The following is a 114390-nucleotide window of genomic DNA, read 5'->3' as shown; positions in this document are numbered from 1 at the left end:
GCAGGTAACGGTCAGGCCATTTCGGCCGTGGTTTCGAAGTCGAACGTCAGCTCGCCGTCCTTGATGTCGATGTGAACTACACCGCCATGCTCGGCCAGTTCGCCGAAGAGGATTTCCTCGGCCAGCGGACGCTTGATCTTGTCCTGGATCAGGCGAGCCATCGGCCGCGCCCCCATCGTCACGTCGTAACCACCTTCCGCCAGCCAGCTGCGAGCCGCATCGGTGACTTCCAGCAATACGCGCTTGTCTTCGAGCTGCGCCTGAAGTTCGGTAAGGAACTTGTCCACCACGCTCTTGATGACTTCATGACTGAGCCGACCGAACTGGATAATGGTGTCCAGGCGGTTGCGGAATTCAGGCGTGAAGCTCTTCTTGATCACTTCCATCGCATCGGACGAGTGGTCCTGATGGGTGAAACCGATCGAAGCGCGCGCCGCGGTCTCGGCACCGGCGTTCGTGGTCATGATGATGATCACGTTGCGGAAATCCGCCTTGCGCCCGTTGTTATCGGTCAGCGTACCGTGATCCATGACTTGCAGGAGCAAGTTGAAGACTTCCGGATGCGCCTTTTCGATCTCATCGAGCAACAGCACGCAGTGCGGTTGCTTGGTAATCGCCTCGGTCAGCAAGCCGCCCTGGTCGAAACCGACATAACCTGGAGGCGCACCGATCAGACGCGAGACGGTGTGACGCTCCATGTACTCGGACATGTCGAAGCGCACCAGCTCGATGCCCATCGCCTTGGCCAATTGCCGCGCCGCCTCGGTCTTGCCGACACCAGTAGGACCGGCGAACAGGAACGAACCCACCGGTTTGTCCGGCGACTTGAGACCGGCGCGGGACAGCTTGATGGCGGTCGACAGCGAGTCGATGGCCGCATCCTGGCCGAACACCGTCAACTTCAGGTCGCGCTCCAGGTTACGCAGCAATTCCTTGTCGGAACTGGTGACATGTTTTGGCGGAATCCGCGCGATTTTCGCAACGATGTCCTCGACTTGCGGCACTTCAATGCGCTTGACCCGGTTTTCCACCGGTTGCAGGCGCTGGTAAGCGCCCGCCTCGTCAATCACATCGATCGCCTTGTCCGGCATATGCCGGTCATTGATGTAGCGCGAGGCCAGTTCGGCAGCGGCGCGCAGGGCTTCGTCACTGTACTCGATGCCGTGGTGCAGCTCGAAGCGGCCCTTGAGCCCGCGCAGGATACCGATGGTGTCTTCCACCGACGGCTCCGACACATCGACCTTCTGGAAGCGCCGCGCCAAGGCACGGTCCTTCTCGAAGATCCCGCGAAACTCCTGGAACGTGGTCGAGCCGATGCAGCGGATATCACCCGACGACAGCAACGGCTTGAGCAGGTTGGACGCATCCATCACGCCACCCGACGCCGCCCCGGCACCGATAATGGTGTGGATCTCGTCAATGAACAGGATCGCCTGAGGACGCTTCTTCAGCTCGCCGAGCAACGCCTTGAAGCGCTTCTCGAAGTCACCGCGGTACTTGGTACCGGCCAGCAAGGCGCCGAGGTCGAGGGAATACACCACGCTATTGGCGAGCAGGTCCGGCACCTGGTTGTCGACGATGCGCTTGGCCAGGCCTTCGGCGATTGCGGTCTTGCCGACGCCCGCCTCGCCCACCAGCAGCGGGTTGTTCTTGCGACGCCGAGCCAGGATCTGCGCCACGCGCTCGACTTCCGCCTCGCGCCCGACCAGCGGGTCGATACGCCCCTGGCGCGCCAGTTCGTTCAGGTTGCTGGCATAGGCATCCAGCGGATTGCCCGAAGAAGAAGACTCACCGCCCTCGTCGTCCTGCATATCCTGCTCACCCTCGGAGTGATCGCCATGCCCCGGCACTTTGGAAATGCCATGGGCGATGTAGTTGACGACATCGATGCGTGCAACGCTCTGCTGCTTGAGCAGGAAAACCGCCTGGCTTTCCTGTTCGCTGAAGATCGCGACCAGCACGTTGGCTCCGGTCACTTCACGCTTGCCCGAGCTCTGTACATGAAAGACAGCACGTTGCAGGACACGCTGGAAGCCCAGGGTTGGCTGGGTTTCGCGATCCTCATCGTGGACGGGGATCAATGGCGTGGTGGAGTCGATGAACTCCTGCAAATCATGCTTGAGTTTATCGAGGTTCGCGCCGCAGGCACGCAAAACGGTGGCGGCAGCCTCGTTATCCAATAGGGCCAGCAGCAGGTGCTCGACGGTCATGAATTCATGACGCTTCGAACGAGCCTCCTTGAAGGCAAGATTGAGGGTGACTTCGAGCTCGCGGTTTAACATAGCTTCACCTCATACCCAAGTGGTCGGCGTTAACCGTCCTTCTCGATTTCACAGAGTAGCGGATGCTGGCTTTCCCGGGCGTACTGGTTGACCTGCATGGCCTTCGTCTCGGCGATGTCGCGGGTAAACACTCCACATACTGCCCGCCCCTCTGTATGGACGGCCAGCATGACCTTGGTCGCCAGCTCGCGATTCAGGTTAAAAAACACCTCGAGCACTTCGACGACGAAATCCATCGGTGTGTAGTCATCGTTGAACAAAACCACCTTGTACATCGGTGGCGCCTGTAACGCAGGCTTGGCTTCCTGAACAGCAATGCCTGCGGAATCGTCGTCATGTTGATCCGGGCGATCCTGATTGAATGTTAGTCGAATCTGGCTGATTGCATGCATGGAAAGAAAGGTTCGTTTAGTTAGCGAATACAGTGATGGGGTCACTTGCAGGCGATTTCAACCGCTACTGCCCGATCACCTTGACTATCGGGAAATCGGTGTTACAACCAATAGAGCCCACCGTGGGTTAAAAAGGTCCGCGAAGTCAATCCGATTTCCATTGATCGACGGCGGATGATCAGGATGATACTCCGTTGGCGGGGTGTGTTGCAGAGGGAAATTGGTATGTCGGGCACCGGGATGCGATTCAAGGGAAAGGTCAAATGGTTCAACAATGCCAAGGGCTATGGTTTCATCAACGAAGAAAAACGTCGAGAAATCGAAGAGAAACCCGAAGAGAAACCCGAAGATCTCTTCGCCCATTACTCGGCCATCCAGATGGACGGTTACAAAACCTTGAAGGCCGGGCAAGAAGTAACATTCGATAAAATCCAGGGACCGAAAGGCGTGCACGCCATCGCGATCACCCCGGTCACCGTCGAGGTCGAAATCGCTCCCGTGGCCGCCAGGGCTCGCGTCACCGAAAACCACTGACGCCCTACCCCAATCCAAGAAAAATGCCCGGTTCGATCGCTCGAACCGGGCATTTTCTTTTGGCCTGGACGCGCTTACATGTGCGAAATCAGCGCATCGCCGAAGCCAGAAGACGACACCAGCTTGGCGCCGTCCATCAAGCGCTCGAAGTCATAGGTCACGGTCTTGGCCGAAATCGCGCCGTTGGTGCCCTTGATGATCAGGTCGGCCGCTTCGGTCCAGCCCATGTGGCGCAGCATCATCTCCGCCGACAGGATCAGCGAACCCGGGTTGACCTGGTCCTTGCCTGCATACTTGGGCGCGGTGCCGTGGGTGGCTTCGAACATCGCCACGGTGTCTGACAGGTTGGCGCCCGGCGCGATACCGATACCGCCCACTTCCGCCGCCAGGGCATCGGAGAGGTAGTCACCGTTGAGGTTCAGGGTCGCGATCACATCATATTCAGCTGGACGCAACAGGATCTGCTGCAACATCGCATCGGCGATAGCGTCCTTGACGATGACATTCTTGCCGGTCCGCGGGTTCTTGAACTGCATCCACGGCCCGCCGTCGAGCAGGGTGGCGCCGAACTCCTCGGCCGCTACTTCGTAGGCCCATTCTTTGAAGGCACCTTCGGTGAACTTCATGATGTTGCCTTTATGCACGATGGTCAGCGAATCGCGGTCATTGTCGACAACATATTGCAAGGCTTTGCGCGCCAGACGCTTGGTGCCCTGCTTGGAAACCGGCTTGACACCAATACCGCAATCTTCGTCGAAGCGGATCTTGGTGACGCCCATTTCTTCTTTCAGGAATTTGATGACCTTGGTGGCCTCGGCCGAACCGGCTTTCCATTCGATGCCGGCATAAATGTCTTCGGAGTTCTCGCGAAAGATCGTCATGTCCACGTCGCCAGGCTTCTTGACCGGGCTGGGCACGCCTTCGAACCAGCGCACCGGGCGCAGGCAGACATACAGGTCGAGTTGCTGGCGCAGCGCTACGTTCAGCGAGCGGATACCACCACCGACCGGGGTGGTCAGCGGACCCTTGATGGAAACCACATAGTCCTTGACCGCGTCCAGGGTTTCCTGGGGAAGCCAGGTGTCCTGGTCGTAGACCTGGGTCGCTTTTTCACCCGCGTAGACTTCCATCCAGGAAATCTTGCGCTTGCCGCCATAAGCCTTCTCAACCGCTGCGTCGACGACCTTGATCATGACCGGACTGATATCAACGCCAATGCCATCGCCTTCGATGAAGGGGATGATCGGGTTGTCGGGAACATTAAGAGAATGGTCTGCATTGACGGTGATTTTGTCACCGGCGGCCGGAACCTGAATCTTTTGATACCCCATGCTGAACTCCATTGCTTGGATTGAACATCTGGCTGCGTTCGAGCGTACCCCAGTTGTATCGGCACGCAAACCCTACGTTCGGCCCATGCCGGGCAAATTAATCAAGTTCGCCGCGTACAAGCCTGAAAACCAAGGGAAAAGCGCCAAACTTGAGCATAGCCCAGCGCTGCGACCTGCGACGTTTAGACCAATGGACGTGTACGGAAGTCTATGAACCGTCGGCAGATCGCCAGCTACCTATGTATAATGCCGCCGCTGACCACAGGGTCACGATGGCTGACGGCTCTATTACGAGACTTTCCGCCAATTTGAAAGCCGGTCCGTTACCGCGGGCCGACCGCTTGACGCTCGACTGATGCACCCAACATCACCGCGAAGAAACCTCGACATTCGGCTCACGGATGACTTTGAACGAACGCGCTTACCCGGCGCCCCTCGAGTTTCTGCGCATGCTTTAGCAAAGAAGAGAGTTAATCCGAATATGCCCACCCGCTCGAAGATCATCTATACCTTCACCGACGAAGCGCCTGCCCTCGCCACCTATTCGCTGCTGCCGATCGTCGAAGCCTTCACCGCTTCGGCCGATATCGCCGTGGAGACCCGCGATATCTCCCTCGCAGGGCGCATCCTGGCCAGCTTCCCCGAGCAACTGGGTGACAAAGCCGTAGCCGACCACCTCGCCGAGCTGGGCGACCTGGCCGTCACGCCTGAAGCCAATATCATCAAGCTGCCGAACATCAGCGCCTCGGTGCCGCAACTGCAGGCCGCGGTCAAGGAACTGCAGGCCCAGGGCTATGCGCTGCCGGACTACCCGGAAACCGTGAGCACCGACGCCGAGAAAGAAGCCCGCGCCCGCTACGACAAGGTCAAGGGCAGCGCCGTGAACCCGGTCCTGCGCGAAGGCAACTCCGACCGCCGCGCGCCGCTGTCGGTCAAGAACTACGCTCGCAAGCACCCGCACAAGATGGGCGCCTGGGCTGCCGACTCCAAGTCCCACGTGGCCCACATGAGCACCGGTGATTTCTACGGCAGCGAAAAAGCCGCCCTGATCGACGCCGCGGGCAGCGTGAAAATCGAGCTGATCGCCAAGGACGGCACTGCCACCGTCCTGAAGGAAAAGACCACCGTACAAGCCGGTGAGATCCTCGATTGCGCAGTCATGGGCAAAAAAGCCCTGCGCGACTTCATCGCCGCTGAAATCGAAGATGCCAAGCAAAAAGGCGTGCTGCTGTCGGTCCACCTCAAAGCCACCATGATGAAGGTCTCCGACCCGATCATGTTCGGCCAGATCGTCGCCGAGTACTACAAGGACGCGCTGGCCAAGCACGCCCAGGTGCTGGAGCAGATCGGCTTCAACCTGAACAACGGCATCGGCGACCTGTACGCCCGCATCAAGGCCCTGCCGGCCGAGCAGCAGGCGCAGATCGAAGCCGACATCCAGGCGGTCTACGCCGTTCGTCCGTCGCTGGCGATGGTCAACTCCGACAAGGGCATCACCAACCTGCACGTGCCGAGCGACGTCATCGTTGACGCCTCGATGCCGGCCATGATCCGTGACTCCGGCAAGATGTGGGGCACCGACGGCCAGTTGCACGACACCAAGGCCGTGATCCCGGATCGCTGCTACGCCACCATCTACCAGGCGGTGATCGAAGACTGCAAGCAACACGGCGCCTTCGACCCAACCACCATGGGCAGCGTGCCGAACGTCGGCCTGATGGCCAAGAAAGCCGAAGAGTACGGCTCCCACGACAAGACTTTCCAGATCAAGGCCGACGGCGTCGTCCGTGTCTCGGACAACAACGGTCGCACCGTGCTGGAGCAGAACGTCGAGGCTGGCGACATCTTCCGCATGTGCCAGACCAAGGACGCGCCGATCCAGGATTGGGTCAAGCTGGCCGTCAACCGTGCCCGCGCCAGCAGCACCCCGGCGATCTTCTGGCTGGACCCGATGCGCGCCCACGATGGCGTGATGATCGAGAAGGTCCAGGCTTACCTGAAGGATCACGACACCTCCGGCCTGGATATCCGCATCATGTCGCCAGTCGACGCGATGAAGTTCACCCTGGCTCGCACCCGCGAAGGCAAGGACACCATTTCGGTGACCGGCAACGTGCTGCGCGACTACCTGACCGACCTGTTCCCGATCATGGAACTGGGCACCAGCGCCAAGATGCTGTCGATCGTGCCGCTGATGAACGGTGGCGGCCTGTTCGAAACCGGCGCCGGCGGTTCGGCACCCAAGCACGTCCAGCAACTGCTGGAAGAAAACTTCCTGCGCTGGGATTCCCTGGGCGAGTTCCTGGCCTTGGCCGCCTCCCTGGAACACCTGGGCGTGACCTACAACAACCCTAAAGCGCTGGTGCTGGCCAAGACCCTCGACCAGGCTACTGGCGAGTTCCTGGACCGCAACAAATCGCCTTCGCGCAAGGTCGGCGGCATCGACAACCGCGGCAGCCACTTCTACCTGACCCTGTTCTGGGCCCAGGCATTGGCCGCCCAGGATGACGACGCAGCCCTCAAGGCCCAGTTCACGACCCTGGCCAAGGCCCTGACCGACAACGAAGAGAAAATCGTTGCCGAGCTCAACGCCGTCCAGGGCAAGCCAGTGGACATCGGCGGTTACTACTTCGCCAACCCTGAGCTGACCAGCAAGGCCATGCGCCCGAGCAACACCTTCAACGCGGCGATTGCTGCGCTGGTGTAACGCTGCAATGAAACACCACGAACCCCGGCCTTGTGCCGGGGTTTGTGTTTCTGGCACCCCCCATTTCCCCCTGACAACCTACTCCCACAGGGGAAACGCGGCACCACCAAGAACCAGGCCGGCTGTCAGGCCGCCTCGCTTTTGATCTTGATCTCAGGCGCCCCGTTAACCACGATGGCCGGAGTGAGGGCATGCCGAGCCTAAGCGAGGCACCGAGTGGTGGGGCAAAGCCTTTTTGGTTACTTTTTTGGCGTCTGAAAAAAGTGACCCGCTGTAAAAGCGGAACCATAAGCAGCCGTTACCGCAGCAATGGATATGTACTCAATCAAGGCCAGCTCCCAGCCCATCATCGCGAACACCCCCACCGCAGCCCACATCCCAACCTGAGAAACAAAGGAGCCCCATGAACTGGCACCCCCACATCACCGTCGCCACCATCGTCGAGGACAACGGCCACTTCCTGATGGTGGAAGAATCCAAAGGCGGACGCGCTGTACTCAACCAACCCGCCGGCCACCTGGACCCCAACGAAACCCTGATCGAAGCCGCCGTGCGCGAAACCCTCGAAGAAACCGGCTGGGACGTCGAGCCCACCAGCATCGTGGGCATCTACCTGTACACCGCTCCCAGCAATGGCGTGACCTACCAGCGGGTCTGCTTCACCGCCAAAGCCTTGGAACACCACCCGGATTATCAACTGGACGACGGCATCCTCGGCGCCAAGTGGCTGACCCGCGACGAATTGCTGGCACAGCGCGACAGCTGGCGCAGCGAACTGGTCATCCGCTGCATCGACGATTACCTGGCCGGCCATTGCCACAGCCTGGAGCTTATCCGTCCTTCTCTTTAGCCTTGCGCGCCCGGGCCTGATAGAATCGCGTCCTTTTTCAAGACACACATTGAATTCCTATGCGTGATCCAGCCTCTTCGAATACCCCCAAGCAGCGCGTCATAGTCGGCATGTCCGGCGGCGTGGACTCTTCCGTTTCCGCTCTTCTGCTGATCGAGCAGGGTTACGAGGTGGAAGGCCTGTTCATGAAGAACTGGGAAGAAGACGACGGAACCGAATACTGCACCGCCATGGACGACCTCGCAGACGCCCAGGCCGTATGCGACAAGATCGGCATCAAGCTGCACACCGCCAACTTCGCCGCCGAGTACTGGGACAACGTGTTCGAGCACTTCCTGGCCGAATACAAGGCCGGGCGCACGCCGAACCCGGACATCCTCTGCAACCGCGAAATCAAGTTCAAAGCGTTCCTCGATTACGCCATGATGCTCGGTGCCGACCTGATCGCCACCGGCCACTACGTGCGCCGCCGCGACATCGACGGCCGCACCGAACTGCTCAAGGGCCTGGATCCGAACAAGGACCAGAGCTACTTCCTGCATGCCGTCGGCGGTGAGCAGATCGCCAAGACCCTGTTCCCGGTGGGCGAACTGGAAAAGCCCGAAGTGCGCGCGATCGCCGAGAAACACCAGCTCGCCACCGCCAAGAAAAAGGATTCCACCGGGATCTGCTTCATCGGCGAGCGCCGTTTCAGCGATTTCCTCAAGCAATACCTGCCGGCCCAGCCGGGTGAGATCAAGACCACCGAAGGCGAAGTCATCGGTCGTCACCATGGCTTGATGTACCACACTATCGGCCAGCGCCAAGGCCTGGGCATCGGCGGGCTGAAAGATGCCGGCGAAGAGCCGTGGTACGTGCTGGTCAAGGACCTGGAGCACAACGAGCTGATCGTCGGCCAGGGCAACGACCATCCGTGGCTGTTCTCCCGCGCCCTGCTCGCCTCCGACATCTATTGGGTCAACCCGATCGACCTCAGCGAGCCGCGTCGCCTGACGGCCAAGGTTCGCTACCGCCAGAGCGACCAGCCCTGCACCTTGGAAAAAACCGCCAGCGGTTATCGCGCCACGTTCGATGATCCGCAGCGCGCGGTCACACCCGGCCAGTCCGTGGTGTTCTATGACGGCGACATCTGCCTGGGCGGCGGCGTGATCGAAGTCGCAGAGCCTTGGAGCAACAAGGCATGACGCCGATCCAGGAACAACTGACGGCACTGGGCGGCGTGTTTCTCGCCGCCGTGCTGGTGGACCGGATCGCCAAGACCGGCCAGACCACCGAAGCCGGCCTGGGCTGCATGCTCGGCAGCCTGCTGGTGCGCGACCCCAAGGACACGCTGGAAGTCTACGGCGGCGACGACCTGAACCTGCGCGAAGGCTATCGCGCCTTGATCGGCGCCCTGGAGCGCGACCCCAGCACCCTGCAACGCGAGCCGCTGCGCTACGCCCTGTCGATGCTGGGCCTGGAGCGCCAGTTGGCCAAGCGCGACGATTTGCTCGAAACCATTGGCAAGCGCCTGCCGCAGATCCAGTCCCAGGTCGAGCACTTCGGGCCGTCCCACGAAAACGTGATCGCCGCCTGCGGCGCGCTGTACCAGGACACCCTGAGCACCCTGCGCCAGCGCATCCAGGTCCATGGCGACATGCGCAACCTGCAGCAACCGAACAATGCCTCGAAGATCCGCGCCCTGCTGTTGGCCGGGATTCGCTCGGCGCGGTTATGGCGGCAGCTCGGTGGTCATCGCTGGCAACTGGTGATCAGCCGACGCAAATTGTTGAAAGAGCTTTACCCGTTGATGCGCAACGAATAAGCCGCCTCAACCTGTTTTATTAGCTTATTACGCGTAACACGCCGGTCAGTTGGCGACGGACCGGCGTTTGTTTTCATGTATGATACGCGCCCCATTTCGTTGCCCGACTGTCCGAGAACACCCCATGCAGCTTTCTTCGCTCACTGCGGTTTCCCCTGTAGACGGCCGCTACGCCGGCAAAACCCAGGCCCTGCGCCCGATTTTCAGCGAGTACGGCCTGATCCGCGCCCGCGTCCTGGTTGAAGTGCGCTGGCTCCAGCGCCTGGCAGCCCACCCTGGCATTGGCGAAGTCCCGGCTTTTTCCGCCGAAGCCAACGCGGTGCTCAACACCCTGGCCGACGATTTCGCGCTGGAGCACGCCGAGCGCGTCAAAGAGATCGAGCGCACCACCAACCACGACGTCAAGGCGATCGAATACCTGCTCAAGGAGCAGGCCGCCAAGCTGCCGGAGCTGGCCAACGTCAGCGAGTTCATTCACTTTGCCTGCACCAGCGAGGACATCAACAACCTGTCCCACGCCCTGATGTTGCGCGAAGGCCGTGACGACGTGCTGCTGCCGCTGATGCGCCAGACCGCCCAGGCCATCCGCGAGCTGGCGATCCGCTTCGCCGACGTGCCGATGCTCTCGCGCACCCACGGTCAACCGGCTTCGCCGACCACCCTGGGCAAGGAACTGGCGAACGTGGTTTACCGCCTGGAGCGCCAGATCGCCCAGGTTGCCGCCGTGCCATTGCTGGGGAAGATCAACGGCGCCGTGGGCAACTACAACGCCCACCTCTCGGCCTACCCGGACATCGACTGGGAAGCCAACGCCCGCGCCTTCATCGAAGACGAGCTGGGCCTGAGCTTCAACCCGTACACCACCCAGATCGAGCCGCACGACTACATCGCCGAGCTGTTCGATGCGATCGCCCGCTTCAACACCATCCTGATCGACTTCGACCGTGATATCTGGGGCTACATCTCCCTGGGTTACTTCAAGCAGCGCACCATTGCCGGCGAAATCGGTTCCTCGACCATGCCGCACAAGGTCAACCCGATCGACTTCGAAAACTCCGAAGGCAACCTGGGCATCGCCAACGCGCTGTTCCAACACCTGGCGAGCAAGCTGCCGATTTCCCGCTGGCAGCGCGACCTGACCGACTCCACCGTGCTGCGCAACCTGGGCGTGGGTTTTGCCCACAGCGTCATCGCCTATGAGGCCAGCCTCAAGGGCATCAGCAAGCTGGAACTGAACCAGCAGAAAATCGCCGCCGACCTGGACGCCTGTTGGGAAGTCCTGGCCGAGCCGATCCAGACCGTGATGCGTCGCTACAACATCGAAAACCCGTATGAAAAGCTCAAAGAACTGACCCGTGGCAAGGGCATCAGCCCTGAAGCGCTGCAGACTTTCATCGATGGCCTGGACATGCCTGCCGAGGCCAAGGCCGAGCTGAAGAAGCTGACACCGGCCAGTTACATCGGCAACGCAGCGGCACAAGCCAAGCGTATCTGATACACCGCTTCATCTTTGAGACGCCCGGCCGCGCCGGGCGTTTTTATTCGCGTCTGAGAAGTATATTTTTTCAATAGGTTACACATGAATCCTGATATTCCACTGCAACTCCTGGGCGGCATCACGGCACGGGAGTTCCTGCGCGACTACTGGCAGAAAAAACCGCTGCTGATCCGCCAGGCCATCCCCGACTTCGAAAGCCCGATCGACGCCGACGAGTTGGCTGGCCTGGCGCTTGAAGAAGAGATCGAGTCGCGCCTGGTGATCGAGCACGGCGAACGCCCGTGGGAGCTGCGTCGCGGCCCGTTCGCCGAGGACGAATTCAGCAAGCTGCCGGAGCGCGAGTGGACCCTGCTGGTACAGGCAGTCGATCAGTTCGTCCCGGAAGTCAGCGAGCTGCTGGAGCATTTCCGCTTCCTGCCGAGCTGGCGCATCGATGACGTGATGATCAGCTTCGCCACCCCCGGTGGCGGCGTAGGCCCGCATTTCGACAACTACGACGTGTTCCTGCTGCAAGGCCATGGCAAGCGCAACTGGAAAATCGGCCAGATGTGCGACTCCGAGAGCCCGCTGTTGCCGCACGCGGACCTGCGCATCCTCGCCGATTTCGAAGCCACCGACGAGTGGGTCCTGGAACCGGGCGACATGCTCTACCTGCCGCCACGCCTGGCCCATTGCGGCGTCGCCGTGGATGATTGCATGACTTACTCGGTGGGTTTCCGCGCGCCAAGCGCGGCCGAGGTACTGACGCATTTCACTGACTTCCTCAGCCAATTCCTGCCTGACGAAGAGCGCTACACCGACGCCGATGCGCGACCTGTCGCCGACCCGCACCAGATCCAGCACGACGCCCTCGACCGACTCAAAGGCCTGCTGGCCGAGCACATGAGCGACGAACGCCTGTTGCTGACCTGGTTCGGCCAGTTCATGACCGAGCCGCGTTACCCGGAACTGGTGGTCGGTCCGGAGATGGAAGAAGACGACCTGCTGGCCAGCCTGGAACAGGGCGCGGTGATCATCCGCAACCCGAGCGCTCGCCTGGCCTGGTCGGAAGTCGATGACGACCTGTTGCTGTTCGCCAGCGGCCAGAGCCGCTACCTGCCGGGCAAGCTGCGTGACCTGTTGAAGATGATCTGCGCCGCCGACGCGCTGCACATCGAGAACCTCGGCCCCTGGCTGGCCGACGAGGATGGTCGCGGCCTCATTCATGAATTGGTCAAGCAAGGTAGCCTGGGGTTCGCCGATGAATAAAATCCACGTTCGTGTCGCAGACTGGCAAAAGGATATCGCCGAGATCCGGCGCATTCGTGAAGCGGTATTCATTGCCGAGCAATCCGTGCCACCGGAGCTGGAGTGGGATTCGGATGACCAGGACGCCGTGCATTTCCTGGCCTTCGAAGGCGACTTCCCCATCGGCACCGCGCGCCTGCTGACTGACGGCCATATCGGCCGCGTTTCGGTCCTCAAGGATTGGCGCGGCCTGAAGGTCGGCGATGCGCTGATGCATGCGGCGATCGCCGAAGCCGAGAAGCGCGGGCTCAAGCAGCAGATGCTCAGCGCCCAGGTGCACGCCACGTCGTTCTACGAGCGACTGGGGTTTGCGGTGGTCAGCGAGGAGTTCCTGGAAGCCGGAATTCCTCATGTCGACATGGTCCGTCATTCGGCCTGAACACTGTTGAAGCAGCAACACAATACCCCGTGGCGAGGGAGCTTGCTCCCGCTGGGTCGCGCAGCGACCCCAAAAAACGAGGGCCGCTGCGCAGCCCAGCGGGAGCAAGCTCCCTCGCCACAAGAGCATCCTGCAGCGCTCAAAACGCCCCGCCATCCACCGATGCCGGGGCGTTTTGCCGTCTACCATTCAACTTGCCCCACCCGGGGCCGACAAACTGGCAATATCTAGCCTTTGTCTCGCGGAGAAATGGACATGTCCCTACGTACCTTGCTGACCACCTTGCTGCTCGGTTGCAGCCTGTCAGTCTTGGCCGCCACCGAAATCGTGCCGCTGAACTACCGAACCAGCGCGGATCTGCTGCCAGTGGCACAGAATTTCATCGGCAAGGACGGCCAGGTCAGCGCCTACGGCAACCAACTGATCGTCAACGCCGAGCCTGGCAAGATCGCCGAGCTTCGGCAATTCCTGGCTCAACTGGATACCGCCCCCAAGCGCTTGCTGATCACCGTGGACACCAACGAGAACAACCTGCAGGGCGACCAGGGCTATTCCATCAACGGCGCCGCCCCCAGCCAGACACGCATCATCAACCGCAGCACCGCCAGCCGTGACGGCGGCGTGCAGCAGGTGCAGGCCAGCGAAGGCCAGCCGGCGCTGATCCAGGTGGGCCAGAGCGTGCCGTTCACCAGCAACCAGACCGACGGCTACGGTCGCCTGCAAAGCCAGACCGAATACCGCAACGTCACCCAAGGTTTTTATGTCACGGCCAGCGTCACCGGCGAGACCGTTCATCTGAACATCAGTACCAACCGTGACCGCATGAGCCAGGAACGTCCCGATGTAGTGAACGTGCAAAGTACCGACACAACTGTCAGCGGCCGCTTGGGTGAATGGATCACCCTGGCCGGCGTGAATCGCCAGACGCAAGCCGATAAACAGGGCCTGACCCGCAGCTACTCGACCCAGGGCCGGGACGACATGGTTCTGCGGGTCAAGGTCGACACCCTGAACTAAAGCACCAAAAACTGACTGACGAGTCGCATTAGACCAAAGATGTAGTGCTCTGAAAAAAGCACTACAAAACGTTTGACGAGCCAAAAAACCGAAGGCATGATGGCCTCGCTCCCGCTAATCAGGGGCCCTGGCAAGGGCCTTCGGGTCGACGCTTGCAACTACCCTGCGAGCCGATTCGTGTCTGTACCGCCCACAAGGTGTGTTTGACGAGGTTGCGACTGGAACGAAGTTGTCCCGAGGGACGGAAGCGTAACTAGGTAACCCGGCATCACTCTGAGTTCGTATCAAGGCCCACGACGCCCGAATGCGCCCGCAGTTCGCCTCTACCTGCTCACTTTCCCCTCGAGCCCATCGTTCATCCCGTCGCCTCCCCGCCTGAACCGACTTGTACGCCAACCCCCTGGTCGGCAGGAGCAGGAATTTTCCACCCCAGACCTATGCGACGAGGTTTATCTCCATGGCACTGACACGCGAACAGCAAATTGCAGCCCTTGAAAAAGACTGGGCTGAAAACCCGCGCTGGAAAGGCGTGAAGCGCAATTACTCCGCTGCTGACGTCGTCCGTCTGCGTGGTTCGGTTCAACCTGAGCACACCTTTGCGAAAATGGGCGCCGAGAAGCTGTGGAACCTGGTCACCCAGGGCGCCAAGCCAGCCTTCCGCCCCGAAAAAGATTTCGTCAACTGCATGGGCGCCCTGACTGGCGGCCAGGCTGTGCAGCAAGTCAAAGCCGGTATCCAGGCGATCTACCTGTCGGGCTGGCAGGTGGCGGCGGACAACAACTCCGCCGAATCCATGTACCCCGACCAGTCGCTGTACCCGGTGGATTCGGTTCCAACCGTGGTCAAGCGCATCAACAACTCGTTCCGTCGCGCCGACCAGATCCAGTGGAAAGCCGGCAAGAACCCGGGCGACGAAGGCTACATCGATTACTTCGCTCCGATCGTGGCTGACGCCGAAGCCGGTTTCGGCGGCGTACTGAACGCCTACGAGCTGATGAAAAGCATGATCGAAGCAGGCGCCGCCGGCGTTCACTTCGAAGACCAGCTGGCCTCGGTGAAAAAATGCGGCCATATGGGCGGCAAAGTATTGGTGCCAACCCAGGAAGCCGTGCAGAAGCTGACCGCTGCCCGTCTGGCTGCCGACGTTGCCGGTACGCCGACCATCATCCTGGCGCGCACCGACGCTAACGCGGCCGACCTGCTGACGTCCGATTGCGACCCGTACGACCAGCCATTCGTGACTGGCGAACGTACCCAGGAAGGCTTCTACAAGGTGCGCGCCGGTCTTGACCAGGCCATCGCCCGCGGCCTGGCCTACGCCCCGTACGCCGACCTGATCTGGTGCGAAACCGCCAAGCCGGACCTGGACGAAGCCCGTCGCTTCGCCGAAGCGATCAAGAAGGAATACCCGGACCAACTGCTGTCGTACAACTGCTCGCCTTCCTTCAACTGGAAGAAAAACCTGGACGACGCGACCATCGCCAAGTTCCAGCGCGAACTGTCCGCCATGGGCTACAAGCACCAGTTCATCACCCTGGCCGGCATTCACAACATGTGGCACAGCATGTTCAACCTGGCGCACGACTACGCCCGCAACGACATGACTGCCTACGTGAAACTGCAAGAACAAGAGTTCGCTGACGCTTCCAAAGGCTACACCTTCGTGGCCCACCAGCAGGAAGTCGGCACCGGCTACTTCGACGACATGACCACCGTGATCCAGGGCGGCACCTCGTCCGTGACCGCGCTGACCGGGTCGACCGAAGAAGAACAGTTCCACTGATCTATCGCGTAAACGGCCCTTGCGGACCGAATAAAAACTAACCGCAAAGCCGACGATTTGAAGCCCCGACTGGTTCGGGGCTTTTTTTCGCCTACGCTTCGACAGGCGACATACTCACCTTCCCACAGGAAAATGAGTGAATCGGCAGAAAAATTGATCGAACGCAGTATCGGACAGTCTGAAAAAGAGTAAAACGGCCGGCGCTGACAATTGCAGTCGCTGCTATATAAGACAAGTTCTCAGTCGTTGACGGACTGCGCAGGACAAAGACCGGCCAAATAATAATAATTATCATTTGAAAGGCGTTTTCATTGTTACATCCTGAACAAAATACTCATCGGCGAACAACAGCCAATCCCCACTGGGCCGGGGCTGCGAGGTCACGGAGGCGCGCTATGTCCTTATTCCAATAAATAATTTCGCCATTGGAATTTTACTTGCCCGGTGTTTAGCCATAAAATCACCGCGATTGATTGCTGCGACATATCGTCACTGCGTTATTTCTTTTCAAGCTCAGAGACCTTTGCTCTCTGTTAAGGATTTCCAGCATGCCCGAAGCGACAGGACTCATGGCCCACAACTGGGGCTTTGCCATTTTCCTTCTGGGCGTTGTCGGCCTGTGTGCCTTCATGCTCGGTGTGTCGAGCCTGCTCGGGTCAAAAGCCTGGGGCCGCAGCAAGAATGAACCGTTCGAGTCCGGCATGCTGCCTACCGGTGGCGCCCGCTTGCGGCTCTCAGCCAAATTCTATCTGGTCGCGATGCTGTTCGTGATCTTCGATATCGAAGCCCTTTTTCTCTTTGCATGGTCTGTGTCCGTCCGCGAAAGCGGCTGGACCGGATTCGTCGAAGCTCTCGTTTTCATAGCAATTCTGTTGGCAGGTCTTGTCTACCTTTACCGGGTGGGGGCGCTTGATTGGGCTCCGGAAGCTCGGCGTAAGCGGCAGGCGAAGCTGAAACAATGAGGCTTTGGCAATGCAATACAATCTCACCAGGATCGACCCCGATGCTCCTAACGAGCAGTATCCGATCGGCAAGCGGGAAACCGTCTCCGATCCGTTAGAAGATCAAGTCCACAAGAACATCTTCATGGGCAAGCTCGAAGACGTGCTGAACAGCACGGTCAACTGGGGTCGCAAGAACTCCCTTTGGCCGTACAACTTCGGCCTTTCGTGCTGCTACGTGGAAATGACCACTGCCTTCACGGCGCCCCACGACATCGCGCGCTTTGGCGCCGAGGTGATCCGGGCATCGCCGCGCCAGGCGGATTTCATGGTTATCGCCGGTACGCCGTTCCTGAAAATGGCCCCCATCATCCAGCGCCTGTATGAACAGATGCTGGAGCCCAAATGGGTCATTTCCATGGGCGCCTGTGCCAACTCCGGCGGCATGTACGACATTTATTCCGTGGTCCAGGGGGTCGACAAATTCCTCCCGGTGGATGTCTACGTGCCCGGCTGCCCGCCCCGCCCCGAAGCGTTCCTGCAAGGCTTGATGTTGCTGCAGGAGTCCATCGGCCAGGAGCGTCGCCCACTGTCCTGGGTCGTCGGCGATCAAGGCGTCTACCGCGCCGACATGCCGTCGCAAAAGGAACAGCGCCGCGAACAGCGAATCGCAGTCACCAATCTGCGCAGCCCCGACGAAGTCTGATCCAGTTCTGCTCTGTAGAAGAAACGAGAACCTGGCTTCATTCTTTACGTTGACCGAAAGCGATAAATAACCATGACTACAGGCAGTGCTCTGTACATCCCGCCTTACAAGGCAGACGACCAGGATGTGGTCGTCGAACTGAACAACCGCTTTGGCGCAGAGGCGTTCACCGCCCAGTCGACCCGCACCGGCATGCCGGTGCTTTGGGTTGCCCGTGCCAGGCTCATCGAAGTGCTGACTTTCCTGCGCAACCTGCCCAAGCCGTACGTCATGCTCTATGACCTGCACGGCGTGGACGAGCGCCTGCGCACCAAGCGCCAAGGGTTGCCCGACGGCGTCGACTTCACCGTGTTCTACCACCTGCTGTCGGTGGAGCGTAATAGTGACGTGATGATCAAGGTCGCCTTGTCCGAAAGCGACCTCAGCGTGCCGACCGTGACCGGCATCTGGCCGAATGCCAACTGGTATGAGCGCGAAGTCTGGGACATGTTCGGCATCGACTTCCCGGGCCACCCGCACCTGACCCGCATCATGATGCCGCCGACCTGGGAAGGTCACCCGCTGCGCAAGGACTTCCCGGCCCGCGCCACCGAGTTCGACCCCTACAGCCTGACGCTGGCCAAGCAACAGCTCGAGGAAGAGTCGGCGCGGTTCAAGCCCGAAGATTGGGGCATGAAGCGTTCGGGCGCCAATGAGGACTATATGTTTCTCAACCTGGGTCCGAACCACCCTTCGGCCCACGGTGCGTTCCGCATCATCCTGCAACTGGACGGTGAAGAAATCGTCGATTGCGTCCCGGACATCGGCTACCACCACCGTGGCGCCGAGAAGATGGGCGAGCGCCAGTCCTGGCACAGCTATATTCCGTACACCGACCGAATCGATTACCTCGGCGGCGTGATGAACAACCTGCCGTACGTCCTGTCGGTGGAAAAACTGGCGGGCATCACGGTGCCGGACCGGGTCAACGTGATTCGCATCATGATGGCCGAGTTCTTCCGTATCACCAGCCACCTGCTGTTCCTGGGTACCTATATCCAGGACGTGGGCGCCATGACGCCGGTGTTCTTCACCTTCACCGACCGCCAGAAAGCCTACACCGTGATCGAAGCCATCACCGGCTTCCGCCTGCACCCGGCCTGGTACCGCATCGGCGGTGTCGCCCACGACCTGCCGCGTGGCTGGGAAAAACTGGTCAAGGACTTCGTCGAGTGGATGCCCAAGCGCCTGGACGAATACACCAAGGCTGCCTTGCAGAACAGCATCCTCAAGGGCCGTACCGTCGGTGTTGCCGCCTACAACACCAAGGAAGCGCTGGAATGGGGCGTCACCGGTCCGAACCTGCGCTCCACCGGCCTGGATTTCGACCTGCGCAAGGCGCGCCCGTACTCGGGCTATGAGAACTTCGAGTTCGAAGTGCCGCTGGCGGCCAATGGCGATGCCTACGACCGTTGCATGGTTCGCGTCGAGGAAATGCGCCAGAGCATCAAGATCATCGACCAGTGCATGCGCAACATGCCGGAAGGCCCATACAAGGCGGATCACCCACTGACCACGCCGCCGCCCAAAGAGCGCACGCTGCAACACATCGAGACCTTGATCACGCACTTCCTGCAGGTTTCGTGGGGTCCGGTCATGCCGGCCAACGAATCCTTCCAGATGATCGAAGCGACCAAGGGCATCAACAGTTATTACCTGACGAGCGATGGCGGCACCATGAGCTACCGCACCCGGATTCGCACCCCAAGCTACCCGCACCTGCAGCAGATCCCTTCGGTGATCAAAGGCAGCATGGTCGCGGACTTGATCGCGTACCTGGGTAGTATCGATTTCGTTATGGCCGACGTGGACCGCTAAGCATGAACAGCACGCTTATCCAGACAGACCGTTTCGCCTTGAGCGAAACCGAGCGCTCGGCCATCGAGCACGAGCTGCATCACTACGAAGACCCGCGCGCGGCGTCGATCGAAGCCCTGAAGATCGTCCAGAAGGAACGTGGCTGGGTGCCTGATGGCGCGCTCTACGCCATCGGCGAGATCCTTGGCATCCCGGCCAGCGACGTCGAGGGCGTCGCGACGTTCTACAGCCAGATTTTCCGCCAACCAGTGGGCCGGCACATCATTCGTGTCTGCGACAGCATGGTCTGCTACATCGGCGGCCACGAGTCGGTGGTCGACGAGATCCAGAGCAAGCTGGGCATCGGCCTGGGCCAGACCACCGCCGACGGCCGCTTCACCCTGCTGCCGGTGTGCTGCCTGGGCAACTGCGACAAGGCTCCGGCGCTGATGATCGATGACGACACCTTTGGTGACGTCAAGCCGGATGGCGTCGCCAAACTGCTGGAGGGCTACGTATGACCCTGACTTCCTTCGGGCCCGCCAACCGCATCCAGCGTTCGGCCGAAACCCACCCGCTGACCTGGCGCCTGCGTGACGACGGCGAAGCGGTCTGGCTGGACGAATACCAGGCCAAGAACGGCTATGTCGCCGCGCGCAAGGCATTCGCCGACATGGCCGCCGACGACATCGTCCAGACCGTCAAGGACGCCGGCCTCAAGGGCCGCGGCGGCGCGGGTTTCCCGACGGGCGTGAAGTGGGGCCTGATGCCTAAGGACGAGACCATCAACATCCGCTACCTGTTGTGCAACGCGGACGAGATGGAACCCAACACCTGGAAGGACCGCATGCTGATGGAGCAACTGCCCCATCTGTTGATCGAAGGCATGCTGATCAGCGCACGCGCGCTGAAGACCTACCGTGGCTACATCTTCCTGCGCGGCGAGTACACCACCGCCGCCAAGCACCTGAACCGTGCCGTGGAAGAAGCCAAGGCCGCGGGCCTGCTGGGCAAGAACATCCTGGGCTCGGGTTTTGACTTCGAGCTGTTCGTCCACACCGGTGCCGGGCGCTACATCTGCGGTGAAGAAACCGCGTTGATCAACTCCCTGGAAGGCCGCCGCGCCAACCCACGCTCCAAGCCGCCCTTCCCTGCCGCCGTAGGCGTGTGGGGCAAGCCGACCTGCGTGAACAACGTCGAGACCCTGTGCAACGTGCCGGCGATCATTGCCGACGGCGTGGACTGGTACAAATCCCTGGCCCGCGACGGCAGCGAAGACATGGGCACCAAGCTCATGGGCTTCTCCGGCAAGGTCAAGAACCCTGGCCTGTGGGAACTGCCGTTCGGCGTCACCGGTCGCGAGCTGTTCGAGGATTACGCAGGCGGCATGCGCGACGGCTACAAGCTCAAGTGCTGGCAGCCCGGCGGCGCCGGTACCGGCTTCCTGTTGCCGGAGCACCTGGACGCCCAGATGTATGCCGGCGGCATCGCCAAAGTGGGCACCCGCATGGGTACCGGCCTGGCGATGGCGGTGGACGACAGCGTCAACATGGTTTCCCTGCTGCGCAACATGGAGCAGTTTTTCTCCCGTGAATCCTGCGGTTTCTGCACGCCTTGCCGCGACGGCTTGCCATGGAGCGTCAAGCTGCTGATGGCCCTCGAGAACGGCCAGGGCCAGCCCGGCGACATCGAGACCCTGCTGGGGCTGGTGGGTTTCCTCGGCCCAGGCAAGACCTTCTGTGCACACGCACCGGGTGCCGTGGAGCCATTGGGCAGCGCGATCAAATACTTCCGCCCTGAATTCGAGGCCGGCATTGCGCCCACCCGCGCAGGCGATCTCAACCAGGTGATCACGCCGACCATGGTCGGCGCGTAACGATGCTTAAAAAGGCGAAGGGTCCGTGCCCTTTGCCTTTCGTTCGATGACGCCTTTTTACCGAGGCTGTTTGGATTCGGACGAATAACAAGATTCCATTAGCCACGCCCGCTGACACCGGGCCAACGAAGAACTTTGAACCATGGCCACTATCCACGTAGACGGCAAAGAGCTCGAAGTCGATGGCGCAGACAACCTGTTACAGGCATGTCTGTCGCTGGGCCTCGACATTCCTTATTTCTGCTGGCACCCCGCCCTTGGCAGCGTTGGCGCTTGTCGCCAGTGCGCGGTCAAGCAGTACACCGACGAGAACGACAAGCGTGGTCGGATCGTCATGTCCTGCATGACCCCCGCCACCGACGGCAGCTGGATCTCCATCGACGACGAAGAAGCGAAAGTGTTTCGCGCCAGCGTCGTCGAATGGCTGATGACCAACCACCCTCACGACTGCCCGGTCTGTGAGGAAGGCGGCCATTGCCACCTGCAAGACATGACCGTGATGACCGGCCACAACGAGCGCCGTTATCGCTTCACCAAGCGCACCCACCAGAACCAGGACCTCGGCCCGTTCATTTCCCACGAAATGAACCGCTGCATCGCCTGCTACCGTTGCGTGCGTTTCTACAAGGACTACGCCGGCGGCACCGACCTCGGTGTGTTCGGCGCCCACGACAACGTGTACTTCGGTCGCGTTGAAGACGGCACCCTGGAAAGCGAGTTCTCCGGCAACCTCACCGAGGTCTGCCCGACCGGTGTGTTCACCGACAAGACTCACTCCGAGCGCTACAACCGCAAGTGGGACATGCAGTTCTCGCCAAGCATCTGCCACGGCTGCTCCAGCGGTTGCAACATCAGCCCGGGCGAACGCTACGGCGAACTGCGGCGCATCGAGAACCGCTACAACGGTTCGGTGAACCAGTATTTCCTCTGCGACCGTGGCCGTTTCGGCTATGGCTATGTCAATCGCAAGGATCGCCCACGCCAGCCGCAACTGGCGGGCGGCGCCAAGCTGAGCCTGGACGAAGCCCTGGACAAGGCCGCCGAACTGCTGCGCGGTCGCAACATCGTCGGCATCGGTTCGCCTCGCGCCAGCCTGGAAAGCAACTACGCCCTGCGTGAACTGGTCGGCGCCGAGCACTTCTACAGCGGCATCGAAGCCGGCGAGCTGGAACGTATTCGCCTGGTGCTGCAAGTGCTCAAGGACAGCCCGCTGCCCGTGCCGACGATGCGCGACATCGAAGAACACGATGCGGTGTTCGTCCTTGGCGAAGACCTGACCCAGACCGCCGCCCGAATGGCCCTGTCCCTGCGCCAGTCGGTCAAGGGCAAGGCCGAGGACATGGCCGACGCCATGCGCGTCCAGCCGTGGCTCGACGCCGCCGTGAAGAACATCGGCCAGCACGCGCTGAACCCACTGTTCATCGCCAGCCTCGCTGAAACCAAGCTCGACGACATCGCCGAAGAATGTGTCCACGCCGCTCCGGACGACCTGGCGCGCATCGGTTTCGCCGTCGCCCACGCCCTGGACGCCAGTGCCCCGGCCGTTGATGGCCTGGACAGCGAAGCCGCCGCCCTCGCCCAACGCATCGCCGACGCCCTGCTGGCGGCCAAGCGCCCATTGATCATTGCCGGCACTTCCCTGGGTTCCAAGGCGCTGATCGAAGCCGCGGCCAACATCGCCAAGGCCTTGAAGCTGCGCGAGAAGAACGGTTCCATCAGCCTGATCGTGCCGGAAGCCAACAGCCTCGGCCTGGCCATGCTCGGTGGCGAATCGGTGGACGCCGCGCTGCAAGCGGTGATCGACGGCAACGCCGACGCCATCGTGGTGCTGGAGAACGACCTGTTCACCCGCACTGACAACGCCAAGGTCGACGCCGCGCTGAATGCCGCGAAAATACTGATCGTCGCCGACCATCAGAAAACCGCCACCACCGACCGCGCCGACCTGGTGCTGCCGGCGGCGAGCTTCGCCGAAGGCGACGGTACGCTGGTCAGCCAGGAAGGTCGCGCCCAGCGCTTCTTCCAGGTGTTCGACCCGACTTACCTGGACGCCAGCATTCTGGTGCATGAGGGCTGGCGCTGGCTGCACGCCCTGCGCGCCACCCTGCTGAACCAGCCGATCGACTGGACGCAGCTGGACCACGTCACCGCGGCCGTTGCCTCGAGCAGCCCACAGCTGAACCGCATCGTCGACGCCGCGCCGTCCGCCGCGTTCCGTATCAAGGGGTTGAAACTGGCCCGTGAACCGCTGCGCTATTCCGGCCGCACCGCGATGCGCGCCAACATCAGCGTTCACGAACCACGCACCTCCCAAGACAAGGACACCGCGTTCGCCTTCTCCATGGAAGGTTACTCGGGCTCCGCCGAACCGCGCTCGCAAGTGCCGTTCGCCTGGTCGCCAGGATGGAACTCGCCACAAGCGTGGAACAAGTTCCAGGACGAAGTCGGTGGTCACCTGCGCGCCGGTGATCCGGGCACCCGCCTGATCGAAAGCCAGGGCGATGGCCTCGGCTGGTTCGCCAGCGTGCCGCGCGCCTTCAACCCGGCACCGGGGACTTGGCAGGTCGTGCCGTTCCATCACCTGTTCGGCAGCGAAGAAAACTCTTCCAAAGCCGAGCCGGTCAAGGAACGCATCCCTGCGGCCTACGTGTCGTTGGCCAAGTCCGAAGCCGATCGCCTGGGCGTCAATGACGGCGCCCTGCTGAGCCTGAACGTGGCCGGCCAGACCCTGCGTCTGCCGCTGCGCATCAATGAAGAATTGGGCGCCGGCCTGGTGGCCCTGCCGGCCGGTCTGGCCGGTATCCCACCGGCGATTTTCGGCAAAACCGTCGACGGTCTGCAGGAGGCAGCGCAATGAGCTGGTTCACCCCTGAAGTGATCGCCGTGATCCTGACGGTCCTCAAGGCCATCGTGATCCTGCTGGCCGTGGTGGTCTGCGGCGCGTTGCTGAGCTTCGTCGAACGTCGCTTGCTGGGCTGGTGGCAGGACCGCTACGGTCCTAACCGCGTCGGCCCGTTCGGCATGTTCCAGATCGCCGCCGACATGATCAAGATGTTCTTCAAGGAAGACTGGACCCCGCCGTTTGCCGACAAGGTGATCTTCACCCTGGCACCGGTCGTGGCCATGAGCGCCTTGCTGATTGCTTTCGCAGTCATTCCGATCACCCCGACCTGGGGCGTGGCGGACCTGAACATCGGCCTGCTGTTCTTCTTCGCCATGGCCGGTTTGTCGGTGTATGCGGTGCTGTTCGCCGGTTGGTCGAGCAACAACAAGTTCGCCCTGCTCGGCAGCCTGCGGGCCTCGGCCCAGACCGTGTCCTACGAAGTGTTCATGGGCCTGTCGCTCATGGGCATCGTGATCCAGGCCGGTTCGTTCAACATGCGCGACATCGTCGAATACCAGGCCCAGAACCTGTGGTTCATCATTCCGCAGTTCTTCGGTTTCTGTACGTTCTTCATCGCTGGCGTGGCCGTGACTCACCGTCACCCCTTCGACCAGCCGGAAGCGGAACAGGAACTGGCCGACGGTTACCACATTGAATATGCCGGCATGAAATGGGGCATGTTCTTTGTCGGCGAGTACATCGGCATCATCCTGATCTCGGCGCTGCTGGTGACGCTGTTCTTCGGTGGCTGGCACGGTCCGTTCGGCATCCTGCCGCAACTGTCCTTCGTCTGGTTCGCCCTGAAGACCGCGTTCTTCATCATGCTGTTCGTCCTGCTGCGCGCCTCGATCCCTCGTCCGCGCTACGACCAGGTGATGGATTTCAGCTGGAAGTTCTGCCTGCCGCTGACCCTGATCAACATGCTGGTGACCGCTGCGATCGTTTTGATGAACGCGCCTGCGGCCGCGGTTCAGTGAGGATTTGACCCATGTTCAAATATATTGGCGACATCGTTAAGGGTACCGGTACCCAACTGCGAAGCCTGGTCATGATCTTCGGCCATGGTTTTCGCAAGCGCGACACCCTGCAATACCCGGAAGAAGCGGTCTACCTGGCGCCGCGTTATCGCGGACGCATTGTCCTGACCCGCGACCCCGACGGCGAAGAGCGCTGCGTGGCCTGCAACCTGTGCGCCGTGGCGTGCCCTGTCGGTTGCATCTCGCTGCAGAAAGCCGAGACCGAAGACGGTCGCTGGTACCCGGACTTCTTCCGTATCAACTTCTCGCGCTGCATTTTCTGCGGACTCTGCGAGGAGGCGTGCCCGACCACCGCGATCCAGCTCACGCCGGATTTCGAAATGGCCGATTTCAAGCGTCAGGACCTGGTGTACGAGAAAGAAGATCTGCTGATTTCCGGTCCCGGTAAAAACCCTGATTACAACTTCTATCGTGTTGCAGGTATGGCCATTGCCGGTAAGCCGAAAGGCGCCGCGCAGAACGAAGCCGAACCGATCAACGTGAAGAGCTTGCTGCCTTAAGGAAGAAAGATGGAATTCGCTTTCTATTTCGCATCGGGTATCGCGGTGGTCTCCACACTTCGTGTGGTCACCAACACCAACCCCGTGCACGCCCTGCTCTACCTGATCATTTCGCTGATCGCCGTGGCAATGACCTTCTTCGCCCTCGGTGCACCGTTTGCCGGTGCCCTGGAAGTAATCGCCTACGCCGGCGCCATCATGGTGCTGTTCGTGTTCGTGGTGATGATGCTCAACCTGGGCCCTGCGGCGATCCAGCAGGAACGCGCCTGGCTCAAGCCCGGCATCTGGGCGGGACCGGTGATCCTGTCCGCCCTGCTGCTGGGTGAACTGCTGTATGTGCTGTTCGCCCACCAGAGCGGCCAGGCCATCGGCCACACCACCGTAGACGCCAAGGCCGTGGGCATCAGCCTGTTCGGTCCGTACCTGCTGGTGGTCGAACTCGCCTCGATGCTGCTGCTTGCCGCAGTCGTCACGGCATTCCATTTGGGCCGTAACGAGGCGAAGGAGTAATCACATGCCTGCTATCCCTCTCGAGCATGGTCTGGCGGTTGCCGGCATCCTGTTCTGTCTCGGTCTGGTCGGCCTGATGGTCCGCCGCAACATACTGTTCGTGCTGATGAGCCTGGAGGTCATGATGAATGCCTCCGCCCTGGCGTTCATTGTCGCGGGCGCTCGCTGGGCGCAGCCGGATGGACAAATCATGTTCATCCTGGTGATCAGCCTGGCAGCCGCCGAGGCCAGTATCGGCCTGGCGATCCTGTTGCAGCTGTACCGCCGCTTCCACACTCTCGATATTGACGCTGCCAGCGAGATGCGCGGATGAACCTTCTCTTCCTGACTTTCGTATTTCCCCTTATCGGTTTCCTGCTGCTGTCGTTCTCTCGTGGACGCTGGTCGGAAAACCTTTCGGCGCTGGTTGGCGTGGGCTCCATCGGCCTGTCCGCCCTCGTCACGGCCTACGTGATCTGGCAATTCAACGTTGCCCCGCCGGAAGGTGGCGCGTATGTGCAGGTGCTGTGGCAGTGGATGGCGGTGGAAGGCTTCACGCCGAACTTCGCCCTCTACCTGGACGGCCTGTCGGTGACCATGCTCGGCGTGGTGGTCGGCGTGGGTTTCCTGATCCACCTGTTCGCCTCCTGGTACATGCGCGGTGAGGCCGGTTATTCGCGCTTCTTCGCCTACACCAACCTGTTCATCGCCAGCATGCTGTTCCTGGTGCTCGGCGATAACCTGTTGTTCCTGTACTTCGGCTGGGAAGGCGTGGGCCTGTGCTCGTACTTGCTGATCGGTTTCTACTACAGCAACCGCAACAACGGTAACGCCGCACTCAAGGCCTTCATCGTGACCCGGATCGGCGACGTGTTCATGGCCATCGGCCTGTTCATCCTGTTCCAGCAACTGGGCACGCTGAACATCCAGGAACTGCTGGTACGTGCGCCTGAGCATTTCAAGGCCGGCGACTTCTGGATCGTCCTGGCGACCCTGATGCTGCTGGGCGGCGCCGTCGGTAAATCCGCGCAACTGCCGCTGCAGACCTGGTTGGCGGACGCGATGGCCGGTCCGACCCCGGTTTCAGCGCTGATTCACGCCGCAACCATGGTCACCGCCGGCGTCTACCTGATCGCCCGTACCCACGGCTTGTTCGCCCTGGCGCCAGACATCCTGCACCTGGTCGGCGTCGTCGGTGGCGTGACCCTGGTGCTGGCCGGTTTTGCCGCCCTGGTACAGACCGACATCAAGCGCATCCTCGCCTACTCGACCATGAGCCAGATCGGCTACATGTTCCTGGCCCTGGGCGTCGGTGCCTGGGAAGGCGCGATCTTCCACCTGATGACCCACGCCTTCTTCAAGGCCTTGCTGTTCCTTGCTTCCGGTGCGGTGATCGTGGCCTGCCACCACGAGCAGAACATCTTCAAGATGGGCGGCCTGTGGAAAAAACTGCCGTTGGCCTACGCCAGCTTCATCGTCGGCGGCGCGGCCCTGGCGGCCCTGCCACTGGTCACCGCCGGTTTCTACTCCAAGGACGAGATCCTCTGGGAAGCGTTTGCCAGCGGTAACCAGGGTCTGCTCTACGCAGGTCTGGTGGGTGCGTTCATGACCTCGCTGTACACCTTCCGCCTGATCTTCATCGCGTTCCATGGTGAAGCCAAGACTGAAGCCCACGCCGGCCATGGCATCGCCCATTGGCTGCCGCTGTCGGTGCTGATCGTGCTGTCGACCTTCGTTGGCGCCATGATCACCCCGCCGCTGGCCGATGTGCTGCCGCAAAGCGTCGGTCATGCCGGCGGCGAAGCCAAGCACAGCCTGGAAATCGCCTCGGGTGCCATCGCCCTGGCGGGAATCCTGCTGGCGGCCCTGCTGTTCCTCGGCAAGCGCCGCTTCGTCACGGCCATCGCCAACAGCGGCATCGGGCGTTTCCTCTCAGCCTGGTGGTTCGCCGCCTGGGGCTTCGATTGGATCTACGACAAACTGTTCGTCAAGCCATACCTTGCGATCAGCCACATTCTGCGCAAAGACCCGCTCGACCAGACCATTGGCCTGATCCCGCGCATGGCCAAGGGCGGCCACACTGCCCTGAGCCGTACCGAGACCGGTCAACTGCGTTGGTATGCGGCTTCCATGGCGGCTGGCGCCGTGCTGGTTATCGGCGCCATCGTGCTGGTAGCGGTCTGATATGAACCTTGCGAACTTGCGAAAGGAAACGAGCCCGTCATGATTCTGCCCTGGCTAATCCTGATCCCCTTCATCGGCGGCCTGCTGTGCTGGATGGCGGAGCGCTCCAGCTCCACCCTCCCGCGCTGGATTGCGCTGCTGACCATGTCCCTGGAACTCGCGCTCGGCCTCTGGCTGTGGGCGACCGGCGACTATTCATTTGCACCGGCGCCTGGCGCCGACCCGACCTGGGCGCTTGAATTCAAGCATGTCTGGATCGCGCGCTTCGGCATCAGCGTGCACCTGGCCCTCGACGGCCTGTCGCTGCTGATGATCCTGCTGACCGGCCTGCTGGGTATCCTCTCGGTACTCTGCTCCTGGAAAGAGATCCAGCGTCACGTCGGTTTCTTCCACCTGAACCTGATGTGGATCCTGGGCGGTGTCGTCGGCGTGTTCCTGGCGCTGGACCTGTTCATGTTCTTCTTCTTCTGGGAAATGATGCTGGTGCCGATGTACTTCCTCATCGCGCTCTGGGGTCATAGTTCTTCGGACGGCAAGAAAACCCGGATCTACGCGGCGACCAAGTTCTTCATCTTCACCCAGGCTTCCGGCCTGATCATGTTGGTGGCGATCCTTGGCCTGGTGCTGGTGAACTTCAACAACACCGGCGTGATTACTTTCAACTACGCCGACCTGTTGAAAGTGCAGATGTCGCGTACCACCGAGTACGTGCTGATGCTGGGCTTCTTCATCGCTTTCGCGGTGAAGCTGCCGGTGGTGCCGTTTCACTCCTGGCTGCCGGACGCCCACGCCCAGGCACCGACCGCCGGTTCCGTGGACCTGGCCGGTATCCTGCTGAAAACGGCGGCCTACGGCCTGCTGCGCTTCGCCCTGCCGCTGTTCCCGAATGCCTCGGCCGAGTTCGCGCCGATTGCCATGACCCTGGGCCTGATCGGGATTTTCTACGGTGCGTTCCTGGCGTTTGCCCAGAGCGACATCAAGCGCCTGATCGCCTTCTCCAGCGTCTCGCACATGGGCTTCGTGCTGATCGGGATCTACTCCGGCAGCCAGCTCGCCCTGCAAGGCGCGGTGATCCAAATGTTGGCCCACGGCCTGTCGGCGGCGGCGCTGTTCATCCTCAGCGGCCAGCTGTACGAGCGCCTGCACACCCGGGACATGCGTGAAATGGGCGGCATCTGGTCGCGCATCGCCTACCTGCCGGCGATCAGCCTGTTCTTCGCCGCCGCGTCCCTGGGCCTGCCGGGCACCGGCAACTTCGTCGGCGAGTTCCTGATCCTGATCGGCTCGTTCGTCAGCGCACCTTGGATCACGGCGATTGCCACGTCCGGCCTGGTGTTCGGTTCGGTCTACTCGCTGATCATGATCCACCGCGCCTACTTCGGTCCGACCAAGTCGGACGAAGTGTTGCGGGGCATGGACGGTCGCGAATTGATCATGGTGCTTGGCCTTGCGGTGCTACTGGTTTATCTCGGCGTCTACCCGCAGCCGTTCCTCGACACGTCCGCCGCCACGATGCATGGCGTGCAGCAGTGGCTTGGCACCGCCTTCTCTCAACTCGCTTCGGCCCGGTAAGAGCGCTATGGAATTCACGATTCAACACTTTATCGCGCTTGCGCCGCTGCTGATCACCAGCGCCACGATCATCGTGGTGATGCTGGCGATCGCCTGGCGGCGCAATCACTCGCAGACCTTCCTGCTGTCGGTGGCGGGGCTGAACCTGGCCTTGCTGTCGATCTTGCCGGCCCTGAAAGTCGCGCCCCTGGCGGTCACGCCGCTGGTGCAGATCGACAGTTTCGCCTGCCTCTATATGGCGCTGATCCTGGTCGCCACCCTCGCCTGCGTTACCCTCGCCCATGCCTACTTGGGTGATGGCGGTTCGGGTTACCCAGGCAACCGCGAAGAACTGTACCTGCTGATCCTGATGGCCGCCGCCGGTGGCCTGGTCCTGGTCAGCGCGCAGCACCTGGCCAGCCTGTTCATCGGCCTGGAGCTGTTGTCGGTGCCTGTCTACGGCCTGGTGGCCTACGCCTTCTTCAACAAGCGCTCCCTGGAAGCCGGCATCAAATACATGGTGCTGTCGGCAGCCGGTTCCGCGTTTCTGTTGTTCGGCATGGCCCTGCTCTACGCCGACGCCGGCACCTTGAGCTTCGTCGGCATCGGCCAGGCCTTGGCGGCCACCGGCCTGCCAAGCCCGCTCGCGCAACTGGGCCTGGGCATGATGCTGATCGGCCTGTCGTTCAAGCTGTCGCTGGTACCCTTCCACCTCTGGACCCCGGACGTCTACGAAGGCGCCCCGGCCCCCGTGGCGGCGTTCCTCGCCACTGCTTCGAAAGTGGCGGTGTTCGCGGTGATGGTGCGGCTGTTCCAGATCTCTCCAGTGGCGAGCAGCGGCGTACTGAGCAACGTTCTGACCATCATCGCCATCGCGTCGATCCTGTTCGGCAACCTGCTGGCGCTGACCCAGAGCAACCTCAAGCGTCTGCTGGGTTACTCGTCCATCGCCCACTTCGGCTACCTGCTGATCGCGTTGATCGCCAGCAAAGGCCTGGCCGTCGAAGCCATCGGCGTCTACCTGGTGACCTACGTGATCACCAGCCTCGGCGCCTTCGGTGTGATCACCCTGATGTCCTCGCCGTACAACGGCCGCGACGCCGACGCCCTGTACGAATACCGCGGCCTGTTCTGGCGCCGTCCGTACCTGACCGCCGTGCTGACCGTGATGATGCTGTCCCTGGCCGGCATCCCGCTGACCGCCGGCTTCATCGGCAAGTTCTACATCATCGCCACCGGCGTCGAGGCCCACCAATGGTGGCTGGTCGGCTCCCTGGTGCTGGGCAGTGCCATCGGCGTGTTCTACTACCTGCGCGTGATGGTCACCCTGTACCTGATGGAACCGAACCTGCGTCGCCACGACGCCGAGTTGCACTGGGAGCAGAAGGCAGGCGGCGTGATGCTGCTGGCCATCGCCGTGTTGGCGTTCTTCCTCGGCGTGTACCCGCAGCCGTTGCTGACGCTGGTCCAGCAGGCTGGGTTGACGGGTTGATTGCCTGAGCGTCATCGCTGACAAATGCCCGTATCGTGAGATGCGGGCATTTTTTTTGAGCTGGATTTGAAACCGTGGCGAGGGAGCTTGCTCCCGCTGGGTTGCGTAGCAGCCCCATCGCTTTACCGCGTCAGGTCAGGCAGATTTTTACGACTGCTACGCAGCCGAGCGGGAGCAAGCTCCCTCGCCACGGTTTGGTGGTTTTCCGAGATTGTTATTAGGTTTGATTAATTTTTCGCCACCAGTGCCCTCGGCAGCGCAAAGTGCAAGGCATTTTCAGCGGGCCTCATGCAGCCTGCACGATGCTGAAAAGTCTCGATAATTCAAGTCATTGATTACAAAGAGTTTTATCAAGCGACTCGGCTGGCACGGTGGATGCACCTGTCCTTGTTACGCGGCGTCGGCGCTTGAAGCCTGCCCGCATCCGTGAATTGCCAGGAGCTACATATGAACGCCATCGACCTGTTGAAAGCCGACCATGAACGCGTAAAGGGCATCCTGTCCCAATTGAGCGAGTCCACCGACCGCGCGCTCAAGAAACGCACCGAACTGTTGGCTAAGCTTGAAATGGAAGTGTCTATCCATACGCGCCTGGAAGAAGAAATTCTCTATCCAGCCTTCAAAGAGGCGGGTGACAAGGAAGAGGCCGAGATGTATTACGAGGCCAAGGAAGAACACCGCACCGTAGACTCGTTGGTGCTGCCAGACCTGAAAAACACCGACCCTTCCCAGCCTGAATTCGCGGGTCGCGTGAAAGTGGTCAAAGAACTGTTGGAGCATCACATCGAGGAGGAAGAGGAAGAAATGTTCCCCAAAGCCCAGAAGATCCTCGGCAAGGCTAAACTCGATGAGCTGGGCAATCAGATGGAAGCCGTGAAAGCCCAGTACAAGAAAGAGTTCAGCGCCAACCTGGCCGCTTGATCAAGCGCCTTTAAGCTTCAGCCGTCCCAGGACGGCTGAGTGCGCGTCTACGCCTTTATTGCATCTGCTCGCGCAGGAACTCAACCAACGCCTGTACTGGCCGGGAGCCCTGGCGATGATGCGGGTAGACCGCCGACAGGGCCAACGGCTCGGTTTCGAAACCCTCCAGCAGCTTGACCAGGCGACCGTCCTTTAACGCTTCGCCGAGAATGAATGTCGGCAGATACGTGATGCCCATGCCGGCAATGGCCGCGTCCCTGAGCAGGTCACCGTTATTGGCGCGCATGCGCCCCGCCACTTCCAGCGTCAACGGTTTGCCATTTCCTTCGAATCGCCACTGCACCTGACGGCTGTGCCCGTAAGGCAAGCAATCGTGGTTGCACAGGTCTTCAGGTCGCGTTGGCATGCCCCGTTGCGTCAGGTAGGCGGGACTGGCGCAGTACACCCGTTCGATGGTCGCAATACGCCGGGCAATCAGTGTCGAATCCTCCAGCACGCCAATCCTCAGCGCCAGATCATAACCTTCGCCGAGCAGGTCCACCGAACGGTCGCTCAGGTCAACTTCGACGCTGACATCCCGATAGCGCTGCAGGAACAGCGGCAGCAGGCTGCCCAAGTGCGCCACGGCGAAGGACAACGGGGCGCTGAGCCGAATGGTCCCGCGCGGCTCGCTGGTCTGGCCGCTGATGCCCTGCTCCACTTGCTCGACTTCACTGAGCAGGCGCAGCGCCGCCTCGTAGTAACGCTGGCCCAAGGGCGTCACGTCCAGCCGCCGCGTCGAGCGATTGAGCAGGCGCACCCCGAGGCGTTGCTCCAGCTCCATGAGCTTGCGGCTGACGAACTGCTTGGACAGCCCGAGCTTGTCCGCCGCCGCAGTGAAACTGCCGGACTCCATGACCTGGGCAAAGATGCGCATTTCTTCGAAGGGGTTCATTGTCATTCCAGGGGTGGACAGTCACAGCCTTTATAGGGAGATTTCAACCCAAATACAAAACCTGCGGTGGTCGGCCAGAACGAAAAATGCCCGCACATCGGCGGGCATCGTTCAGCCAGTCGACAACTTACTTGGCCGTCAGCGCCGAGTAGCTGTTCATCAGGTTGCGGTAGTTCGGAATGCGCTGGGACAGCAGGTTGCCCAGCCCTTCGATGTCGTTGCGCCAGTCGCGATGCAGCTCACACGCCACCGAGAACCAGTTCATCATCTGCGCGCCGGCAGCGGTCATGCGCACCCAGGCGGCTTGTTGCACGGTTTCGTTGAAGGTGCCCGAGGCGTCGGTCACGACAAATACGTCGAAACCTTCAGCCAGGGCCGACAGGGTCGGGAACGCCACGCAGACATCGGTCACCACGCCGGCGATGATCAGTTGCTTGCGGCCGGTGGCCTTGATCGCCTTGACGAAGTCTTCGTTGTCCCAGGCATTGATCTGGCCTGGACGCGGAATGTACGGCGCGTCTGGGAACATTTCCTTGAGCTCCGGCACGATCGGTCCGTTGGGGCCTTGTTCGAAGCTGGTGGTCAGGATGGTCGGCAGGCCGAAGAACTTCGCCAGGTCAGCCAGCGCCAGTACGTTGTTCTTGAACTCGTTGGGCGAAAAATCCTGGACCAGGGAAATCAGGCCAGTCTGGTGGTCGACCAGCAGGACCACCGCGTCGTCCTTGTTCAGACGGTTGTAAGCGGGAACGTTGCTCATGAGATGACTCCTTTGGATGGATGTAGGGAAATGGGTGTGTCAATCAGAACGCAAAGCACGAACAGCCAAACGCGCCCCAGAACCCCTGGAAGTCGCTGACCGGCACGTTCGACAAACGCGCCCGTTCGTGGCTATGGGAATGCACCTTGCACGGCCCGCTGCACTGGTGGACTTGCGCCTGCAGTGGCGAAGCCGGGCGCCAGTGGCCGGGAACCTTGACCACCGGCGACCAGTCCGGCAGTACCGGGACGCTGGCCGGGCCGAGTTTTTCGAAGTCGCCGGCGGCGTAGACCACCTTGCCGTCCACCACGGTCAGCACCGATTCGATCCACTTGATGGCTTCTTCCTCGACGCTGAAGAAATCCGCGCTCAGGGCCGCCAGGTCCGCCAGTTGGCCGACCTTGATCTGGCCCTTCTTGCCCTGCTCCGACGAGAACCAGGCGCTACCGTGGGTGAACAGCTCCAAGGCGGTCAGGCGCGGCAGGCCTTCTTCATGCAAGGAAAGACCGCCAACCGTACGGCCGCTGACCATCCAGTACAACGAGGTCCACGGGTTGTAGCTCGACACGCGGGTGGCGTCGGTGCCAGCTCCCACCGGCACGCCTTCGGCGAGCATGCGCTTGATCGGCGGAGTGGCTTCGGCGGCCTTGGCGCCGTAGCGGTCGACAAAATATTCGCCCTGGAAGGCCATGCGGTCCTGGATGGCAATGCCGCCGCCCAGTGCACGGACGCGCTCGATGTTCTTCGGCGTGATGGTCTCGGCGTGGTCGAAGAACCAGGGCAGGCCGTTGAACGGAATGTCGCGGTTGACCTTCTCGAACACGTCGAGCATACGGCTGATGGATTCGTCATACGTGGCGTGCAGGCGGAACGGCCAGCGCTGCTCGACCAGATGGCGGACCACCGGCTCCAGGTCCTGCTCCATGCCTGGCGGCAGGTCCGGACGCGGCTCGAGGAAGTCCTCGAAATCCGCCGCCGAGAACACCAGCATTTCACCGGCGCCGTTGTGCCGCAGGAAGTCATCGCCCTGGTGCAACTTGACGCTGCCGGTCCAGTTCTTGAAGTCAGTGAGCTCTTCCTTGGGCTTCTGGGTGAACAGGTTGTAGGCGATGCGCACCGTCAACTGCTGCTCGCGGGCCAACTGCTCGATGACTTGGTAATCGTCCGGGTAGTTCTGGTAACCGCCGCCGGCGTCGATGGCGCTGGTCAGGCCCAGGCGATTGAGTTCGCGCATGAACTGGCGAGTGGAGTTGACCTGATATTCCAGCGGCAACTTCGGCCCTTTCGCCAGCGTCGAGTAAAGGATCATCGCGTTGGGCCGCGCCACCAGCATGCCGGTCGGGTTCCCGTTGGCATCGCGAACGATCTCGCCGCCGGGCGGGTTCGGCGTGTCGCGGGTATAACCGGCGACGCGCAGCGCGGCGCGATTGAGCAAGGCGCGGTCATACAGGTGCAAGACGAACACTGGCGTATCGGGAGCCGCCTGGTTGAGTTCTTCCAGGGTCGGCATGCGCTTTTCGGCGAACTGGAATTCGTTCCAGCCCCCCACCACCCGTACCCATTGCGGGGTCGGTGTGCGATCGGCCTGGTCCTTGAGCATGCGCAAGGCGTCGGCCAGCGATGGCACACCTTCCCAGCGCAGCTCCAGGTTGTAGTTCAAGCCGCCACGGATCAAGTGCAAGTGCGAGTCGTTGAGCCCGGGAATGACGGTGCGACCCTTGAGGTCGACGACCTGGGTGCCGCTGCCGCGCAAGGCCATGGCCTCGGCGTCGGTGCCCACGGCGACGAAGCGCCCCTGGCTGATGGCAACCGCGCTGGCACGAGGTTTCTCGCGGTCGACGGTGTGGAACTGGCCATTGAACAGAATCAGATCGGCGTTCATCGGTTTTTCCTTCAACAATGAATGTGCGTACAAATCCGTGGCGAGGGAGCTTGCTCCCGCTGGGCTGCGAAGCGGCCCCAAGAGCGGACGCTACGCGTCCAGCGGGAGCAAGCTCCCTCGCCACAACCGTGCTTGTCACAAAAGTTCGGCGCTGCTAGGGCTCCAGGTGTTCGTGGGCTGTAGAGGCTTCCAGCCACGGCGCGAACAAGCGCGTCGCCAGCGGCATGCACACGTACACCACCGAAAGCACGATGGTCACGGTGATCAGGAACGTCGCGACCACGTAGTTGGATAGAAACGCGTTGAGTTGCAGCAAAGGCCCCCAGAGCAACGGCACCAGCAAGGTGTGCGGCAGGATGACCAGCAGCGTCACCACCGATTGCTTCCAGCGCGGCGGCGGCGCCGAGGCATCCGCCAGCGGGGCGAACCAGAACTCTTTATGCGGCGCGACTTCGGTCTGGTCGCCATCGGCCAAGAGGGGCGCGGCCTCTTCCACCAGTTCACGGCGCTCGGGGGAATCGAGCCAGCGCTGCATGGCGTCGGTGGAGCAGAAACGCAGCACGCAGGTAAACAAGGACAACCCGCCCTGCTTGCCCCGGACCACGTCCACGCCCAAATGCCCGGGCCACTGACCGGCGACGCTGACGATGCGTCGCAGCCAGGCTTCATAGGCACCGTCCTGGCCGGCCTTGATCCGGTGCTTGACCACCAGGGTGACGATTTCGTCAAAACCGGGTGTCGCGTTCGGTGCGGTGGACTTGATGGTTTGAGATTCAGGCATGGTGACGCACTCCAGCAAAACGCGTATTGATCGCCAGGCCACCAGGGCCGGCAATGAACACGCTGGTAAATATAATCAGCAGCAACCAGCCGAACTGCCCTTCCTCCAGGCTCCACTGCGGGTGCACCACCAGCAGCGCAACCGCCAGCAGAAACAGGATGGGCAGGCACGCCAGGCGCACCAGCACGCCGGCCATGATCAGCAACGGGCAGAGCACTTCGGCAAAGATCGCCAATATCAGTGTCGGCGCGGCGCCAAGGTGGAACGGGTCTTCGATGCGGCTCAGCTCGGCGCTGTAGTTCAAAAGCTTTGGCAGGCCATGGACCCACAGCAGAATCAGCGCGCCACTCAGGCGCAGGAACAGTAAGCCCAGGTCGTGCATGCGGCGCTCGTCAAAGATGTTCATCGGTGAGCTCCGGCCGGGTCCGTCGAGGCGGCTGCCGGCAGCGGTTGGGACATGTGCGTGGCGATGCGCGAGCGCAGCCAGCGCTCGGCAGGGTCGTTGTCATGCACCCCGCTCCAGACCATCGACAACTCGGCGGCATTGATCTCGAACGGCGGGTCTTCGGCGCGCAGCGCGCAACCTTCCACCAGCGCACAGGCGGCGTAGTCCGGCACAGTGGCGATCAGCTCGGTGCCGGCCAGCAACGCGCGCAGGCCGCTGAATTGCGGCACCGCGAGCACGACTTTGCGGGCCCGGCCGATGCGCGCCAGGTCCAGGTCGATGTTGCCGCTCAGGTCGCCCGAGAACGAAACCATGGCGTGGGGCCGCGAGCAGTACTCGTCCAGGGTCAGCGGCCCCGGGCGCTTGTCGCCACGCAAGACTCTGCAGGGGATGTCCCGCAGTTTCTTGCGCTTGGCATTGGCCGGCAGGTCGGTGGTGTAACTGACGCCGACGCTGATTTCACCGCTGGCCAGCAGCGACGACATCAGCAGGAAATTGGCCCGCCGCACCACCACGATGATGCCCGGGGCTTCTTCGCGCAGTTGGCTCAGCAAGGGCGGGAACAAGCCGAATTCGGCATCGTCGGACAGACCGATGCGAAACACGTCGCAACTGGTGGACGGGTCGAATGCCTTGGCCCGGCTGACCGCGCCGGAGATCGTGTCCATGGCCGGTTGCAGCTCCTGCAGGATCGCCAGGGCTCGCGGCGTGGGCTCCATGCCGCGGCCATGACGGATCAACAGCGGGTCATCGAACAGATCCCGCAGTCGCCCCAGCGCCGCGCTCACCGCCGGCTGGCCCATGAACAGCTTTTCGGCTACGCGGGTCAGGTTCTTCTCGAACATCAGCGCCTCGAAGATCACCAGCAGGTTCATGTCGAGGCGGCGTAAATCGTTGCGGTTCATGGGTGTCGTTCCTGTTGAATGCCGAGTACCGGCGCAGGCGCAGGCCCGCGCCGGTACGCCTCAGCCCTGGATGAACGCCAGCAGGTCCGCGTTCAAGCGGTCCTTGTGGGTGTCGGTCAGGCCGTGGGGCGCGCCCGGGTAGACCAGCAGCTGCGCGTTCTTGAGCAGCTTGGCGGCAGCGACGCCAGCGGTTTCGATCGGCACCACCTGGTCGTCATCGCCATGCACCACCAGGGTCGGCACGTCGATGTTGCGCAGGTCTTCGGAAAGGTCGGTCTCCGAGAACGCCTTGATGCAGTCATAAGTGTTCTTGTGGCCGGCGAGCATGCCCTGCATCCAGAACCAGTCGATCATGCCCTGGGAGACTTTGGCGCCCGGGCGGTTGGCGCCAAAAAACGCGCTGGCCACATCCTTGTATAGCTGAGAACGATCGGCCAGTGAGGCCTGGCGGAAGCCGTCGAACACCTCGATGGGCAATCCGCCGGGGTTGGCCGCAGTCTTGAGCATCAGCGGTGTAACCGCCGAGATCAGGCCAAGCTTGGCGACGCGAGCGGCGCCATGACGACCGATGTAGCGCGCCACTTCACCACCGCCGGTGGAGAAACCGAGCAGCACGGCGTTCTTCAAGTCCAGGCGCTCGATCAGTTCGGCCAGATCGTCAGCGTAGGTGTCCATGTCATTGCCGTCCCAGGGCTGGCTGGAACGTCCGTGACCCCGACGGTCATGGGCGATCACCCGATAGCCGTTGGAGGCCAGGAACATCATCTGCGCCTCCCAACTGTCGGAGTTCAACGGCCAGCCGTGACTGAAGACCACCGGTTGGCCGCTGCCCCAATCCTTGTAGTAGATCTCTGTGCCGTCGCGGGTGATGAACGTGCTCATGACATGACTCCTTGAGGTGGATAGAGGCTTCATGGTCCGGTCACAAGGGGCACAGGCGTGAGTTAAACGTTGTTAATTTTTCCGCGATCGAGGCGCTTTTTTTTGTGGCGAGGGAGCTTGCTCCCGCTGGGCTGCGTAGCAGCCCCGGAACTGTCACCTCGGTGTGCCAGATTTATGGGGAAACGGGCTTTTGGGGCCGCTTCGCGACCCAGCGGGAGCAAGCTCCCTCGCCACGGGGATCGGCGTTTGCCCATCGTTCCATGGAAGCTACCCACCGTTGCGCTGGGCGCAAAACCTGAGGAATATGCTCAGGTACAACCCCTGACCAGGGGAACAGAACAATGAGCGCACCATGAGCCAATACCTCAGCCTGCCCGTCGAACAGACAGTGCATTTCGGCCCTTACCGGGTCCATCCGCGCCAGCGCCTGGTGTTGGAGGGCGGGCAACCGTTGCGCCTGGGACGGCGAGCGGTGGAGATTCTGCTGGTGCTGCTCGAACACGCCGGCCAAGTGGTGAGCAAGCAGCAACTGATCGCTCGTGTCTGGCCCAAGAGCGTGGTGGAAGACACCAATCTGCGGGTTCACGTGGCGGCACTGCGCAAGGCCTTGGGCGATGGGCAAGCCGGCCAGCGCTACATCGTCACCGTGGCGCAGCGCGGCTACAGTTTTGTCGCGCCGGTGACGTTCGAATCGCCCGAACAACTGGCGCGTATCCCGCACCCTTCGCTGGCGCGCAACCTGCCGCCGCGCCGCACCCGCATGATCGGCCGTCAAGGCATGGTCGAGGCGCTGGTGGCGCAGCTGCCGCGAAAACGCTTCATTACCCTGGTTGGCAGTGGTGGCATCGGCAAGACCACCGTCGCCCTGCGGGTCGCCGAGCGGCTGATCGGCCATTACCGCGACGGCACTTATCTGCTGGACCTGGGCTCGCTCAACGACCCGGCCATGATCGCGCCCAATCTCTGCTCCCTGCTCGATCTATCGCTGCAGGACGGCGAGCCGCTTGAGGCCATGATCCGGCCGCTCAAGGAGCGTCACTTGTTGCTGGTGATCGACACCTGCGAACACCTGATCGACGCCGTTGCCCCGCTCTGCGAGACCTTGCTGCGTGGCGCGCCTCACTTGCACATCCTGGCCACCAGCCGCGAAGGCCTGCGCGCCGAAAGCGAACACGTGCAACGCCTCGACTCACTGGCGCTGCCGCCACGGGGCGTGGTCATCGAAGGTTATCCAGCCCTGGCCTACCCGGCGCTGCAACTGTTCGCCGAGCGGGCGATGGCCAGCCAGGACGATTTCGAGCTGACCGATCATGAAGTGCCGATGGTGGTAGACATCTGCCAGCGGCTGGATGGCATTCCCCTGGCGATCGAACTTGCCGCGGCCCAGGTGGGGCGCTTGGGACTGGAAGAGCTTTGCCGGCAGTTGCAGGACAGCGTCGCCCTGCTCGACCATGACATTCACGCCAGCGCACCGCGCCAACAGACGCTGCGCGCCACGCTGGATTGGAGCTTCGCGCTACTGACCACGTGCGAGCAGACGTCCTTGCGACGCCTGGCGGTGTTCATGGGCAGTTTCAATCTCGTCTCGGCCGCGGCGGTCATCGTTGGCCAGCATGTAGCGCCCGAGCAAGTGTTGGTGTCGGTCAGTCAGTTGGTCGCCAAATCCCTGCTGAATGTCGAGATCGGCGACGAAGAGGTGCGTTATCGCCTGCTGGACACCACCCGAAGCTATGCCCTGGAGAAGTTGATCGACGCAGGCGAACTCGCCGCCAGCCAGGAGCGTCACGCCGAGCGCTGCCTGACGCTCATGGAGCAGGCCGAGAAAGATTGGCACACCACGCCCACGCGGCTTTGGATCGAACGCTACGCGACCTACCGTGACGACATCCGCGCGGCGCTGGACCGAGGGTTGGGCCCGCACGGCTCCCACAGCGTGGCGATCCGCCTGACCGCCCGCACCCTGCCCCTCTGGCAAGAACTGTCGCTGCTCAAGGAACATGGGCTTTACGTCAGCAAGGCCCGGCAATTGCTCAGGTCCGGCCCCTCGCCGTGCCCGAAATTGACCCTCGCCCTGGAGCTGGCCCACGCCAGTTTCAACTACCACACCGAGGGCGGTACACCTGCCACCGTCGAGGCGTTCGTCACGGCCCGGCAATGGGCCCGGTTATGCCACGATTTACCCGGCGAGCTGCGGGCAGTGTCGGGCCAAATGACGGTAAATCTCAGCCGCGGTCGCTACCAGGAGGCGCTGGAACAATGGCTGGCCTTCGACCGGCTGGGGCTGCCGGGCGATCCGGTGCTGTCCTTGAGCACCCAACGGTTGCGGGTGCTGGCGTTGCATTTCACCGGCGATCAGGGCGCTGCGCGGCACCATGCCGAGCAGGTCATCCAGCGCCTGGCCCAAAACGGCCACCTGAGCCGCTTCACCCACGGTTTCGGCGTGCAATACGAACAGAGCGTGGCGGCGCTGACCATCCTGGCGCGCATTCTCTGGCTGCAAGGATTCGCCGAAAAAGCCCGGCGCACCGCCGACCTGGCGCTGCAAATCGCCCTGCAGATCAACCACGGGACCTCGATCTGCTACACCCTGGCGACGGCCGGTTGCGTAATCGCCCATTACGCTGGCGATCACTTGACCGCCCGCGAACGGCTCGATCTCTTGAAGTGCCAGGCCAGGAAGCATTCGGTGACGCTGTTCCATGACTGGGCCTGCCATTACCAACGCGCATTTGACGGCGCACCCCTGGCGACGTACCCGACCACCACCAGCCTGATCGAGGACATCGTCGTGACGCTGCGGGCAGAGGCTGTCAGTGCGCAGCAGATCGAACGCGCCCACAGCGGCGCCGCAGGCTGGTGTTCGGCGGAGATCCTGCGGGCCAACGCTCAAGCCTTGCTGGCGCAGAATGACCCGCATGTCGAAAGCCAAGCCGAAGCGCTGCTGCTGGCCGCGCTGGACGTGGCCAGGCGTCAAGGCGCGCTCGCCTGGGAGTTGCGCTGCGCTCTGTCGCTGGCCCGACTGTGGCAGCGCCAGGACCAGGACGAGGCCGCAGAGGATGTGCTCGCCCGCGTCTATCGACGCTTCACCGAAGGCTTCGACACGCCCGATCTAAAAGAAGCCGACGCGCTGCTCCAGTCGCTGGCCCGGCGCCTCGGGTCGTGACCGGTGCGTCTGCCACGCTTGTTGCAGCGCGTAGCGTCGATGCACGAGCTGCCATTGCCCACTGCCGCGCAGTTTTTCCAAGGCATAGGCGCGGGTGGTGCGCAGCAGATGGTAACGAATCCCTTCGGCCCGTTGCTCGACCATCACCAGCGATTGGGCGACCAGCCGTGACAACAGCCAGGGCAATCGACCGGTTTCCACTTCCAAGCAACTGGCCACGGCCATCATCGCCTTGAGCGTGAACGGCAATTCGAACACCGCGAGGCGTTGGAAAACCGTTCGCTCATCGTCACTCAAGCGTTCGAAGCTCCAATCCAGGGCCGCCTCCAGGCTTCGGTGGCGCGCCTCGGCTGTGCGACGTCCATGGCTCAGCAGCGACAGACCGTAGTTCAACTGCTCGAGAACCCCGGCCACGCCCAGCACATCCACTTGCGCCGCCGCCAATTCCAGTGCCAGCGGCAACCCATCCAAGCGCCGGCAGATCCGCGCCAAGGGGATCAGGTCGCGCTCACTCGGCTTGAAATCCTGCTGCCGGGCGCCGACCCGATCAATCAATAGTTGTACCGCCGGGGAGGCCAATATCTGGTGGCAGGGTTCGTGGGGCGATGTCACAGCCAGGCCGGGCAATTGCACGACATTTTCGTCAGCAAGATCGAGGGCTTCGCGGCTGCTCAATAGCAGCGATACGCCCGGCGCCGTTGCCCGCAGCGTCACGGCCAGTTCCCGGCAGGCGCCGATCAGGTGTTCACAACCATCGAGCACCAGCAACATCCGACAGGGTTGCAGTCGCTGGGCCAAGGCGCCGCCGGCCAGGCCAAGGGCTTGGGCAATCCGCACCGGGACCTGCGCCGGGTCGTTGATGGCAGCCATATCAATGAACCAGGCGCCGTCGGCAAAGTGCTCCAGCAACAGCTCAGCTGTGCGCAGCACCACGGTGGTCTTGCCGATACCGCCCGGACCCGTGACGGTAGTCAGCGGCTGGCGGGGCACTTCGACCAGCAAGCGGCCCAGCACCTTGTCGCGACCGATCACCGGACTCAGGCGCGCGGGCAGATTGTGCCGCTCGGACGGCGGCGTGTCGGGGAGTTGCGCAACTGACTCCAACGCCAGCGGCACGGCAAAGCAGTAGCCCTGGCGGGGATGATTGAGAATGTAGCGTTGGCCGTCACGGCCCTCGCCGAACGCTCGCCGCAGCGCCGCGATATGCACCCGCAGATTGATGTCTTCAACCACGCTGTCGGGCCAGACGCGGGCAATCAGCGTTTGCTTGCTGACGAAGGCCCCGGCGTGCGCTACCAATACTTGCAAAATGTCCAGCGCGCGACCGCCCAGCGCCAAGGGGCTTGCGTCACGGGTGACCAGTCGCTGCTGGCGATGGAAGACAAACGGACCGAAGCACACCGTGGGCTCGGTGCAGGGTTTGACGAAACTGTTCATGAGCGATCCTGCGCCAGATGACCGGTCCAGGCAGATCGCTGCGCAACGCCGCACACGTCTGCCCTGGCTCTTGCGCATCCTTTCCAGAGGGTTTGCCGTTATCTTGGCAGCCATCGACGGGAGAACAATGCTGGCACAGGACCCATCACGGACATGACGGTGCCCAGGACGGACACCGGAGGCTCAACTGAACTGCTGCCGGTACTGGACCGGGGTCAGGCCGAGTTTTTCACTGAACAGCAGGCGCATGTGCCGGACACTGCCGAACCCGCTGCGAAAGGCCACGGTCTTGAGCGGCAAGTCGGTGGATTCAAGCAACTGCCGCGCCCGATCGATACGCGCGCCCTGCAGGAACTCCATGGGCGTCATCTTGACTTCCCGGACGAACACCCGGGCAAAATGCCGAGCGCTCATGGCGGCCAGGGCCGCCATGCGTTCGACGGTGAAGGGTTCCTCCAGGTGCTCCATCACGTAGTTCTGTACGCGCGTCACCGGCGAATCCTGGGTCGCGATCACCGCAACCGACGGACTGAACTGCGCCTGCCCGCCCTGACGCTGCATCACCACCAGCAATACCTTGGCAATATCCAGCGCGGCTTTGCGCCCATGGTCCTGGGCGACGATGGACAAAGCCATATCGATGCCGGCCGTGACGCCGCCCGACGTGATCAGGCGCCGGTCTTGCAAAAAGATCTTGTCAGTCTCGACCAACGCCTTGGGGAAGCGCTGGATCAGCCGCTCGGTGTAGTGCCAATGGGTGGTGACGCGGTGCCCGTCCAGCAGGCCCGCTTCACCGAGCACAAAGGCGCCGGTACAGATCGAACCGTAGCGAGTGGCCCGTTGGGCCGAGGCCCGCAGCCAGGTGTGCAAACCTGGATGCCGATCGTTGTAGGCGCCAGGGCCGCCCGGCACCAACAATATGTCGTAGGCAGCCCAAGCCTGGTCGATATGGATGTCGGCCTGGACCGTCACACCATTGGAGGCCCGCAGCGGGCCTCGCTCGGTGCCCAGGGTCAGCAACTGATAGTGTTGATCCGGCCCGAGAAAACGATTGGCGATGGAAAACACTTCGAGAGGCCCGGCCATGTCGAGCAGCAGGAAATCGGGGAATAACACCATCGCAACGGTTTTCATGGATAAGACGCCAAAATCGGGAGGACACTGCTGCCAGCTCGGCCACAGGGTGACAACGGGACATTGGCGGGCATTATGACGAAGCGAAGCACCGTCGGCGAGATTGTCCACTCAGGACGGACAGTATTTCCCCATTAAGCCGCTTATTGAACAGCCTGATAACCATTAACCTTCTTCTGTACCCGGCGAACGGCCACGGCCACCGCCCACTGAAACCAGGAGAATCCTCATGCTGACCCTTCGCAAAGCGACTGAACGCGGTATCGCCCGTCACGGCTGGCTGACTTCGTTCCACACCTTTTCGTTCGCCCACTACCGCGACATCAACCAACAGGGTTTTTCCGACCTGCTGGTCATCAACGACGACCGCGTCGCCGCGGCCAAAGGCTTCGGCCAACACCCGCATCGGGACATGGAAATTTTCTCCTATGTGCTCGAAGGCGCGCTGGAGCACAAGGACACCTTGGGGACAGGCTCGGTCATTCGTCCGGGCGATGTGCAACTGATGAGCGCCGGCAGTGGCGTGGCCCACAGTGAGTTCAATCACAGCGCCGACGAACCGGTGCACTTCCTGCAAATCTGGATCGTGCCCAACGTCGTGGGTGCCACGCCGCGCTACCAGCAGGAACATTTCAGTACCGAACAGAAACGCGGCCGCCTGCAACTGATCATCTCCCCCGACGGCGCCGAAGGTTCGCTGCATGTTCGTCAGGACGCACGGGTGTATGCCGGCCTGTTCGATGGCAAGGAAAGCGCCACACTGACGTTGGCCACTGATCGCTACGCCTATGTACATGTCGCGCGAGGCAGCGTCGAGCTCAATGGCGTGGCGTTGCAAGAAGGCGATGGCGTACGAGTGCGCAATGAGCAAGTGTTGACGCTGACCAACGGCAAAGACGCCGAGGTGCTGGTGTTTGACCTGCGCCCACAGGAACTGCCGCAAATGCCATGAGGCCCACGCCGTGACGCTATCGATGAACCTGTGGGACCCGCTCGCTCCCACAGGGACTCATGGCCTCACTCGCTCTCCAGCGCAAACGCCGCGATAGGGTTTCGCCCTTCGTATTGCGGCGCCAGCGGCGAAGGCCTAAAGTCCCGAAGCACTGACGCTGTCCGACCAGCGGCCAGGCTCTGTCATCACACTGCCATATTGACTCGGCCTCTCAAGCCAAGCAAAATGATTTCACTTGGCCATCATCGCTTAGTACAGCTCATTTCACGGAAGAAAAGAAATGAAAAAGGTTATTTCGATAGGCATTGCTTTCGCAGTATGCCAAGCGAGTGCAGACGTACAGAAGATTCAATACACCTACGATGACTCGAATGCCGAGTACGCCATCGTCTCGTTTGTTGAAAGTGGGACGGCTGTCCAGGCGACGGTAAAAAGAACCGGTACCTATTTCACCACTTACACCAAGCTTGAACTCGATTGCACCGATAGAAACGTCCGCCATATGGGCATGTACAACAGTCTCGAAGGTCTGGAAAAAGCCGAATTCGACCAGATGCAAGGGCGAATCGTCGAGGGTTCGATCGCTGATGAGGTGGCGAGAATACTCTGCAAAGGCAAAACCCTGACCGCCACACAGACGAAAGAGTTGCCAGCGGACAAACTGTCGGACCATAAAAGCTGAACCCAACGCCACTAGCCTGTGGCGTCGCCATTCGCAGAGGTGCGGATGTCATTACAGAGCGAAGTTTCCTGCTAGCTCTCTGACATGGAATGTCTGCGTAGTTGATCGGCAAGCCTTGCAGCGATGCGCCATCAACTAATGAGACAGCTTTTATTTCTGCCCAGACAGAAAAAAAGACAACCTGACTGATAGCCTGGAACACCTGCCCTTGTCGGCGGGCGGGGAACTTTGATGCACGCAAAAAAGATATTCGAACTCCTGATGTCGTCGCTGGCCTACGTTTTGATCTCTCTCCTTTGGTTCGCGTACGCCGTGCCAGGGATGCTCGAATTGGATTCTGATTTTTCCTTGATAGCGGCCGCCTGCGGCTCGATCATCTGGCTGTGTGCCACAGGCTGTATCGCGTTGTACGTCGTTCAGAAGACGCGCGCGGCCTGAAGGCCGCTCACTGCGACACTTGCTTTCGCCCGAATGCCGTGCGGTAGCTGCCGGGCGGAACGCCAAAAAAATCCCGGAAGCGTCGTTGGAAATGCGGGGAGCTGACGAAGCCCGTTGCGACGGCGATCTCAGTGACCGATCGATTGGTTTGCTGGATGAGCTGGCGCGCCCGAGTCAGGCGCAGCTCCAGGTAATAGCGGGTTGGCGTCGCACCGAGAAACCGGCAGAACCGCCGCTCCAGCTGGCGCTTCGAAACCTTGACGCAAGCCGCCAGCTCATCGATCGTCAACGGTTCCTCGACGTTCTGCCACATCAGCTCCAACGCCAGCTTGAGACTTTCCGGCAGCGTCGGATCCGTCTCGACGAAGATCGGCGGCAGATCGGTGGCGTCATCGCCTGATTCGTCGCAACGAAGAATTTCCTCGATCGCCCCCACCAACGCCTCCCCGCCCGTGCGACGGATCAGCTGGAGCATCATGCGCAGCGAACTGTTGGCGCCCGCGCAACTGACCCGCTCGCGGTCCACCACATAGGCACGACTCAAGACTTTCACGTGGGGGAACATCTCGGTCATCGTCGCGCGACTTTCCGGGTGGACCGCGCATTCGAAACCGTCGAGCAAGCCCGCATCCGCGACGAAAAACACGCCGTTCCACAGCCCACCCACTATCGTCCCCGATGCCGCATTGGCGCGCAGCTTGCGCCGCAGCAAGGGCGTGCCCTGCAATTTCACGCGAAAGCCTCCCGCAACGATCAGCACGTCCAGGTTATCCGGCAATTGCGTCAGCTCGGTATCGGTGGAAATGACGATGCCCAGGTCACTCGTCACCTGGCCGCCCGATGCGCCTACTGTCAGCACTTCATAGAGCGGCACGTCGCTCATCAGGTTGGCGGTGACCAGCGCGTCCACCGCGCCGGTAAAGGACATCATTGAAAAATTGTCCATCAGCACAAACGCGACGCGGACCGGCGCTTGTCCGACAGGCACAGCCCCTTGAGGGCGATAGGCCATGTTCTTGTTCTTGAGTACGCTTTCGAATGCGCTGGGCATGGGGCCTCGTGAGACAGGAAGGCGATCGGGACTGGACTCGGGCAAACAGTCCCCGAGCGATAGCATCTTCGCGATTAACCGCACGGGCGACAATCGTCTGCGCGACATCACTGTCAGCGTTAACGACCTCCGACAGGTGGCCAACTCAAGGGAATACGACATTGGTCGATAGCCTCAGAGTAGGCATGGGCGCTTTCCCTTCCAAGTTCGCAACGCTCGCTAATGTTTCCGCCGTTCCAATACCGATAAATACCTGCGGGAGAAGTCATGAATATCAAACAGAAGCTGACATGGGCGTTCGCGACCATTGCCTGCCTCCCGGTTATCCTGGTGGCGGTGCTCGTGGTATTGAACCTGCGCGACGCGGCACAAGCCAACTTCCTGGACAGCAGCAGCCGCGAGATCCGCCAGATCGACAACGGCATGAAGCAGTTCTTCGACGGCATCATGCAGAACGTCGAATTCTTCGCCAAGGACCCGCGGATCGTCGCAGCCAAGGACCTGAAAAACTATTCCGGCGCTGACGCCGCGCAAATCCCGCTGACCGAAAACAACAAACAACTGCTGGAGATTTTCGACCAGTTTGCCAAGAGCCACCCAACCACCGCCTACCTGTCCCTGGGCCTGGCGGACGGCGGCTACGCCAGTTGGCCGGATGATCCGAAGATTTCCAACTACGACCCGCGCGCGCGCCCTTGGTACAAGGCAGCCATTGCGGCGCCTGGCACCACCGTGAAGACCGATGCCTATTACTGGGCGCCGGACGACGTGTCGTTGATCGGCATCGTGCACACCGTCGCCGACGCCAGCGGCAAACTGGTCGGCGTGGTCGGCCTCGACGTATCGCTCAAGCAGCTGACCGAACTGGTCAAGAACATCAAGCTGGGCGACAGCGGCTACCTGATGCTGGTGGAAGCCAGCGGCAACGTGCTGGTCGACCCCGCCGAGGCCAAGCATAACTTCAAGCCGCTGGCCGATCTGGGTCCCAATTACGCCGCGCTGGCCAAGAGCAGCGATGGTGCCACCGAGATCGAAATCGATGGCGTGCCTTACATGGCTAACATCGTGACCTCCAAAAGCCTGGGCTGGCGCTTCATCGGGCTGATCAAACGCGACGAAGTGATGGCCGAGGCCTCGAGCCTGACCTGGTTGATCGCCGCCATCGCCGCCGCGCTGGCCGTGGTCTTCGCCATTGTCGGCGCCAGCTTCGCCAGCGTGATCGTGCGGCCGATCCGCGGTGTTGCCAATGGCCTGCAGGAAATCGCCGAAGGCGAAGGTGACCTCACCCGCAAACTATCGGTGCAGGGCAAGGACGAAACGGCCACTCTGGCGGGCTGGTTCAACCAGTTCCTGGGCATGATCGCGCAACTGATGCAGCGCATCGGCAGCGCCTCGTCCGACCTGCAAACTGCCGCGGCCGATACCAGCAACGTGGCCCAGAACATGAACGATGCCGCCGGGCGCCAGCGCCAGGCCGTGGAGCTGGTGAGCACCGCGTTCAACGAAATGGTCGCCACCGCCAACGAAGTGGCCCGTTCTTGCAGCCAGGCCGCCGTCAGCGCGGATACCGGCTACCGCGACGTGCACGACGGCCAGCATCACATTGGCGAAGCCACCGGCAGCGTATTGAAATTGAGCGAGGACCTGCAGAAGTCGACCCAGACCATGCAGGCGCTGGAACAGGACAGCAAGAACATCAACACCATCCTCGACACTATTCGCTCGATCGCCGAACAGACCAACCTGCTGGCGCTCAACGCCGCCATCGAGGCGGCGCGTGCAGGCGATCAGGGCCGTGGCTTTGCCGTGGTGGCCGACGAAGTGCGCGCCCTGGCACGGCGCACCGCCGACTCCACCGGCGAGATCGACAGCCTGCTCGGCAACCTCGCGCGGCGCACCCAGGAAGTGACCCAACAAATGCAGAACAGCCTGCAAGTGTCACAAACCAGTGTCGAACGCATCCAGCAGGCCCGTGACAGCTTCGACAAGATTCGCACGTCGGTGGACTCGATTCGCGACCAGAACACCCAGATCGCCACGGCCGCGGAAGAACAGCACCAAGTGGCCGAAGACATCAACCGGCACATCGCGCAGATCCATTCCGATGCGCAGCTGGTCGAGGAATTTGCCCACACGGCGCAAACCGGCTCGGGGCGTTTGACGGATATTTCCGCGCAGCTCAAGGGCTTGGTTGGGCGCTTCAAGTTCTAATCGACATCGCTGAGCCAAGGACGGCTCACGCCCTGATCCATCCTGCGCACTACCCTTTCGCCCGGATCGCGTACAGACCAGCGGCAATCACCGTGCACGCTCCTACGATGGTCCAGGTATCCGGAAGCTCGCCGAACACGAACAAGCCGATCAACGTGGCAAACACCAGCAGCGTGTAATTGAACGGTTGCAGCGTCGCGGCCGTTGCGTACCTGAGCGCTTGGATAAGCAGCAGCTGGGCCACGACACCGGTGGTGGCAAGCACCGCGATAAGGCCCCATTGCATCGGCGTCGGCGCCACCCATCCGGGAAGGCCGGATACCGTCATGACGAAGGCGCCGATGGAGCCCATGTAAAGCAGGTTCGTCGCAAACGAATCGTCCCGGCTAATACGGCGTGTCAGTACGTTGAACAGCGCGAACCCCAGGGCCGCCACCAACGGGATCAGTGCCGCCAGTTCGAAAACTCCGCTACCGGGTCGAAGGATAATCAACGTTCCCATGAAGCCGGTGGCAGCGGCAATCCATCGACGCACCCCAATGAATTCGCCCAGCAACGCGCCGGCCAGCGCCAGGGTCATCAAGGGAAACACCGCATACAGCGCATGCATCTCAGCCAACCCGAGGTAGCGCAGTCCTAGGCCAAACAACGCGATTTCACCCACCCCGATCAGCGCACGAATGATCTGCAGGTAGGGGTGCCGGCTTCGACAGGCGGTGCGCAGTGTGCCCTGATAGACGCTATAGCCCACTGCAAATGCCAGGAACACCCAATAACGCACCATGACCAGCTGCGCGACCGGCAAGTCTTTGACCAGCTCCTTGGTCACCCCATCCTGGCCCGCGAAGATCAGCATGGACAACAAACACAAGACAATGCCAAGCCCAGGCCTGGGTACATCGCAAGCACGCGCCGCGCTGTCCAACTGACTGCTCATAGACCACTCCATTGCGGGGAGACTGCGGCTTCGTGACGACAGGCATCATTCATGCCCGGCACGCCATTCGCGTAATCGTACGCCCGGGCGCCGTCGTCAGGCGAGGTCTGACTCGAGGGCGATCAACGGCGCAAGGGCAACCGTGAGCCTGTCGATTTTATCGACGGACAAACGCGCCAAGGGCCGACGCGGATTCCCAGCCCCATAACCGCTGATCTGGGCAGCGGCATAGACCGACTGTACATAATCACCCTGCCAGATCAATGACATCACCGGCTCGATCGACCGCCAGATCTCCCGGGCTCGCGCCCAATCCAGTTCCATGGCAGCCTTCGCCACCGCAACACAAGATCGCGGCGCCATGTTCGCCCCACCCCAGATCAGGCCCGCGGCACCGGCCAAGAGCGCGTAAGGCACCAGCGCGTCGGCGCCATTCATCGTCGGCAGGCCCGTGCGGATCAGCGAGGCCTGGGCGGCGAGATCACCGCTGCTGTCCTTGACCGAGACGAAGTTTGGAATCTGGCTCAACTGGCGAAACAGCGAAGGGGTCACTTCCACGCCCACTGCCTGGGGCACGTTGTAACCAATGATCGGCAACCCAGCTTCGGACACCGTGGCGTAGAAATCGACGATGCCCTGGTCGTCGGTGGGGCCTTCGAAAAACGGTGGCAGCACCATGACGCCATCGGCGCCGCATTCAGCGGCATGGCGGGTGCGCTGCACCACTTCCTCCGCCAACAAGGCAGAAGTTTGCACGATGACGCGAGCACGCCCATTGATGACCTTGGCACCAAAGGCAACCAGCTGCCTGGACTCTTCCTGGCTCAGGTAGACGTGCATGCCCGTCCCGGAACTCAGGACAAAACCCTGTACGCCAGCAGCCAGATAGTGTTCGAGCAACGTCTCGAAGCGTGGATAGTCGATCTTGCCTTGGCCATCAAACGGCGTGGTCACGGCCAGGTTGAGACCGGAAAAAGCGAATGCGGACATTGAGTTGAGTCCCTTCTTGTTCTTCTTGATCGGATGCGCCAACAACCCTTTCGGGCTGTTTGCATGCAATAGCAATGGCCGACGCAGAAAGCGCCGGCCATCGTCGCCGGGAAATCAACCCACCGATTTAAGTGGAATCTGGGCCTGGAGGCGCGTCAGCATGGTTTCGCAATACCAATCGTCAAACTGGCATACACCATTTTCCGCAATGTCCGAGAAGGGTCCCGGTTCGTAAGTCGGCGAGGTCACACCGGCCTGCGTGCCTTCCACCAGACGACGGTCTTGATCGTTGGTGGCAAGCCAGACCTTCGTCAGCCGATCAATCTCGTAGTCAACACCTTCTACGGCGGTATTGGGCACCAGCCATTTGGTCGTCACCAGTGTTTCGCCAGGTCCGATCGGGAGGACCCGGAAGCTCAATGCGTGATCGCCAAGAAAGTGGTTCCAGGTAGATGGGTAGTTAAAGTAGAGCAACGCGCCGATATCCGGCTCGCCGCTTTTATCCAGGCGTCCCGTCACAGCCGGTTTACCATCCATCGTGTAGCTCACCGCGCCCGCGGAAAGCGGAATGCGTGTCATACGAAAACGGCCATTCGGGTCCATGACCAGCTTGCTGGGCATACCGGCGATTTCGCAGCGATTCCAGTGCGCCGTCAGTTCGGGATCATCTTCGCCCCCGACGCCTGCCACCGAAAGATTCTCGACAAAAGAGTTCATCAACTCCGGATGCGTACCGTCACAGTGGAAACACTCGCGATTGTTTTCAAAGACGAGCTTCCAGTTACCCTTTTCTATGAGGTTTGACTCGAAAGCCACCTTGCAGTTATCCAGGAAATGCGGGGCGATGAAAGGACTTACAGAGTTCCTGAAACTTTCGAACTCGGGCGCCTCGTCGGCGACGCATACGTAAATGTAGGTATGAACAACTTCACAATGAACAGGTTTCAGGTTGTATTGAGTCCTGTCGAAATCGGCGCCCATGTTACCGGCAAACAAAAGGCTGCCATCCAGTTCGAAAGTCCACTTATGATAAGGGCAGACCAGTTTTGCAACTTTGCCCTGGGCGTGCTCACAAACTTTAGAGCCACGATGGCGGCAAGCATTGTGAAAAGCCCGGACCTGGCCACTCTTGTCCCTGATGACCAAGACTGGATAGTCACCGATCTGCAACGTCAAGTATTGCCCGGGTTTTTCAAGCTCAAAGGTATGCCCGGCAAAGATCCAATCCTTGTGCCAGATCTGCTCGAGATCCTGGCGAAAAACATCGGGCTCGATATACAGTTCGCGTGGAAGCGCGTGGCGGGCCTTGCGCTTTTTAATCAGGTCGATCACGGATGCTTTGATATTCATTATTATCCTCTACACATCAACCTGACGGTTAATGGCAAGTACGCCCAGAAAACGCTGTCATGGCCGGCGGATACAGCGCAGAAAATCGCCCAACGCAGCCGCTGAACACGCATGTATCAGCCATGTTTAACACGAAGAGTACGATAGCCAATCCGCTCGACAAAACTACATTTTCGTTGTTCAACTGATAACTTGGCGTTATGACCCGGTGAACCCGGACAATACCCTGTTTACATTTCGCTAGCGGCCGAGAGGAGCCTGCCGGGGGGGAAATTCATACGGCCCATCTGGAAAACTTCGAAAGGATCCAGTCGCGCACTCTCCGACAGGCATCTTCATATTCGGTCCTTTCATTACAGGCAACATAATGGAGACTGTTTCGAAGCGTCACCTGCTGCTCGACGGGGCGAACAAGCTGGCCTCTCTCGACCATGGCCCCGACCAGCTGGTTCCAGCCCAGTGCGACACCTTGATGGGTCAAGACCATGTTCATGATCAGGTTGTAATCATTGGCATGAAAAATAGGCGGGCAGTCGCCAGGACGCTCATCAATATCAATGTTCAGAAAAGCCAGCCATACCCCCCAGTCCACATGCTCAGCCACCCCCGAGCGTCCATAGGGGCTCAGATCGAGTAGCGAAGAATCGCGAACGCCTTCAAGCGAAGTCAGTTCGGGGTGCGACTCCAGGAATACGGGAGAGCAAACAGGATAAATAATATCGTGGCACAACTGATAGCTCTTATACCCGTCCCCTACCTTGCGAATCTTTGAAATGATGATGTCCGGTTCTACGCCAGGCTCCATATTCACAAAGTTCTGAGTAGTGATCAGGTTGAACTCGATATCCGGGTTCGTCGCACGAAACTCTGGAAGATGTTCTGTCAGCCACAATGCAGAGAATGCCGGCGAGCAACAAACAGTCAGGATGTGCTTCTGCGTCGGCGTGGTACGAATCCTTTCAGCCGCCTGTGCGATATTGACGAAGGACAGTTGCGCCGCCTCAAAAAAAATCTTCCCCTCGGCGGTGAGTTCTACAGTCCGCCCGGCGCGCATGAACAGTTGAGCGCCCAACGAATCCTCAAGCTCGCGAATCTGCCGACTGATCGCTGCTTGCGATACACAGAGTGCCTCGGCTGCCCGAGTGAAGCTTTCATATTTGGCGGCGGCGACAAATGCTCTGACCGCCCTGAGGGAAGGCATTCTGAGTAGTAATGTATCGGGGTCAACGTGTCTGCTGAGCATGGTAAGCCCTCACACTCCTTTCCTCCGCGAAAGCCGCGCAGCGTAACTCAATCGCCTGGACCAGGCCATACAAAGCGTCGTGATCGCGCCAAGGCGGTCGTTTCGACAGGCCTCGATAACGTTAGGTTATCCATAAAGCCCTGTAAATGTTGTTGGATTTAAGACCGGGATACTTATAGATTGAAAAAAAGCCCGAGCCCAAGGGCAAACAATAAAAACAAGGTTAAATGTCATGCGCACATCAATCATTTATTCCTGCCCGCCTAAATTATCAACGCTCGAACTCGATTCGATTTCGCGCGCTTGTAGCGTTACACGCAAAGGAGGGACGCGATGACTAGTTCAGACGAAATCATTTCTGTTAAGAACGTTTTTAAAATATTTGGCGCACAACCCGACGCGGCAATGAAAATGCTCGCCGCCGGCGCCTGCAAACAAGATGTCTTTGAGAAAACAGGCCAGGTTATTGGTGTTTTCGACGCCAGCTTTGCCGTCAAGCGTGGCGAAATCTTTGTGATCATGGGGCTCTCGGGTTCTGGCAAGTCGACGATGGTGCGCTTGTTCAACCGCCTTATCGAACCCACCTCCGGCAGCATTTATCTGAACGGTCGCGAAATTACCGGGCTGGCTGATAAAGCCCTGCTTGATGTCCGCCGTAAAGAGATGGGCATGGTGTTCCAATCCTTTGCCTTGATGCCCCACATGAGTGTCCTGGAAAACACCGCCTTCGGCCTGGCGATTTCCGGTATCGCTGAAAAGGAGCGCCATAGCCGCGCCAGGGAAGCCCTCAGTCAAGTCGGTCTAGCCGGACAGGAGCACAGTTATCCGCATCAACTTTCCGGTGGTATGCAGCAAAGGGTAGGCCTGGCCCGCGCGCTTGCCAACGACCCGACCATCCTGCTGATGGACGAAGCCTTTTCCGCCTTGGACCCGCTTATCCGCAGCGAGATGCAGGGAGAGCTCATCCGCCTGCAAGCCGAGCAAAAGCGCACCATCATCTTCATCTCCCATGACATTGAGGAAGCCGTTCGCATCGGTCATCGCATCGCGATCATGGAGGGAGGCCAGGTGGTACAGATCGGCACACCTCAAGAGTTGATCAGTCAACCGGCCAATGACTATGTACGTACGTTCTTCAAAGGATTCGACAGCTCCCGGATTCTCAAGGCAGGCGACGTGGCCAAGCTCGATCCTGAATGGGTTCGCAAGCTGAACGGCCAAGCGCCACAGTTCAAGGCCGGCCTACCGTTTGGTTACTTGATTGATGAAGGCGGGCAATTGCTCGGGGTCGTGGATATCGATGCCAGTGGCGCTGGTGGCAGCACGCATTACACCCAGCACCAACAGCACCCGGTATTTACCGATACCCCCCTGCACGAAGTACTGGAAATCGCCGCCAACCTGCCCTATCCGGTCCCTGTACTCGACCGTTCGGGGGCGCTCACCGGGACCCTGTCAAAGAGTGAGTTACTGCAAACGCTGAGCCGCCACTAATACAGGCGCGCCCCTCTACGCCGGCGCGTCCCTGACCTGAAGTACCTGCGGCCTTCATAACGCCGCTGCGGTGATGATGAAGAGGTAAACCCTGATGTCCGAGTTCAGTTTTCTCGACCCGTTTCAAGTCCTCACTATTCCATTGGGTGACTGGGTGGAAAGCACCCTCAATTTCCTGGTACACAACTTTCGCGATGTGTTCCGCGCCATCCGCTGGCCGATTGACCAGGTACTGAACGGCGTCGAGTACACGTTGCAGAGCATCCCACCCAGCATCGGGATCATTCTGTCTTCCTTGCTGGGATGGCAGCTAGCCGGTAAACGCATGGCTCTGCTGTGTTTTGTGACGCTCACCCTGCTGGGCCTGATCGGTGTCTGGTCCGAGTCGATGACCACGCTGGCGCTGGTACTGACTTCAGTATTCTTCTGCGCCTTGCTAGGTATACCCCTGGGTATTCTCTGCGCCCGTAGCGACAACCTGGAAAGGATCTTGCGCCCCGTACTCGATGCCATGCAGACATTGCCGGCGTTCGTTTATCTGGTCCCTGTCGTCATGCTGTTCGGCATCGGCAACGTGCCGGGCATCCTGGTGACCATTGTCTTCGCCCTCCCCCCTCTGGTGCGCCTGACGAACCTGGGCATCCGCCAAGTACCGGAAGACAAGATAGAAGCGGCCCGCGCTTTTGGCTGCACGCCTCGGCAGATGCTGACCCGCGTCCAGTTGCCACTGGCGACCCCCACCATCATGGCTGGACTCAATCAGACCCTGATGCTCTCGCTGTCGATGGTGGTCATCGCTTCGATGATCTCGGTGGGCGGCCTGGGCCAAATGGTCCTGCGCGGCATCGGTCGCCTGGACATGGGCTTGGCTACGGTCGGCGGGACTGGCTTGGTGCTGCTCGCCATCTTCCTTGACCGACTGACCCAGGCCATGGGTGCTCGCACCGGGGCCGACCCAAGCCTGCGCTGGTATCACACAGGTCCTGTCGGCGTTGTTCTGCGCTTGTTTGGAGCGAAACAACCGGTGGGAAGGAGCAAGACAGCTTAACCCCTCGTATTCGATCTGCCGCCCACGAAGATAAAACCAAAAAAGGTACGCGAAAATGTCTGAATTCAAGCTTTCCCGCAGCGTTCTCAATTGCGCTACAGCACTCGCCATTGTGGCTACGTCCCTGTGCGCGAACGCCTCGGCGAACCAACCGGGCGACGGTGTAAAGGTTACCCCTATATTCCCTTCTATCGCTGAGGAACGATTCCGCGGTGAAGTGGCGATGGAAGGTCTTCGAGAGCTGGGTTACAAGGTGCAGGAACCCAAGGAGACCGAGTACGGCGTCATGATGATGGCCCTTGGCAGTGGTGATGCGGACTTTACGGTGCATTTGTGGGACAAATTGCACGATAAGTTCTACCAGCAGGCCGGGGGCGATAAGGCCATGGTCAAGGCGGGCGACATCATGCCCGGCGTACTCCAAGGTTATTTGATTGACAAAAAGACCGCTGACGCCCATGGCATCAAATACATCACCGATCTGGAAAAACCGGAAATCGCCAAACTGTTCGACACCAACGGCGACGGCAAAGCGGACATGACGGGATGCAATCCTGGCTGGGGCTGCGAGCTGGTTATCGCTCATCACATGAAGGCTTACGGCCTCGAAAAATCGATAAACGTCAACCAGGGTTCTTATTTCGCACTGATGGCCGACACCATCACTCGTTATAAGGAAGGTCAGCCGATTCTTTACTTCACTTGGGTTCCACAGTGGATCGCCACTGTGTTGGTCGAAGACAAGGATGTGGTATGGCTGGAAGTACCGAAAACCGACTTGCCTGAGGGCAAGAACGATGTCAACACGATGTACAACGGCAAGAATCTCGGCTTTGCGGTAGATAAAGTCGAGGCGGTGTTGAACAAAGACTTCGCCGAGAAAAACCCGGCGGCCTTGAAGTTCCTTTCGGTGATGCAAATTACCACCGCCGACGAAAGTGCCCAGAACTTGAAAATGCAACAGGGCGAGAAAAAGCCGGCTGATATCCGTCGTCATGCCAAGGACTGGGTGGCCGCCCATCGGCAGCAGTTTGACGCATGGTTGCAATCAGCTCGCGCAGCGGCGACACAAGCGAGCAAATAATAAGCCTATCGAGGTGGGGCACGTCGCTGACTGCCCCGTCCTTTAATGACATTGCGTTCGTCGCAGCACGTCGCCTCACAACACCGTTAATTGAAACTGCAAAGTCTTGACACTTACGTCCGTTGGTTACTCAGCTCACGTGAAATTATCGCGCACCCTTTTTTTGCATGACTGGCGTCGGATCGGTTGAATGAACAGGATCTTGAAATGTTAAAAGTCTCTTCGTTACCTGCCGATGATCAATCTTGCGGGTGGTATCACTTGAGCAAAGGGCGCCCAATCAGGCCCGCCCATCAAGGCCATAGCAGCGCCCGTTGGGTCATTGTCGGTGCCGGCTTCACGGGGCTTGCCGCCGCCCGTCAACTCGCCACTCACTTCCCCGACGATCAGATCGTGTTGATCGACGCTCAGGAAGTGGGCTTTGGAACTTCCGGTCGTAATGCCGGGTTCGCTATCGACCTGCCACATGACATCGCCGCTGAAGATTACATTGGCGATATCGCCACGGCCAAAACAACGCTGAAACTTAATCTCAGTGGCTTGAGTTATCTAAAAGAGCTGGTTGAACGCCACAACATCGACTGCCAGATGAAGCATTGCGGTAAATATCAGGCGGCCGTTGAACCACGAGGCATCGCTGTCCTGGAGGCTTACCGTCGCGGACTCGATAAGCTCGATCAGCCCTACCAGATGATCGAGGCTGGCGAACTACCCGAACATATCGGCACGCATTTCTACCGCAAAGCCTTATTTACCCCAGGGACTTCTTTGCTTCAGCCCTCGGCGCTGGTCAAAGGGCTGGCCGACAGCCTCCCCAGCAACGTGACGCTGTATGAAAACACCGCGATCACCCATGTCGAGTACGGCACCAAGACGGTGCTCAAGCACGCCGGGGGCTCAATCACCGCCGACAAACTGATCCTGACCAATAATGCCTTTGGCATGAGTTTCGGCTTTCTGAAAGGGCGAATGCTACCGGTGTTCACCTATGCCAGCCTGACCCGTCCCATGACCGAGCAAGAGCAAGCTCGCCTTGGCGGCCGGCCTTATTGGGGCATCATTCCTGCGGATCCATTCGGTACCACGGTACGTCGCACACCGGATAACCGTCTTTTGATCCGTAACAGTTTCAGCTTTAACCCGGATGGCCGCAGCGACTCAAAATATTTGAAACGCTTTGTCGCCAGGCATCAGGCCTCTTTCGAACGACGCTTTCCCATGCTGCCTGAAATGAACTTCGAATATACCTGGGGTGGCGCACTGGCTCTTTCACGTAACCATATGGGTTATTTCGGCGAACTTTCACCCCACGTCTATGGGGCACTGTGTTGCAACGGATTAGGCGTTACCCGCGGGACGGCAACCGGCAAACTCTTGGCTGATTGGCTGGCTGGAGAACAATCCGAGCTCATTGATTTCGTCTTGAAATCACCCGGCCCCTGCCCTAACCCACCCGCACCGCTGGTTTCCGCGGGCGTCAATATAAGTTTGCGCTGGGGACAGTACCGAGCGGGTAAAGAAAGTTGATCCGGCCCGCCAAACTTGAAGAAGTTGAGTCCACTTGTTCGATCTTCAGCAGGCGGCCTCCCTTAGTTTAAAAAATGGGCTGCGCTGACGCTATCGATCTAGCGCCGCTTGATAGGCAGTGACACTAACTGGAGCGAGATTAATGAAATTTGAAGGCATTTACACACCGGCCGTTACGCCTCTGACCTCTGACGGCAGTATCGATAAGACCGCCTTCGCCGAAGTCCTGGAGTATCTGGTGGACTCCAAGGTCCACGGCATCATTATCGGCGGTTCAACCGGCGAATATTATGCTCACACCGCCCAAGAGCGTTTCGACCTGGCCGCCCAGGCCAAGGACGTGCTGCGCGGTCGCCTGCCGCTGATCGTGGGGACCGGCGCCATCCGCACTGAAGACTCGGTCGCCTACGCCGAAGCGGCGAAGGCCATCAACGCCGATGCGCTGCTGGTGGGCTCACCGCCCTATGCACTGCCAACGCAAAAAGAGATCGCCCTGCATGTCAAGGCAGTGGACCGCGCCGCCAATCTCCCCATCATGCTTTACAACTATCCAGGCCGCATGAGCGTAAGCATGGGCGTGGAATTCTTTGATGAGGTGCGCGATGTAAAAAACATCGTCGCCATCAAGGAAAGCTCCGGTGACATGGCGCAGATGCACCGTTTGGCCTGCAAGTACCCGCACATCGCGCTGTCTTGCGGCTGGGACGATCAAGCCCTGGAATTCTTCGCCTGGGGCGCCCGCAGTTGGGTGTGCGCCGGTTCCAACTTCATTCCCCGCGAGCACGTCGCGTTGTACGAGGCCTGCGTGGTCGAGAAAGACTTCGACAAAGGCCGCCGCATCATGGCGGCGATAATGCCGCTGATGGACTTTCTGGAAGGCGGAAAATTTGTCCAGTCCATCAAGTACGGGTGTGAACTGACCGGCTTGAGCACCGGCGGCCTGCGCGCCCCGCTGCACGGCCTGGACCTTGAGGAAAAGCAGGCGCTGCAAGGCGTCGTCACCGAGCTCAAGCGCAACATCGCGCAGATTACTGGAGGTGCCTGAAATGGCTGATTTACTGACCAAGGAGCAGTACGCGGCCATCGCCGCCAAGTTGCAGTTTCCTACCCAGGCCTTTATCAACGGCGAGTTCCGTGATGCCCTCTCTGGAAAAACCTTCATCACGACGAACCCGGCCACGGGTGAACAGCTTGCAGAGATAGCAGCTTGCGATACCCGTGACGTTGACGTTGCCGTGGCTGCCGCCAAGCAGGCGTTCGAGGATGGTCGCTGGCACAAACTGTCTCCCGGCGCACGCAAGCAGGTGCTCCTGCGTTTCGCCCAGTTGCTGGAAGACAATGCCCATGAGCTCGCGGTGCTGGAAAGCCTGGACAGTGGCAAGCCGGTCAGCGAATGCCAGAACGTCGATGTACCCGACACCATCCATACCTTGCGCTGGCATGCGGAATTGATCGACAAGGTGTACGACAGTACCGCGCCGACCGGCCACGGTGCCGTAACGATGGTGGTGCGCGAAGCGATCGGTGTCGTCGGCCTGGTCCTGCCTTGGAACTTCCCCTTGTTGATGCTGGCCTGGAAGATTGGTCCGTCCCTGGCCGCTGGCTGTTCCATCGTGGTCAAGCCGGCCAAGGAAACCACCCTGACCGCGCTACGTGTTGCCGAGCTGGCCCACCAGGCCGGTATTCCGCCAGGCGTATTCAACATTACCCCTGGCGGCGGCCGGGAGGCTGGCGAGGCAATCGGTCGGCACATGGATGTGGCGATGGTCAGCTTCACCGGTTCTACCGACACGGGCCGGTTGTTCCTCAAGTACGCGTCCGAGTCGAACCTCAAGCGCGTGGTGCTTGAACTGGGGGGGAAAAACCCCGCCGTGGTGATGAATGACTGCGAAGACCTCGATCAGGTTGCCCAGTATGTGACGGCCGGCGCGTTCTGGAACATGGGCGAAAACTGCTCGGCCTCCTCGCGGCTGATTGTTCATGAAGACGTCAAGGATGAACTGCTGCAACTGATCAGCAAGCACCTGCGCGATTGGAAAATGGGTGACCCACTGGATCCAGAAAATCGCCTCGGCGCCATGATCAGCAAAACGCATTTCGATAAAGTGCGTTCTTATCTGGAATATGCAGCCGAGCAGAAACTCAACGTGATGCAAGGTGGCGAGACCGAGTCCGGCGTGTTCGTGCAGCCGACGATCATTGATGGGGTCGAACGTGACAGTCGCCTGTTTATCGAGGAGATCTTCGGGCCGGTATTGAGCGTCACCAGCTTCAGCACGATCGACGAAGCCATCGAACTTGCCAATGACACGGTCTACGGCCTGGCGGCATCCGCCTATACCGGCAGCCTGCGTAACGCCTTGCGTCTGTCGCGGGAGATTCGTGCGGGCGTGGTCACGGTCAACTGTTTCGGTGAAGGCGACGCCTCCACGCCGTTCGGCGGCTACAAGGAGTCTGGCTTTGGCGGACGCGACAAATCCGTCTGGGCACACGATCAGTACACCGAGCTGAAAACCATTTGGATCGATGCTTCGTAACCTGTTCGAGCACGGGCTGTACTGACAGCGTTCAGCACACCGGTCACCGCTCCACGCAAGCGGTGATCGGATTAGGTGTTAAAGCGTATGGATCCCTTCATGACCACTTCACCTTTTTCAGTTCCAGCCAATGCTCGGCGCATCGACCCCGCCAGGCAGCGTGCAACTGCATTAAAAAAAGACGGCTCCGTCAATGACAACGACCGTGTCGAAATCGGCCCTACTGCGCTGGCTTTTGCCGAGTGGGAGAGCTTGGGCCTGGAGCCGCCCCAGTTACCCACCCTGCGCAAGTACCGATTACAACGGATAGTCGATCAACTGGTCGCCCGTGACCTGGGTGGCATCCTGTTATTCGATCCGCTGAATATCCGCTACGCGACCGATACCACCAACATGCAACTGTGGACGACACATAACCCCGCACGGGCATGCTTTGTCGCCGCCAGCGGGCATGTCGTCCTGTGGGACTTCCATGGTTGCGATCACCTTAGCGCCCATCTGCCACTGGTGACGGAGTTGCGCAGTGGCGCATCGTTTTTCTTTTTCGAGACCGGTGAGCACACGGATCGGCATGCCAGGCATTTCGCCGCGCAACTCGACGAATTGCTGCGCCAACACGCCGGAGCCAACCGCCGGCTTGCGGTCGATCGAGTCGAAGTCGCCGGCGTGCGCGCATTGGATGCCCTGGCGATCGAGCTTTGCAGCGGCCAGGAAGTCACCGAATTCGCGCGCATGATCAAGGGCCCGGATGAAATCAAGGCGATGCGCTGTGCGGTGGCTTCATGCGAAGCGTCAGTGGCCGAAATGCACCAGGCAATGCGCGCCGGCGCGACCGAAAACGATGTCTGGGCCGCGCTGCATTCCGGCAATATCCGCCGCGGTGGCGAATGGATCGAGACGCGCATCCTCAGTTCCGGTCCTCGCACCAACCCCTGGTTCCAGGAGTCCGGCCCACGGGTATTGAGCGACGGCGACCTGCTGTCCTTCGATACGGATCTGATCGGCACCTACGGCATGTGCGTGGACATGTCTCGCAGCTGGATCTGTGGGGGACTGGAGCCCACGGCCGAACAGAAGCGCCTGTACCGGATCGCCCATGACCATATCGTCCATAACACCGAGTTGATCAAGCCGGGCGTACGCTTCACCGAGCTGACCGTCAAGGCGCACCGGTTGCCCGAACCGTGCCGGGCCCAACGCTATGGCGTGCTTTATCACGGCGTCGGCCTGTGTGACGAATACCCGAGCATTCGCTACCCAGAGGACTTGGAATCCTACGGATACGAGGGCGAACTGCAGCCGGGCATGGCCCTGTGCGTCGAGGCGTATGTCGGTGAGGTGGGCGGACGGGATGGCATCAAGCTGGAGAACCAATTGCTGGTGACCCAGACCGGTTATGAATTACTCACCCACTACCCTTTCGATGAGAGTTTCCTGCGGGATACGAAGCACACGTCATGAACCCGATGATCGAGCCCCAGAAAACATCGAGCGTGGGATTCCTGTTGCTCGATAACTTTTCCCTGACCTGTTTCACTCATTGCCTGGACGTGCTGGTGACCGCCAACCTCATCCAGCCCGGGTCGATAAGAATCCATACCTTCAGTCGCAACGACTCTGAAGTGATCAGCGACCTGGCAATCCCCATCAGGCCAGACACACCGTTAACCGATATCAGGATCGCGGCGCTGGACTTGATGATTGTCTGCGGCGGGCTACGCACGCCGAGGGTACTTCCCGGCGGGCTGGTAACGCTGCTGACCAAACTGGCGAACCTGCCCATTGCGCTCGGCGGGTTATGGAACGGCGCCTGGTACTTGGGCAAGGCCGGACTGCTGGATGGTTACCGATGCGCTATTCATGCCGAGCAACGAATGGCCTTGTCGGAGTGTTCGCCCAAGACCACGGTAACGCTGGATACGGTGGTGTTCGACAGGGACCGATTCACGGCATCAAACCCAGCCGGTGCCTTTCAGATCATGATGAAATGGCTTTACGCTGCCCTCGACCCGAAAGTCGCGGACGCGGTGTTTGACCTGTTGGACCATGAGTCTCGGTTTCGTACCTCGGCCAAGGTCCTGGATCGCAAAGTCAGTGCCTGTCTGCGAGAAGTCATTGCGTTGATGGAATGCAACCTTGAAGAACCTTTAAGCCTGGACTTGCTCGCTCAATGCGTTCAGCTTTCCAAGCGCCAGATCCAGCGCCTGTTTCGCAAGCAGATCAATATGTCTCCCCAACGCTACTATCTGGAGCTTCGGCTGACCGAGGCACGGCGCCTGCTACAGAACTCCAGGCTGACCGTCACGGATGTCGCCATTGCCTGCGGTTTCGTCTCCACCCCTCACTTCAGCAAGTGCTACAGCACGCTTTTCGGTTTTCCGCCATCAAAGGAAAGTCGTTACGAAATATAGCGTCGGCCGGCCACCAGCGCAGGTCCGTTTGCGACTGCAAGGCAATCAGCCCGGTCCGGGCAAACCGCAACGTGTAACGCTTCGCAGAGATGCGTCACCCAGTCGACCGCTTCATCCAGGGTAAAGCGACGATAAGTCGTGGTCTTCAAGGGTATCGCCTGAATATTCGTTCGATGCATTCGATGCCCTTCACCAAGGGCATCGGATGGCAACACAACTATCGGATAGCGGCCATTACTGGGCCGGTGTCACGGCAGCGGTCTGGCTGCCGAACATCGCTTCGAAGCGGGGCTTGTTGGCGGCGTAGTACTCGGCAACGACCTTGTCTGCCGAACTGTCACGGGCGGACGACATCAACTTCTCAAGGTCGGCCTTGGGAATCTTGAAGTTGGCAAAGAACCGCGCGACATCGGGATGCTCGGCGCTGAAGCCTTTGCGGGCAATCGCGTGAATCTGCTCGGCGCCGCCGAACACCTGCTTCGGGTCATCCAGGTAACGCAGTGGCCACTTGGCGAACATCCAATGAGGACTCCAGGCGTTGACCAACGACCACTTGTCCCGCTTGTTGTTGCGATCCAACTCACTGAGCATGCCGGACTCTGAAGACGCGACCATCTTGTAGCCATCGAGCTTGTACTCCTTGATGGCCTTCTCAGTGAGTTTGTATTGGCCGTTGCCCACTTCCGACGTCAGGATCTTGCCGCCGAGCTTTTCCCGCACTTCAGGCTTGTTCAGGTCTTCGACACTGGCCAGCTCGCTGGTGGGAATGGACGTTGGCACCGCCATGCCGATCCGACCTTCATACAGCACACCGAGGTCTTCGAGCTTGTCTTTGTATTTGTCGTAGAACGACTTGTGAGTGCTCGGCAGCCAAACCATCGGGATCAGGTCGATATTGCCGTTGGCCAAGGCCTGGAACTGAATGCCAATATCGGCGAGCACCAATTTGACCGGTTGCTTCAAGTGGTCGCGCAATGCGGTATCGGCCAGCTTTACAGCGATTTCCGTATCCGACCAATTCACCCAACCGATACGAATGGGCGTGGGTTCCTCGGCGTGGGCGATCAGACTGCCGCAGGCCAATGCAAGGCCGGCAAACCAGCCGATAAAAGTTTTATTGGATAACGTCATCATGTGCATCTCCGCAGACTGTATTAATAGTTATTGGCAGGGCAGCAGAAGCATTCATTTCCCATCGCGGCCGCGCACGGCCATGGGTAAGTTCTAATTATGAAAATCACGGCTATCGAGTGTGGCCTACCCTCCTTCGCCCGTTGGCGGGTTGAATCTTTCAAGGTTGTCGATAAACCCGTGGCGAGGGAGCTTGCTACCTCGCCACGGGTTCGTCGTTTAACGTCTTGAATTCAAAATGCTTTTTCGAGCGCCGGCAGTGCTTCGAACAGGTCCGCCACCAGCATGTAATCCGCCAGTTGCGCAATCGGCGCTTCAGCGTCCTGGTTGATCGTGACGATGGGGTGACCGGTTGGACGATCTGGAACATCCCTGTTTCGACTGGATGGTAATCCTGGTTTTTCCGTCAGGCAAGAAAAATGTACACGTGTGTCCCAATCGTTGACACACATGAACATTCGACCTACCGTTGTGTCAAAACCAAGCCTGATGTTCTGTTCCCGGAGCAACACCATGTCCAGTGATCCTCTGCTGCAGCCCTATAAGATCAAGCACCTGACCCTCAAGAACCGGATCATGACCACCTCCCATGAGCCCGCTTATCCTGTCGACGGCATGCCGAAGGATTTGTACCGCGCTTATCACGTCGAACGCGCCAAGGCCGGCGTGGCGCTGACCATGACGGCGGGCTCCGCCGCTGTTTCCCGTGACAGCCCGCCGGTGTTCAACAACGTGCTGGCGTACAAGGACGAAGTGGTCAAATGGATGAAGGACCTGACCGACGAATGCCACGAACACGGCGCGGCGGTGATGATCCAACTGACCCACCTGGGCAGGCGCACCCGCTGGGACAAGGCTGACTGGCTCCCGGTCGTGTCACCGTCCCATCGCCGCGAAGCGTCCCACCGGGCCTTTCCGAAAAAAATGGAAGAGTGGGACATCGACCGGATCATCAAGGATTATGTGGACGCCGCCGAACGCATGAAGGCCGCCGGCCTCGATGGCTTGGAACTGCAGGCGTACGGGCACCTCATGGATCAGTTCTGGTCGCCACTGACCAACGATCTCGATGGCCCTTACGGTGGTTCTCTGGAAAACCGCATGCGCTTCACCTTCGAGGTGTTGCGCGGTATCCGCCAGCGCTGCGGTGAGGATTTCCTGCTCGGGGTGCGCTACACCGGTGACGAAGACCTGCCCGGCGGCTTTGGCGCCAGCGACGGCCTGCAGATTTCCCACATGCTCAAGGACAGCGGCCTGGTGGACTTCCTCAACGTCGTTCGTGGGCACATCGATACCGACGCCGGCCTCACCGACGTGATTCCGATCCAAGGCATGCGCAACTCGCCGCACCTGGATTTCGCCGGTGAGATTCGCTCCGCTACGGGCTTCCCGACATTCCATGCGGCCAAGATCCCGGACGTTGCCACGGCGCGGCACGCCATCGCCTCCGGCAAGGTCGACATGATCGGCATGACCCGCGCGCACATGACCGACCCGCACATCGTGCGCAAGATCATCGAAAAGCGTGAAGAGGAAATCCGCCCATGCGTGGGCGCCAATTACTGCTTGGACCGCATCTACCAGGGCGGCGCCGCGTATTGCATCCACAACGCCGCCACCGGGCGCGAAACAACCATGCCCCACGAAATCCCCAAGGCGGCGGTCAAGCGCAAGGTGGTGGTGATCGGCACCGGCCCGGCGGGCCTGGAGGCGGCACGGGTGGCCGGCGAACGTGGCCACGAGGTCACGGTGTTCGAAGTCGCGGATCATCCGGGTGGACAGATCCGCTTGACCGCGCAGAGCGAGCGGCGGCGCGAGATGATCAGCATCATCGACTGGCGCATGGCGCAATGCGAGCGGTTGGGCGTGAAGTTTCAATTCAACACTTGGGCCGAGGCCGAGACGGTCATGGCCGCAGAGCCGGACGTGGTGATCGTCGCCACCGGCGGCTTGCCGCACACCGAGGTGCTCAAGCACGGCAATGAACTGGTGGTGTCGACTTGGGACATCATTTCCGGCGACATCAAGCCCGGCAAGAACGTGCTGATTTTCGACGACGCGGGCGACCACGCAGCGCTACAGGCGGCCGAAGTGATCGCCAACAGCGGCGCAAAACTGGAGATCGTCACGCCGGACCGCTCGTTCGCGCCGGAGGTGATGGCAATGAACCTGGTGCCTTACATGCGCAGCCTGCAAGACCTGGACGTCACTTTCACTGTCACCTATCGGGTTGACTCCGTGGAAAAACGCGACGGTCGCCTGGTGGTCAACTTCGGCAGCGACTACGGCCAGGTGCACAAGCAGCGCGTGGTCGATCAGGTGGTGGTCAACCACGGCACCCTGCCCCTGGATGACCTGTATTTCGAATTGCGCCCGCATTCGAACAACAACGGTGCGGTCGAACAACAGGATCTGATTGCCGGGAAAACCCAAAATATCGTGACCAACCCCGAAGGCCGTTTCCAGTTGTTCCGGATCGGCGACGCGGTGTCGGCGCGCAATACCCATGCGGCGATCTACGATGCCTTGCGGCTGGTGAAAGACATTTGAAGTGGTGCCCTTGATCCCAGGGATCAGGGGCATTTTTTTATGCGCTGGTGAAGGGCTTCGTTCTATCAGGCTTAGAGCCCCTTGCGAGCCACGCTGGCACCTGCCTGCAACGCCCTTGCGACCTGCTCCTCAAAATGTCCTTCGGTCATCGTCTGCAAAGCGGCGGCCGTTACACCACGGTAGGCGACCAAAGCATCGATCATTTGCTGGGCGTCGCGGCTCGCCAGCAATTGACTGCTGTTGACCACGACATTTTTCGCGGCAAGCTGCGCGATGTCGCCAGGGATGCCGGCTGCCATCGCCTGATTGGCCAACGCAGTCATCAGCAAGGCCGGAAAGGCCGGACCGGTGCCCGAGAGTGCGGACAAGTAATCAATGAAGTCCTCTTCCTGAACCTCAGCTGCCGTACCCACGCATTCGAACACGCGCTGCACAAAGCTTCTCGTTGTCGCCTCTACCTCTCCAGCACAATACCAAGGCGTGAAGGACTGGCCGATTTCCACCGCCGCGTTGGGCATCGCCCGCACGACCGCCGCAGGGGAGGTCTGCGCGACGATCACTTGTGCCTTGATCCCGGCCATCAGGGAGATAACGGTCTTGCCAGTCGCGTTGATATTCAGACGGGTGAAATGCTCGGGGCGAACCGCAATGATGATAACGTCGCTGCGATCGACCAAGTCCTGGTTATCCGTGACCAGGCAGGCGCCTTGTTGTGCCAATGGGTGACTGCCCGAACGGTTGGAAATGACCAGGTTGCCTGCCGGCAGCAGTGCCTTCGCCAACACTGCCTTGGCAATCGCGCCGCCCAACCAACCGGTTCCGCCAATGATCCCCAGGGTTTCATTGATCATCGGCGGTGCCCTCGTCGAACGTGTCGGTCAAGGGAACGAAAACCCCCGGCTCTTTTTCGGCATAGCCGAACTTCCCGTAGAAACGATCCAGTTCGCGCTGCTTGGGGATTTTACCGGTGAAGATGCTCACGTAATGAGGAATGCGCTGGAAGCGCACGGTGATCAGCTCAGTCGTGTTCATGGTGATGTAGCCAATCTGCGTCAGATAGATCGTTCGGGCCCGGGTGTCAGCGCCTTGGCTGTCATAGCCAAAGCGCTTGAACATGCTTGCCAGGGCGTTCATTCGCTGCTCATCTACCGCCGCGACCTCTTGAGCCACTTCAGCGGACTGAAGCGCCCAACTGCGCACGGCAAACTCGAACTGCGAGTCGAACAGCTGAGGGTTAAGCCAGCACTCGAACACATTCAGGATCGCCTCGGAGATGCTTTCGGCATAGCTTTCACTTTGCCGGACCAAGCCTCCCGTATTGGTCTCCCGCCAACGCGATAGCAACGCAGCCAGCAGTTGCTCGCGGTCTTCGAAGAACCAGTAGAAGCTGGTGCGTGACAAGCCCAGGCGCTTGGCCAGCGGCATGACCCGGACAGCATCGATGCCCGACTCCTTCAGAGCTTCGTAGGCCGCTTCCAGCCAGCCCTCCGGCGAGCCCCGCCAGCCTGCGTCCTGGGCCTTACTACGGGCCTTCCCTACCTGCGGCATCGTGCGCCTCCTTCTTCAAATACGTAATAGAAATGTACCCTGATGATCCCTTAATGTACACATGAGTACATTCTGTTGACTTGACGGTATTGAGCACTACTGGCAGGAAACCATGGAAACCCTGGCCCAGGTGACGTTCGCCACTCTGGTGTGCGAGATCATCGCGCGCCGCCCTGCAGATTCGCTACGAAACGGGCCATCCCTTGATCGTGCGGGATGAAGCCGGTACCGTCCTGGGCATCTTGCGCGACGATGACCTGTATCGTGCACTGCTGGGGCACAACCTGTCGCACCCCGTGCCCGATGAGCCCGCACGAGAATCTTCGGTGGCGTGAGTCACCCGGCACGGCGTTGGAACACACCTATGCAACCCAGCGATATCGATAAAAAGGTCAAGGGCTATCGGCGGTTGATACCGTCGATGACGGCGTTGCTGGAATTTGAAGCCGTGGCGCGGCTGGCCAGTTTCACCCTGGCCGCCCAAGAGCTGGGCGTGACGCAGGCGGCCGTCAGCAAACAGATCCGGTTATTGGAAGATACCCTGGGGACCAAGCTGTTCCATCGGCTTCATCGGTCGATCAAGCTGACCCACGAAGGCTATGTGCTGCACCTGGTCGTCGCCGAGTCCATTCATCGCATGGCCAGTGTCTTCGACAAAATTGCCGAGGGCATTGGTGAGCAAGAGATCACCATCGCCTGCACGCAAGCGTTTTCCCACTCGAGAATACTCCCCCGGTTGATTGCACTGCGCACCCTGCAACCGAAGTTGAAGTTGCGCTTGTTGACGCAACAGGTCTCCCCCAGTTCATACCGGGATGACGTCGACCTGGCCATCCGTTTCGGCAATGGGAAATGGGAGGATGGCAGTTCGCTTTTCCTGTTCGATGAAGAAGTGTTTCCCGTTTGCGCGCCAGCCTGGCTGGCCGCCAACGCGGCCCCCTCGTCCGTCACCGATTTTTTGGACACGGCGCTGATTGACTCCGATTCCACCCTGGAAGGCTGGATGACCTGGAACCGTTGGTGCCGGGAACTCGGCGATGGGCGTCCCAAGCTCACCTATTCATTTCGCTGCAGTTCCTATAACGATGCGATCGAGGCGGCCATCCAAGGCCACGGCATTGCACTGGGATGGAGTCGACTGATCGCGCATCGACTCAACAGTGGTGAGCTGATCAGAATTATGCCTTACGTGGTCAAGCCAAAAGACGCTTATTACCTGGTTATTCCGAGCGGTCGAAAACTGGAGCCCATCACCCAGGCGCTGATCGATTGGCTGCGCGACGACAGTTACCTAAACCCTTGATTAAATAGCTTTTTAAGGCCTGCTTTACGCATAACGCAAAGTTATGCGAGCGTGAAAATAAAGCGCATTGACGGCCTTATCCCACCTTTCCAAACTGTACTCGCCGCCTGATCAACTTTGCGTTTGAGCGAGACCCATAATGACAATTAATACCGTGAAGACCCATCGTGAACTCCTGACCGACCGCACGCCCGGCAATGGCATGCCGGGCGGTTTGTTTGGTCGCCAGGATGTTTTTGAAACCGACGTCGATATCTTTTTTACCCAGCATTGGATTCTGGTGGGGGTCACCAGCGACGTCCCCGAACCCGGTGATGTCTCGACCATCGACATTGGCAAGTCATCCATCCTCCTGGTGCGCGACGATGACGAGCATGTGCAGGCGTTTCGCAATGTCTGCCGGCACCGCGGCGCTCGCTTGAAACCGGCCGGCAAGTCGACGGTGGGCATGCTGGTCTGCCCTTATCACCAGTGGACCTACGACCTGGACGGCAGCCTGAAACATGCGGCACACATGGGCCAGGCGTTCGACCCTAAATGCAAAAGCCTGATTCCGGTGCACACTCGGGTGATCGGCATCCATGTCTTCGTCTGCCTGGGCGACGAACCGCCAGAAGACATCTTGTACCTTGACCAGGTCATGACACCGCGTTTCGCCCAATATGACATTGCCCACTCCAAGATCGCCTACGAATCGGAAATCATCGAGAACGGCAATTGGAAACTGGTGATCGAGAATAACCGCGAGTGCTATCACTGCGCCGCCACCCACCCGGAATTGACCGCCTCTTTCCTGCCCGAAGATTTCGGTTTCTGCACCGACGGGCTGGGCGAGGATTCACTCCAGGCGCTGGCGGAGTATCACCGCCGCAATGCCGAGACCAAGGCCAACTGGGAGCGCGAAGGTTATATCTGCGAGGCCGTCGAACACCTGGGCGAAGACGTCGTGACCCAGTTCCGCTCGCAGCGACTGGCCATTGCCGGCAACGGCGAATCCCAGACCCTGGACACCCGCGTGGCGTGCACCCGACTGTTTGGCGACCTCACGCGCCGCGACTTGGGCGACGTGCATCTTTGGACGCACAACTCATGGGCCCACGTCATGAGCGACCACGCCGTGGTTTCTTACATCATCCCGCTGGCACCCGATAAGACCCTGGTGCGCACCAAATGGCTGGTCCATGCCGATGCCGTCGAAGGCGTCGATTACCCGTTGGATAAGCTGACCGAAGTCTGGGTCGCGACCAACCAGCAAGACGCCAACCTCGTCGGCATCACCCACAGCGGCACCCAGGATCCGGCCTACACGCCCGGGCCGCTCTCGGCCTTTACCGAAACCTATGTCGACCAGTTCTCCCGCTGGTACGCGGCGCGTCTGGCCGCCCATGGCGTGTGAGGAATGAACATGACGACCTACGAAAACCCGACACGCCCCGCAAGCGCCAGCGTAGTCCAGCGTTTCACCGACCCGGCCACCTGGGGCACGTTCGGCGCGCAATGGCACAGCGGTGAACAGAAAACCCTGCAATGCTGCGCCGTGCGCCCGGAAACCCATGACGTAAAGACCTTCATTTTTCGCTGTGCGGACTTCAGCGCGCTGAGCTTCGAGCCCGGTCAATTCATCACCCTCTCGCCGACCATTGGTGGGCAGACCATTGCCCGCTGCTACACTCTGTCGTCCTCCCCGACCCGGCCGTTTGCGTTTTCCATTACCGTCAAGCGCGTGCCGGGGGGCACGGTGTCGAACTGGCTGCATGATCACCTCAAGCCCGGCGACCGCCTGAAGGCCTCCGGCCCGGCGGGTAGCTTTACGCCGGTCGGTCATCCGGCGACCAAGTTGTTGTACCTGTCCGCCGGTTCCGGCGTAACGCCCCTGATGTCGATGACCCGGGCTGCCTGCGACATGGCCGGCAACCTCGACATCGTGTTTGTACACAGCGCCCGCACGCCCACCGACATCATCTTCCATGCAGAGTTGACGCGCATGCAGGCTGCCATGCCGGGGCTGCGGGTCATCAGTGTTTGCGAAGGGCTCGGCGACACCACTCAATGGCAACAACCGATAGGCCGGCTCGACTTGTCGTTGTTGAGCCAACACGTGCCGGACTACAAGGAACGGGAAATCTTTACCTGCGGTCCCCAGGGCTACATGGAAGCGGTCAAGACGCTGCTCAAGGAAGCGGCGTTCGATTTCGCCCATTACCATCAGGAAAGCTTTGACATTGCCGTGCTGAATGACGAACCGTTGATCGAGCAGGCTCCTTCGTTCAACCAGCAAGATGTCTTCACCGTGACCCTGTCGCGCTCAGGCAAGACGTTCAGCATGCCGGCCAATCAGACCGTGCTGTCTGCCGCCAAGAAAGCCGGTGCGATCGTGCCCTCCTCCTGCAGCCAGGGCGTTTGTGGCACCTGCAAGACCACCCTGCTCCAGGGCACGGTAGACATGAACCACAACGGCGGCATCAGGCAACGGGAAATCGACAAAGGCCTGCGTTTGCTGTGCTGCAGCAAGCCCACTTCCGACCTGGTCCTTGATCTTTAATCCTCAAAAACCAGAACCGACGGCCGATACCCATGACAAGACCCCAGTGACCTGGGTTGCTGGATGACGATGGGGATCGTAATGACTGAAATTTATCTGCTGATAGCGAACGGCTCGGATCAGGGCGAGCCCTATGTCCTGGGTTGGTTCGATGACAGAAACAAAGCCAGGGAAGTGGCCGAGCAAAAAGAATGGGAGGCTTATCGGGCCCGCTTGAAGGCGGAGCATCCCTGGTCAAGCTATAAACCGCTGGCGCCGGACAAGACCGAATATCGGCGTTATTGGATCAAGACCATTGCAAAATTCGAACATGTCTCTGTTCCGAGGTCCCTGGCGCTTCACTGAACGGCGCCTTCCCCTCTCACCTCTTCGTAGCGATTGACGCCAGAAAATTTACCGAACCGAGCACGCTCGCCAGGGGTCTAGAAAATTAAGCCCATCTGATGAGAGTGTTCTTATGTTGAAGTTTCTTGGTGGTACCGTTGGGATCATCTTCCTGATCGGCCTGATCGTGGTCATCGCCCTGTTCAAGTTCATCTTCTGATTGAAGTGCGGTAGGCGATGGCCCTACCGCTTGTCCTCTGACACTGGCAAGGACGCCAGGATCCGGGCACGGCAGACCTCGAGTATTTCATTTGCCAGCGGAGCGTCGTCCGGGCAGGCCCGCGACAACATCAGCGCGCCGACGGCCTGTGCGAACAGACTGATCATGGCCGCCCGCTCTACTCCGTCAGGCGCTTGCGGCCCGGCGTCGTGTTTTTCTCCAAGTGACGCCAGGGTGCTTTCCATGCCGCTGGCGAACGTGGCCTTCAATCCGTCGGATTGACGCGCCGCATCGCCGCACAGCGCCGCCAGGGTGCAACCATTGCCCCGCGCATCACGGTGCTCCTTGGAAACATACATCTGGAAGAACTCAGCCACGTCCATCTCGCCAGCGCCTGCCAGCGATCGCGAAAGACTGTTCGCGGCCGCTTCAGCCATCAGGTCGCTTTTCGAACCGAAATGTTTGTAGAAACCGCCATGGGTGAAGCCGGCGGCAGCCATCAAATCCGCCACGCCTATGCCGTCAAAGCCTCGCTCACGAAACAACACCGAAGCCGTCTCGACGATGTGCTCCCGGTTTGCCTGGGCCTGGGCCTTGGTCACTCTCATGTTTATTACCTCGTAGCCGTTCGAATCATGCCTGCATCATACATAGATGCCGGTCGTAATCATATTCATTGACAGTTTAGATTCTGATCATCATCCTAAGATCACCAACGCAACGCTGTCCTCGAATCCTTGAAGAGACTCACCTCATGACCACTCCCACAACCGTTCTCATCACCGGCGCTTCCACCGGTATCGGTGCTGTCTATGCCAAGCGCTTTGCGCAACGCGGGCACAACCTGGTGCTGGTTGCCCGCGACAACGCGCGACTGCAAGCCTTGGCGGCCGAGCTGCGCAGCGAACACAGCGTCAGCGTCGATGTGCTCCAGGCCGACCTGACCCAAACTGGCGATCTGCACACCGTCGAGGCGCGCCTGCGTGACGACGCCAGCATCGGGATTCTGATCAACAACGCCGGAGCCGCCCAATCCGGCAGTTTCATCGAACAGACCACCGACAGCGTCGCGCACCTCGTTTCGCTCAACACCACCGCATTGGTTCGACTGGCCAGCGCCATCGCCCCCCGCTTGGCGCACGCCGGCGACGGCGCGATCGTCAACATTGGCTCAGTGGTCGGCCTGGCGCCGGAGTTCGGCATGACGGTCTACGGTGCGACCAAGGCATTCGTGCTGTTTCTCTCCCAAGGGCTCAGCCTGGAGCTTTCGCCCAAGGGCGTTTACGTACAAGCCGTTCTACCCGCCGCCACCCGCACCGAAATCTGGGACCGCGCGGGCATCGACATCAACGGCCTCAGCGAAATCATGGAAGTCGGCGACCTGGTCGATGCCGCATTGGTCGGATTCGATCGCCGCGAACCAGTGACCATTCCGCCCCTGCAGGACGGCGCTCAATGGGACGCCTTACAGGCTGCGCGGCAAGGGTTGTTGGCGCAAATCAAGCAGTCGACGGTGGCCGAGCGGTATCGGGTCCAGGGCTGACAGTTGCGTCGCGGGGGCCGAATCAACGGCTCCCCAGCTGATCTTCGATCCTGCTACCGCCTCAACGCTACTAGGCCTGAAGCCTCAACGCCCTGATGATAGAAGCATGCACAACGTGAATAATGCGCTTTCCATGACAACAGTTCACCCGCAGGATGCGCGTCAGGATCAACACATCAGGATCGGATCATGCCATTTGAGACTTGGTTGCTTTACTTGGTTACCTGCTGCGGCATAGCGGTAGTCCCAGGTCCCAACGCGTTATTGGCGCTGACCCATGGAGCGATTCACGGAAGCCGCAAAACGCTGTTCACCATCACCGGCGGCGTACTCGGCTTCGCGTTGGTGCTTTCGCTTTGCGCGTTGGGATTGGGCGCACTCATCCAGGCGTCGGCCACCTGGTTCACCGCGTTGAAAATCGTCGGCGGTCTCTATTTGATTTGGTTGGGCTTCGGGCTGTGGCGATCTCCACCGGTCAGCCTTGAGGCAACCGGCACAGACAGCTTCCGACCTTCGTCGCTGTTCCGCCAAGGGTTGGTGTCAGCCATTTCCAATCCCAAGGCCCTGCTGCTGTTCACCGCATTCATCCCGCCATTCCTGGATCCGCACAGAAACATTGTCGTACAGACGATCGCCATCGCGCTGACCTACGCCGTCGTCGAGTTCGCCGTTGAGTATCTGGTGGCCAGCGCAGCGCACCGAGTCAGACCTTGGCTGGCTCGCACCGGTCGCCGTTTCAATAAAGTCTGTGGAGGATTTTTTGTGCTATTTGGATTGTCCCTGCCCATCCACAGCTGAAGACAGGATGCACTATCATGAGCCTGCGCTCATGATGCGCATTTCTGACGCAGCGCCGGGACACCGTACACATGAGAGATCTGCCGCCAACCGCTACATTGCGTGCATTTGAAGCAGCCACCCGGCACGCGACCTTTACCGCTGCCGCCGATGAGCTGCACGTTACCCAAAGCGCGGTCAGTCACCAGCTCAAGCATCTGGAAGCGCTTTGGGGATTGCAGTTGTTCGAGCGTGGCAAATCATTAAGCCTCACGGCGGCGGGTGCTACGCTGGCGCCCATCGTTCGGGAGTTCTTCATGAGCCTTGAGGCGTCCCTGGCCGATCTGCGCGAGCAAAAAGGCCGAGTCCGACTCGAAGTCAGCACCACCTATTCCTTCGCCCTGAAATGGCTGCTGCCGCGTTTGCCGAATCTTTCCCGCCAGCATCCCGAGCTGTTGGTTTCGCTGGACACCACGGACAAGATCATTCATTTCTCCAACGCCCAGGCCGACGTCGCGATCCGGCTCGGCAAGGGCATTTACCCCGGGCTCTATTCGGAATACCTGTTCGGCGAGCAGGTGTTCCCGGTGGCGAGCCCCGATCTGCTGCAGCGCTTCGGGACACCGCGCAGCCCCGCCGAATTGTTGCATTACCCGCTGCTGACCCGAGACGGCGCCGAGCTCGTGCCGAAATGGGAGGCTTGGTTCGAAAAGGTCGGGCTGGAATTTTTGCCACTCAAGGAAAGCGTCAGGTTTGGCGATACCAACATGACGGTCGAAGCAGCCTTGCTCGGCCAGGGCGTTGCCTTGGTGCGCAGCGGGCATGTTCAAACCGAAATCAGCGATGGCCGTCTGGTGCGGCTGTTCGATGTGCCATTCCCCTCACCGCTTGCCTACTATTTCGTCTGTCCAAAAGGCATCGAATCGCAGCCACACATCGTGAGTTTTCGCCAGTGGTTGATGAGTGAGGCGCTGAAAGTCCAACGTTCCTATGAGTGAGGCATGAACGTTTCCTCATGAAGCGATGAGGAGACTTCGCTGTAGGCCCGGCGTTGGTTTGCTTAACATCGGCGCATGCCTATCCACATCGTTCTTCTGGTTCTTTTCGCCGCGCTCCTGCATGCCAGCTGGAATGCACTCCTGCGCGGTGGCGCCGATCGCCTATGGTCGATGACGATGATGTGCATCGCTGTCGCCATCGCCAGTGTCATCGCCGCGGCGTTCATGCCGCCACCGGCGCCTGCCAGTTGGGGCTATGCGCTGCTTTCAGCGCTGCTGCACGTCGGCTACAACCTGTTTCTGGTGCGCAGCTACCGGGTCGGCGACTTGGGGCAGGTCTATCCGATATCCCGTGGATCGTCGCCGGTGTTGATCACTCTGGGCGCCGCCGTCTTCGCCGGAGAAACCATCGCCCCCGCTACGTTATTCGGTATTGCGCTGGTGTCAGGCGGGATCATCTCGCTGGCTTTCAGGGGCCGCAAACTGTCGGTTCCCAGCCTTCCCTATGCGCTGGGGACTGGCTGCTTCATCGCCGCCTACAGCGTCACCGACGGTATTGGCGCCAGGCTTTCCGGCGCGCCGCTCGCCTACACCGTATGGATGTGCGCGTTGTGGGGCGTGATGATGCCTGTGGTGTACATCGGTCTGCGCGACGCTCGCAGTTTATTCTCCGTCCGGCCCGGCATGTTGACCGCCCTGGCCGGCGGGCTGGTCTCTTTGCTGGCCTATGGAATCGTCATCTACGCCATGAACGCAGCGCCCTTGGGCGCGGTTTCGGCATTGCGCGAAACCAGCGTGCTGTTCGCAGCATTGATCGGCTACCTGTTCCTCGGCGAGACACTCACCACCCGCCGCCTCCTGGCGTGCGCCGTGATCGTTAGCGGGATCCTCATCATCGGCTGATATAGCCAACTGCCCTCCATTTGCCCGATTCTCTGCGCCCAGCAGGCGGTGAAGCGCATGTCCTATCGGCACAACGGTCCGGGCGGCGTGGTGATCAACATCTCTTCGGCATCGGCGCGCCTCGGCAGCCCCAATGAATAGGTCGACTATGCAAAGGGGCGGCAAATGATTGGATGGCCAAGCTGGCGAGATCGCCGCAAAAATGTTAGTTCTCGAGCCAATACTCACGGCGTTCAGGCCCCAACGATATGACAGGCATCGAGGCACCCTTCGCTGACTGGGAGCTGCTGGATCTTGAATGGCACCAAGGCTTCGCGTTCATGGACGGCGTGCTGCTGGGCGACGGGCAAGTGCCCGACGTGTACATCATGCTCAATCTTGAAGGCGCACACCCAGGCGAGTTGGCGCGATGCGCCAATGATGGACATTATCCGCCCTCGCCCTTGCTGGCCGGCCAGCCGGTCTGGCGGCACCGCCGCAACCCTTGGGTCTTGCGCAATGCGCTGCGCGATTACTACCTGCTCCCAGCCTACCGTGAACGCCACGGCTACCATGCGCTCCAAACGTTGGCGTTTCAGTTCGACAAGGGCCTGGAAAGCCTCGGCTATCAGTACTGGCGTGACGAAACCGGCGCCTATTGGTTCGGCGAGTACGCGATCACCCAAGTCCCGGAGGCACGGTCCGAAAGCCTGGCCCTGTTGGCATCGTCGCCAGCCTCGGTGACTTCAGCTTCTGCCCTGTTCAGCGACGGGGTGAATATCTTTCTGCAGGGACAATTCATCGCCAGCGCCACGACGCGGGTGCGGTATTGCAATCACCCGTCCTACCGAGTGATCGACGATCAGGTCTACAAGGGTTACAAACCCCTGCACCAGAAAGACGGCACGCCGCTGCCAATCAGAAACCCTGACGGCTTCCGAATGCTCGCCCAACGCTGGGGAACCGATGGACAATCGATCATCGTCCAAGCGCAGCAAGGCTCGAGCATTTCCTATGAATACTTCTACCGCATCGACAATGCCGACTTGGCCACCTTCTCTGTGCTCAACGAACGCTACGCCAAGGACCGGCACCGCGCCTATTACCTGACCGGCAAGAGCATTCGCTACGTTGGCGATTTCCACCTGCTCAAGTGCTGCCAGCCAACGTACGATGAGTGCGGCCGCGTGGTCGGCGCCAGCGAATACGAGGATGAGTATTTTGCCTTGGACGACCTGTACGTCTACGCCGCCGGCACGCGCTTGCGTGACGCTCATGGCCCGAGTTTTCGACACTTGGGGTTCGATTATTATTGTGACCACCGGCACGTCTACCGACACCAGAAACGCCTGGATGTCGAGCTGGAAAGCTTCGTCGTGACCCAGCTCTATCGCGATGAACAGGATTACTCGCCGGTGCTGGCGGGTGACAAGCACGGCCCGCTGGGCTCTGGCGGAATCATCGATGCAGCGATGCAGCAGGAATGGGCGCCCTACTTCGAGGCCCATCCGCACCTGAAAGGTTACTGGTGGCACCGCTTGCAGGTGCAGCCTGAAGAACCGCAAATACAGGCAGATACGCTGCCGCTAGAGGCCATCGGTCTCGGTTTTGAACGGGGCCGCCAGGTCTATTTCCACGGGCGCGTTATCAACGGACTGGACGCGGCAAGTTTCAAATTGCTCGACACGCACCTGTGCGGCGATGTCCAAGGCTTGTATCTGATCCCGTTCCATAATGCGCAAACGGAAGTGCCCGAGCGGTTTTCCCAGGAACCGGTGGAGCACTTCCGCTCACTCGGCGGACCCTACCTGACGGATGGAAAAACCGTGTTCTGCCACCGGGTTTTTTATCAGCCCCCCGAACCGATTCGTAAGGCGCAAGTGGCCACTTTCGAGTCCTGCGGGCACGGTTGGGCCAAGGACCGGGACTTAGTGTATTACTACGGCGAGGCGAAGAAAAAGCTACGTCCTTGCGATACCCGTTTTTTAGGTACCTACGCCGTCAGCCCTGATCTGATCCTCTCGGAAGGCAAGCCGCTGGATGTGGCATTCGATCCCGATGAAGTCCGCGTACCGCATCCCGACTTCCTGCAACTGGGCACGCGCAAGTTGTTCTGCCACCGACGCCCACTGAGCGCCAAGCGTATCGACCTGGCCACTCTGGAATTCCTGACCGACCGTTATGCCCGGGACAAGTATCGAATCTACCACTACGACGGCTATGCGACCTTGACTGAAGTCGATGAAGCGCAGTATCGGGAAACGCTGGGGTAGTGGCCCAGGCAGGTTCAACAATGAAAAGCATAGTCCCGCAAAAGTCACGCCCATGAAAAAGGCCAATGCTGTGAACATTGGCCTAAGTCATTGAAAAATATGGTCGGGACGGAGTGATTCGAACACTCGACCCCTAGCACCCCATGCTAGTGCGCTACCGGACTGCGCTACGCCCCGACTAGGCGTGAATCTTGTTCCGCTTCTCAACGGAACGCTCAGGAATATATCGCAAGCTTTTGAAAACTGGAAGTATTTAAAAGCAGAAATTTATTTCTTGAGCACCACCAGCACGTCTTCGAGCTCGGCGATCATCTGGCGGATCATTTGTTTGTACTGGGTTGTATCGTCTTTGGCTTCATCACCGGAAAGGCGCAGGCGTGCGCCGCCAATGGTGAACCCCTGGTCATACAGCAGCGCGCGGATCTGCCGGATCATCAGTACGTCTTGTCGCTGATAATACCGGCGGTTTCCGCGGCGCTTGACCGGGTTGAGTTGAGGAAACTCCTGCTCCCAATAGCGCAGCACGTGCGGTTTTACCGCACACAGCTCGCTGACTTCACCAATGGTGAAGTAGCGTTTGCCCGGGATGACGGGTAGTTCGTCGTTATGACTTGGTTCCAGCATAAGCCTCAACTCGGGCCTTCAACTTCTGCCCTGGACGAAAGGTGACCACACGGCGAGCCGTGATCGGGATTTCTTCTCCCGTTTTCGGATTGCGGCCAGGCCGCTGACGTTTGTCCCGGAGGTCAAAATTGCCGAAACCGGACAATTTGACCTGTTCGTTGTCTTCGAGAGCGTGCCTGATTTCTTCGAAAAACAGTTCGACCAATTCTTTGGCCTCCCGTTTATTCAGGCCCAACTCCTCATACAGACGTTCCGCCATCTCAGCTTTCGTCAGAGCCCCCATACGTCACTTCCTTAACGTGGCGTTCAACCTGTGTTCGAGCGAGGTGAGGATATTCTGCGTTGCGGTATTCACCTCATCGTCGTTAAGAGTGCGCGATGGATGCTGCCAGGTCAAGCCGACTGCAAGGCTTTTTCTATGCGGATCAATACCTTTACCCTGATACACGTCAAATAGCCTGAGGTCCGTTAGCCAGTCGCCTGCATTTTCACGAATTACCGCCAACACAGCGCTGGACGCGACACCGACATCAGCCACCAGGGCCAGGTCACGACGCACTTCAGGAAAGCGCGATAACTCTTGGAATTTCGGCATTTTTCCTTGGGCGACTTCGGCCAGGACCAGCTCGAAAACAAAGACCGGACGATCCAGGCCCAGGGTTTTTGACAGTTCAGGGTGAATGGCACCGACGTAGCCAACTTCACGCCCGTCCCGCTCGATGCGCGCGGTTTGCCCAGGGTGCAGCGCCGGATGCTTGCCCGGTACGAAAGTGAACGCGTGGAGCGCGCCGGCGAAGCCCAGCACTGCTTCCACGTCGGCCTTGATGTCGAAGAAGTCCACGACATCGCGACCTTGCGCCCAGCCTTCCGGCAGGCGGCTGCCACAGACCACACCGGCGAGCATCGGCTCTTGCTTCAGGCCGTCCAGCTGACCCACGAAGCGCAGGCCGCTTTCGAACAGGCGTACGCGATCCTGCTGTCGATTCAGGTTGTGCTGCAGCGACTTGACCAGGCCTGGCCAAAGGGATGAGCGCATAGCCGCCATGTCGTTGGAAATCGGGTTTGCCAACAACAGCGGCGCGACGCCCGGATTGAACAGCTCGAACTGGCGTGGATCGATGAAGCTGTAGGTGATCGCTTCCTGATACCCACGGGCCACCAGCAGGCGACGCAGCTCCGGCAGGTCGCTACGGGCCTCAGCCTTGGCTTGCGGAGCCAGGCGGGCTTGCGGATAGCGAACCGGCAGGCGGTTGTAGCCGTACAGGCGAGCCAGCTCCTCGATCAGGTCGACTTCCAGGCTGATATCGAAACGATGACTTGGCACTTCGACGCGCCACTGCCCTTCCCCGTCCGCGCGGATGGTCAGGCCCAGGGCACTGAGCAGGCGCTCGACTTCAGCCGGGTCCATTGCCATGCCCAGCATCTGGGTGATGCGCTGGGCACGCAGGGTGACCGGTGCAATCTTGGGCAGGTGCTGTTCGCTGACGGTCTCGATGATCGGGCCGGCTTCGCCACCGGTGATTTCCAGCAGCAGGCCAGTGGCGCGCTCCATGGCTTCACGGGCGAGCTGCCAGTCCACGCCACGCTCGTAACGGTGCGAGGCATCGGTGTGCAGGCCGTACGAGCGAGCCTTGCCAGCAACGGCGATCTGGTCGAAGAAGGCGCTTTCAAGGAATACGTCGCGAGTGGTCGTGGAGACGCCGCTGTGCTCGCCCCCCATCACGCCGGCAATCGCCAGGGCGCGGGTATGGTCGGCAATCACCAGCGTATCGCTGCGCAGGGTCACTTCCTGGCCGTCGAGCAGCACCAGCTTCTCGCCTTCGTCGGCCATGCGCACGCGAATACCGCCGTTGATTTCGGCAAGATCGAAGGCGTGCAGCGGTTGGCCCAGCTCAAGCATCACGTAGTTGGTGATGTCGACAGCCGCGTCGATGCTGCGCACATCGGAGCGACGCAGGCGCTCGACCATCCACAGCGGCGTCGGCTTGGACAGGTCGACGTTACGGATCACGCGACCCAGGTAGCGCGGACAGGCCGCGGGCGCCAGGACGTCGACCGGACGCACTTCGTCATGCACCGCTGGGACCGGCGCGACCACGGGACGCGTGACAGGCGCGGCATACAAGGCGCCGACTTCACGGGCCAGGCCGGCCACCGACAGGCAGTCGCCACGGTTCGGCGTCAAGTCGACCTCGATGCTCGCATCGTCCAGGCCCAGATACTGGCGGATGTCCTGGCCTACCGGCGCATCGGCCGGAAGCTCCATCAAGCCATCATTGCCTTCGCCAACCTGCAGTTCAGCCTGGGAGCACAACATGCCGTTGGACTCGACGCCGCGCAGCTTGGCTTTCTTGATCTTGAAGTCGCCCGGCAGTTCGGCACCGATCATGGCGAACGGAATTTTCAAGCCGGGGCGCACGTTTGGCGCACCACAAACCACCTGGAACGTTTGCGCGCCGTTGCTAACCTGGCAAACCCGCAGCTTGTCAGCGTCAGGGTGCTGCTCGGTGCTCAGCACCTCGCCCACGACCACACCGTTGAATGCACCGGCGGCCGACGTCACGCTATCGACCTCAAGACCGGCCATCGACAGGCGAGCAACCAGCTCGTCCTGGCTTACCTGCGGGCTTACCCAGCCGCGCAGCCACTGTTCACTGAATTTCATCCTGCTCTCCTAATAGATTCGTTACGGGTTGCGACCTAGCGAAATTGCGCAAGGAACCGCAAGTCGTTGTCGAAGAACAGGCGCAAGTCATTCACACCGTAACGCAGCATGGCCAGGCGCTCTACGCCCATGCCGAAGGCAAAGCCCGAGAATTCTTCCGGATCTATCCCGGACATGCGCAGCACGTTGGGATGAACCATGCCGCAGCCCATGACTTCCAGCCAGCCAGTCTGCTTGCAGACACGGCAACCTTTGCCGCTGCACATCACGCATTCCATATCGACTTCTGCCGATGGCTCGGTGAATGGGAAGTATGAAGGGCGGAAACGCACGGCCAGCTCTTTCTCGAAGAACACCCGCAGGAATTCCTCGATGGTGCCTTTCAGGTCGGCGAAATTGATGTCGCGATCCACCAGCAGGCCTTCGACCTGGTGGAACATCGGAGAGTGGGTGATATCGGAGTCGCTGCGGTACACACGGCCTGGGCAGACGATGCGGATCGGCGGCTGCTGCGATTCCATGGTGCGGACCTGTACCGGCGAGGTATGGGTGCGCAACAGCATGTTCGCGTTGAAATAGAAGGTGTCGTGCATCGACCGGGCCGGGTGATGGCCTGGGATGTTGAGCGCCTCGAAGTTGTGATAATCGTCTTCGACCTCAGGGCCTTCGGCGATGCCGTAGCCAATGTGGGTGAAGAATTGCTCGATGCGTTCCAGGGTCCGGGTCACCGGATGCAGGCCACCGGAAGTCTGGCCACGGCCAGGCAGGGTCACGTCAATGGATTCGGCGGCGAGCTTGGCGGCCAGACCGGCCTCCTCGAACAGCGCCTTGCGTGCATTGAGAACCTCTGTGACACGCTCCTTGGCGACGTTGATCAGCGCACCGACCTGCGGACGCTCTTCGGCCGGCAGGTTCCCCAGGGTCTTCATCACCTGAGTCAACTCGCCTTTCTTGCCAAGGTAGTGAACCCGGATTTGCTCCAGGGCATTGATATCTTCAGCGCTTTGCACAGCCTCTAGTGCTTGAGCGACCAGCGCGTCCAGGTTTTCCATGTACAGACTCCAGATACAAAATAGGGGAAGAGCTTTAAGGCTCTTCCCCTATTTATGACGTTTGGCACCTGGACCCACAGAGGTGAGCCCGGGTGACTGCCGGGGGTACTTAAGCCAAGGTGGCTTTAGCTTTCTCGACAATCGCAGCAAACGCCGCTTTTTCGTTCACTGCCAGATCAGCCAGAACCTTACGGTCGATCTCGATGGACGCTTTTTTCAGGCCAGCGATGAAACGGCTGTAGGACAGACCGTTAACACGAGCACCAGCGTTGATACGAGCGATCCACAGAGCGCGGAACTGACGTTTTTTCTGACGACGGTCACGGTAGGCGTATTGGCCTGCCTTGATTACCGCTTGCTTGGCAACACGGAATACGCGGGAACGCGCGCCGTAGTAGCCTTTAGCAAGTTTCAGAATTTTTTTGTGACGCTTACGGGCAATGACGCCACGCTTTACACGAGCCATGAGTTACTTCCTCTATTCTTAACCAAAAATTAGCAAAGGCGCAGCATACGCTTGACTTTTGCAACGTCGGACGGGTGCAGCAAGCTGCTACCGCGCAGCTGACGCTTACGCTTGGTCGACATTTTGGTCAGGATGTGGCTCTTGAAAGCGTGTTTATGCTTGATACCGTTAGCAGTTTTCAGAAACCGCTTAGCAGCACCACTTTTCGTTTTCATCTTTGGCATGTTCGGATACTCCGCATTCAGTTGATAAACATAATCAGAAGGCCTGCCGTGCCCTGTTGATTATTTCTTCTTTTTCGGGGCGATGACCATGATCAGCTGGCGTCCTTCCATCTTAGGATGCTGTTCGACCGAACCGTACTCGAGCAGGTCTTGTTCAACCCGCTTGAGGAGTTCCATCCCCAGCTCCTGGTGGGCCATCTCACGGCCGCGGAATCGCAAGGATACCTTGGCCCTGTCCCCATCACTCAGGAAACGTACCAGGTTGCGCAGTTTTACCTGGTAATCCCCTTCCTCCGTCCCTGGACGAAACTTGATTTCTTTTACCTGAATCTGCTTCTGGTTTTTCTTTGCCGCGGCAATCTGCTTCTTCTTTTCGAAGATCGACTTGCCGTAGTCCATCACCCGGCAAACAGGCGGGACTGCGTCTGCGGAAATTTCTACCAGATCAAGCTTGGCTTCTTCAGCAATACGAAGCGCTTCATCAATCGAGACGATGCCAATCTGCTCGCCATCAGCGCCAATTAACCGAACCTCGCGTGCCGAGATATTCTCGTTGATCGGGGCTTTCGGTGCAGCTCGTTTATCTTGTCTCATTTCACGCTTAATAATAATTACTCCGAATCTGGGCGACCACGCCGGGAAACCGCTTGCGCGAGAAACTCAGCGAATTCGGCGACGGGCATCGAGCCCAGGTCAGCACCTTCACGAGTACGCACAGCGACAGTCTGCATCTCGACCTCCCGATCTCCGATAACCAAGAGAAAGGGAACCTTGAGCAAGGTATGCTCGCGGATTTTAAAGCCGATCTTTTCATTTCTCAAGTCGGACTTGGCACGAAATCCGCTTTGGTTGAGAGTTTTTTCGACTTCAGCGGCAAAATCTGCCTGTTTATCAGTGATATTCATGATCACTGCCTGGGTCGGCGCCAGCCACGCGGGGAACGCGCCCTCGTAGTGTTCGATCAGGATCCCGACGAAACGCTCGAAGGAACCGAGAATCGCACGGTGAAGCATGACCGGGTGCTTGCGACTGTTGTCTTCGGACACGTATTCGGCGCCCAGACGGATCGGCAGGTTAAAATCGAGCTGCAGGGTACCACACTGCCAGACGCGACCAAGGCAATCTTTCAGCGAGAATTCAATCTTTGGACCGTAGAAAGCCCCCTCGCCCGGTTGCAGATCGTACGCAAGGCCCGCGCTATCGAGGGCGGCGGCCAGGGCCGCTTCGGCGCGATCCCACAGCTCGTCGGAGCCAACGCGCTTTTCCGGACGAGTGGACAGCTTCATCTCTACTTCGGTGAAGCCGAAGTCTCGATAGACGTCCATGGTCAGCTTGATGAAGGCAGCAGATTCGGCCTGCATCTGCTCTTCGGTGCAGAAAATGTGTGCGTCGTCCTGAGTGAATGCACGTACACGCATGATGCCGTGCAGGGCACCCGACGGCTCGTTGCGGTGGCAAGCACCGAACTCGGCCAGGCGCATCGGCAGCTCGCGGTAGCTTTTCAGGCCTTGGTTGAACACCTGCACATGGCAAGGGCAGTTCATTGGCTTGATAGCGTAGTCGCGGTTTTCCGACTGGGTGGTGAACATGTTGTCGGCGTAGTTGGCCCAGTGCCCGGATTTCTCCCACAGGCTGCGGTCGACCACCTGCGGCGTCTTGATCTCAAGGTAGCCGTTCTCACGCTGGACCTGGCGCATGTACTGCTCGAGCACCTGGTACAGGGTCCAGCCGTTCGGGTGCCAGAACACCATCCCCGGGGACTCTTCCTGGGTGTGGAACAGGCCCAGCCGCTTGCCGATCTTGCGGTGATCGCGTTTTTCGGCTTCCTCGATGCGCTGGATGTAGGCCGCCAGCTGCTTCTTGTCGGCCCAGGCCGTGCCGTAGACGCGCTGCAGCTGCTCGTTCTTCGCATCGCCACGCCAGTAGGCGCCGGACAGCTTGGTCAGCTTGAAGGATTTCAGAAAACGCGTGTTCGGCACGTGCGGGCCGCGGCACATGTCGACGTATTCTTCGTGGTAGTACAGACCCATGGCCTGCTCGTCCGGCATGTCTTCCACCAGACGCAACTTGTAGTCCTCGCCACGGGCCTTGAAGACTTCGATGACTTCAGCACGCGGGGTGACTTTCTTGATGACGTCGTAGTCTTTCTCGATCAGCTGCTGCATGCGCTGTTCGATGGCGGCCATGTCGTCCGGGGTAAAAGGACGCTCGAAGGCGATGTCGTAATAGAAGCCTTCGTCGATGACCGGCCCGATGACCATCTTCGCGCTCGGGTACAGCTGCTTGACCGCATGACCGACCAGGTGCGCGCAAGAGTGGCGAATGATCTCCAGCCCCTCTGCATCCTTGGGCGTAATGATTTGCAGCGTGGCATCGCTGTCGATGACGTCGCTGGCATCGACCAGCTTGCCGTTGACCTTGCCGGCCAGGGTGGCCTTGGCCAGGCCAGCACCAATGGATGCGGCGACCTCGGCAACGGAAACCGGATGAGCGAACGAACGTTGACTGCCGTCGGGAAGAGTAATAGTTGGCATGGCGCCTCCTCTCCTAGTGGTGACCCCTACCAAAGGTCACGTGGGTTGGGATGAGCCAGTACAAGATCCAGTCCAGGCCATTCACTGACGAACGCCTGCCTTACAGCGGCAGGAGCCTTGCGGCCAACCGGGAAAACCGAACCAGAGTGACTGGGATTCAAATCAGGGTTAATCGAACATTTACCGCCACCGGGACCTGTCGTCCTGCGGAGCCTGAAAAATACCCGAGCCCGGCATGCTAGCACAGATGAACGGTCATCGCCGCGTCTGGATTGAAGCCGGCGTAAACTCACGATTTTTATGCCAGAGTGCTGAACCGAAGCGTCTGCAGCGCCTCAGATAACAAGACATAGACCCCAGAAAGGAGCATCCCCGCATGCGTCTGAATACCCTATTGGCAGTAGTCGCCCCCCTCGCCCTGCTGCTTCCGCTAAGTGCCCACGCCGACTGGCCCAAGGGTGAGCGTGAAAAATACATGGCCCAGTGCACTCAAGCGGCGACCCCACAGATTGGCGCGGCCGCAGCCAAGGCCCACTGTGCTTGTGGCGCCGATGCGATCAAATCCTATCCGGCGAGTGATATCCAGGCACTGATGGACAATAAGGCCAGCCCCGAATTGCAGCAGAAAGCGCTCGGCCAGATCGCCAAATGCAAGGCCAACCCTCCGGCAAAAAAATGAGTCATCGAGCGCCTGGGTTCGGCTCGGCATCGATAAAAAGGGTTGAATAACCGCCTTTTTCTACGATTTCTACAGGTTTTACAGCTTTTTTTATCGTCTTTACGTTCGACTGAAAGCCTTTGAAACCGGGCCTTTCAGGCGGATCAGGTGGTAAAGAAAACACGACTGATTGGCAAACAGCGCCTGCGGGGGGCTCCCAAATCGAACATTTCGACTATGATACCCCGGTGTGCCCAGTTGGCCTGAGCAGCACAGTACACTGAAAATATATGTTTCTTGGAGATACACCATGTCTAATCGCCAAACCGGCACCGTTAAATGGTTCAACGATGAAAAAGGCTTCGGCTTCATCACTCCTACAGGTGGCGGTGACGACCTGTTCGTACACTTCAAAGCTATCGAAAGCGACGGTTTCAAAAGCCTGAAAGAAGGCCAGACCGTTTCCTTCGTGGCTGAGAAAGGCCAAAAGGGTATGCAAGCTGCACAAGTTCGCCCAGAGTAATTTCTCGGTGCGCTAAAAAAACCCCGTCCATGTGACGGGGTTTTTTATGGTCTATTGAAAACCGCTCAGCCGCAGCTCACTCGATTGACCACCAGGCCGGCATCGGTATTGAGGTTCAGGCGATCGGAGCGGTACTCAAGCGTGACCATGTCATTGGGCTTGAGGATACGCGCATACTGCGCGCCGGCACTGGTCCGTGCCTGCTCCAGCAATTGGGGCGAAGCCTGCTTGCCGATTGCGAACTCGGCTGCCTTTGCTGCACAGCGGCTGTCGCTGGTGCCGGACGCCACAGGCTCAGGGGTCGATTCAGAGGTGCTGCTGCAACCGCTCAAGAGCGCAGCGGCCAGCAAAGTACACAATGACGCAAGCTTCCAAGGCATGAAGCCTCCTATTTGGATGAATTAACCAGAGAGCGTGCGACAACCCAGACGATACTTGGTTTCAACACCAAGGCCATCATCGTGCCCTCACCCGCAAAACCGGCAGTTTGCCTGAGCCCCCTTTTCAGTTCATGGCTCAATCGTGACTGAATATGAATGCGCTCAGTAGACGTCGATGTAATCAAAGGGTGGGTTCGGCCAGTTTTCTTTCAACGCGTTGTAGATCTGCACGACCCAGACCTCATCGCTGGCCGCGACTCTTCCGACATACCCTGAGCCCTTCGCCCAGGTTTCCAGCCGAAACAGCAAACCATCGATCTGGGCGCCTCCTACGACGCCCGAAGACAAATAGGCGATCCCACCTTTGGTCACACGCAACTGGGTGTGGTCCTCGTCACTGGCAGAAGCCAACAATTGCCGAACCGCTTCCAATGTCAGTCCATTCGGATCGTTCAAGTCGATCTGCACGGCGGGGCTCCTGGAAAATCAAAAGAGCAAGTGTGGCATAGCGCTCCCCCGATGCCTAAGTCGCACTGCCAAATCCGATGCAAAAATGGTTAACTCAGCCTACAGACCTCACAACCCTGCGAGCCCCGACATGAGCACCGTCAGCATCGAAGCCACCATCAATGCCAAATGGGCGCACGGCCACAGTTCATACAGCCCGGGCAGCCCGGAAGAGTTGGCAATCATCGGCATCGAGCTGCTGGTTAAGGAGTTGGGCACGCAAGGGGCCCAGAACTTCATCCGGCAGGCCTTCGAGCGCCACCCGAGCGCCATCGAAGCGGTTGACTAAGGCCAACGCAGGCCTTCGCCTGCGGGCTCGCTGCAAAATAGGCTACTTGAGACGCGCCAATCGCTCGGTCAACAAGTCGAAGAAACCCTGGGCATCGCCCTCCTTCACCCAGAAAGCGTTCTTGGGTGCCTTCAAGCCGTCATACCAGTCGACCACGGTTTGCCCGAAAGTCGGACCTTCACGGCTGTCCACCACCAGGTTGACCGAGCGGCCGGTAAACAATTGCGGCTTCAGCAGGTAGGCAATCACCGTCGCGTCATGCACCGGCCCGCCTGTCATGCCGTAGTGTTCCATGTCGTCCTTCACGTACTCGTTGAGGATATCGCCGACCAACTTGCTGGCGTTGTTGTTCAGCGCGGCGATCTGCTTCAGGCGCGCTTCGCTGGTGAGTATCTTGTGGGTCACGTCCAACGGCAGATAGGTCAGCTTCAGGCCACTCTTGGCGACCACTTCCGCCGCCTGGGGATCGGCGTACAGGTTGAATTCGGCCACCGGGGTGATGTTGCCGCCATTGAAATGCGCACCGCCCATGATCACCACTTCCTTGATGCCCTGGACGATGTCCGGCTCCTGGATCAACGCCAGGGCCAGGTTCGTTTGCGGACCGAGCATGGCGATGGTGATGCTGTGCGGCTTGGCGGCCTTGAGGGTATCGATCAGGTAATTGACCGCGTTGCCCTGGGCCAGTCCCATCTTCGGCTCATGCACGGTCACGCCGGACAGGCCTTCCTTACCGTGGATGTTTTCCGCATAGATGGGCGTGCGCATCATCGGCTTGGGCGCGCCCGCATAGACCGGGACGTCCTCGCGCCCCGCCCATTCCCGGGCCAGGCGCGCGTTGCGGGAAGTCTTGTCCAGCCGCACGTTGCCCGCCACCGTGGTCAGGGCGCGAATATGCAGCTCTTCGGGAGACGCCAGGGCAAACAGCAACGCAACGACGTCGTCGGCGCCAGGATCGGTATCGATGATCAGATCGATTTTTTCCGCCGCCTGGGCGCTTGTAGCCGTGATCAATGACAAAAGCAGCAGACTCCGCAACAGTTGATGCATTTTGTGAGCATAGCGGTGCATGGCGCACTCCTTGTGCAGGGTGGATGAAACTTAGAACGTGACGCCGGCGACCAGCACCACGTTGCAGTATGGAGAACATTCTCCCGTACGAATAATCGCCCGCGCCTGTCGGCTAAGGATCTTGAACTGCTCGTGGCGGACCCGTTCCCGTGCGCCCAACGCGCCTTCGGCATGCAGCGCCTCCAGCGTGGCCAGGGCCGAGGGTTGTTTATCAAAGATCTCCTCAGCCAGCACATGGCTCTCGACCTGCATTTCGCTGAGCACTACTTTCAAGGTACTGACGAAGTCTGGGACGCCATGGGTCAGCGCCAGGTCGATCAATTCGACCCCTGTCGGCACGGGCAGGCCGGCATCACCGATGACCACTTTGTCGCCATGACCGAGGGAGGCGATCAGTCGCGACAAGGCGATGTTCAGCAACGGAGTCTTTTTCATGATTCGAACGCCTGTACTTCTTGCAGTGAAGGGATGGAGGGTTGCGCGCCAGCGCGGGTGACCGACAACGCAGCGGCGACCTGGCCGAAACGAATGGCCTCGATCTCATTCTTGCCGCTGGCCAGGGCAGCCGCAAACCCACCGACAAACGTATCGCCCGCCGCCGTGGTATCAACCGCCTTGACCCGCGGCGCGAGGAAGTGTTCGAAGCTTGAACCGTTGGCGAACATCAATCCTTGGGCGCCCAGGGTCACGATCACCTTGCGGGCACCGGCGGCGATCAACTGTGTCGCGGCGGCTTCGGCGGTTTCCAGGGAATCCACCGCCAGTCCGCTCAGCACCGCGGCCTCGCTTTCGTTGGGAATCAGGTAGTCGACGCAGGCGTACCAGTCGGCCGGCAATGTATGGGAAGCAGGCGCGGGGTTGAGGATGACGATTTTACCCAACTCACGGGCACGCTTGAGGGCGTGGCCCACCGTGGCATCCGGCACTTCGAGCTGGCAAATGACCACGTCGGCGCGTTGCAGCACTTCGTCGACACTGTCCAGGACTTCGGCGGTAAGCGCACCGTTGGCGCCGGCGACGATAACAATCGCATTCTGGCTGTTGTCATCGACCACGATCAGCGCAACGCCGCTGGAACCCTCCACCACGCGGACGGCCTGGCAATCAATGCCTTCGGCCAACAGCGCGCCGCGCAATTGCTCGCCATAGGCATCGCCGCCCACGCAACCGACCATGGACACGTGCGCCCCCAGGCGCGCGGCGGCCACCGCCTGGTTGGCGCCCTTGCCACCCGGGATGGTGGAAAAAGATACTCCGATCAGCGTTTCACCACCACGAGGCAGACGCGGCGCCCGGGTCACCAAGTCCATGTTCAGGCTGCCTATTACCACTACTTTTGCTGGCATACATCATTACTCATCAATTCGGTTCAGCGGTATTGGGCGAATGTACCCGACAACGGTGCAGTCGATTCTCGCAAGACAATGCTCGGTGTGACGATCCGCTGGTCCGTGGCAAGGCTCGGTGTCGCGATACGCAGCAACAGCACTTCGGCCGCCATCTCCCCTAGCTGCAGGATCGACTGCCCCACCGTGGTCAACGCCGGGTAGACATAACGGCTCATCTGGATGTCATCGAAGCCGATGATCGACAGTTCGCTGGGCACCCGCACATTACGCTCGGCGGCGGCACGCAGCGCACCGATGCCGATCATGTCGTTGGCCGCGAAAATCGCGCTGGGCGGCCGGCGTTCAAGCAACTGGGCCGCGGCACGGTAGCCACCGGTGCTGGTGAAATCGCTTTCAAGCATGCGCTCGACAGGCAACTCGATCCCCGCCTCTTTCAACGCACGGCAGTAACCCGCCAGGCGCATTTGCGCCACGCTGGTATCCGCCGGACCGCCGATAAAGGCAATGTCGCGATGCCCCAGTTCCAGCAGGTGCTGGGTCGCCAGGTACGCACCGTACTCATGATCGATGCGCACCAGGTCGGCGTCGACGCCATCGAGCCCACGGTCGACGATCACCATGGGCGTGCGCACATTGGCCAGCCCCTCGGCGAGGCCGACATCGCCTCCGGCCGAGGCCACGATCAATCCATCGATACGCTTTTCCAGCAGCACCCGCAGATAGCTGCGCTGCTTGTCCGGATTGTCATCGGAGTTGCACAGGATCACGCAATAGCCATTGCGCTCGCAGTAGTCCTCGATTCCTCGGGCCAGCTCGGCAAAGTACGGGTTGAGGCTGTTGGGCACCAGCAGACCGATGGTTGCCGTGGTCTTGGCCTTGAGCGAGCGCGCCACGGCACTCGGCACGTAGTCCAACCGCTCGATCGCCGCCTCGACCTTGCGCCGCACCTCGTCACTGACCGGCCGCGTCTTGTTCACTACGTGAGAGACGGTCGTGTAGGAGATCCCCGCGAGTGCCGCCACATCCTTGATGGTTGCCATGGCTCAAGCCCGCCGACTGGCGCGCTGGCTGCGGTACGTATCGAGCACCACCGCCACCACGATGACTGCGCCGGTGATGATGCGTTTGGTCGGCTCGGTGGCACCGATCTGGGCCAGGCCAGCCGCCAGCACCGAGATAATCAACACACCAAAGAAGGTGCTGATGACCGAACCCCGGCCGCCCATCAGGCTGGTCCCGCCAATGACCACGGCGGCAATCACTTGCAACTCAAGCCCTGAGCCCGCGTTCGGATCCGCCGCTTCCAGGCGCGAAATCTGGAACAACGCCGCGAGTCCGGCCAACAGCCCCATCAGGCTGAACACCAGGATCTTGTAGGGTTTCGGATTGATGCCAGCCAGGCGCACGGCTTCTTCATTGGTGCCGATGCCGATCAGGTAGCGACCGAACACGGTGCGCGTCAGCACCGCCTGGGCAATGAAGATCACCAGCAAGGCAATGATGAACGACGGTGAAATACCAAAGGCGATCGGATTGGACAGCCAGGCAAAAGAGTCGCCGATATAGGCGGTGCGCGAGCCGGTCATCTGGTACGCCAGGCCACGGGCCATTTCCAGCACACCCAGCGAAACGATGAACGACGGGATGCGCCATGCCACGGTAATCGAACCGGTGACCGTACCCGCCAAGGCCGCAACGGCCATGCCGAGTAAGGCCGACGGCCAGACGCTCCAACCCCAGCCGAGGATCGCAACGCTGACGGTCGATGCCGCCAGCGCCAACACCGAGCCCACCGACAAGTCGATGCCGCCAATGATCAGGATAAACGTCATGCCGACCGCCAGTACCATCAAGTCCGGGATCTGGTTGGCGAGGGTGCTGAAAGTGTCATAGGACAGGAAATGGCTGCTCAGGACCGAGAACAGCGCGATCATGGCCAGCAAGGCACCGGCCAGGCCCAGGTAAGTCCCCAGGCCAAAGAAGTTGCCATTGGATTTGCCGATGGCAGGTGCGGTTTTCATGAGAGTTCCCTAGGCGCTGCTTCATTGAGCAACGCATCACGTTTTTGGTAGCCGGCGAACGCGGCGGCAAGCAAATCATCCTGGGTCCAGCTGTCACGCTCGAAGGTATCGATGAGGCGGCCGGCAGACAGGACGCCGATCCGGTCACAGATCAGCATCAGTTCGCGCAAGTCACTGGACACCACGACCAACGCCTTGCCCTGGCGAGTCAACTCACCCAGCAGCGCATAAATGTCGAATTTGGCACCGACGTCGATGCCGCGGGTCGGCTCGTCGAACAACAGCACCGAGCAATCGCGCTCGAGCCAGCGGCCGATCACGACTTTCTGCTGGTTGCCGCCCGACAGTTCGCAGACCAACTGAGTCGGACTGGAGCTGCGGATGCGCATGGCATCGATCTGCCGCTGCGCCAACGCCAGTTCCGCACTGCCATTGACCAGGCCGGCGTTGGAGATCTCCGGCATGTTGCCCAGAGCGATATTCGCCGCGATGGATTGGGTCAGCAGCAGGCCTTCACCCTTGCGGTCCTCGGTGATCAGCGCAATGCCGTGGGCCACCGCATCGGCCGGTGAACGAATGCTGACGACCTTGGCCGGTGAACCCAGCGCCACGGTGCCGCTATCCGCCGCGTCGGCGCCGAAGATCAGCCGCAAAAGCTCGGTGCGCCCTGCCCCGATCAGCCCGGAAATGCCAAAGATTTCGCCGCTACGAACCTCGAAGGACACATCACGAACCTTGTCGGAACGGGTCAAGCCCGCGACGGTCAGCGCCGGTGCGCCAATCTGGCGCGGGCCCAGGTCGATGTGCTCGCCCAGCTCCCGGCCGACCATCAGCGTCACCAACTGCTCGCTGTCGTAGTTGGCCATCGGCTCGACGCAGACCAGGTTGCCGTCGCGCAATACCGCAATGCGCTGGGCCACCCGCGCCAGCTCTTCGAGGCGATGGGAAATATAGATGATCGATACGCCCCGGGCTTGCAGGCGCAGGATTTGCTCGAACAGCATCTCGACTTCACGGGCCGTCAGCATGGCGGTCGGCTCGTCGAGGATCAGCACGTGGCAGTCGCCGATCAGGTTGCGAGCGATCTCGACCATCTGCTGATGACCGATTCCCAGCTCACCGACCAACGTATCGGGATCGATTGCATCGAGCCCCACTTGGGCCATGGCCTCGACTGCCGCCGCGCGCAATTGCTTGCGGCTGATCCAGCCGCCGTGGCTGGGCAGATTGTCGAGGAACAGGTTTTCGGCCACGGAAAGGGTCGGCAGCAGGTTGAGTTCCTGCATCACCATGCGCACGCCCAGCGATTCGGCCTGGGCCCGGCTGCCGGGACGGTAATCCTGCCCCTGGAATTGCATCTGCCCGGTGGTCGGCGTGACCAGCCCGCCGATGATCTTGGACAAGGTACTTTTACCAGCGCCATTTTCGCCGGTCAGCGCCAATACTTCGCCGCGCATCAAGGTCAGGCTGATATCGCTCAGTACCGGCTGCGCATAGGTCTTGCCGATACCGCTGACGCAAAGGACAGCGTTCGGATCGCGAACGGACATAACAAACTCTCCAATGCGCCCGCCCGGACGGGCGAGCGCCGTTGTGTCGCCAGGATTACGGCTTGGTCACCAGCTCGACCGGAGTTTCGATAACGCCGTTGGTGCCGCTGTCGACTTTTTCGCCCTTGAGGATTTTCAAGGCCGTCTCGATGCCGAAGACTGCCTGCCTGGCGGCGAACTGGTCGGCCGTCGCGAGAACGCGACCGTCCTTGAGCATCGGCTTGATGGCATTGATGTTGTCGTAGCCGACCACCTGCACCTTGCCCGCCTTGCCGGCGGCGCGCACCGCCGATACCGCGCCGACCGCCATGCTGTCGTTGCCAGCCAGCAGCGCCTTGATATTCGGGTATTCGCTGAGCATCGACGCGGCAACCTGGTTGCCTTTGTTGATTTCCCAGTCACCGGATTGCAGGGAGACGACCTTGATCTGCGCCGCTTCCATCGCATCCTTGAAGCCTGCGGTACGCGCCTGGGCATTGGTGGTGGTCGACACGCCTTCGATGATGCCGACCTCGTCACCGGCCTTGAGCTGCTTGGCCAGGTATTCACCCACCAGGCGCGCGCCCTTGCGGTTGTCCGGGCCTACGAACGGCACAGTGATGTTCTTGCTCTTGACCACTGCCGGGTCGAGTTGGTTATCGATGTTGATCACGGTGATGCCGGCGTCGACGGCTTTCTTGATCACCGGCACCATGGCCTTGGAGTCGGCGGGCGCAATAATCAACGCATCGACCTTGGACACGATCATCTGCTCGACGATGCGAATCTGGTTGGCGGTGTCGGTTTCATCCTTGATCCCGTTGGAGATCAGCTCGAAATCGGCGGAGTGTTCCTTCTGATAAGCCTTGGCACCGTCTTCCATGGTCAGGAAGAACTCGTTGGCCAGGGATTTCATGACCAGGGCGACCTTGGGTTTTTCGGGGGTCTGGGCGAGCGCCGAGGAGAAAGGCAGCGCTGCGGATGCGGCCGCGAACATGGCGACGGCGAGAAGGCGTCCAGCGAATGGCAGCTTCATGGGTTCACTCCGATTTTATGATTATTGTGAGCAAAATCGTCGCACGACAACCGCGCAAACGTTTGCGTGGAATGAACTATGGTAAAGCATCGCGGTTTTGTCAACGTTCCGGTTTGGGCCGCAACGTCGTGCGTCAGGCAGTGGTATTGACCAGCGCACCGGAACTGGACTCCTTGGCCAATTCCTTGATCAAGCTGCCGGTCACCTGCTGCAGCGCGCCGGTGGTATCGGCGATCTGCCCCTGAATAGCCATGATAGCGGTAGTTTTGGCTTCAGGCGTCGGATACGCACGCGCCTGCGCAGCAGCCAATTGTTGCTGTTGTTCACGCAGTTGTTGCTGAAGCTCCTGCATGCGCTTGAGCAGTATTTGTGTCGCGACACTTTCGGTGCTGGCGCTTTTTTCGGTCTTGCTTTCGGCTTCGGTAGCCAGGTTCGCGCGGACTTTGCCAGGCTCTTCAGTTTCGCCAAGGGCCTTGTCGGCTGCGTCGGCGCTCGCCTCGCTCAAAGCTTTCAACGTGCTCGCGGACTTGCCACCAATGGTGAGAGCTGCGGCATTTGGGAAGCCGACTGAAAAGGACATGTGGCGCTCCATGAATGAATTCCTACAAAGAAGATCGTCCGCTGGGGCTTTTTCTTTAGCGCGACCAACAAACCTCTTTCCTTCAGACAATGCCTCTTCGGGTAACCGAACGATAAACACGTTGAATGTTCGGAAACCCGTCCACAGGCTTTTTACGCAGGCGCCTCGTCCACTACGCATCGTTATGAATATCAAGCGTTTAACCGCAGCTCACACGCTATGGCCGCGCTGGTACGGATCATGCTCTGGCAGTTGGGCTCCCGGCATTCAGGTCTGCCGGAGCATCTAGATGAATCCATCATGACTAGAGAGAAGAATAATGACATCTGCCTTAAAGACTTTCGTTCCGGGCGCCTTGGCCCTTCTGCTGTTGCTGCCCAACGCCGTCCAGGCGAAAGAAACCCAGACTGAGCAAAAGCTCGCCAATGTCGTCATCCTCGCCACTGGCGGCACCATTGCCGGCGCCGGTGCCAGCTCGGCCAACAGCGCTACGTACCAGGCGGCCAAGGTCGGCATTGAAAAACTGATCGCTGGCGTACCGGAGCTCAGCCAGCTGGCCAACGTCCGCGGCGAACAAGTGATGCAAATCGCCTCGGAAAGCATTACCAACGAAAACCTGTTGCAACTGGGTCGGCGCGTTGCCGAACTGGCCGACAGCGAGGACGTCGATGGCATTGTCATCACCCATGGCACCGACACACTGGAAGAAACCGCGTACTTCCTGAACCTGGTGGAAAAAACTGACAAGCCGATCATCGTCGTCGGTTCGATGCGTCCCGGCACGGCGATGTCGGCGGACGGCATGCTCAATCTCTACAATGCCGTGGCCGTCGCCAGCAGCAAGGAAGCCCGCGGCAAGGGTGTCCTCGTGACGATGAACGATGAAATCCAGTCGGGCCGCGATGTCAGCAAGATGATCAACATCAAGACTGAAGCCTTCAAGAGCCCTTGGGGTCCACTCGGCATGGTAGTGGAAGGCAAGTCCTACTGGTTCCGCCTGCCCGCCAAGCGTCACACCATGGACTCGGAATTCGACATCAAGACTATCAAGAGTCTGCCGGAAGTGGAAATCGCCTATTCCTACGGCAATGTCAGCGACACGGCCTACAAGGCCCTGGCTCAATCCGGCGCCAAGGCGATCATTCACGCCGGCACCGGCAACGGTTCGGTGTCTTCACGCGTAGTGCCTTCCCTGCAGGCACTGCGCAAGGATGGCGTGCAGATCATTCGTTCGTCCCACGTCAACGCCGGTGGGTTCGTACTTCGCAACGCCGAACAACCTGACGACAAGTACGACTGGATCGTGGCTCACGACTTGAACCCTCAGAAGGCGCGCATCCTGGCGATGGTCGCCCTGACCAAAAGCCAGGACAGCAAGGAATTGCAGCGGATGTTCTGGGAATATTGATCGTCCCGCCCGACCGATTCCGGTCGGGCTCTCTTCGCCACCCGCTTCCTAAGAGCAGGTGGCACCTGCGCCTACTTGGCTCGCTAAAAAAATGCAGTTCTCCCACACCAAAATCCGAAAAGCGCTGTCAGACGATTTTCTTGAATTTTAAGCAGTTGCGTAAATGCCTACAGTTAAATACTGTATGCACGTACAGCTTAATAAGGATAATCCTGTGGCCACGCCCTCCGCTGCAACTACTCCCTTAGATTCCTATGCACGACTCGGCTTGCGGGTCTCGAAAATCATCAATTCGCCTACCGCACAAAAAGCCAAGGCCGCGCTGATCTTCCGCCTTCCCGACGAGCCGGTAGACGAATGGGAACGCTTGCTGGAAGAAATCGACGAGAACGACAACGTCACCCTTGCCTATCGCGACGACGGTGGTGTGCAGGTTTTCTGGGTTGTGCCGAAGGAAGATTGAGCCTGATGAGTATTCGCTGTTTTGCTTTATTGCTCATATTCGTCGCCGTGGGCGCACACGCCGGAGCTCCCCGCACTTTCAACGAAGCGAAGAAAGTCGCCTGGAAACTTTATGCGCCACAATCCACCGAGTTTTATTGTGGCTGCAAATACACCGGTAACCGCGTGAACCTCTCGGCTTGCGGTTATGTACCGCGCAAAAACGCGAAGCGCGCCGCGCGCATCGAGTGGGAGCACATCGTCCCGGCCTGGCAGATCGGCCATCAGCGCCAATGCTGGCAACAGGGCGGACGCAAGCATTGCACCCGCTACGACCCGGTCTATCAACGGGCCGAGGCTGATCTTCACAACCTGGTTCCAAGCATTGGCGAGGTCAATGGCGATCGCAGCAACTTCAGCTTTGGCTGGCTACCGGTGCAGAAAGGCCAATATGGCTCATGCCTGACCCAGGTGGACTTCAAGGCCAAGAAGGTCATGCCCCGCCCTTCGATTCGAGGAATGATTGCCAGGACGTATTTCTACATGAGCAAACAGTACGGCCTACGCCTATCCAAACAGGATCGGCGGCTGTACGAAGCCTGGGACAAGACCTATCCCGTGCAGGCCTGGGAACGCCAGCGCAACCAGAGCGTGGCATGTGTCATGGGGCGCGGGAACGAGTTTGTCGGCCCGGTGGATATGAAAACCTGCGGTTGACCAAGCCACCCAACAAAAGGCCCCGGATGTCATGCATCCGGGGCCTTTTGTTTATACGGCTGGTTATCGTGCTGGCGGGAAATCCACGACCAAGGCCTCGATGTTGCGCTTCTTCGCACGTACCAAGGCGGCAGTGACTTGCGCCTGCTTCGCTTCGGCTTCAGCCTTGGAACTGAACGGTCCGACCAGGACCCGGTCCTTGCCATTCTCCCTGACGACCGTGGACATGAAGCTATGCTCGATCAACCATCCGGTGAGGTCGCTCACAGCCTGGGGGGTTTCGCCTCGGACCTCGACTGCCCACTGCGGCGCGGCAGCGGCTGACGGTGTGGAGGTTGCCGCCGGTTTCGGCTTGGGGGCTTCGACGTCGCGTCCCTCTCCACATCCCGCCAGCGCCAATACCGCGATTACCCAAGCCAATTTACGCACAACGATTCCCCCGGAAGACATGAGGAGGGGATTTTAGCACCCACACTCGCCAATAAGGCCCTTAACAGTGCGCAAAACACGAGAATCCTGTCCGACGTCTCTGTATAGTCGCACCCTGGGAATTAATGCTGTATCTGCACGTCAGAAAGAGGCACCCACATTGTGACACTTAGCACTAATCTATAAGCAGTACCGACATCTGCACTGTCTGAATCAGGTGCCCTATAAAGCAATCAAGGAGAACACCATGCTGATACTCACCCGCAAAGTCGGTGAAAGCATAAACATTGGTGACGACATCACGATCACCATTCTGGGCGTAAGTGGCCAGCAAGTCCGGATCGGCATCAACGCCCCGAAAAACGTGGCGGTGCATCGCGAGGAAATTTATCAGCGCATCCAGGCCGGCCTCACCGCCCCTGACAAGCCGCAAACGCCCTGAGCCTTGCCGCAGTCCGCAGCCAGCCCGTTTGCATCGCCGCAATGGCTGGCTAAAGATTCAGGCCGCGCGCCTCACCCTACGTCCCTCCCCCGCCTTAGATGTCCGTCCAGCTCGTGAAACCGATACTACTGGCATGTCTCGTAGCATGGCTGTCAGACGTTTCGTTTTAATGGCGGGGAAGCCGTCGTACGTGGCCAATCAGCTCAAGCTCACACCACCATCAAGCCCCCCGCATGAAGATTCCTGTCAGAGAGAACGTCGAAACGACCTGACGGTGCTGGCTCATATAGAAATGATTGTCACGCCGGACACAAAAAAGTGGGAGCTCGCGAGCTCCCACAGGGTATTGCGTGTTTCTGGAATCAGTCCGCCAATCGCCAGGTCGTCCCGCCCTTCCCGTCTTCCAGCACCACGCCCATAGCGGTGAGCTGGTCGCGGATGCGGTCGGATTCGGCCCAGTCCTTGTTGGCCCGCGCAGCCAGGCGTGCCTGGATCAGAGCCTCGACTTCGGCGGCGTCGACGCGGCCTTCGGCACCGGCCTGGAGGAAATCGTCGGCTTCGAGCTGCAACACACCGAGCACGCTGGCCAATTCCTTCAGACGCGCTGCGAGGCCCGCCGCCGCATCGACATCGCTCTCGCGCAGGCGATTGATCTCACGCACCATTTCGAACAGCACTGCGCATGCTTCCGGCGTGCCGAAGTCGTCGTCCATCACTTCGGTAAACCGCGTCACGAACGCTTCGCCACCGGCAGGCGGTACGGCAGGCAAGCCTTTCAACGCATGATAGAAACGCTCCAGGGCGCCCTTGGCATCCTTGAGGTTGTCTTCCGAATAGTTGATGGCGCTGCGGTAGTGGCTCGACACCAACAGGTAACGCACAACTTCCGGATGGTACTTGTCGAGCACGTCGCGGATGGTGAAGAAGTTGTTCAAGGACTTGGACATCTTCTCGCCATTGATCCGGATCATGCCGCAATGCATCCAGGCGTTGGCGTAGGTCTTGCCGGTGGCCGCTTCACTCTGGGCAATCTCGTTTTCGTGGTGCGGGAATTCCAGGTCGCTGCCGCCGCCATGAATGTCGAAGGTCTCGCCCAGGCAGCAGGTGGACATCACCGAGCATTCGATGTGCCAGCCCGGACGCCCGGCGCCCCACGGCGAATCCCAGCTCGGCTCGCCCGGCTTGGCGCCTTTCCACAGTACGAAGTCCAATGGGTCTTCCTTCGACTCATCGACTTCGATGCGCGCGCCGATGCGCAAGTCTTCGATCTTCTTGCGCGACAACTTGCCGTAGCCCATGAACTTGGCGACGCGGTAGTACACGTCGCCATTGCCCGGTGCGTAGGCATAACCTTTGTCGATCAAGGTCTGGATCATCGTCAGCATGCCGGGAATGTGGTCGGTGGCGCGCGGCTCCAGGTCGGGCTTCTGGATGTTGAGACGCGCCTCGTCCTCGTGCATGGCCTTGATCATGCGCTCGGTCAACGCATCGAACGATTCGCCGTTCTCGTTGGCCCGATTGATGATCTTGTCGTCGATGTCGGTGATGTTGCGCACATAGGTCAGGTCGTAACCGCTAAAGCGCAACCAGCGAGTCACCAGGTCGAAGGCAACCATGCTGCGGCCATGACCCAAGTGGCAATAGTCATACACGGTCATGCCGCACACGTACATGCGGACCTTGTTGCCATCCAGCGGCTTGAAGACTTCTTTGCTCTTGGTGAGCGTGTTGTAGATCGTAAGCACAGGGTTTCCCTTAAGACTTGATCACTGACCCCAGGAGTCGCGCAAGGTCACGGTACGGTTGAACACCGGAGCACCGCGTTTCGAGTCCTTGATATCCGCGCAGAAGTAGCCTTCGCGCTCGAACTGGAAACGGTCTTCCGGCTGTGCGTTGCCCAGCGAAGGCTCGGCACGACAACCCGTCAGTACTTGCAGGGAGTCAGGGTTGATGTTGTCCAGGAAACTGGCGCTGTCCTCGGCCTTTTCCGGGTTCGGCGAACGGAACAGGCGATCGTACAGGCGCACTTCGCACTCGATGCTGGCGGCGGCCGGCACCCAGTGGATCACGCCCTTGACCTTGCGACCTTCCGGGTTCTTGCCCAGGGTTTCGGGATCGTAGGAGCAGCGCAGCTCGACGATATTGCCGTCGCCATCCTTGATGGCCTCGTCGGCGCGGATCACGTAGCTGCCACGCAGGCGCACTTCACCGGCTGGCTCCAGGCGCTTGTAGCCTTTTGGCGGCTCTTCCATGAAATCTTCGCGGTCGATGTAGATTTCCCGCGCGAACGGCAGGACGCGTACGCCCATGTCTTCTTTCGGATGGCACGGCAGCTCGAGGTTTTCGACCTGGCCTTCCGGGTAATTGGTGATGACCACTTTCAGCGGCCGCAGCACGCACATGGCGCGCGGTGCGCTGTGGTCCAGGTCGTCGCGGATGCTGAATTCGAGCATGCCGAAATCCACCACGCCGTCGGAACGGTTGGTGCCGATCATCTCGCAGAAATTGCGGATCGACTTCGGCGTGTAGCCACGACGGCGGAAACCCGACAGCGTCGACATGCGCGGATCGTCCCAGCCGTTGACGTGCTTCTCGTCCACCAACTGCTTGAGCTTGCGCTTGCTGGTGATGGTGTAGTTCAGGTTCAGGCGGCTGAATTCGTACTGGCGCGGATTGGCCGGCACCGGCAGCTTCTCGAGGAACCACTCGTACAATGGACGATGGCTTTCGAACTCCAGGGTGCAGATCGAATGGGTGATGCCTTCGATGGCGTCCGACTGACCGTGGGTGAAGTCATAGTTCGGGTAGATGCACCATTTGTCACCGGTCTGGTGGTGATGCGCATGGCGGATGCGGTACATGATCGGGTCGCGCAGGTTCATGTTCGGCGAGGCCATGTCGATCTTGGCACGCAGCACACGGGCACCGTCCGGGAACTCACCGGCGCGCATGCGGGCGAACAGGTCCAGGTTCTCTTCCACGCTGCGGTCACGGAACGGGCTGTTCTTGCCCGGCTCGGTCAGGCTGCCGCGATATTCCTTGGCCTGCTCCGGCGTCAGGTCACACACGTAGGCGTTGCCGGACTTGATCAGCTCCACCGCCCAATCGTGCAACTGGTCGAAATACTGCGAGGCGTAGCGTACTTCGCCGGCCCATTGGAAACCCAGCCACTGGACGTCGCTCTTGATCGCGTCGATGTATTCCTGGTCTTCCTTGGCCGGGTTGGTGTCATCGAAACGCAAGTGCGTGACGCCGCCAAACTCCTCGGCCAGGCCGAAGTTCACGCAAATGGATTTGGCATGGCCGATGTGCAGGTAGCCGTTGGGCTCCGGCGGGAAGCGAGTGACGATCTGCGTGTGCTTACCCGAATCCAGGTCCGCCTGGACGATCGGGCGCAGGAAGTTGACCGGCACGGCCGGGCCGGTCTTGGAATTCGAGGTAGGGTCGACAGTGGGCTTGCTCATAGGATCCTTGAACGTACAAGTGCGCGGCCGGGTGCGGCCTGATAAATCAAAGCCCGTATCATAGCCGATGCTGTCAAGCACCTGACAGGCCAGGCCGGCAAACGATCAAATTTAATCGACAGCCAGATGAAAAACAGCCTCGAAATTCGTGCCCGGCACGCTAAACTGCCCAGCCTGGCCGATTGCAGCCAGACCGGTTGCGGGCGCTTGCGCCCCGAAACCCACGAATTCCTTGAAAGAGTAGCGATCATGACCCAAGTCAAACTGACCACCAACCACGGCGACATCGTCCTGCAACTGAACGCCGAAAAGGCACCGCTGACCGTTGCCAACTTCGTCGAGTACGTCAAGGCCGGCCATTACGAAAACACCGTTTTCCACCGTGTCATCGGTAACTTCATGATCCAGGGCGGCGGTTTCGAGCCAGGCATGAAGGAAAAGAAAGACAAGCGTCCAAGCATCCAGAACGAAGCCGACAACGGCCTGCCGAACGAAAAATACAGCGTCGCCATGGCCCGTACCATGGAGCCGCATTCGGCTTCCGCGCAGTTTTTCATCAACGTGGCGGACAACAGCTTCCTGAACCACAGCGCCAAGACAACCCAGGGCTGGGGCTATGCTGTGTTCGGCAAAGTGGTCGAAGGCACTGACGTGGTCGACAAGATCAAAGGCGTATCCACCACTTCCAAGGCCGGCCACCAGGACGTCCCGGCAGAAGACGTGATCATCGAGAAAGCCGAGATCATCGAAGCGTGATATTGCTGATTTCAGATTTGCATCTGGAAGAGGAGCGCCCGGACATCACCCGGGCGTTTCTGGATTTACTCGCCACACGCGCCCGCTCGGCGCAAGCGTTGTACATTCTGGGCGACTTTTTCGAAGCCTGGATCGGCGACGATGCCATGACGCCGTTCCAGCGCTCCATCTGCCAGGCCCTGCGCGAATTGAGCGACAGCGGCACGGCCATTTTCCTGATGCACGGCAACCGTGACTTCATGCTCGGGCAGGCTTTCTGCAAAGCGGCCGGCTGCACCCTGCTCAAGGACCCGAGTGTCGTGCAGTTCAACGGCGAGCCGGTGCTGCTGATGCATGGCGACAGCCTCTGTACCCGTGATGTCGGCTATATGAAACTGCGGCGCTGGCTGCGCAACCCGCTTACGCTGTTCATCCTGCGCCACCTGCCATTGGGCAGCCGCCAGAAACTGGCGCGCAAGTTGCGCAGCGAAAGCCGCACGCAGACGCGGATGAAAGCCAATGACATTGTCGACGTCACCCCGCGGGAAATCCCGCGGATCATGCAGCAATACGGCGTGAAGACGTTGATCCACGGCCACACCCACCGCCCCGCCATCCACAAGCTGCAACTGGGCGAACAGGCCGCCCGGCGCATCGTGCTGGGGGATTGGGACAAGCAAGGCTGGGCGTTGCAGGTCGATGAGCAAGGGTTTGCGTTGGCGCCGTTCGGTTTTGCCCCGCCGCCACAACTGCCGGCACCTGACCCAATCCCCAGTCACACCCCCAGCCACCAGTAGTCCCTTGCGGGGCCGGCAATTTAATTTCAATGGCCGCTGGCGGCAGGCCCGGCCTTCGCCGCGAACGGCGGCTTCGCCAGCCACACCAGCAGGATCAACCCCATGAACGCCCACCCCAGCAGCGTGAAGTAATCCACGGTGGAGAGCATGTATGCCTGGCTGTTGAGGATCTGCTCCAGCTGGGCGTAGACCGGCGTGCTCGCCCCGCCGAGCTGGTTGATCGTCTCACGCGTGGCCGGCTCGAAGGTGCTGATGCTTTCGCTCAGGTAGGCATGATGCTGGTCGGCCCGGCGGATCCAGATCCAAGTCGTCAGCGACGCCGCGAAGCTGCCGCCCAAGGTCCGCAGGAACGTCGCCAGTCCCGCGCCATCGGCAATTTGGTGGGGCGGCAGGTCCGACATGAGGATGCTCAGGGTCGGCATGAAGAACAACGCCACGCCGATACCCATGAACAACTGCACCAGGGCAATGTGCTGGAAATCCACTTCGTTGGTGAACCCGGCGCGCATGAAGCAACTCAGGCCAATCGCCAGGAACGCCAGCCCGGCCAACAGGCGCAGGTCGAACTTGTGCGCATACTTGCCGACGAAGGGCGACATCAGGACCGGCAGGATGCCGATAGGCGCCACCGCCAGGCCGGCCCAAGTGGCGGTGTAGCCCATCTGGGTCTGCAACCACTGCGGCAGGATCAGGTTTATGCCGAAAAAACCGGCGTAACCGCCCACCAGCACGATGGTGCCGATACGAAAATTGCGATAAGCGAACAGCCGCAGATTCACCACCGGATGGCCGTCGGTCATTTCCCAAATCACGAACACGGCCAGGGCGATGAGCGAAACCAGCGCGCCCACAATGATGAAATTCGACTCGAACCAATCCAGGTCGTTGCCCTTGTCGAGGATGACCTGCAATGCACCGACACCGATGATCAACGTGATCAAGCCGACATAGTCCATCGGCTGGCGACTGGTCACCACCGGGCGCGCCTTGAGCTGCTGGCGCACCACCAGCACCGCGAAAATCCCGATAGGCACGTTAATGAAGAAAATCCACGGCCAGCTGTAACTGTCGGTGATCCAACCGCCGAGGATCGGCCCGGCAATCGGCGCGACGACCGTGACCATTGCCAGCAACGCCAGGGCCATGCCACGCCTGGCCGGCGGGTACACGGCAATCAGCAAGGTCTGGGTCATCGGGTACAAAGGACCGGCCACCAGCCCCTGGACCACGCGAAAGCCGATCAGCTCCGGCATCGAAGTGGAGATTCCGCACAGGAACGAGGCGAGGACAAACAGCATCGTCGCCCACAAAAACAGTTTCACCTCGCCAAACCGGCGGCTCAGCCACCCCGTCAGCGGCAGCGCAATGGCGTTGCTCACCGCGAACGAAGTAATGACCCAAGTGCCCTGCTCCGAACTGACGCCCAGGTTTCCGGAAATGGTCGGCAGGGCAACGTTGGCGATGGTCGTGTCGAGCACTTGCATGAACGTCGCCAGCGACAACCCGATGGTGCTGAGCAACAGGCTGGGCGGCGTGAAGGACGCGTTATTGCTCATTGCGAAAATCCTATGAAGCAGAGGTAGTAAAATCGACGCAAGCCCGCCCGGACTGGAATGCTGTCACTTAAGGCCTGCGACAGACACGTGGCGAGGGAGCTTGCTCCCGCTGGGCCGCAAAGCGGCCCCAAACCTGCCGAACGCGGAACATCAGACACACCGCACCCACCGGTTTACGACTGCTTCGCAGCCGAGCGGGAGCAAGCTCCCTCCCACAGGGTTCGACGTAGAGGGTTCAACGCTGCGCGGTCTTGCTCGCCGCGGCGCTGTTCTCATGGATCAGGCGCGTGATCATCGCATCGGCATCTGCCAACTGCCGGTCATACACCTGGGTGCTGAACGAAGCTTTCTGCGACGGTTGCTGGGCTAATACCGGACCGCTCTGGTCATGCAAGTCGACGTTGACCAGCGTCGAGAGACCGACCCGCAACGGATGCTTGGCCAGCTCTTGGGCATTGATATGAATGCGCACCGGCACCCGCTGGACGATCTTGATCCAGTTACCGGTGGCGTTCTGCGCCGGCAACAGGGCAAACGCACTACCGGTCCCGGCGCCAACGCTGTCGACCGTGCCGCTGAACTTCACATCACTGCCGTAGAGGTCGGCCTCGATGTCCACCGGCTGGCCGATGCGCATGTCGCGCAGTTGGGTTTCCTTGAAGTTGGCGTCGATCCACAACTGATCCAGCGGGATCACCGCCATCAACGCCGTGCCCGGTTGCACCCGTTGGCCCAGTTGCACGGTGCGCTTGGCGACATAACCGGTCACCGGTGCGATCAAGGTGCTGCGGGCATTGGTCAGGAAGGCCTGGCGCAATTGCGCGGCGGCGGCTTGCACGTCGGGATGGGACGACACCACGGTATCGTCCACCAGGGCGCTGGTGGTCTTGAGCTGTTGCCGGGCATTGGCCAGGGCGTTCTGCGCCGAGGTCAGGTCGTCCCGGGCGTGGGACAGTTCTTCTTGGGAGATCGCCCCGCCGGCCGCCAGGTTCCGGCGTCGGTTGTAGTTTTCCTGGGCCTTCTGCACTTCGGCCTCTTGCGCATGCACCTGCGCCTTCATGCCATCGACGTTGCTGTACAGGCCGCGCACCTGGCGCACGGTGCGGGCGAGGTTGGCCTGGGCACTTTGCAGCCCGACTTCGGCATCGTTCGGATCGAATTGCACCAACACCTGGCCCTCACGCACCAGGTCACCGTCATCGGCGCCAATGCTCACCACCGTGCCAGTGACTTGGGGGGTGATTTCCACGACGTTGCCGTTGACGTAGGCATCGTCGGTGCTTTCGTTCCAGCGCCCATACAATTCGTGCCAAGCCCAGACACCTACGGCGGCGAGAATGACAATCAGGGCCAGGCCCAGCAGCATCACCTTGCGCTTGCGCGGGTTGCCGCTGTCCTGTTGAGTTTCTTGAGTAGTTTCGGCAGTTGCCATGACAGGTACCTCGAATCAGTGAATCGGCGCGGTGGCGGCCGGTGTGGCCGAAGCCACGGTTTGGGTCTCGAAACCACCGCCCAGGGCCTGCATCAATTGGATCGACAAATCGATCTGCTCGGCATTGAGGGTCGCCAGTTGGCGCTGGGCCTGGAGCAACTGTTGCTCGATGCTCAGCACGTCCAGGTAATTGCCGATGCCCGAGCCGTAGCGCTGGACCACGGTGTCGTAGGAATTTCGGGCGATGTCCACGGCGTGTTGCTGGGCACCGATCTGCCGGCCGATGTCGCGCAACTGGTTGATGGTGTCGCTGACATCGCCGAGGGCCGCGACCAGGCTCTTGTTGTACTGCGCCACCGCCAGGTCGTAGTCGGCGTCCCGGGCATCGAGGTCCGCACGCAAGCGACCGCCATCGAAGATCGGCAGCGACACGGTTGGCGCGACGTTGAAGAAACGGCTGGCCGAGCCGAACATGGCGTCGCCCAGCAGCGATTGCACACCCGCCGCCGCGCTCAAATTGAGGTTGGGATAGAAATGGGTCTTTGCGGCCGCGATGTCCTTGCTCGCCGCCTCGACCCGCCAGCGCGCCGCGACCAGGTCCGGACGTCGTCCGAGCAATTCAGCCGGCAGGTTCGACGGCAAGGCGACGGCGCTGCCCTTCAGTACGTTCGGCCGGACGATTTCGTTGCCACGATCAGGCCCCTTGCCCAGCAATACGGCCAAGGCGATTTTCGCGCTTTGCAGGCGTTTTTCCGCGTCGATCAGGCTTGCATCGGCGCTCGCCTCCAGGCTTTCGGTTTGCTGGAATTGATATTCGCTGTCGATCCCCGCGCCGAGACGGCGCTTGCCCAGGTCGAGCATCTGTCGCGTGCGCTTGAGGTCCTCATTGGCCAAGTCATAAATGATGTGGGCCTGGCCGAGGTCGCTGTAGGCCCGGGCCACATCGGCAGCCAGGGTCAGTTGCGCGGCCTGGCGGTCGATCTCGGCGGCGCGGGCCTGGCCCAGCGCGGCTTCCCAGGCCGCTCGCTGGCCGCCCCAGAGGTCGAAGTTGTAGTTGAAATCCACGCTCAGCGAACGCAGCGTGCTGTAGGCACCGCCCTGCCCTTGCGGGTCCTGATCACGGGCCAGGCGCGAACGGCTGACACTGCCGCTGGCATCCAGGGTTGGCATGCGCGCGGCGTTGGCGGCGTAGGCGGCGGCGCTGGCCTGGTGGGCCCGAGCGCTGACGATCTGCATATCCGGACTGTCGCGCAGGGCTTCACGGATCAGGCCGTCGAGTTGCGGGTCGCCGAGGCTTTTCCACCAATCGCTTTTCGGCCACGAGGCCGGCGACAAGGTGACGCCCGTCAGCGATTGGCCGGCCTGGAGACGCTTGGCCTCGAGGCTGACACCTTCGGTTTCCAGACCGCTGTAGCTGGCGCAACCGGCGAGGCTCATGGCCAGCAGCACCAGGCCCAAGCGGGCACGCAAGGTTTGACGTTTCATTTTCCCCCCAATCGCAGGACGGTGATGGGATCACCGGCGGCGAGCAGTATTTTCTTGAGGATGTCTTCGAGGGTTTGCAGCTCTTCGCGGCTGATGGCGCAGGCCAATTGATTCATGGCGTCGGCACCGATAAACGGCAGGCGATCGGCGAGGGCCTGGCCGGCGTCGGTCAACACCAACCGGACTTGGCGGCGATCCTGCGCCGAGCGTTGGCGAACCAGAAAACCTTTCTGCTCCAGGCGATCGAGCATCCGCGTCATCGAGCCACTGTCCAGCGAGAGGTATCGGCACAGCTCGACCGGTGTGTCGATGCCGTGCTGGGCCATGATGATCAACACCTTGAACTGCGCGGCGGTGATGCCGACGGGTTCCATGTGCGTGTCGATGATCCGGTCCTTGAGCGACGCGGCGCGGCCAAGCAGCATGCCGAGATGGCAATTGTGGAATTCGTCCGGGGTGAAATGTTTCATCTGGATACCGTTATCTGAAGACGGTTTGCTGCCTAGGCAGTGAATGTATGTCGAGATATTACTGCTTAGGCAGCAAATGTCAAATAAATAGTTAGCTGCCTATGCATAGCCGCACGAACGCGAACGCATCCGTGGTAGCGAGCTACCACAGGAAGTTTTCGCGGGAAGGCCTTAGAAATCGCGTTTGTAGAAGATATCCAGCGAACTGGCGACGCCACTGGCGGCTTCGAGGTAGACCTTTTTGCTGAGCTTGTAGCGCAACGCGATGGTGTTGGCCGGTTCGAACACTCCGACGCCGTAGCGCAGGCTGAGTTTTTCCGAGAGGTTACCGCTGGCGACCACGCTGGTGGCCTCGCCGCTGCCCTGGGTGTCGAGTTGGAAATCCTCGATCCCAAGGTTATTCGCCAGGCTGGTGGTCACGCCGGAGCTGCCCATCAAGCCCAGGCCCAACGCCGCCTGGGCAAGCATGTTGTTGTCCTCGCCCGTGGTGCTCAAGGGTCGGCCCAATACCAGATAGGACAAGGCTTGCTCCTGGCTCATGGCCGGCTCCGAGAAGATCTGCGTGGTCGGCTGCTCGGCGCTGCCGCTCAAGCGAATGCCGGCAATCACATCATCGGTCTGGCGAATCGCCTCGATGTCGAGGTAGGGCTGGTCGATCGGCCCGGCGAACAACAAGCGCGCCCGACGCACCGTCAACCGTTGCCCGTAGGCTCGATAGCGACCGTCGTTGAGCCAGAGTTCGCCACGGGTGTCCATGTTGTCGCCGATGTGCACCTGGCCCTTCACGTTGGCTGTCAGGCCGAAGCCCGAGAAGGCGAGCTTTTCCTGGCCGACGATCACGTCGATGTCCATCGCCATGGCGATCGGTGCCTCGCCCTCTTCGGTCTGGCGGCCGACGATGATCGTGTCATCCGAGACCTTGACGGTGGATGGCGGCAATTCGCGGATGGTGATGTCGCCCTTGGGCACCAGGACCTTGCCGGCAATCGAAAGTCGCTCGCCTTGCATCGTGATGTTCAGGTCCGGCGCCACATCGAGCACCGCGTAGGGTTCGACAGTGACCGGCAGTTGCGAGCCCTTGAGGGCCAGGTCCATGGACAACGCCTCGCCCCAGCCAATAGTCCCCGTCAAGCTGCCCTGCCCGCTCTTGCCACTTTTCCAGCCGCCGTCGAGCCTGACCGTTTCGCCGGCGATCATCGCCCGCAGTTGCAGGGCTTCGAGGCTGATCGGCAGTTCCGGGCCGGACACTTCGCCGTCGCTGAGCAGCAAACTGCCGTTGACCTGCGGTGCGAGCAATCCGCCAGATAGGGTGCCGCTGCCGTTCAGGTGACCGGTCAGGGTTTCCACCATCGGCACGAATGGCCGGGCGACCGACAGATCCAGGCCGCTCAGTCGAAACGAACCGCTCAAGGGTTTATTGGCCGGCAACGGGTTGATCCGCGCCTGGAGCGTCAATTCGCCGAGCCTCGCCCCGGCAAAAACCAGGTCCGTATCGATGCGCGTGGGAGTCAGGCGACTGTTCAGCGTCAGGGTCTGGTACGGGAAATCCAGCCACTGTTCTTTGTCTCGAATCCGTAAGGTACCGCCACTGGCATCTACCAGGACGCGGCCGTTCGGGCCGCTGGCCGGCAGGTCCAGTTGCAGATCGGCGTTGAGCCGCCCTTGCCAGGCAAAATCCTTGGGCATCCACTGGGCCAGGCTTTCAATCGGGAACTGCTTGAGGTGATAGCGCAGCTTCGGCTCCGGCATCAGCCGCTGGTCTTCGCCACACAAGCTGGCCTGGCCGGAACGCCAGCAATGGGCGCCGAAGTTCAGCGTACCATTGGCCAAACGTTCCAGCTTGGCCGGGGCCTGCAAGCGCCAGGCTTGGCCGCCGGCCTGTATGTCGCCATTGGACAGGCGTCCACGCCAGTTGCCTTGGTCGAGCGCGCCATCCAGGGCCAGGGTGGTTTCAAGCTGCGGCCCTTGTAGATCCAGGTTGAGTTTTTGCTGTTTGATGTCGCCTTGTCCGCTGACCGTCAAGACGCCGAGCGACGTTTCACCGGCCCGAATGCCGCTGGCCTTGAGATCGACTTTGCCCCGCTGGGTGTTGTCGAGCGTCGCGTCTACCCTCAGGTTTTGCAGATGATTGTCCTGGAATCCCAGCTGGGTGCCTTGTACGCCGAGCTTGCCTTGAGGGGCCTTGGGTGTCCCCGCCAAGTCGAGACGCCCCATGACCTGGCCGCGCAATCGCGGCCAGAGTTGGGCCAGCCGCGAGAGTTTGATATCGATCTGGCCGGTCAGTTTCTGTTGCAGGTTGGCGCTGCCGTTGATGCGGTTATCGCCCAGACGGATATCCAGCGCACTGAGGTTCCATTGCTCGCCTGCCCCCGCCGCCGTGGCCTGGAACAGCGCCGGTTGGCCGCGCAGTTTTCCCTTCAGGTCCAGGTTGGCGTCCAGGCTGAGGGCATCGTCTTTGATTGAGCCCTGGCTGCGTAAAGGCCCGGCCAAGGTGCCAGGCAGCTCCGCGAGCCAATACGCCGGATTGATGGATGACAATTGCAACGCGGTATCCCAGGCGATGCCGTCGGCAAACTGCAGGTTCAGATGCCCTTCGGCTTTGCCCTGCCCCGCGTCGAGCTTGAGCTGCGGCAAATGGATTTGCGCCAGGTTGCCGCTGAATGGACTGCTCAGGTTGAATGCCCCGGCGGGCCCGTCCAGCGCTGCCTGGAAATTGCCCAGGTATTGACCGTCGGTGTAGGAAACTTCGCCGTTGAAACGATGCAACGTGACTTGCGGCTCGTCGATCAGCGGATAGAGGCGATGCCAGGGGAAATCCAGCCAGGCGACTTTCGCATCGGCGCTCAAGCCTTCGTGCCA

Annotated in this window: 105 protein-coding genes, 1 tRNA gene and 2 pseudogenes (1 of these 108 only partly in view); 59 read left to right on the top strand and 49 right to left on the bottom strand. The window is 60.3% G+C overall.

Annotated elements, in window-relative coordinates:
* Positions 1-11: 11 nt before the first annotated feature.
* The gene (clpA, locus tag J3P95_RS10310) at positions 12-2282 is read right to left on the bottom strand and encodes an ATP-dependent Clp protease ATP-binding subunit ClpA (RefSeq protein WP_434562671.1); all 2271 of its coding nucleotides are present in this window, start codon (positions 2280-2282) and stop codon (positions 12-14) included.
* A gap of 29 nt (positions 2283-2311) precedes the next feature.
* Entirely contained in the window at positions 2312-2674 is a 363-nt protein-coding gene (clpS, locus tag J3P95_RS10305) for an ATP-dependent Clp protease adapter ClpS (RefSeq protein WP_053157775.1), read from the bottom strand.
* Positions 2675-2914: 240 nt separating this feature from the next.
* On the opposite strand from clpS, the gene J3P95_RS10300 reads away from it, so the two are divergent.
* Positions 2915-3208 (top strand): cold shock domain-containing protein, encoded by a 294-nt coding sequence (locus tag J3P95_RS10300; protein ID WP_434581242.1) that lies wholly within the window; start codon positions 2915-2917, stop codon positions 3206-3208.
* 74 nt (positions 3209-3282) lie between these two features.
* Here J3P95_RS10300 and icd read toward each other — a convergent pair whose 3' ends face one another.
* A complete protein-coding gene (gene icd / locus J3P95_RS10295; RefSeq protein WP_434577455.1) occupies positions 3283-4539 on the bottom strand; it encodes an NADP-dependent isocitrate dehydrogenase in 1257 nt (418 codons plus the stop codon).
* A gap of 481 nt (positions 4540-5020) precedes the next feature.
* Here icd and J3P95_RS10290 point away from each other — a divergent pair, with 481 nt between their 5' ends.
* From J3P95_RS10290 to J3P95_RS10180, 23 genes are all read left to right on the top strand, one after another.
* Positions 5021-7246, top strand: a complete 2226-nt coding sequence (locus tag J3P95_RS10290; protein ID WP_434577457.1) for an NADP-dependent isocitrate dehydrogenase — start codon at positions 5021-5023, stop codon at positions 7244-7246.
* Between the two features lie 403 nt (positions 7247-7649).
* Positions 7650-8096 carry an NUDIX hydrolase gene (locus J3P95_RS10285; RefSeq protein WP_434577458.1) on the top strand — a complete coding sequence of 149 codons (447 nt, stop codon included), beginning with the start codon at positions 7650-7652 and terminating at the stop codon, positions 8094-8096.
* A gap of 59 nt (positions 8097-8155) precedes the next feature.
* The gene (gene mnmA / locus J3P95_RS10280) at positions 8156-9280 is read left to right on the top strand and encodes a tRNA 2-thiouridine(34) synthase MnmA (RefSeq protein WP_186609302.1); all 1125 of its coding nucleotides are present in this window, start codon (positions 8156-8158) and stop codon (positions 9278-9280) included.
* The gene (gene hflD / locus J3P95_RS10275) at positions 9277-9900 is read left to right on the top strand and encodes a high frequency lysogenization protein HflD (protein WP_434562665.1); all 624 of its coding nucleotides are present in this window, start codon (positions 9277-9279) and stop codon (positions 9898-9900) included. Before mnmA ends, hflD begins: the two co-directional genes overlap by 4 nt.
* A 124-nt stretch (positions 9901-10024) precedes the next feature.
* The gene (gene purB / locus J3P95_RS10270) at positions 10025-11395 is read left to right on the top strand and encodes an adenylosuccinate lyase (protein ID WP_434562663.1); all 1371 of its coding nucleotides are present in this window, start codon (positions 10025-10027) and stop codon (positions 11393-11395) included.
* An 84-nt stretch (positions 11396-11479) separates the two neighbouring features.
* On the top strand, positions 11480-12646 hold the full coding sequence (locus J3P95_RS10265) for a JmjC domain-containing protein (RefSeq protein WP_434577461.1): 1167 nt from the start codon (positions 11480-11482) through the stop codon (positions 12644-12646).
* Positions 12639-13064: a GNAT family N-acetyltransferase gene (locus tag J3P95_RS10260; RefSeq protein WP_434577463.1), complete on the top strand. Its 426-nt coding sequence runs from the start codon at positions 12639-12641 to the stop codon at positions 13062-13064. The genes J3P95_RS10265 and J3P95_RS10260 overlap by 8 nt, the downstream gene beginning before the upstream one ends.
* 255 nt (positions 13065-13319) lie before the next feature.
* The gene (locus J3P95_RS10255) at positions 13320-14081 is read left to right on the top strand and encodes a secretin N-terminal domain-containing protein (RefSeq protein ID WP_434577465.1); all 762 of its coding nucleotides are present in this window, start codon (positions 13320-13322) and stop codon (positions 14079-14081) included.
* 457 nt (positions 14082-14538) lie between these two features.
* Complete coding sequence (aceA, locus tag J3P95_RS10250; RefSeq protein ID WP_186637679.1) at positions 14539-15864, top strand: isocitrate lyase; 1326 nt, start codon at positions 14539-14541, stop codon at positions 15862-15864.
* Between the two features lie 548 nt (positions 15865-16412).
* Positions 16413-16826 (top strand): NADH-quinone oxidoreductase subunit A, encoded by a 414-nt coding sequence (locus J3P95_RS10245; RefSeq protein WP_030141323.1) that lies wholly within the window; start codon positions 16413-16415, stop codon positions 16824-16826.
* A 10-nt stretch (positions 16827-16836) separates the two neighbouring features.
* Positions 16837-17511: a NuoB/complex I 20 kDa subunit family protein gene (locus tag J3P95_RS10240; protein WP_186609323.1), complete on the top strand. Its 675-nt coding sequence runs from the start codon at positions 16837-16839 to the stop codon at positions 17509-17511.
* Between the two features lie 72 nt (positions 17512-17583).
* Positions 17584-19368 (top strand): NADH-quinone oxidoreductase subunit C/D, encoded by a 1785-nt coding sequence (nuoC, locus tag J3P95_RS10235; protein ID WP_434562651.1) that lies wholly within the window; start codon positions 17584-17586, stop codon positions 19366-19368.
* A 2-nt stretch (positions 19369-19370) separates the two neighbouring features.
* Positions 19371-19868: an NADH-quinone oxidoreductase subunit NuoE gene (gene nuoE / locus J3P95_RS10230; protein WP_186637683.1), complete on the top strand. Its 498-nt coding sequence runs from the start codon at positions 19371-19373 to the stop codon at positions 19866-19868.
* Entirely contained in the window at positions 19865-21223 is a 1359-nt protein-coding gene (nuoF, locus tag J3P95_RS10225) for an NADH-quinone oxidoreductase subunit NuoF (protein ID WP_434562649.1), read from the top strand. The genes nuoE and nuoF overlap by 4 nt, the downstream gene beginning before the upstream one ends.
* Positions 21224-21365: 142 nt before the next feature.
* Positions 21366-24080, top strand: coding sequence for an NADH-quinone oxidoreductase subunit NuoG (gene nuoG / locus J3P95_RS10220; protein WP_434577469.1), 2715 nt, complete (start codon positions 21366-21368; stop codon positions 24078-24080).
* Positions 24077-25084, top strand: coding sequence for an NADH-quinone oxidoreductase subunit NuoH (gene nuoH, locus J3P95_RS10215; protein WP_186609329.1), 1008 nt, complete (start codon positions 24077-24079; stop codon positions 25082-25084). The genes nuoG and nuoH overlap by 4 nt, the downstream gene beginning before the upstream one ends.
* Positions 25085-25095: 11 nt before the next feature.
* Positions 25096-25644 carry an NADH-quinone oxidoreductase subunit NuoI gene (gene nuoI / locus J3P95_RS10210; protein ID WP_072392816.1) on the top strand — a complete coding sequence of 183 codons (549 nt, stop codon included), beginning with the start codon at positions 25096-25098 and terminating at the stop codon, positions 25642-25644.
* A gap of 9 nt (positions 25645-25653) precedes the next feature.
* Complete coding sequence (gene nuoJ, locus J3P95_RS10205) at positions 25654-26154, top strand: NADH-quinone oxidoreductase subunit J (protein ID WP_039592868.1); 501 nt, start codon at positions 25654-25656, stop codon at positions 26152-26154.
* Between the two features lie 4 nt (positions 26155-26158).
* Positions 26159-26467, top strand: a complete 309-nt coding sequence (nuoK, locus tag J3P95_RS10200) for an NADH-quinone oxidoreductase subunit NuoK (RefSeq protein ID WP_003180046.1) — start codon at positions 26159-26161, stop codon at positions 26465-26467.
* On the top strand, positions 26464-28317 hold the full coding sequence (gene nuoL, locus J3P95_RS10195) for an NADH-quinone oxidoreductase subunit L (RefSeq protein WP_434577472.1): 1854 nt from the start codon (positions 26464-26466) through the stop codon (positions 28315-28317). Before nuoK ends, nuoL begins: the two co-directional genes overlap by 4 nt.
* A 39-nt stretch (positions 28318-28356) precedes the next feature.
* Positions 28357-29889: an NADH-quinone oxidoreductase subunit M gene (nuoM, locus tag J3P95_RS10190; protein WP_434562643.1), complete on the top strand. Its 1533-nt coding sequence runs from the start codon at positions 28357-28359 to the stop codon at positions 29887-29889.
* 7 nt (positions 29890-29896) lie between these two features.
* Positions 29897-31360: an NADH-quinone oxidoreductase subunit NuoN gene (gene nuoN / locus J3P95_RS10185; RefSeq protein ID WP_434577474.1), complete on the top strand. Its 1464-nt coding sequence runs from the start codon at positions 29897-29899 to the stop codon at positions 31358-31360.
* A 447-nt stretch (positions 31361-31807) separates the two neighbouring features.
* Positions 31808-32281, top strand: coding sequence for a hemerythrin domain-containing protein (locus tag J3P95_RS10180; RefSeq protein ID WP_434562639.1), 474 nt, complete (start codon positions 31808-31810; stop codon positions 32279-32281).
* A 55-nt stretch (positions 32282-32336) separates the two neighbouring features.
* Here the strand turns inward: J3P95_RS10180 and J3P95_RS10175 are convergent, their stop codons facing one another.
* From J3P95_RS10175 to J3P95_RS10145, 7 genes are all read right to left on the bottom strand, one after another.
* Positions 32337-33215, bottom strand: coding sequence for a LysR family transcriptional regulator (locus J3P95_RS10175; RefSeq protein WP_434577476.1), 879 nt, complete (start codon positions 33213-33215; stop codon positions 32337-32339).
* A gap of 127 nt (positions 33216-33342) precedes the next feature.
* Positions 33343-33972 carry an isochorismate family cysteine hydrolase YcaC gene (ycaC, locus tag J3P95_RS10170; RefSeq protein ID WP_030141308.1) on the bottom strand — a complete coding sequence of 210 codons (630 nt, stop codon included), beginning with the start codon at positions 33970-33972 and terminating at the stop codon, positions 33343-33345.
* 43 nt (positions 33973-34015) lie between these two features.
* A complete protein-coding gene (locus tag J3P95_RS10165) occupies positions 34016-35854 on the bottom strand; it encodes an amidohydrolase (RefSeq protein ID WP_434577478.1) in 1839 nt (612 codons plus the stop codon).
* Between the two features lie 154 nt (positions 35855-36008).
* On the bottom strand, positions 36009-36635 hold the full coding sequence (locus J3P95_RS10160; RefSeq protein ID WP_434577480.1) for an antibiotic biosynthesis monooxygenase: 627 nt from the start codon (positions 36633-36635) through the stop codon (positions 36009-36011).
* Positions 36628-37041, bottom strand: a complete 414-nt coding sequence (locus J3P95_RS10155) for a DoxX family protein (RefSeq protein ID WP_434626518.1) — start codon at positions 37039-37041, stop codon at positions 36628-36630. The genes J3P95_RS10160 and J3P95_RS10155 overlap by 8 nt, the downstream gene beginning before the upstream one ends.
* Positions 37038-37985: a LysR family transcriptional regulator gene (locus tag J3P95_RS10150; protein WP_434577484.1), complete on the bottom strand. Its 948-nt coding sequence runs from the start codon at positions 37983-37985 to the stop codon at positions 37038-37040. Before J3P95_RS10150 ends, J3P95_RS10155 begins: the two co-directional genes overlap by 4 nt.
* Before the next feature lie 60 nt (positions 37986-38045).
* Positions 38046-38867, bottom strand: a complete 822-nt coding sequence (locus J3P95_RS10145; protein WP_434562629.1) for an alpha/beta fold hydrolase — start codon at positions 38865-38867, stop codon at positions 38046-38048.
* Positions 38868-39219: 352 nt separating this feature from the next.
* On the opposite strand from J3P95_RS10145, the gene J3P95_RS10140 reads away from it, so the two are divergent.
* The gene (locus J3P95_RS10140; RefSeq protein WP_434577486.1) at positions 39220-42030 is read left to right on the top strand and encodes an ATP-binding protein; all 2811 of its coding nucleotides are present in this window, start codon (positions 39220-39222) and stop codon (positions 42028-42030) included.
* Here J3P95_RS10140 and J3P95_RS10135 read toward each other — a convergent pair.
* Entirely contained in the window at positions 41977-43467 is a 1491-nt protein-coding gene (locus J3P95_RS10135) for an ATP-binding protein (RefSeq protein WP_434562625.1), read from the bottom strand. The two genes, J3P95_RS10140 and J3P95_RS10135, sit on opposite strands and share 54 nt — an antisense overlap.
* A 183-nt stretch (positions 43468-43650) precedes the next feature.
* On the bottom strand, positions 43651-44601 hold the full coding sequence (locus J3P95_RS10130) for a GlxA family transcriptional regulator (protein WP_434562623.1): 951 nt from the start codon (positions 44599-44601) through the stop codon (positions 43651-43653).
* Between the two features lie 229 nt (positions 44602-44830).
* Between J3P95_RS10130 and J3P95_RS10125 the strand changes: the two genes are divergently transcribed.
* From J3P95_RS10125 to J3P95_RS10115, 3 genes are all read left to right on the top strand, one after another.
* Positions 44831-45553 (top strand): pirin family protein, encoded by a 723-nt coding sequence (locus J3P95_RS10125; RefSeq protein ID WP_434562621.1) that lies wholly within the window; start codon positions 44831-44833, stop codon positions 45551-45553.
* A gap of 280 nt (positions 45554-45833) precedes the next feature.
* Entirely contained in the window at positions 45834-46235 is a 402-nt protein-coding gene (locus J3P95_RS10120) for a hypothetical protein (RefSeq protein ID WP_434562619.1), read from the top strand.
* A gap of 231 nt (positions 46236-46466) precedes the next feature.
* On the top strand, positions 46467-46673 hold the full coding sequence (locus J3P95_RS10115) for a hypothetical protein (protein WP_186609360.1): 207 nt from the start codon (positions 46467-46469) through the stop codon (positions 46671-46673).
* 7 nt (positions 46674-46680) lie between these two features.
* Here J3P95_RS10115 and J3P95_RS10110 read toward each other — a convergent pair whose 3' ends face one another.
* Positions 46681-47724: a GlxA family transcriptional regulator gene (locus J3P95_RS10110; protein WP_434562617.1), complete on the bottom strand. Its 1044-nt coding sequence runs from the start codon at positions 47722-47724 to the stop codon at positions 46681-46683.
* A 267-nt stretch (positions 47725-47991) separates the two neighbouring features.
* Between J3P95_RS10110 and J3P95_RS10105 the strand changes: the two are divergent.
* Positions 47992-49074 (top strand): annotated as a pseudogene (locus J3P95_RS10105) (HAMP domain-containing protein); the annotation flags it as partial.
* 6 nt (positions 49075-49080) lie between these two features.
* A complete protein-coding gene (locus J3P95_RS10100) occupies positions 49081-49935 on the top strand; it encodes a methyl-accepting chemotaxis protein (RefSeq protein ID WP_434626670.1) in 855 nt (284 codons plus the stop codon).
* Positions 49936-49984: 49 nt separating this feature from the next.
* Here the strand turns inward: J3P95_RS10100 and J3P95_RS10095 are convergent, their stop codons facing one another.
* The 4 genes from J3P95_RS10095 to J3P95_RS10080 form a co-directional block, all read right to left on the bottom strand.
* On the bottom strand, positions 49985-50872 hold the full coding sequence (locus J3P95_RS10095; RefSeq protein ID WP_434577488.1) for a DMT family transporter: 888 nt from the start codon (positions 50870-50872) through the stop codon (positions 49985-49987).
* A gap of 96 nt (positions 50873-50968) precedes the next feature.
* A complete protein-coding gene (locus J3P95_RS10090; protein ID WP_434562613.1) occupies positions 50969-51862 on the bottom strand; it encodes a dihydrodipicolinate synthase family protein in 894 nt (297 codons plus the stop codon).
* A gap of 114 nt (positions 51863-51976) precedes the next feature.
* On the bottom strand, positions 51977-53212 hold the full coding sequence (locus J3P95_RS10085; RefSeq protein WP_434562611.1) for an aromatic ring-hydroxylating oxygenase subunit alpha: 1236 nt from the start codon (positions 53210-53212) through the stop codon (positions 51977-51979).
* A gap of 274 nt (positions 53213-53486) precedes the next feature.
* Entirely contained in the window at positions 53487-54455 is a 969-nt protein-coding gene (locus J3P95_RS10080) for a LysR family transcriptional regulator (RefSeq protein ID WP_434562609.1), read from the bottom strand.
* A gap of 333 nt (positions 54456-54788) precedes the next feature.
* Here J3P95_RS10080 and J3P95_RS10075 point away from each other — a divergent pair, with 333 nt between their 5' ends.
* The 8 genes from J3P95_RS10075 (at position 54789) to J3P95_RS10040 (ending at position 64556) form a co-directional block, all read left to right on the top strand.
* Positions 54789-55949, top strand: coding sequence for a quaternary amine ABC transporter ATP-binding protein (locus tag J3P95_RS10075; RefSeq protein WP_434562607.1), 1161 nt, complete (start codon positions 54789-54791; stop codon positions 55947-55949).
* A 94-nt stretch (positions 55950-56043) separates the two neighbouring features.
* A complete protein-coding gene (gene proW, locus J3P95_RS10070) occupies positions 56044-56997 on the top strand; it encodes a glycine betaine/L-proline ABC transporter permease ProW (protein ID WP_434562605.1) in 954 nt (317 codons plus the stop codon).
* A 55-nt stretch (positions 56998-57052) separates the two neighbouring features.
* The gene (gene proX, locus J3P95_RS10065) at positions 57053-58081 is read left to right on the top strand and encodes a glycine betaine/L-proline ABC transporter substrate-binding protein ProX (RefSeq protein WP_434577490.1); all 1029 of its coding nucleotides are present in this window, start codon (positions 57053-57055) and stop codon (positions 58079-58081) included.
* Between the two features lie 207 nt (positions 58082-58288).
* Positions 58289-59608: an NAD(P)/FAD-dependent oxidoreductase gene (locus J3P95_RS10060; RefSeq protein WP_434563764.1), complete on the top strand. Its 1320-nt coding sequence runs from the start codon at positions 58289-58291 to the stop codon at positions 59606-59608.
* A gap of 142 nt (positions 59609-59750) precedes the next feature.
* Positions 59751-60653 (top strand): dihydrodipicolinate synthase family protein, encoded by a 903-nt coding sequence (locus J3P95_RS10055; protein WP_434577492.1) that lies wholly within the window; start codon positions 59751-59753, stop codon positions 60651-60653.
* A gap of 1 nt (position 60654) precedes the next feature.
* On the top strand, positions 60655-62145 hold the full coding sequence (locus tag J3P95_RS10050) for an aldehyde dehydrogenase (RefSeq protein WP_434577494.1): 1491 nt from the start codon (positions 60655-60657) through the stop codon (positions 62143-62145).
* Positions 62146-62244: 99 nt separating this feature from the next.
* Positions 62245-63606 carry a dimethylsulfonioproprionate lyase DddP gene (dddP, locus tag J3P95_RS10045; protein WP_434577496.1) on the top strand — a complete coding sequence of 454 codons (1362 nt, stop codon included), beginning with the start codon at positions 62245-62247 and terminating at the stop codon, positions 63604-63606.
* Positions 63603-64556 (top strand): GlxA family transcriptional regulator, encoded by a 954-nt coding sequence (locus tag J3P95_RS10040; protein ID WP_434562595.1) that lies wholly within the window; start codon positions 63603-63605, stop codon positions 64554-64556. The genes dddP and J3P95_RS10040 overlap by 4 nt, the downstream gene beginning before the upstream one ends.
* 234 nt (positions 64557-64790) lie before the next feature.
* Here the strand turns inward: J3P95_RS10040 and J3P95_RS10035 are convergent, their stop codons facing one another.
* Positions 64791-65690 carry a glycine betaine ABC transporter substrate-binding protein gene (locus J3P95_RS10035; RefSeq protein WP_434562589.1) on the bottom strand — a complete coding sequence of 300 codons (900 nt, stop codon included), beginning with the start codon at positions 65688-65690 and terminating at the stop codon, positions 64791-64793.
* A 230-nt stretch (positions 65691-65920) separates the two neighbouring features.
* Positions 65921-66202: a hypothetical protein gene (locus J3P95_RS10030; protein WP_434577498.1), complete on the bottom strand. Its 282-nt coding sequence runs from the start codon at positions 66200-66202 to the stop codon at positions 65921-65923.
* On the opposite strand from J3P95_RS10030, the gene J3P95_RS10025 reads away from it, so the two are divergent.
* A complete protein-coding gene (locus J3P95_RS10025; protein ID WP_434562585.1) occupies positions 66201-68237 on the top strand; it encodes an FAD-dependent oxidoreductase in 2037 nt (678 codons plus the stop codon). The two genes, J3P95_RS10030 and J3P95_RS10025, sit on opposite strands and share 2 nt — an antisense overlap.
* 71 nt (positions 68238-68308) lie before the next feature.
* On the opposite strand, the gene J3P95_RS10020 is transcribed toward J3P95_RS10025, so the two are convergent.
* Positions 68309-69088, bottom strand: coding sequence for a pyrroline-5-carboxylate reductase family protein (locus J3P95_RS10020; protein WP_434577500.1), 780 nt, complete (start codon positions 69086-69088; stop codon positions 68309-68311).
* Positions 69078-69785 carry a TetR/AcrR family transcriptional regulator gene (locus J3P95_RS10015; protein WP_434562581.1) on the bottom strand — a complete coding sequence of 236 codons (708 nt, stop codon included), beginning with the start codon at positions 69783-69785 and terminating at the stop codon, positions 69078-69080. Before J3P95_RS10015 ends, J3P95_RS10020 begins: the two co-directional genes overlap by 11 nt.
* Before the next feature lie 203 nt (positions 69786-69988).
* Between J3P95_RS10015 and J3P95_RS10010 the strand changes: the two genes are divergently transcribed.
* The 5 genes from J3P95_RS10010 to J3P95_RS09990 all read left to right on the top strand — a co-directional run bounded on the left by J3P95_RS10010 (position 69989) and on the right by J3P95_RS09990 (position 73975).
* Positions 69989-70120: a hypothetical protein gene (locus J3P95_RS10010; protein ID WP_434562579.1), complete on the top strand. Its 132-nt coding sequence runs from the start codon at positions 69989-69991 to the stop codon at positions 70118-70120.
* 29 nt (positions 70121-70149) lie between these two features.
* The gene (locus J3P95_RS10005) at positions 70150-71088 is read left to right on the top strand and encodes a LysR substrate-binding domain-containing protein (protein ID WP_434577502.1); all 939 of its coding nucleotides are present in this window, start codon (positions 70150-70152) and stop codon (positions 71086-71088) included.
* Positions 71089-71227: 139 nt separating this feature from the next.
* The gene (locus J3P95_RS10000) at positions 71228-72484 is read left to right on the top strand and encodes an aromatic ring-hydroxylating oxygenase subunit alpha (protein WP_434577504.1); all 1257 of its coding nucleotides are present in this window, start codon (positions 71228-71230) and stop codon (positions 72482-72484) included.
* Between the two features lie 9 nt (positions 72485-72493).
* Positions 72494-73630, top strand: a complete 1137-nt coding sequence (locus tag J3P95_RS09995) for an FAD-binding oxidoreductase (RefSeq protein WP_434577506.1) — start codon at positions 72494-72496, stop codon at positions 73628-73630.
* An 81-nt stretch (positions 73631-73711) separates the two neighbouring features.
* A complete protein-coding gene (locus J3P95_RS09990; protein ID WP_434562571.1) occupies positions 73712-73975 on the top strand; it encodes a hypothetical protein in 264 nt (87 codons plus the stop codon).
* A gap of 222 nt (positions 73976-74197) precedes the next feature.
* Here the strand turns inward: J3P95_RS09990 and J3P95_RS09985 are convergent, their stop codons facing one another.
* Positions 74198-74782 (bottom strand): TetR family transcriptional regulator, encoded by a 585-nt coding sequence (locus J3P95_RS09985; protein ID WP_434577508.1) that lies wholly within the window; start codon positions 74780-74782, stop codon positions 74198-74200.
* 146 nt (positions 74783-74928) lie between these two features.
* Here J3P95_RS09985 and J3P95_RS09980 point away from each other — a divergent pair, with 146 nt between their 5' ends.
* The 6 genes and pseudogenes from J3P95_RS09980 (at position 74929) to J3P95_RS09955 (ending at position 80647) form a co-directional block, all read left to right on the top strand.
* Positions 74929-75717 (top strand): SDR family NAD(P)-dependent oxidoreductase, encoded by a 789-nt coding sequence (locus J3P95_RS09980; protein WP_434562567.1) that lies wholly within the window; start codon positions 74929-74931, stop codon positions 75715-75717.
* 189 nt (positions 75718-75906) lie between these two features.
* Positions 75907-76515 carry a LysE family translocator gene (locus tag J3P95_RS09975; protein WP_434577510.1) on the top strand — a complete coding sequence of 203 codons (609 nt, stop codon included), beginning with the start codon at positions 75907-75909 and terminating at the stop codon, positions 76513-76515.
* A 71-nt stretch (positions 76516-76586) separates the two neighbouring features.
* Complete coding sequence (gene gcvA / locus J3P95_RS09970) at positions 76587-77492, top strand: transcriptional regulator GcvA (protein ID WP_434577512.1); 906 nt, start codon at positions 76587-76589, stop codon at positions 77490-77492.
* A gap of 75 nt (positions 77493-77567) precedes the next feature.
* Positions 77568-78395, top strand: a complete 828-nt coding sequence (locus J3P95_RS09965) for an EamA family transporter (protein ID WP_434562561.1) — start codon at positions 77568-77570, stop codon at positions 78393-78395.
* 15 nt (positions 78396-78410) lie between these two features.
* Positions 78411-78533: pseudogene (locus J3P95_RS09960) on the top strand (NAD(P)-dependent oxidoreductase); the annotation flags it as partial.
* 110 nt (positions 78534-78643) lie between these two features.
* On the top strand, positions 78644-80647 hold the full coding sequence (locus J3P95_RS09955; RefSeq protein ID WP_434626512.1) for a DKNYY domain-containing protein: 2004 nt from the start codon (positions 78644-78646) through the stop codon (positions 80645-80647).
* 100 nt (positions 80648-80747) lie between these two features.
* On the opposite strand, the gene J3P95_RS09950 is transcribed toward J3P95_RS09955, so the two are convergent.
* The 9 genes from J3P95_RS09950 to thrS all read right to left on the bottom strand — a co-directional run bounded on the left by J3P95_RS09950 (position 80748) and on the right by thrS (position 88212).
* Positions 80748-80824 (bottom strand) — tRNA-Pro (locus J3P95_RS09950).
* A gap of 90 nt (positions 80825-80914) precedes the next feature.
* Positions 80915-81271 carry a MerR family transcriptional regulator gene (locus J3P95_RS09945; RefSeq protein ID WP_003179985.1) on the bottom strand — a complete coding sequence of 119 codons (357 nt, stop codon included), beginning with the start codon at positions 81269-81271 and terminating at the stop codon, positions 80915-80917.
* A complete protein-coding gene (gene ihfA, locus J3P95_RS09940) occupies positions 81252-81554 on the bottom strand; it encodes an integration host factor subunit alpha (RefSeq protein WP_002553164.1) in 303 nt (100 codons plus the stop codon). The genes J3P95_RS09945 and ihfA overlap by 20 nt, the downstream gene beginning before the upstream one ends.
* 3 nt (positions 81555-81557) lie before the next feature.
* Positions 81558-83936, bottom strand: a complete 2379-nt coding sequence (gene pheT, locus J3P95_RS09935) for a phenylalanine--tRNA ligase subunit beta (protein ID WP_434577633.1) — start codon at positions 83934-83936, stop codon at positions 81558-81560.
* 35 nt (positions 83937-83971) lie between these two features.
* Positions 83972-84988, bottom strand: a complete 1017-nt coding sequence (gene pheS / locus J3P95_RS09930; RefSeq protein ID WP_030142134.1) for a phenylalanine--tRNA ligase subunit alpha — start codon at positions 84986-84988, stop codon at positions 83972-83974.
* Positions 84989-85097: 109 nt separating this feature from the next.
* Positions 85098-85454: a 50S ribosomal protein L20 gene (gene rplT, locus J3P95_RS09925; RefSeq protein ID WP_002553161.1), complete on the bottom strand. Its 357-nt coding sequence runs from the start codon at positions 85452-85454 to the stop codon at positions 85098-85100.
* A gap of 29 nt (positions 85455-85483) precedes the next feature.
* Positions 85484-85678 (bottom strand): 50S ribosomal protein L35, encoded by a 195-nt coding sequence (gene rpmI, locus J3P95_RS09920; RefSeq protein ID WP_003442181.1) that lies wholly within the window; start codon positions 85676-85678, stop codon positions 85484-85486.
* A 60-nt stretch (positions 85679-85738) separates the two neighbouring features.
* Positions 85739-86290 (bottom strand): translation initiation factor IF-3, encoded by a 552-nt coding sequence (infC, locus tag J3P95_RS09915; RefSeq protein ID WP_169432615.1) that lies wholly within the window; start codon positions 86288-86290, stop codon positions 85739-85741.
* Positions 86290-88212 (bottom strand): threonine--tRNA ligase, encoded by a 1923-nt coding sequence (thrS, locus tag J3P95_RS09910; protein ID WP_434577635.1) that lies wholly within the window; start codon positions 88210-88212, stop codon positions 86290-86292. Before thrS ends, infC begins: the two co-directional genes overlap by 1 nt.
* 376 nt (positions 88213-88588) lie before the next feature.
* Between thrS and J3P95_RS09905 the strand changes: the two genes are divergently transcribed.
* Both J3P95_RS09905 and J3P95_RS09900 read left to right on the top strand, forming a co-directional pair.
* Positions 88589-88891 (top strand): hypothetical protein, encoded by a 303-nt coding sequence (locus J3P95_RS09905; protein WP_434562555.1) that lies wholly within the window; start codon positions 88589-88591, stop codon positions 88889-88891.
* 289 nt (positions 88892-89180) lie between these two features.
* A complete protein-coding gene (locus J3P95_RS09900; RefSeq protein WP_047229330.1) occupies positions 89181-89393 on the top strand; it encodes a cold-shock protein in 213 nt (70 codons plus the stop codon).
* Positions 89394-89458: 65 nt separating this feature from the next.
* On the opposite strand, the gene J3P95_RS09895 is transcribed toward J3P95_RS09900, so the two are convergent.
* Entirely contained in the window at positions 89459-89773 is a 315-nt protein-coding gene (locus J3P95_RS09895) for an I78 family peptidase inhibitor (protein ID WP_434577637.1), read from the bottom strand.
* 162 nt (positions 89774-89935) lie between these two features.
* Positions 89936-90241, bottom strand: coding sequence for a hypothetical protein (locus J3P95_RS09890; protein ID WP_434577638.1), 306 nt, complete (start codon positions 90239-90241; stop codon positions 89936-89938).
* Between the two features lie 130 nt (positions 90242-90371).
* On the opposite strand from J3P95_RS09890, the gene J3P95_RS09885 reads away from it, so the two are divergent.
* On the top strand, positions 90372-90569 hold the full coding sequence (locus J3P95_RS09885) for a hypothetical protein (RefSeq protein ID WP_434577640.1): 198 nt from the start codon (positions 90372-90374) through the stop codon (positions 90567-90569).
* 42 nt (positions 90570-90611) lie between these two features.
* Here J3P95_RS09885 and J3P95_RS09880 read toward each other — a convergent pair whose 3' ends face one another.
* The 8 genes from J3P95_RS09880 to J3P95_RS09845 form a co-directional block, all read right to left on the bottom strand.
* Positions 90612-91640, bottom strand: a complete 1029-nt coding sequence (locus J3P95_RS09880) for a nucleoside hydrolase (protein ID WP_434577642.1) — start codon at positions 91638-91640, stop codon at positions 90612-90614.
* A 30-nt stretch (positions 91641-91670) separates the two neighbouring features.
* Positions 91671-92075, bottom strand: coding sequence for a D-ribose pyranase (gene rbsD / locus J3P95_RS09875; protein WP_434562546.1), 405 nt, complete (start codon positions 92073-92075; stop codon positions 91671-91673).
* A complete protein-coding gene (rbsK, locus tag J3P95_RS09870; protein WP_434577643.1) occupies positions 92072-92986 on the bottom strand; it encodes a ribokinase in 915 nt (304 codons plus the stop codon). Before rbsK ends, rbsD begins: the two co-directional genes overlap by 4 nt.
* 23 nt (positions 92987-93009) lie before the next feature.
* A complete protein-coding gene (locus J3P95_RS09865) occupies positions 93010-94029 on the bottom strand; it encodes a LacI family DNA-binding transcriptional regulator (protein ID WP_434562542.1) in 1020 nt (339 codons plus the stop codon).
* A gap of 3 nt (positions 94030-94032) precedes the next feature.
* On the bottom strand, positions 94033-95010 hold the full coding sequence (locus J3P95_RS09860) for an ABC transporter permease (RefSeq protein WP_186609441.1): 978 nt from the start codon (positions 95008-95010) through the stop codon (positions 94033-94035).
* Positions 95007-96560 (bottom strand): sugar ABC transporter ATP-binding protein, encoded by a 1554-nt coding sequence (locus tag J3P95_RS09855; protein ID WP_434577644.1) that lies wholly within the window; start codon positions 96558-96560, stop codon positions 95007-95009. Before J3P95_RS09855 ends, J3P95_RS09860 begins: the two co-directional genes overlap by 4 nt.
* Before the next feature lie 55 nt (positions 96561-96615).
* Complete coding sequence (locus J3P95_RS09850) at positions 96616-97575, bottom strand: sugar ABC transporter substrate-binding protein (RefSeq protein ID WP_434562538.1); 960 nt, start codon at positions 97573-97575, stop codon at positions 96616-96618.
* A gap of 133 nt (positions 97576-97708) precedes the next feature.
* Positions 97709-98155 carry a hypothetical protein gene (locus J3P95_RS09845; RefSeq protein WP_434581248.1) on the bottom strand — a complete coding sequence of 149 codons (447 nt, stop codon included), beginning with the start codon at positions 98153-98155 and terminating at the stop codon, positions 97709-97711.
* A gap of 319 nt (positions 98156-98474) precedes the next feature.
* On the opposite strand from J3P95_RS09845, the gene J3P95_RS09840 reads away from it, so the two are divergent.
* The 3 genes from J3P95_RS09840 to J3P95_RS09830 all read left to right on the top strand — a co-directional run bounded on the left by J3P95_RS09840 (position 98475) and on the right by J3P95_RS09830 (position 100721).
* Entirely contained in the window at positions 98475-99563 is a 1089-nt protein-coding gene (locus J3P95_RS09840; RefSeq protein WP_434577645.1) for an asparaginase, read from the top strand.
* A 163-nt stretch (positions 99564-99726) separates the two neighbouring features.
* Positions 99727-100026 (top strand): DUF1654 domain-containing protein, encoded by a 300-nt coding sequence (locus J3P95_RS09835; protein ID WP_434577646.1) that lies wholly within the window; start codon positions 99727-99729, stop codon positions 100024-100026.
* Positions 100027-100031: 5 nt separating this feature from the next.
* Entirely contained in the window at positions 100032-100721 is a 690-nt protein-coding gene (locus tag J3P95_RS09830) for an endonuclease (protein ID WP_434577648.1), read from the top strand.
* A gap of 63 nt (positions 100722-100784) precedes the next feature.
* On the opposite strand, the gene J3P95_RS09825 is transcribed toward J3P95_RS09830, so the two are convergent.
* The gene (locus J3P95_RS09825; protein ID WP_434562532.1) at positions 100785-101150 is read right to left on the bottom strand and encodes an SPOR domain-containing protein; all 366 of its coding nucleotides are present in this window, start codon (positions 101148-101150) and stop codon (positions 100785-100787) included.
* A gap of 247 nt (positions 101151-101397) precedes the next feature.
* Here J3P95_RS09825 and csrA point away from each other — a divergent pair, with 247 nt between their 5' ends.
* Positions 101398-101592 carry a carbon storage regulator CsrA gene (gene csrA / locus J3P95_RS09820; RefSeq protein WP_003179932.1) on the top strand — a complete coding sequence of 65 codons (195 nt, stop codon included), beginning with the start codon at positions 101398-101400 and terminating at the stop codon, positions 101590-101592.
* Positions 101593-101954: 362 nt separating this feature from the next.
* On the opposite strand, the gene cysS is transcribed toward csrA, so the two are convergent.
* Positions 101955-103337 (bottom strand): cysteine--tRNA ligase, encoded by a 1383-nt coding sequence (gene cysS / locus J3P95_RS09815; protein WP_434562530.1) that lies wholly within the window; start codon positions 103335-103337, stop codon positions 101955-101957.
* Between the two features lie 21 nt (positions 103338-103358).
* Complete coding sequence (locus J3P95_RS09810; RefSeq protein ID WP_434562528.1) at positions 103359-105056, bottom strand: glutamine--tRNA ligase/YqeY domain fusion protein; 1698 nt, start codon at positions 105054-105056, stop codon at positions 103359-103361.
* 249 nt (positions 105057-105305) lie between these two features.
* Between J3P95_RS09810 and J3P95_RS09805 the strand changes: the two genes are divergently transcribed.
* Entirely contained in the window at positions 105306-105812 is a 507-nt protein-coding gene (locus tag J3P95_RS09805; protein ID WP_434581249.1) for a peptidylprolyl isomerase, read from the top strand.
* Positions 105809-106588: a UDP-2,3-diacylglucosamine diphosphatase gene (gene lpxH / locus J3P95_RS09800; protein ID WP_434577650.1), complete on the top strand. Its 780-nt coding sequence runs from the start codon at positions 105809-105811 to the stop codon at positions 106586-106588. The genes J3P95_RS09805 and lpxH overlap by 4 nt, the downstream gene beginning before the upstream one ends.
* A gap of 26 nt (positions 106589-106614) precedes the next feature.
* Here the strand turns inward: lpxH and J3P95_RS09795 are convergent, their stop codons facing one another.
* The 5 genes from J3P95_RS09795 to J3P95_RS09775 form a co-directional block, all read right to left on the bottom strand.
* A complete protein-coding gene (locus J3P95_RS09795) occupies positions 106615-108144 on the bottom strand; it encodes a DHA2 family efflux MFS transporter permease subunit (protein WP_434577652.1) in 1530 nt (509 codons plus the stop codon).
* Between the two features lie 235 nt (positions 108145-108379).
* Positions 108380-109576: an efflux RND transporter periplasmic adaptor subunit gene (locus J3P95_RS09790; protein ID WP_434562520.1), complete on the bottom strand. Its 1197-nt coding sequence runs from the start codon at positions 109574-109576 to the stop codon at positions 108380-108382.
* A 15-nt stretch (positions 109577-109591) separates the two neighbouring features.
* The gene (locus tag J3P95_RS09785; RefSeq protein WP_434562518.1) at positions 109592-111061 is read right to left on the bottom strand and encodes an efflux transporter outer membrane subunit; all 1470 of its coding nucleotides are present in this window, start codon (positions 111059-111061) and stop codon (positions 109592-109594) included.
* A complete protein-coding gene (locus J3P95_RS09780; RefSeq protein ID WP_434562516.1) occupies positions 111058-111531 on the bottom strand; it encodes a MarR family winged helix-turn-helix transcriptional regulator in 474 nt (157 codons plus the stop codon). Before J3P95_RS09780 ends, J3P95_RS09785 begins: the two co-directional genes overlap by 4 nt.
* A 171-nt stretch (positions 111532-111702) precedes the next feature.
* Positions 111703-114390: the 3' portion of a translocation/assembly module TamB domain-containing protein gene (locus J3P95_RS09775; protein ID WP_434562514.1), read on the bottom strand. Its footprint extends 987 nt past the window's final position; 2688 of the gene's 3675 nt are visible here — the last part of the coding sequence; its start codon lies off the right edge, out of view; it ends in the stop codon at positions 111703-111705.

The sequence above is a fragment of the Pseudomonas sp. Z5-35 genome (assembly GCF_051131945.1).
Classification (GTDB): Bacteria; Pseudomonadota; Gammaproteobacteria; order Pseudomonadales; family Pseudomonadaceae; genus Aquipseudomonas; species Aquipseudomonas marvdashtae.
The sequence above is the reverse complement of the archived record's forward strand: the minus strand, read 5'-3'. Positions and strand labels throughout refer to the sequence as shown.

Bases quoted from the DNA above. Each gene is read 5' to 3' on its own strand.
- clpA (WP_434562671.1), bottom strand. From the start codon at position 2,282: ATGTTAAACCGCGAGCTCGAAGTCACCCTCAATCTTGCCTTCAAGGAG.
- clpS (WP_053157775.1), bottom strand. From the start codon at position 2,674: ATGCATGCAATCAGCCAGATTCGACTAACATTCAATCAGGATCGCCCG.
- J3P95_RS10300 (WP_434581242.1), top strand. From the start codon at position 2,915: ATGCGATTCAAGGGAAAGGTCAAATGGTTCAACAATGCCAAGGGCTAT.
- icd (WP_434577455.1), bottom strand. From the start codon at position 4,539: ATGGGGTATCAAAAGATTCAGGTTCCGGCCGCCGGTGACAAAATCACC.
- J3P95_RS10290 (WP_434577457.1), top strand. From the start codon at position 5,021: ATGCCCACCCGCTCGAAGATCATCTATACCTTCACCGACGAAGCGCCT.
- J3P95_RS10285 (WP_434577458.1), top strand. From the start codon at position 7,650: ATGAACTGGCACCCCCACATCACCGTCGCCACCATCGTCGAGGACAAC.
- mnmA (WP_186609302.1), top strand. From the start codon at position 8,156: ATGCGTGATCCAGCCTCTTCGAATACCCCCAAGCAGCGCGTCATAGTC.
- hflD (WP_434562665.1), top strand. From the start codon at position 9,277: ATGACGCCGATCCAGGAACAACTGACGGCACTGGGCGGCGTGTTTCTC.
- purB (WP_434562663.1), top strand. From the start codon at position 10,025: ATGCAGCTTTCTTCGCTCACTGCGGTTTCCCCTGTAGACGGCCGCTAC.
- J3P95_RS10265 (WP_434577461.1), top strand. From the start codon at position 11,480: ATGAATCCTGATATTCCACTGCAACTCCTGGGCGGCATCACGGCACGG.
- J3P95_RS10260 (WP_434577463.1), top strand. From the start codon at position 12,639: ATGAATAAAATCCACGTTCGTGTCGCAGACTGGCAAAAGGATATCGCC.
- J3P95_RS10255 (WP_434577465.1), top strand. From the start codon at position 13,320: ATGTCCCTACGTACCTTGCTGACCACCTTGCTGCTCGGTTGCAGCCTG.
- aceA (WP_186637679.1), top strand. From the start codon at position 14,539: ATGGCACTGACACGCGAACAGCAAATTGCAGCCCTTGAAAAAGACTGG.
- J3P95_RS10245 (WP_030141323.1), top strand. From the start codon at position 16,413: ATGCCCGAAGCGACAGGACTCATGGCCCACAACTGGGGCTTTGCCATT.
- J3P95_RS10240 (WP_186609323.1), top strand. From the start codon at position 16,837: ATGCAATACAATCTCACCAGGATCGACCCCGATGCTCCTAACGAGCAG.
- nuoC (WP_434562651.1), top strand. From the start codon at position 17,584: ATGACTACAGGCAGTGCTCTGTACATCCCGCCTTACAAGGCAGACGAC.
- nuoE (WP_186637683.1), top strand. From the start codon at position 19,371: ATGAACAGCACGCTTATCCAGACAGACCGTTTCGCCTTGAGCGAAACC.
- nuoF (WP_434562649.1), top strand. From the start codon at position 19,865: ATGACCCTGACTTCCTTCGGGCCCGCCAACCGCATCCAGCGTTCGGCC.
- nuoG (WP_434577469.1), top strand. From the start codon at position 21,366: ATGGCCACTATCCACGTAGACGGCAAAGAGCTCGAAGTCGATGGCGCA.
- nuoH (WP_186609329.1), top strand. From the start codon at position 24,077: ATGAGCTGGTTCACCCCTGAAGTGATCGCCGTGATCCTGACGGTCCTC.
- nuoI (WP_072392816.1), top strand. From the start codon at position 25,096: ATGTTCAAATATATTGGCGACATCGTTAAGGGTACCGGTACCCAACTG.
- nuoJ (WP_039592868.1), top strand. From the start codon at position 25,654: ATGGAATTCGCTTTCTATTTCGCATCGGGTATCGCGGTGGTCTCCACA.
- nuoK (WP_003180046.1), top strand. From the start codon at position 26,159: ATGCCTGCTATCCCTCTCGAGCATGGTCTGGCGGTTGCCGGCATCCTG.
- nuoL (WP_434577472.1), top strand. From the start codon at position 26,464: ATGAACCTTCTCTTCCTGACTTTCGTATTTCCCCTTATCGGTTTCCTG.
- nuoM (WP_434562643.1), top strand. From the start codon at position 28,357: ATGATTCTGCCCTGGCTAATCCTGATCCCCTTCATCGGCGGCCTGCTG.
- nuoN (WP_434577474.1), top strand. From the start codon at position 29,897: ATGGAATTCACGATTCAACACTTTATCGCGCTTGCGCCGCTGCTGATC.
- J3P95_RS10180 (WP_434562639.1), top strand. From the start codon at position 31,808: ATGAACGCCATCGACCTGTTGAAAGCCGACCATGAACGCGTAAAGGGC.
- J3P95_RS10175 (WP_434577476.1), bottom strand. From the start codon at position 33,215: ATGAACCCCTTCGAAGAAATGCGCATCTTTGCCCAGGTCATGGAGTCC.
- ycaC (WP_030141308.1), bottom strand. From the start codon at position 33,972: ATGAGCAACGTTCCCGCTTACAACCGTCTGAACAAGGACGACGCGGTG.
- J3P95_RS10165 (WP_434577478.1), bottom strand. From the start codon at position 35,854: ATGAACGCCGATCTGATTCTGTTCAATGGCCAGTTCCACACCGTCGAC.
- J3P95_RS10160 (WP_434577480.1), bottom strand. From the start codon at position 36,635: ATGCCTGAATCTCAAACCATCAAGTCCACCGCACCGAACGCGACACCC.
- J3P95_RS10155 (WP_434626518.1), bottom strand. From the start codon at position 37,041: ATGAACATCTTTGACGAGCGCCGCATGCACGACCTGGGCTTACTGTTC.
- J3P95_RS10150 (WP_434577484.1), bottom strand. From the start codon at position 37,985: ATGAACCGCAACGATTTACGCCGCCTCGACATGAACCTGCTGGTGATC.
- J3P95_RS10145 (WP_434562629.1), bottom strand. From the start codon at position 38,867: ATGAGCACGTTCATCACCCGCGACGGCACAGAGATCTACTACAAGGAT.
- J3P95_RS10140 (WP_434577486.1), top strand. From the start codon at position 39,220: ATGAGCCAATACCTCAGCCTGCCCGTCGAACAGACAGTGCATTTCGGC.
- J3P95_RS10135 (WP_434562625.1), bottom strand. From the start codon at position 43,467: ATGAACAGTTTCGTCAAACCCTGCACCGAGCCCACGGTGTGCTTCGGT.
- J3P95_RS10130 (WP_434562623.1), bottom strand. From the start codon at position 44,601: ATGAAAACCGTTGCGATGGTGTTATTCCCCGATTTCCTGCTGCTCGAC.
- J3P95_RS10125 (WP_434562621.1), top strand. From the start codon at position 44,831: ATGCTGACCCTTCGCAAAGCGACTGAACGCGGTATCGCCCGTCACGGC.
- J3P95_RS10120 (WP_434562619.1), top strand. From the start codon at position 45,834: ATGAAAAAGGTTATTTCGATAGGCATTGCTTTCGCAGTATGCCAAGCG.
- J3P95_RS10115 (WP_186609360.1), top strand. From the start codon at position 46,467: ATGCACGCAAAAAAGATATTCGAACTCCTGATGTCGTCGCTGGCCTAC.
- J3P95_RS10110 (WP_434562617.1), bottom strand. From the start codon at position 47,724: ATGCCCAGCGCATTCGAAAGCGTACTCAAGAACAAGAACATGGCCTAT.
- J3P95_RS10100 (WP_434626670.1), top strand. From the start codon at position 49,081: ATGATCGCGCAACTGATGCAGCGCATCGGCAGCGCCTCGTCCGACCTG.
- J3P95_RS10095 (WP_434577488.1), bottom strand. From the start codon at position 50,872: ATGAGCAGTCAGTTGGACAGCGCGGCGCGTGCTTGCGATGTACCCAGG.
- J3P95_RS10090 (WP_434562613.1), bottom strand. From the start codon at position 51,862: ATGTCCGCATTCGCTTTTTCCGGTCTCAACCTGGCCGTGACCACGCCG.
- J3P95_RS10085 (WP_434562611.1), bottom strand. From the start codon at position 53,212: ATGAATATCAAAGCATCCGTGATCGACCTGATTAAAAAGCGCAAGGCC.
- J3P95_RS10080 (WP_434562609.1), bottom strand. From the start codon at position 54,455: ATGCTCAGCAGACACGTTGACCCCGATACATTACTACTCAGAATGCCT.
- J3P95_RS10075 (WP_434562607.1), top strand. From the start codon at position 54,789: ATGACTAGTTCAGACGAAATCATTTCTGTTAAGAACGTTTTTAAAATA.
- proW (WP_434562605.1), top strand. From the start codon at position 56,044: ATGTCCGAGTTCAGTTTTCTCGACCCGTTTCAAGTCCTCACTATTCCA.
- proX (WP_434577490.1), top strand. From the start codon at position 57,053: ATGTCTGAATTCAAGCTTTCCCGCAGCGTTCTCAATTGCGCTACAGCA.
- J3P95_RS10060 (WP_434563764.1), top strand. From the start codon at position 58,289: ATGTTAAAAGTCTCTTCGTTACCTGCCGATGATCAATCTTGCGGGTGG.
- J3P95_RS10055 (WP_434577492.1), top strand. From the start codon at position 59,751: ATGAAATTTGAAGGCATTTACACACCGGCCGTTACGCCTCTGACCTCT.
- J3P95_RS10050 (WP_434577494.1), top strand. From the start codon at position 60,655: ATGGCTGATTTACTGACCAAGGAGCAGTACGCGGCCATCGCCGCCAAG.
- dddP (WP_434577496.1), top strand. From the start codon at position 62,245: ATGACCACTTCACCTTTTTCAGTTCCAGCCAATGCTCGGCGCATCGAC.
- J3P95_RS10040 (WP_434562595.1), top strand. From the start codon at position 63,603: ATGAACCCGATGATCGAGCCCCAGAAAACATCGAGCGTGGGATTCCTG.
- J3P95_RS10035 (WP_434562589.1), bottom strand. From the start codon at position 65,690: ATGATGACGTTATCCAATAAAACTTTTATCGGCTGGTTTGCCGGCCTT.
- J3P95_RS10025 (WP_434562585.1), top strand. From the start codon at position 66,201: ATGTCCAGTGATCCTCTGCTGCAGCCCTATAAGATCAAGCACCTGACC.
- J3P95_RS10030 (WP_434577498.1), bottom strand. From the start codon at position 66,202: ATGGTGTTGCTCCGGGAACAGAACATCAGGCTTGGTTTTGACACAACG.
- J3P95_RS10020 (WP_434577500.1), bottom strand. From the start codon at position 69,088: ATGATCAATGAAACCCTGGGGATCATTGGCGGAACCGGTTGGTTGGGC.
- J3P95_RS10015 (WP_434562581.1), bottom strand. From the start codon at position 69,785: ATGCCGCAGGTAGGGAAGGCCCGTAGTAAGGCCCAGGACGCAGGCTGG.
- J3P95_RS10005 (WP_434577502.1), top strand. From the start codon at position 70,150: ATGCAACCCAGCGATATCGATAAAAAGGTCAAGGGCTATCGGCGGTTG.
- J3P95_RS10000 (WP_434577504.1), top strand. From the start codon at position 71,228: ATGACAATTAATACCGTGAAGACCCATCGTGAACTCCTGACCGACCGC.
- J3P95_RS09995 (WP_434577506.1), top strand. From the start codon at position 72,494: ATGACGACCTACGAAAACCCGACACGCCCCGCAAGCGCCAGCGTAGTC.
- J3P95_RS09990 (WP_434562571.1), top strand. From the start codon at position 73,712: ATGACTGAAATTTATCTGCTGATAGCGAACGGCTCGGATCAGGGCGAG.
- J3P95_RS09985 (WP_434577508.1), bottom strand. From the start codon at position 74,782: ATGAGAGTGACCAAGGCCCAGGCCCAGGCAAACCGGGAGCACATCGTC.
- J3P95_RS09980 (WP_434562567.1), top strand. From the start codon at position 74,929: ATGACCACTCCCACAACCGTTCTCATCACCGGCGCTTCCACCGGTATC.
- J3P95_RS09975 (WP_434577510.1), top strand. From the start codon at position 75,907: ATGCCATTTGAGACTTGGTTGCTTTACTTGGTTACCTGCTGCGGCATA.
- gcvA (WP_434577512.1), top strand. From the start codon at position 76,587: ATGAGAGATCTGCCGCCAACCGCTACATTGCGTGCATTTGAAGCAGCC.
- J3P95_RS09965 (WP_434562561.1), top strand. From the start codon at position 77,568: ATGCCTATCCACATCGTTCTTCTGGTTCTTTTCGCCGCGCTCCTGCAT.
- J3P95_RS09955 (WP_434626512.1), top strand. From the start codon at position 78,644: ATGACAGGCATCGAGGCACCCTTCGCTGACTGGGAGCTGCTGGATCTT.
- J3P95_RS09945 (WP_003179985.1), bottom strand. From the start codon at position 81,271: ATGCTGGAACCAAGTCATAACGACGAACTACCCGTCATCCCGGGCAAA.
- ihfA (WP_002553164.1), bottom strand. From the start codon at position 81,554: ATGGGGGCTCTGACGAAAGCTGAGATGGCGGAACGTCTGTATGAGGAG.
- pheT (WP_434577633.1), bottom strand. From the start codon at position 83,936: ATGAAATTCAGTGAACAGTGGCTGCGCGGCTGGGTAAGCCCGCAGGTA.
- pheS (WP_030142134.1), bottom strand. From the start codon at position 84,988: ATGGAAAACCTGGACGCGCTGGTCGCTCAAGCACTAGAGGCTGTGCAA.
- rplT (WP_002553161.1), bottom strand. From the start codon at position 85,454: ATGGCTCGTGTAAAGCGTGGCGTCATTGCCCGTAAGCGTCACAAAAAA.
- rpmI (WP_003442181.1), bottom strand. From the start codon at position 85,678: ATGCCAAAGATGAAAACGAAAAGTGGTGCTGCTAAGCGGTTTCTGAAA.
- thrS (WP_434577635.1), bottom strand. From the start codon at position 88,212: ATGCCAACTATTACTCTTCCCGACGGCAGTCAACGTTCGTTCGCTCAT.
- J3P95_RS09905 (WP_434562555.1), top strand. From the start codon at position 88,589: ATGCGTCTGAATACCCTATTGGCAGTAGTCGCCCCCCTCGCCCTGCTG.
- J3P95_RS09900 (WP_047229330.1), top strand. From the start codon at position 89,181: ATGTCTAATCGCCAAACCGGCACCGTTAAATGGTTCAACGATGAAAAA.
- J3P95_RS09895 (WP_434577637.1), bottom strand. From the start codon at position 89,773: ATGCCTTGGAAGCTTGCGTCATTGTGTACTTTGCTGGCCGCTGCGCTC.
- J3P95_RS09885 (WP_434577640.1), top strand. From the start codon at position 90,372: ATGAGCACCGTCAGCATCGAAGCCACCATCAATGCCAAATGGGCGCAC.
- J3P95_RS09880 (WP_434577642.1), bottom strand. From the start codon at position 91,640: ATGCACCGCTATGCTCACAAAATGCATCAACTGTTGCGGAGTCTGCTG.
- rbsD (WP_434562546.1), bottom strand. From the start codon at position 92,075: ATGAAAAAGACTCCGTTGCTGAACATCGCCTTGTCGCGACTGATCGCC.
- rbsK (WP_434577643.1), bottom strand. From the start codon at position 92,986: ATGCCAGCAAAAGTAGTGGTAATAGGCAGCCTGAACATGGACTTGGTG.
- J3P95_RS09865 (WP_434562542.1), bottom strand. From the start codon at position 94,029: ATGGCAACCATCAAGGATGTGGCGGCACTCGCGGGGATCTCCTACACG.
- J3P95_RS09860 (WP_186609441.1), bottom strand. From the start codon at position 95,010: ATGAAAACCGCACCTGCCATCGGCAAATCCAATGGCAACTTCTTTGGC.
- J3P95_RS09855 (WP_434577644.1), bottom strand. From the start codon at position 96,560: ATGTCCGTTCGCGATCCGAACGCTGTCCTTTGCGTCAGCGGTATCGGC.
- J3P95_RS09850 (WP_434562538.1), bottom strand. From the start codon at position 97,575: ATGAAGCTGCCATTCGCTGGACGCCTTCTCGCCGTCGCCATGTTCGCG.
- J3P95_RS09845 (WP_434581248.1), bottom strand. From the start codon at position 98,155: ATGTCCTTTTCAGTCGGCTTCCCAAATGCCGCAGCTCTCACCATTGGT.
- J3P95_RS09840 (WP_434577645.1), top strand. From the start codon at position 98,475: ATGACATCTGCCTTAAAGACTTTCGTTCCGGGCGCCTTGGCCCTTCTG.
- J3P95_RS09835 (WP_434577646.1), top strand. From the start codon at position 99,727: ATGCCTACAGTTAAATACTGTATGCACGTACAGCTTAATAAGGATAAT.
- J3P95_RS09830 (WP_434577648.1), top strand. From the start codon at position 100,032: ATGAGTATTCGCTGTTTTGCTTTATTGCTCATATTCGTCGCCGTGGGC.
- csrA (WP_003179932.1), top strand. From the start codon at position 101,398: ATGCTGATACTCACCCGCAAAGTCGGTGAAAGCATAAACATTGGTGAC.
- J3P95_RS09810 (WP_434562528.1), bottom strand. From the start codon at position 105,056: ATGAGCAAGCCCACTGTCGACCCTACCTCGAATTCCAAGACCGGCCCG.
- J3P95_RS09805 (WP_434581249.1), top strand. From the start codon at position 105,306: ATGACCCAAGTCAAACTGACCACCAACCACGGCGACATCGTCCTGCAA.
- J3P95_RS09795 (WP_434577652.1), bottom strand. From the start codon at position 108,144: ATGAGCAATAACGCGTCCTTCACGCCGCCCAGCCTGTTGCTCAGCACC.
- J3P95_RS09790 (WP_434562520.1), bottom strand. From the start codon at position 109,576: ATGGCAACTGCCGAAACTACTCAAGAAACTCAACAGGACAGCGGCAAC.
- J3P95_RS09785 (WP_434562518.1), bottom strand. From the start codon at position 111,061: ATGAAACGTCAAACCTTGCGTGCCCGCTTGGGCCTGGTGCTGCTGGCC.
- J3P95_RS09780 (WP_434562516.1), bottom strand. From the start codon at position 111,531: ATGAAACATTTCACCCCGGACGAATTCCACAATTGCCATCTCGGCATG.